General features: G+C 33.3%; 98 protein-coding genes, 3 tRNA genes, 2 rRNA genes and 2 pseudogenes (2 of these 105 only partly in view). 61 read left to right on the top strand and 44 right to left on the bottom strand.

Annotation, left to right across the window (positions count from 1 at the left end; translation table 11 throughout):
* The 4 genes from metG to AAHM80_RS07685 form a co-directional block, all read right to left on the bottom strand.
* A protein-coding gene (metG, locus tag AAHM80_RS07700; RefSeq protein ID WP_342259806.1) for a methionine--tRNA ligase crosses the window boundary here: on the bottom strand, positions 1–1411 show its 5' portion. The gene continues 128 nt to the left of window position 1, outside the view; only the first 1411 of its 1539 coding nucleotides appear in the window; it begins with the start codon at positions 1409–1411; its stop codon lies off the left edge, out of view.
* Positions 1412–1582: 171 nt separating this feature from the next.
* A complete protein-coding gene (locus tag AAHM80_RS07695) occupies positions 1583–1981 on the bottom strand; it encodes a type II toxin-antitoxin system VapC family toxin (protein ID WP_342259805.1) in 399 nt (132 codons plus the stop codon).
* Positions 1978–2202 carry an AbrB/MazE/SpoVT family DNA-binding domain-containing protein gene (locus tag AAHM80_RS07690; RefSeq protein ID WP_341755393.1) on the bottom strand — a complete coding sequence of 75 codons (225 nt, stop codon included), beginning with the start codon at positions 2200–2202 and terminating at the stop codon, positions 1978–1980. Before AAHM80_RS07690 ends, AAHM80_RS07695 begins: the two co-directional genes overlap by 4 nt.
* A gap of 125 nt (positions 2203–2327) precedes the next feature.
* Positions 2328–3095: an SIMPL domain-containing protein gene (locus AAHM80_RS07685; protein WP_342259804.1), complete on the bottom strand. Its 768-nt coding sequence runs from the start codon at positions 3093–3095 to the stop codon at positions 2328–2330.
* Positions 3096–3846: 751 nt separating this feature from the next.
* Here AAHM80_RS07685 and AAHM80_RS07680 point away from each other — a divergent pair.
* Positions 3847–5334, top strand: coding sequence for a carboxypeptidase M32 (locus tag AAHM80_RS07680; protein ID WP_342259803.1), 1488 nt, complete (start codon positions 3847–3849; stop codon positions 5332–5334).
* A gap of 195 nt (positions 5335–5529) precedes the next feature.
* On the opposite strand, the gene AAHM80_RS07675 is transcribed toward AAHM80_RS07680, so the two are convergent.
* A complete protein-coding gene (locus AAHM80_RS07675; protein ID WP_342259802.1) occupies positions 5530–7482 on the bottom strand; it encodes a primosomal protein N' in 1953 nt (650 codons plus the stop codon).
* Between the two features lie 447 nt (positions 7483–7929).
* Here AAHM80_RS07675 and AAHM80_RS07670 point away from each other — a divergent pair, with 447 nt between their 5' ends.
* Positions 7930–8376, top strand: a complete 447-nt coding sequence (locus AAHM80_RS07670; RefSeq protein WP_342259801.1) for an HD domain-containing protein — start codon at positions 7930–7932, stop codon at positions 8374–8376.
* Here the strand turns inward: AAHM80_RS07670 and AAHM80_RS07665 are convergent.
* Genes AAHM80_RS07665 through hemE form a run of 4 tightly spaced genes read right to left on the bottom strand, consistent with a single transcriptional unit; the run spans position 8303 to position 12276 of the window.
* Positions 8303–9691, bottom strand: a complete 1389-nt coding sequence (locus tag AAHM80_RS07665) for an MFS transporter (protein WP_342259800.1) — start codon at positions 9689–9691, stop codon at positions 8303–8305. The two genes, AAHM80_RS07670 and AAHM80_RS07665, sit on opposite strands and share 74 nt — an antisense overlap.
* Positions 9692–9735: 44 nt before the next feature.
* Positions 9736–10173: a protoporphyrinogen oxidase HemJ gene (gene hemJ, locus AAHM80_RS07660; RefSeq protein WP_341751481.1), complete on the bottom strand. Its 438-nt coding sequence runs from the start codon at positions 10171–10173 to the stop codon at positions 9736–9738.
* A gap of 17 nt (positions 10174–10190) precedes the next feature.
* Positions 10191–11279 (bottom strand): ferrochelatase, encoded by a 1089-nt coding sequence (gene hemH / locus AAHM80_RS07655; protein WP_342259799.1) that lies wholly within the window; start codon positions 11277–11279, stop codon positions 10191–10193.
* On the bottom strand, positions 11257–12276 hold the full coding sequence (hemE, locus tag AAHM80_RS07650) for a uroporphyrinogen decarboxylase (RefSeq protein ID WP_342259798.1): 1020 nt from the start codon (positions 12274–12276) through the stop codon (positions 11257–11259). Before hemE ends, hemH begins: the two co-directional genes overlap by 23 nt.
* A gap of 392 nt (positions 12277–12668) precedes the next feature.
* On the opposite strand from hemE, the gene AAHM80_RS07645 reads away from it, so the two are divergent.
* From AAHM80_RS07645 to AAHM80_RS07595, 11 genes are all read left to right on the top strand, one after another.
* Positions 12669–13514, top strand: a complete 846-nt coding sequence (locus AAHM80_RS07645; RefSeq protein WP_342259797.1) for a pyruvate, water dikinase regulatory protein — start codon at positions 12669–12671, stop codon at positions 13512–13514.
* A gap of 316 nt (positions 13515–13830) precedes the next feature.
* Positions 13831–14163, top strand: coding sequence for a thioredoxin (trxA, locus tag AAHM80_RS07640; protein ID WP_342259796.1), 333 nt, complete (start codon positions 13831–13833; stop codon positions 14161–14163).
* Between the two features lie 96 nt (positions 14164–14259).
* A complete protein-coding gene (gene tnpA, locus AAHM80_RS07635; RefSeq protein WP_342259795.1) occupies positions 14260–14694 on the top strand; it encodes an IS200/IS605 family transposase in 435 nt (144 codons plus the stop codon).
* 96 nt (positions 14695–14790) lie between these two features.
* The gene (locus AAHM80_RS07630; protein ID WP_341748087.1) at positions 14791–15528 is read left to right on the top strand and encodes an ABC transporter ATP-binding protein; all 738 of its coding nucleotides are present in this window, start codon (positions 14791–14793) and stop codon (positions 15526–15528) included.
* Positions 15528–16304: an ABC transporter permease gene (locus AAHM80_RS07625; protein ID WP_342259794.1), complete on the top strand. Its 777-nt coding sequence runs from the start codon at positions 15528–15530 to the stop codon at positions 16302–16304. The genes AAHM80_RS07630 and AAHM80_RS07625 overlap by 1 nt, the downstream gene beginning before the upstream one ends.
* A 25-nt stretch (positions 16305–16329) precedes the next feature.
* Positions 16330–19623, top strand: coding sequence for an FAD-dependent oxidoreductase (locus AAHM80_RS07620; RefSeq protein WP_342259793.1), 3294 nt, complete (start codon positions 16330–16332; stop codon positions 19621–19623).
* Position 19624: 1 nt separating this feature from the next.
* Positions 19625–20146: a methylated-DNA--[protein]-cysteine S-methyltransferase gene (locus tag AAHM80_RS07615; RefSeq protein WP_342259792.1), complete on the top strand. Its 522-nt coding sequence runs from the start codon at positions 19625–19627 to the stop codon at positions 20144–20146.
* 97 nt (positions 20147–20243) lie between these two features.
* The gene (efp, locus tag AAHM80_RS07610) at positions 20244–20810 is read left to right on the top strand and encodes an elongation factor P (RefSeq protein WP_341751472.1); all 567 of its coding nucleotides are present in this window, start codon (positions 20244–20246) and stop codon (positions 20808–20810) included.
* Between the two features lie 154 nt (positions 20811–20964).
* Positions 20965–21720, top strand: coding sequence for an inositol monophosphatase family protein (locus tag AAHM80_RS07605; protein ID WP_342259791.1), 756 nt, complete (start codon positions 20965–20967; stop codon positions 21718–21720).
* Between the two features lie 337 nt (positions 21721–22057).
* Positions 22058–22393, top strand: a complete 336-nt coding sequence (locus AAHM80_RS07600; protein WP_341751470.1) for a DUF2610 domain-containing protein — start codon at positions 22058–22060, stop codon at positions 22391–22393.
* Between the two features lie 391 nt (positions 22394–22784).
* The gene (locus AAHM80_RS07595; RefSeq protein ID WP_341748420.1) at positions 22785–23492 is read left to right on the top strand and encodes a metal ABC transporter ATP-binding protein; all 708 of its coding nucleotides are present in this window, start codon (positions 22785–22787) and stop codon (positions 23490–23492) included.
* A 59-nt stretch (positions 23493–23551) separates the two neighbouring features.
* Here AAHM80_RS07595 and AAHM80_RS07590 read toward each other — a convergent pair whose 3' ends face one another.
* From AAHM80_RS07590 to sdhC, 6 genes are all read right to left on the bottom strand, one after another.
* Positions 23552–24277: an SDR family oxidoreductase gene (locus tag AAHM80_RS07590; RefSeq protein ID WP_342259790.1), complete on the bottom strand. Its 726-nt coding sequence runs from the start codon at positions 24275–24277 to the stop codon at positions 23552–23554.
* Between the two features lie 5 nt (positions 24278–24282).
* Positions 24283–24846, bottom strand: coding sequence for a NifU family protein (locus AAHM80_RS07585; RefSeq protein ID WP_341751468.1), 564 nt, complete (start codon positions 24844–24846; stop codon positions 24283–24285).
* A 43-nt stretch (positions 24847–24889) separates the two neighbouring features.
* Positions 24890–24975, bottom strand: a tRNA-Leu gene (locus AAHM80_RS07580).
* Between the two features lie 323 nt (positions 24976–25298).
* On the bottom strand, positions 25299–26204 hold the full coding sequence (locus tag AAHM80_RS07575; protein ID WP_342259789.1) for a HEPN domain-containing protein: 906 nt from the start codon (positions 26202–26204) through the stop codon (positions 25299–25301).
* Between the two features lie 21 nt (positions 26205–26225).
* Positions 26226–26609 carry a succinate dehydrogenase, hydrophobic membrane anchor protein gene (gene sdhD / locus AAHM80_RS07570; protein WP_342259788.1) on the bottom strand — a complete coding sequence of 128 codons (384 nt, stop codon included), beginning with the start codon at positions 26607–26609 and terminating at the stop codon, positions 26226–26228.
* A gap of 420 nt (positions 26610–27029) precedes the next feature.
* Positions 27030–27416 carry a succinate dehydrogenase, cytochrome b556 subunit gene (gene sdhC / locus AAHM80_RS07560; RefSeq protein ID WP_341748050.1) on the bottom strand — a complete coding sequence of 129 codons (387 nt, stop codon included), beginning with the start codon at positions 27414–27416 and terminating at the stop codon, positions 27030–27032.
* A 181-nt stretch (positions 27417–27597) separates the two neighbouring features.
* On the opposite strand from sdhC, the gene AAHM80_RS07555 reads away from it, so the two are divergent.
* Entirely contained in the window at positions 27598–27819 is a 222-nt protein-coding gene (locus tag AAHM80_RS07555) for a hypothetical protein (RefSeq protein WP_341762829.1), read from the top strand.
* Positions 27800–28147, top strand: coding sequence for a type II toxin-antitoxin system PemK/MazF family toxin (locus tag AAHM80_RS07550; RefSeq protein WP_342259787.1), 348 nt, complete (start codon positions 27800–27802; stop codon positions 28145–28147). The genes AAHM80_RS07555 and AAHM80_RS07550 overlap by 20 nt, the downstream gene beginning before the upstream one ends.
* A 66-nt stretch (positions 28148–28213) precedes the next feature.
* On the opposite strand, the gene AAHM80_RS07545 is transcribed toward AAHM80_RS07550, so the two are convergent.
* The gene (locus AAHM80_RS07545) at positions 28214–30733 is read right to left on the bottom strand and encodes a DUF3971 domain-containing protein (RefSeq protein ID WP_342259786.1); all 2520 of its coding nucleotides are present in this window, start codon (positions 30731–30733) and stop codon (positions 28214–28216) included.
* Between the two features lie 108 nt (positions 30734–30841).
* On the opposite strand from AAHM80_RS07545, the gene AAHM80_RS07540 reads away from it, so the two are divergent.
* Together AAHM80_RS07540 and dnaE are read left to right on the top strand one after the other, a co-directional pair.
* A complete protein-coding gene (locus tag AAHM80_RS07540) occupies positions 30842–32146 on the top strand; it encodes a UDP-glucose dehydrogenase family protein (protein WP_410521532.1) in 1305 nt (434 codons plus the stop codon).
* A pseudogene (gene dnaE, locus AAHM80_RS07535) lies at positions 32136–35483 on the top strand (DNA polymerase III subunit alpha); the annotation flags it as partial. The gene AAHM80_RS07540 and the pseudogene dnaE, both read left to right, overlap by 11 nt.
* A gap of 592 nt (positions 35484–36075) precedes the next feature.
* Here dnaE and AAHM80_RS07530 read toward each other — a convergent pair.
* The 5 genes and pseudogenes from AAHM80_RS07530 to coxB all read right to left on the bottom strand — a co-directional run.
* Positions 36076–36837 carry a gamma-glutamyl-gamma-aminobutyrate hydrolase family protein gene (locus AAHM80_RS07530; protein ID WP_341756029.1) on the bottom strand — a complete coding sequence of 254 codons (762 nt, stop codon included), beginning with the start codon at positions 36835–36837 and terminating at the stop codon, positions 36076–36078.
* A gap of 10 nt (positions 36838–36847) precedes the next feature.
* The gene (locus AAHM80_RS08605) at positions 36848–37276 is read right to left on the bottom strand and encodes an RDD family protein (RefSeq protein WP_410521496.1); all 429 of its coding nucleotides are present in this window, start codon (positions 37274–37276) and stop codon (positions 36848–36850) included.
* The gene (gene ctaD / locus AAHM80_RS07525; RefSeq protein ID WP_342259784.1) at positions 37273–38898 is read right to left on the bottom strand and encodes a cytochrome c oxidase subunit I; all 1626 of its coding nucleotides are present in this window, start codon (positions 38896–38898) and stop codon (positions 37273–37275) included. The genes AAHM80_RS08605 and ctaD overlap by 4 nt, the downstream gene beginning before the upstream one ends.
* Positions 38899–38906: 8 nt before the next feature.
* Positions 38907–39524, bottom strand: coding sequence for a CatB-related O-acetyltransferase (locus AAHM80_RS07520; RefSeq protein WP_341751460.1), 618 nt, complete (start codon positions 39522–39524; stop codon positions 38907–38909).
* Between the two features lie 19 nt (positions 39525–39543).
* Positions 39544–40329: pseudogene (gene coxB / locus AAHM80_RS07515) on the bottom strand (cytochrome c oxidase subunit II); the annotation flags it as partial.
* A gap of 186 nt (positions 40330–40515) precedes the next feature.
* On the opposite strand from coxB, the gene AAHM80_RS07510 reads away from it, so the two are divergent.
* Positions 40516–41268, top strand: a complete 753-nt coding sequence (locus AAHM80_RS07510; RefSeq protein WP_342259783.1) for a YebC/PmpR family DNA-binding transcriptional regulator — start codon at positions 40516–40518, stop codon at positions 41266–41268.
* 1 nt (position 41269) lies between these two features.
* The gene (locus tag AAHM80_RS07505) at positions 41270–42007 is read left to right on the top strand and encodes a sugar phosphate nucleotidyltransferase (RefSeq protein ID WP_342259782.1); all 738 of its coding nucleotides are present in this window, start codon (positions 41270–41272) and stop codon (positions 42005–42007) included.
* Between the two features lie 300 nt (positions 42008–42307).
* On the opposite strand, the gene hemA is transcribed toward AAHM80_RS07505, so the two are convergent.
* The 4 genes from hemA to AAHM80_RS07485 form a co-directional block, all read right to left on the bottom strand.
* Positions 42308–43552, bottom strand: a complete 1245-nt coding sequence (hemA, locus tag AAHM80_RS07500; protein WP_342259781.1) for a 5-aminolevulinate synthase — start codon at positions 43550–43552, stop codon at positions 42308–42310.
* A gap of 43 nt (positions 43553–43595) precedes the next feature.
* Positions 43596–45614, bottom strand: coding sequence for a DNA mismatch repair endonuclease MutL (mutL, locus tag AAHM80_RS07495; protein ID WP_342259780.1), 2019 nt, complete (start codon positions 45612–45614; stop codon positions 43596–43598).
* On the bottom strand, positions 45589–45762 hold the full coding sequence (locus AAHM80_RS07490) for a zinc-finger domain-containing protein (protein WP_341752326.1): 174 nt from the start codon (positions 45760–45762) through the stop codon (positions 45589–45591). Before AAHM80_RS07490 ends, mutL begins: the two co-directional genes overlap by 26 nt.
* 96 nt (positions 45763–45858) lie before the next feature.
* Positions 45859–46530 (bottom strand): phosphatase PAP2 family protein, encoded by a 672-nt coding sequence (locus AAHM80_RS07485; RefSeq protein ID WP_341751452.1) that lies wholly within the window; start codon positions 46528–46530, stop codon positions 45859–45861.
* Positions 46531–46567: 37 nt separating this feature from the next.
* On the opposite strand from AAHM80_RS07485, the gene AAHM80_RS07480 reads away from it, so the two are divergent.
* The 3 genes from AAHM80_RS07480 to AAHM80_RS07470 all read left to right on the top strand — a co-directional run bounded on the left by AAHM80_RS07480 (position 46568) and on the right by AAHM80_RS07470 (position 48831).
* Entirely contained in the window at positions 46568–47314 is a 747-nt protein-coding gene (locus AAHM80_RS07480) for an MBL fold metallo-hydrolase (protein ID WP_342259779.1), read from the top strand.
* Between the two features lie 93 nt (positions 47315–47407).
* Positions 47408–48130 (top strand): amino acid ABC transporter ATP-binding protein, encoded by a 723-nt coding sequence (locus tag AAHM80_RS07475; RefSeq protein ID WP_341751450.1) that lies wholly within the window; start codon positions 47408–47410, stop codon positions 48128–48130.
* Positions 48127–48831 (top strand): TIGR02281 family clan AA aspartic protease, encoded by a 705-nt coding sequence (locus AAHM80_RS07470; RefSeq protein WP_342259778.1) that lies wholly within the window; start codon positions 48127–48129, stop codon positions 48829–48831. The genes AAHM80_RS07475 and AAHM80_RS07470 overlap by 4 nt, the downstream gene beginning before the upstream one ends.
* 255 nt (positions 48832–49086) lie before the next feature.
* Here AAHM80_RS07470 and AAHM80_RS07465 read toward each other — a convergent pair whose 3' ends face one another.
* The 4 genes from AAHM80_RS07465 to uvrB all read right to left on the bottom strand — a co-directional run bounded on the left by AAHM80_RS07465 (position 49087) and on the right by uvrB (position 58383).
* Complete coding sequence (locus AAHM80_RS07465) at positions 49087–49890, bottom strand: DsbA family protein (RefSeq protein WP_342259777.1); 804 nt, start codon at positions 49888–49890, stop codon at positions 49087–49089.
* A 94-nt stretch (positions 49891–49984) separates the two neighbouring features.
* Positions 49985–53605, bottom strand: coding sequence for an acyl-[ACP]--phospholipid O-acyltransferase (locus AAHM80_RS07460; protein WP_410521495.1), 3621 nt, complete (start codon positions 53603–53605; stop codon positions 49985–49987).
* Positions 53606–53761: 156 nt separating this feature from the next.
* Entirely contained in the window at positions 53762–56041 is a 2280-nt protein-coding gene (locus AAHM80_RS07455; protein WP_342259776.1) for an N-6 DNA methylase, read from the bottom strand.
* 353 nt (positions 56042–56394) lie between these two features.
* Complete coding sequence (gene uvrB, locus AAHM80_RS07450) at positions 56395–58383, bottom strand: excinuclease ABC subunit UvrB (protein ID WP_342260467.1); 1989 nt, start codon at positions 58381–58383, stop codon at positions 56395–56397.
* Positions 58384–58458: 75 nt separating this feature from the next.
* Between uvrB and grxC the strand changes: the two genes are divergently transcribed.
* The 3 genes from grxC to AAHM80_RS07435 all read left to right on the top strand — a co-directional run bounded on the left by grxC (position 58459) and on the right by AAHM80_RS07435 (position 59128).
* On the top strand, positions 58459–58731 hold the full coding sequence (gene grxC / locus AAHM80_RS07445; RefSeq protein ID WP_341751446.1) for a glutaredoxin 3: 273 nt from the start codon (positions 58459–58461) through the stop codon (positions 58729–58731).
* Between the two features lie 116 nt (positions 58732–58847).
* Positions 58848–58924, top strand: a tRNA-His gene (locus tag AAHM80_RS07440).
* 127 nt (positions 58925–59051) lie between these two features.
* Positions 59052–59128: transfer RNA gene (locus AAHM80_RS07435), tRNA-Arg, on the top strand.
* Between the two features lie 94 nt (positions 59129–59222).
* On the opposite strand, the gene hemF is transcribed toward AAHM80_RS07435, so the two are convergent.
* Positions 59223–60059: an oxygen-dependent coproporphyrinogen oxidase gene (hemF, locus tag AAHM80_RS07430; protein ID WP_410521531.1), complete on the bottom strand. Its 837-nt coding sequence runs from the start codon at positions 60057–60059 to the stop codon at positions 59223–59225.
* Between the two features lie 28 nt (positions 60060–60087).
* Entirely contained in the window at positions 60088–61383 is a 1296-nt protein-coding gene (locus AAHM80_RS07425) for an MFS transporter (protein WP_342259774.1), read from the bottom strand.
* A gap of 530 nt (positions 61384–61913) precedes the next feature.
* Here AAHM80_RS07425 and AAHM80_RS07420 point away from each other — a divergent pair.
* Together AAHM80_RS07420 and AAHM80_RS07415 are read left to right on the top strand one after the other, a co-directional pair.
* Entirely contained in the window at positions 61914–63392 is a 1479-nt protein-coding gene (locus AAHM80_RS07420; RefSeq protein WP_342259773.1) for a patatin-like phospholipase family protein, read from the top strand.
* A gap of 124 nt (positions 63393–63516) precedes the next feature.
* Positions 63517–64371: a cytochrome c oxidase subunit 3 gene (locus AAHM80_RS07415; protein ID WP_342259772.1), complete on the top strand. Its 855-nt coding sequence runs from the start codon at positions 63517–63519 to the stop codon at positions 64369–64371.
* A 21-nt stretch (positions 64372–64392) separates the two neighbouring features.
* On the opposite strand, the gene bcp is transcribed toward AAHM80_RS07415, so the two are convergent.
* The 3 genes from bcp to AAHM80_RS07400 form a co-directional block, all read right to left on the bottom strand.
* Entirely contained in the window at positions 64393–64860 is a 468-nt protein-coding gene (bcp, locus tag AAHM80_RS07410; protein ID WP_342259771.1) for a thioredoxin-dependent thiol peroxidase, read from the bottom strand.
* Positions 64861–64876: 16 nt separating this feature from the next.
* Positions 64877–65575, bottom strand: a complete 699-nt coding sequence (locus tag AAHM80_RS07405) for an SURF1 family protein (protein ID WP_410521530.1) — start codon at positions 65573–65575, stop codon at positions 64877–64879.
* 87 nt (positions 65576–65662) lie between these two features.
* A complete protein-coding gene (locus AAHM80_RS07400) occupies positions 65663–66481 on the bottom strand; it encodes a glutamine synthetase (RefSeq protein WP_342260466.1) in 819 nt (272 codons plus the stop codon).
* On the opposite strand from AAHM80_RS07400, the gene pgeF reads away from it, so the two are divergent.
* From pgeF to AAHM80_RS07380, 4 genes are all read left to right on the top strand, one after another.
* On the top strand, positions 66482–67216 hold the full coding sequence (pgeF, locus tag AAHM80_RS07395) for a peptidoglycan editing factor PgeF (protein ID WP_342259769.1): 735 nt from the start codon (positions 66482–66484) through the stop codon (positions 67214–67216).
* Positions 67217–67343: 127 nt separating this feature from the next.
* Entirely contained in the window at positions 67344–68507 is a 1164-nt protein-coding gene (dnaN, locus tag AAHM80_RS07390) for a DNA polymerase III subunit beta (RefSeq protein ID WP_342259768.1), read from the top strand.
* Positions 68508–68789: 282 nt separating this feature from the next.
* Positions 68790–70580 (top strand): succinate dehydrogenase flavoprotein subunit, encoded by a 1791-nt coding sequence (sdhA, locus tag AAHM80_RS07385; RefSeq protein WP_342259767.1) that lies wholly within the window; start codon positions 68790–68792, stop codon positions 70578–70580.
* A 4-nt stretch (positions 70581–70584) separates the two neighbouring features.
* Positions 70585–71220 carry a histidine phosphotransferase family protein gene (locus AAHM80_RS07380; protein WP_342259766.1) on the top strand — a complete coding sequence of 212 codons (636 nt, stop codon included), beginning with the start codon at positions 70585–70587 and terminating at the stop codon, positions 71218–71220.
* A 72-nt stretch (positions 71221–71292) separates the two neighbouring features.
* Here AAHM80_RS07380 and ltrA read toward each other — a convergent pair whose 3' ends face one another.
* Together ltrA and AAHM80_RS07370 are read right to left on the bottom strand one after the other, a co-directional pair.
* Positions 71293–72825 (bottom strand): group II intron reverse transcriptase/maturase, encoded by a 1533-nt coding sequence (ltrA, locus tag AAHM80_RS07375; protein WP_342259765.1) that lies wholly within the window; start codon positions 72823–72825, stop codon positions 71293–71295.
* Positions 72826–73477: 652 nt separating this feature from the next.
* On the bottom strand, positions 73478–74020 hold the full coding sequence (locus AAHM80_RS07370; protein ID WP_342259764.1) for a hypothetical protein: 543 nt from the start codon (positions 74018–74020) through the stop codon (positions 73478–73480).
* A gap of 158 nt (positions 74021–74178) precedes the next feature.
* Here AAHM80_RS07370 and AAHM80_RS07365 point away from each other — a divergent pair, with 158 nt between their 5' ends.
* From AAHM80_RS07365 to AAHM80_RS07345, 5 genes are all read left to right on the top strand, one after another.
* Entirely contained in the window at positions 74179–74679 is a 501-nt protein-coding gene (locus AAHM80_RS07365) for a helix-turn-helix domain-containing protein (RefSeq protein ID WP_342259385.1), read from the top strand.
* Complete coding sequence (locus AAHM80_RS07360; protein WP_342259536.1) at positions 74673–74858, top strand: hypothetical protein; 186 nt, start codon at positions 74673–74675, stop codon at positions 74856–74858. Before AAHM80_RS07365 ends, AAHM80_RS07360 begins: the two co-directional genes overlap by 7 nt.
* Positions 74785–75234 (top strand): transposase, encoded by a 450-nt coding sequence (locus tag AAHM80_RS07355; protein WP_342259535.1) that lies wholly within the window; start codon positions 74785–74787, stop codon positions 75232–75234. Before AAHM80_RS07360 ends, AAHM80_RS07355 begins: the two co-directional genes overlap by 74 nt.
* A 234-nt stretch (positions 75235–75468) precedes the next feature.
* On the top strand, positions 75469–75969 hold the full coding sequence (locus tag AAHM80_RS07350) for a helix-turn-helix domain-containing protein (protein ID WP_342259385.1): 501 nt from the start codon (positions 75469–75471) through the stop codon (positions 75967–75969).
* A complete protein-coding gene (locus tag AAHM80_RS07345) occupies positions 75963–76523 on the top strand; it encodes an IS630 family transposase (RefSeq protein ID WP_342259384.1) in 561 nt (186 codons plus the stop codon). The genes AAHM80_RS07350 and AAHM80_RS07345 overlap by 7 nt, the downstream gene beginning before the upstream one ends.
* Here the strand turns inward: AAHM80_RS07345 and AAHM80_RS07340 are convergent.
* Entirely contained in the window at positions 76520–76786 is a 267-nt protein-coding gene (locus AAHM80_RS07340) for a hypothetical protein (RefSeq protein WP_342259763.1), read from the bottom strand. The two genes, AAHM80_RS07345 and AAHM80_RS07340, sit on opposite strands and share 4 nt — an antisense overlap.
* A gap of 142 nt (positions 76787–76928) precedes the next feature.
* Between AAHM80_RS07340 and AAHM80_RS07335 the strand changes: the two genes are divergently transcribed.
* Complete coding sequence (locus tag AAHM80_RS07335) at positions 76929–77429, top strand: helix-turn-helix domain-containing protein (RefSeq protein WP_342259385.1); 501 nt, start codon at positions 76929–76931, stop codon at positions 77427–77429.
* Positions 77423–77983, top strand: coding sequence for an IS630 family transposase (locus tag AAHM80_RS07330; RefSeq protein WP_342259390.1), 561 nt, complete (start codon positions 77423–77425; stop codon positions 77981–77983). Before AAHM80_RS07335 ends, AAHM80_RS07330 begins: the two co-directional genes overlap by 7 nt.
* Here AAHM80_RS07330 and AAHM80_RS07325 read toward each other — a convergent pair.
* From AAHM80_RS07325 to AAHM80_RS07310, 4 genes are all read right to left on the bottom strand, one after another.
* Positions 77949–79112 carry a hypothetical protein gene (locus tag AAHM80_RS07325; protein WP_342259762.1) on the bottom strand — a complete coding sequence of 388 codons (1164 nt, stop codon included), beginning with the start codon at positions 79110–79112 and terminating at the stop codon, positions 77949–77951. The two genes, AAHM80_RS07330 and AAHM80_RS07325, sit on opposite strands and share 35 nt — an antisense overlap.
* Before the next feature lie 350 nt (positions 79113–79462).
* On the bottom strand, positions 79463–79873 hold the full coding sequence (gene rnpA, locus AAHM80_RS07320) for a ribonuclease P protein component (RefSeq protein WP_341748130.1): 411 nt from the start codon (positions 79871–79873) through the stop codon (positions 79463–79465).
* Between the two features lie 3 nt (positions 79874–79876).
* Entirely contained in the window at positions 79877–80011 is a 135-nt protein-coding gene (rpmH, locus tag AAHM80_RS07315; protein ID WP_341748129.1) for a 50S ribosomal protein L34, read from the bottom strand.
* 92 nt (positions 80012–80103) lie between these two features.
* A complete protein-coding gene (locus tag AAHM80_RS07310) occupies positions 80104–82062 on the bottom strand; it encodes a lytic transglycosylase domain-containing protein (RefSeq protein ID WP_342259761.1) in 1959 nt (652 codons plus the stop codon).
* A gap of 38 nt (positions 82063–82100) precedes the next feature.
* Between AAHM80_RS07310 and fabD the strand changes: the two genes are divergently transcribed.
* The 3 genes from fabD to AAHM80_RS07290 all read left to right on the top strand — a co-directional run bounded on the left by fabD (position 82101) and on the right by AAHM80_RS07290 (position 86243).
* Positions 82101–83030 (top strand): ACP S-malonyltransferase, encoded by a 930-nt coding sequence (fabD, locus tag AAHM80_RS07305; RefSeq protein ID WP_342259760.1) that lies wholly within the window; start codon positions 82101–82103, stop codon positions 83028–83030.
* A gap of 78 nt (positions 83031–83108) precedes the next feature.
* Entirely contained in the window at positions 83109–84935 is a 1827-nt protein-coding gene (locus tag AAHM80_RS07300) for a ribonucleoside-diphosphate reductase subunit alpha (RefSeq protein ID WP_342259759.1), read from the top strand.
* A 318-nt stretch (positions 84936–85253) separates the two neighbouring features.
* Complete coding sequence (locus AAHM80_RS07290) at positions 85254–86243, top strand: ribonucleotide-diphosphate reductase subunit beta (protein ID WP_341751429.1); 990 nt, start codon at positions 85254–85256, stop codon at positions 86241–86243.
* 254 nt (positions 86244–86497) lie between these two features.
* On the opposite strand, the gene AAHM80_RS07285 is transcribed toward AAHM80_RS07290, so the two are convergent.
* Positions 86498–87271, bottom strand: coding sequence for a hypothetical protein (locus AAHM80_RS07285; protein WP_342259758.1), 774 nt, complete (start codon positions 87269–87271; stop codon positions 86498–86500).
* A gap of 206 nt (positions 87272–87477) precedes the next feature.
* Between AAHM80_RS07285 and odhB the strand changes: the two genes are divergently transcribed.
* The 12 genes from odhB (at position 87478) to AAHM80_RS07225 (ending at position 107054) form a co-directional block, all read left to right on the top strand.
* A complete protein-coding gene (odhB, locus tag AAHM80_RS07280; RefSeq protein WP_342259757.1) occupies positions 87478–88665 on the top strand; it encodes a 2-oxoglutarate dehydrogenase complex dihydrolipoyllysine-residue succinyltransferase in 1188 nt (395 codons plus the stop codon).
* A 21-nt stretch (positions 88666–88686) separates the two neighbouring features.
* Positions 88687–93123, top strand: a complete 4437-nt coding sequence (locus AAHM80_RS07275) for a pentapeptide repeat-containing protein (RefSeq protein ID WP_342259756.1) — start codon at positions 88687–88689, stop codon at positions 93121–93123.
* 199 nt (positions 93124–93322) lie between these two features.
* Positions 93323–96102 (top strand): 23S ribosomal RNA (locus tag AAHM80_RS07270).
* A gap of 154 nt (positions 96103–96256) precedes the next feature.
* Positions 96257–96371, top strand: a 5S ribosomal RNA gene (gene rrf, locus AAHM80_RS07265).
* Positions 96372–96672: 301 nt separating this feature from the next.
* Complete coding sequence (locus AAHM80_RS07260; RefSeq protein WP_342259755.1) at positions 96673–97245, top strand: VUT family protein; 573 nt, start codon at positions 96673–96675, stop codon at positions 97243–97245.
* 417 nt (positions 97246–97662) lie between these two features.
* Positions 97663–98445, top strand: coding sequence for a DNA cytosine methyltransferase (locus AAHM80_RS07255; protein ID WP_342259754.1), 783 nt, complete (start codon positions 97663–97665; stop codon positions 98443–98445).
* Positions 98330–98605, top strand: a complete 276-nt coding sequence (locus AAHM80_RS07250; protein ID WP_342259753.1) for a DNA cytosine methyltransferase — start codon at positions 98330–98332, stop codon at positions 98603–98605. The genes AAHM80_RS07255 and AAHM80_RS07250 overlap by 116 nt, the downstream gene beginning before the upstream one ends.
* Positions 98606–98607: 2 nt before the next feature.
* Positions 98608–98790, top strand: coding sequence for a hypothetical protein (locus tag AAHM80_RS07245; protein WP_342259752.1), 183 nt, complete (start codon positions 98608–98610; stop codon positions 98788–98790).
* Positions 98791–99027: 237 nt separating this feature from the next.
* On the top strand, positions 99028–99603 hold the full coding sequence (gene coaE, locus AAHM80_RS07240; protein ID WP_341748118.1) for a dephospho-CoA kinase: 576 nt from the start codon (positions 99028–99030) through the stop codon (positions 99601–99603).
* The gene (dnaQ, locus tag AAHM80_RS07235; RefSeq protein WP_341748117.1) at positions 99591–100286 is read left to right on the top strand and encodes a DNA polymerase III subunit epsilon; all 696 of its coding nucleotides are present in this window, start codon (positions 99591–99593) and stop codon (positions 100284–100286) included. Before coaE ends, dnaQ begins: the two co-directional genes overlap by 13 nt.
* 800 nt (positions 100287–101086) lie before the next feature.
* Complete coding sequence (tnpA, locus tag AAHM80_RS07230; protein WP_342259494.1) at positions 101087–101518, top strand: IS200/IS605 family transposase; 432 nt, start codon at positions 101087–101089, stop codon at positions 101516–101518.
* A 181-nt stretch (positions 101519–101699) separates the two neighbouring features.
* Positions 101700–107054: an autotransporter domain-containing protein gene (locus tag AAHM80_RS07225; RefSeq protein WP_342259751.1), complete on the top strand. Its 5355-nt coding sequence runs from the start codon at positions 101700–101702 to the stop codon at positions 107052–107054.
* 16 nt (positions 107055–107070) lie between these two features.
* Here the strand turns inward: AAHM80_RS07225 and AAHM80_RS07220 are convergent, their stop codons facing one another.
* Both AAHM80_RS07220 and AAHM80_RS07215 read right to left on the bottom strand, forming a co-directional pair.
* The gene (locus AAHM80_RS07220) at positions 107071–107820 is read right to left on the bottom strand and encodes a ComF family protein (protein ID WP_342259750.1); all 750 of its coding nucleotides are present in this window, start codon (positions 107818–107820) and stop codon (positions 107071–107073) included.
* An 18-nt stretch (positions 107821–107838) separates the two neighbouring features.
* Positions 107839–108018, bottom strand: a complete 180-nt coding sequence (locus AAHM80_RS07215) for a DUF2706 domain-containing protein (protein WP_341748385.1) — start codon at positions 108016–108018, stop codon at positions 107839–107841.
* Positions 108019–108205: 187 nt separating this feature from the next.
* Here AAHM80_RS07215 and AAHM80_RS07210 point away from each other — a divergent pair, with 187 nt between their 5' ends.
* The 8 genes from AAHM80_RS07210 to AAHM80_RS07175 form a co-directional block, all read left to right on the top strand.
* Positions 108206–109492, top strand: a complete 1287-nt coding sequence (locus tag AAHM80_RS07210; RefSeq protein WP_342259749.1) for an MFS transporter — start codon at positions 108206–108208, stop codon at positions 109490–109492.
* Between the two features lie 89 nt (positions 109493–109581).
* Positions 109582–110004, top strand: a complete 423-nt coding sequence (gene ndk, locus AAHM80_RS07205) for a nucleoside-diphosphate kinase (protein WP_342259748.1) — start codon at positions 109582–109584, stop codon at positions 110002–110004.
* 11 nt (positions 110005–110015) lie between these two features.
* Positions 110016–111863: a tRNA uridine-5-carboxymethylaminomethyl(34) synthesis enzyme MnmG gene (gene mnmG, locus AAHM80_RS07200; RefSeq protein ID WP_341748382.1), complete on the top strand. Its 1848-nt coding sequence runs from the start codon at positions 110016–110018 to the stop codon at positions 111861–111863.
* Positions 111863–112462, top strand: coding sequence for a 16S rRNA (guanine(527)-N(7))-methyltransferase RsmG (gene rsmG, locus AAHM80_RS07195; RefSeq protein WP_342259747.1), 600 nt, complete (start codon positions 111863–111865; stop codon positions 112460–112462). The genes mnmG and rsmG overlap by 1 nt, the downstream gene beginning before the upstream one ends.
* On the top strand, positions 112437–113201 hold the full coding sequence (locus AAHM80_RS07190) for a ParA family protein (RefSeq protein ID WP_342259746.1): 765 nt from the start codon (positions 112437–112439) through the stop codon (positions 113199–113201). The genes rsmG and AAHM80_RS07190 overlap by 26 nt, the downstream gene beginning before the upstream one ends.
* Positions 113198–114070, top strand: coding sequence for a ParB/RepB/Spo0J family partition protein (locus tag AAHM80_RS07185; protein WP_342259745.1), 873 nt, complete (start codon positions 113198–113200; stop codon positions 114068–114070). Before AAHM80_RS07190 ends, AAHM80_RS07185 begins: the two co-directional genes overlap by 4 nt.
* A complete protein-coding gene (fsa, locus tag AAHM80_RS07180) occupies positions 114071–114721 on the top strand; it encodes a fructose-6-phosphate aldolase (protein WP_341755337.1) in 651 nt (216 codons plus the stop codon). It begins immediately after the preceding gene.
* Between the two features lie 135 nt (positions 114722–114856).
* Positions 114857–115343, top strand: partial view of a DNA adenine methylase gene (locus AAHM80_RS07175; RefSeq protein ID WP_342259744.1) — the 5' portion only. The gene runs 416 nt beyond the window's last position; 487 of the gene's 903 nt are visible here — the first part of the coding sequence; its start codon is at positions 114857–114859; its stop codon lies beyond the right edge, outside the window.

Raw genomic sequence — 115343 nt, 5'->3', positions numbered from 1 at the left:
CAAGCATTTTATTAGCCGAATCAGGAATAAATGGCTGTAACATTACAGCAATATATCTTAGTGTTTCAAGTAGTGTATATAACACCTCATTCATCCTTATAGGATCAGTTTTTTTTAACTGCCAAGGGGCTTCTCGATCTATATAAATATTGGCTTCTTCGGTTAAAGTAATAATATTTACTAACACAGAATTAATAGCAAAAGTCTTAGTGAACAGTGAATTTTCTGATATAATTTGGTGGGATAGCTTCATTAAAAATGACTCATAAATGCTATCGATAGATTCCTTGCCAATTGACGGAATTTTTGTCTCGTTGTTATTATAAACAAAGGCTAGAGTTCTTTGCAATAAATTACCAATTTTATTAGATAACTCACTATTCACTCTATTGATTAAGCTACTACGAGAATAATTACCATCTGAGCCAAATATTACCTCTCTCATCAAATAATACCTAACTGGATCTAAACCAAACTCTTTTATTAATTGCAATGGATCAATTACATTCCCTATAGATTTAGAGATTTTTTGTCCTTCATTAGTCCACCACCCATGTGCCATAACACATTTTGGTAGCGGCAAGCCAGCTGCCATCAAAAATGCTGGCCAGTATACGGCATGAAAGCGTAATATATCTTTACCGACTATATGAACATCAGTCGGCCAAAATTTGTTATACTGACTTGTATCATTTGGATATCCTAAAGCCGAAATATAGTTGGTTAGTGCATCAAGCCATACATATATTACGTGCTTTTCATCATTTGGTACTTTAATTCCCCACTTAAAACTAGAACGTGATATGGATAAATCATGCAATCCGGATTTGACAAAACTAATAACTTCATTACGTCTAGTACTTGGTCTGATAAAATCAGGGTTGGCACCGTAAAAATCTAATAATTTATCTTGCCATTTTGATAGGGCAAAAAAGTAACTTGGTTCTTCAAGCCATTCAACAGGAGCTTTAGTCGGAGCTAGTCCATCTTCTGTTAATTCTGATTCATCATAAAAAGCCTCATCACGCGTCGAGTACCAGCCTTTATAGCTATCAAGGTAAATATTGCCACTATCTAGCAATTTTTGCCATAGACTACTTACTGCTTGTTTATGCCTAGCTTCTGTAGTTCTAATAAAATCATCATTAGAAATGTTCATTGAGTGCATTAATGTACGAAAAGTTTCAGATACTGTATCGGTAAATATTTGTGGTTCAACATTTTTGACAATAGCAGATTTTTCTACCTTTTGACCATGTTCATCAGTACCGGTCAGAAACATTACCTCTTTACCTGATAAACGCATAAATCTTGCTATTACGTCAGACACAACGCTTGTATAAGCATGCCCTATGTGAGGTATATCATTAACATAATAAATAGGGGTGGTAATATAATATGTATTTTTCATAATGAATTTATAATGGATAAACCTATATTTGTTATAGTTATTCTTGCTAAATATGTATACTATAAAAATAGTTAATTTGAGCCGCTTGTTGCCGATGAAAGCAAGCCAGTATCATTTCGAAATCAAGCAGTCACAAGTATACATTAGAATAAGAATATAAATCTTTTGAACCTAAGGGTGAATAAGATGGAGTTTAGAAAAATATGTTTTGTAACGTGCCACATCTCTTGTAAGAAGAGGAATATTTAATACAGACGCATGTGCTCTGATAAAGAAATCTAGTAATACGGAGTTTTTCTCGCCACTATTTGCTTTTTTATATTGTATAAAAACTTTTCCTGCTAAAAATAGGGCTTCTTTAGGGATAGGGAGAATTTTAAAATTATTGCCGATTACTTCTTCAAGTTCTTCAATTCTTTCAAACCCTATTGAAACTTCTGTATATATATAATCATTAATTGCTAATTCATGAAATTGCGATAATTTTAACAATTGGTTAGAAGACCAATTGTACCAACTAGCATCACAGGTGATAATATCCAATAATATATTACTGTCAACTAAGATCATGATCTAGTTAATTTCATTATGGTATCAGTAGACATTTTTACTGTGCTTTTTCTAGACATATGCAATATTAATTTATTACCTCTATTATTTTGATTTTGATATTTTTTTAATAGAACGCCGTCTTCTTTTTCTATAAAAGTGATTTCTGTATCTGGCAAGAAGCCAAATTTACTTCTAATATCTATAGGTATAGTTATTTGCCCTTTACTAGATACTTTCATAATTATTACCTCGTGCTTTCGTTGTGCTATAAAATGTAAGTGTCGGCTCATCGCAACTACCTTAACGCTAATTGTATCGGCTAGTGTTATTTAAGAAATTTTCTATCAGAAATATAAGCGGTACTTTATCGCTTGTTCCCTAACACTGAGCCGTATTTAAGCAAAGCAGTAGCTGAAACAGTTATAGTTACCTCACTTGTACTTGGTTCTGCAACTGGTATATTAACTGCACTATCATTAGCATTTACAGGTGATCCCATCATCAATCTAGGCACTGGCATTCTCCTTGCTTCAGGATCAACATTTATTATAGTAAATTCATCGTATTCTTTACCAAGAGCTTTAGCTACACGTGTAGCTCGTTGCTTTAGTTTTGCAATAGCAGCTTCTATCATAGAATCTCGGATGACTTCTCTTTTTTCATTAGAAAGAGTATAATTTAAACTTTGTATTAATAGCCCTTCATTCTGTAATTTTCCAATTAATGTCAATAAAGCCTCAGATGATTTGCTTTTCAGTGATAATACCTGAGTACCACGCCACATTTTTTTCTTTACTTCATCTTTTTTATTATCAATATTTTGGTCTTGGTTATATTGGTAAACATAATATTGTTCTGTTGATACAGTAATATCTTCAACTTCTTTAGCCATTTTTACTGCTTTAGACATCATTAGGTTAATCTCATCCTGTATATATTTTAGATCAACTCCTTCTTTTTCTATTCGCATACTAGATATAAGTAAATCTTCTTTTACATCCATTTGTTCAGTAATAGATATATTAAGATACGAACCATTCTGATTTGTTGGTAAATCTTTAGACTGCATAGCAATTGCTGGTAAAGTAAATGATATTAACGCTATAGCAATAGTAAGAAGACTTTTATACATAATACCTACCCCTAAATAGTTTTGTTTTTTGAGATTATCCAAAACGCTCTATCTTATTTCAAAAAAGCCCTTCCCCCTCTACAACCCAAAAAAACATCCAGTTTATCCACGAGGATTATATGCTTAGACCCTATAAGTCTAGTATGCATTAGAAGTAAAGAATTTACAAGTAGGAATCTTATTATTCTTATTAAAAAATACATATCTACAGCCATGAATGTGTATTTGCTAGCATACTTCAATAGTGTCTTGGGTTGGTGAATAATTATTGTCACCCTCTAACTTCATCTCTTGTGAACAATTAGTAAAATTACCTATAATTGCTTCAGAATTAGGGTTATTGTGAATTATATTACCATCTCTAGAAATTATTTCTATTCATTGACTAATCTCTTGATCTGCTAGATTATTAGCTACAAACTATTCTATCTCCTTAGAGAGATCAAAATGGGGTCTAAGCATAAATCCCAGTAGATAAACTAGAAGCCTGTGAATTCGCAAATGTAAGTGTCACAAAATTTTGCAAATTCACATCTAATATTTTTTATTAATTGTACTATTTTTTTTAAAAGTTCAGGAATATATTGTTAAATATTTCATTTGCTAATAATCTTGTTGTTATATCAATAAAAATAAGATTATTAGCGATAATAGATTAAAATGCATTCGTGTCAGCCGCTTCAAGAATGCATTTTTCTGAATATTCTAGCCAGTTTAGGATTAAAACAACTTTTAAAGTAGGGGGAATTATATGAAACATTATACATTATTAGAGCAAGAGTTAGAGCAAATTTTTCAAATTAATAACGTGATTAACATACTTTATTGGGATATCGCAGTAAATATTCCGCATGGATCAATTGATAGTAGAACAAGCGAAATAGCACTACTATCTTCCATAGCCCGCTCTAGGTTACAATCAAAAAAATTAGCTGAACTAATAGAATCTGTCTCTGAAAACGTTAACACTCTTGATGTTTGGCAGTTAGCTAATTTAAGAGAAACAAAAAGACGAATTACAGAATCTACATGTATAGATGATGATTTATGGAAAATGTATGTTACTGCTAGTGCAAAATGTGAGTTAATTTGGCGAGATGCTAGAAAAAATAATGATTATCTATCACTTAAACCTTACCTACAAACAGTATTAGATTGCGTACAAAAAATGGCTAAATCTAAAGCCCATGCACTAAACTGTTCTGTATATGATGCTTTACTTGACACATATGATCCTGAACGTACACTTGATGAAGTTAAAGTAGTGTTTAATAATCTAAAAAAAACTATACCAGAATTAATTAGTCAAATAGTAGAAAAACAAAGTAAAGAAAATGTTCTACCTATCACTAATAGTATTAGTGAAGCACAACAAAAATTAATTGCTAAAAGGCTTATGGAAATAATGGGTTTTAACCTCACTAAAGGTAGGTTAGATGAATCAACCCATCCATTTTGTAGGGGTACTCCTGATGATGTTAGGTTAACTAATAGATATAATGAGCATAATTTTATTTCAGGGATTATGGGGATTATGCATGAAACTGGTCATGGTTTATATGAACAGGGCTTGCCCAGCAAATATAAAAACCAACCAGTAGGTAAGGCTAAAGGTATGGCTGTCCATGAAAGTCAATCTTTATTTATGGAAATGCAAGTAGGTAGATCAGGAGAATTTTGTCAATATCTATCAAAGCTACTTAAGGATGAATTTGGATTCAAAGGACTAGAATATTCTGCAGAAAATCTTTACAAATTAATGACAAGAGTCAAACTAGGTTTTATTAGAGTAGAAGCAGATGAAGTGACTTATCCAATGCATGTAATAGTTAGGTTTGAACTAGAAAGATTGCTAATTAGCGGAGATCTATCTTTGAATGATCTACCACATTATTGGAACAATAAGATGCAGGAATATTTAGGCATTACTCCACAGAACGATAAAGACGGATGCTTACAAGATATACATTGGCCAATGGGCAGTTTTGGTTATTTTCCATCCTATACTAATGGAGCAATTATTGCTTCAATGGTCATGAAAAAAGCACAGGAAGTTAATCACAATATAAAAAAGGAAATAACAAGAGGAGAATTCAATGGTGTAAACCAATTCTTAGATAATAATATTAGAAGCTATGGCTCATTAAAAAATACCAGTGAATTAATTAAAGACGCTACGGGTGAAGATCGCATTCAATCGGAAATATTTTTAAAATATCTCCAACAAAAATATTTATAACTTATTTAACCTCAAGTATCTGTAACAAGTTAATATTAGGCTCAGTATTATCGCCACCCCTGCGAAAGCAGGGGTCTAAAAAAATAGCCAAGAAGACTATTCAACATTTTTAGACCCCGAATCCGTCATTCGCACCGAAGGCTCTCAATGTAGTACTAAGCTAAAGCTTTTACTTGAATAATCATGAGAGTAATATCAAGAAAAACTCTTAGGATCTATATCCACTTTTAAATGACAAAAAGCAGGGATTTTGATTAAACTTAACCATGTTTGTAAAAATTTTTGTAAATTAAATTTCCTATCCACTATGATTAGAATACGGTAACGAAACTTTCCTGCTAATTTAAACATCAATGCACTAGATGGTCCGAGTATTCTAGCTGAACTTTTTGGTGCAATTGCAACTAGAGTTTTGGATATTTCAAGCACTTTATGCTCATTTTTTCCAGACAAAATTATTGATGCCATTTTGGTGAAAGGAGGCATATTCTCTGCTTGCCTTGTTTTAAGTTCATATTGTAAAAACTGATCTCCTCCATTTTTTATATAACTAAATATAGCATTATCTGGATAATAAGTTTGCATTAATACTAGACCTTTTTTATCTTCTCTTCCTGCCCTACCTCCTACTTGGTGAAGTAGTTGATAATTGCGTTCACTTGACCGCAAGTCTCCACTACTAATAGCCCCAAGATCAGCATCAACAACACCTACTAAAGTAAGGTTAGGAAAGTGATAACCTTTAGTAATCATCTGAGTACCAATTAGAATATCAACCTCAGAATGCTCCATTTTATATAGTAATTCGCGGATCTTTTCAGGTTTTTGGGCATAATCTTTGCTAATTACCGCAATTTTACTATCGGGAAAAAGATGCCTAGTTTCTTCTTCAATTCTTTCAATCCCAGGACCACAAACAGTTAAAGAGTCTTCTTCCCGACAATCAGGACAAAAAATATGAATCCTACTTTGATAACCACAATGGTGACATTCAAGTTTTTTGCTAGATTTATGTACCACTAACCAAGCAGAGCAAGAATTACAAGTAAAACGATAACCGCAAAGTTTACATAACATCAAAGGGGCATAACCCCTACGATTCAAAAATAATAACACCTGCTCTTTGCTTGCTAGCTTTTTACCAATTAATGCTATTAATTCCTTAGATAAGTAAGAATTTTTTGATAATTTCTCCTTTTTCATATCAATTATTTGAATTTCTGGCAAAGTTGCCTCCTGGTAACGATTTGACAATTCAATTAATTGATATTTATTGGTACTTACGTTATAAATTGTTTCAATAGACGGAGTAGCCGAGCATAATACTACTTTTATTTTGGATAAGCTTCCCCGCAATACCGCTACATCGCGAGCATTATATAATATACCATCATCTTGCTTATAAGAACTATCATGCTCTTCATCAATAATAATTAATCCAAGATTACTATACGGTAGAAATAGACTACTTCTAGCACCAATTATAACTTTAATTTCATTGTTGAGCAAACCTCTTAAAATCATCTTTTTCTGAGCTTTAGTAATCGCAGAATTCCATATTACTGGCTGAAAGCCAAAGCGTGCTGTAAAACGATTTATAATTTGCTGACTTAAAGCAATTTCTGGTAACATGATCAATATTTGGTTACCTTGCTTCAAATAATCAGCCAATAGATGAAAGTAAATTTCTGTTTTACCTGATCCGGTTACTCCCTTAATAATTGATGGTTTATCCGATTGACTTAATAGAGAAAGTGCTTCTTGTTGCTCTACTGAAAGAGTTGGCAAAATAAAATCTTTGTTTAATTCTTGATGCTTTATTTTTATAGGTTGCTGGGCAATATCGATCGGCAAAGTCAACTTAGCAACTGAACCAAGTGAAGTCATATAATAATTAGCAGCCCATTTAATTAAATCTAATATTTCCTGATTAAACCTAAATTCAAGTGGCACTTTTTGTTTAATAGATTTGATTTTACTAGTTCCCTCTGAAACTTCAGTATCTAATTGCCAAACTATACCCGTTAATTCTTTATTCCTAAATGGGACAACTACTAAATCTCCTATAGCTAATTTTAATCCATTTGGAATTAAATAATCCAACGGGAAAAGCTTAGCTAATGGCAATAATATTTTTGCAACTTGCATTGAAGTTCATTTTCAGGTCATTTGAGTATACTACTATATACTAATTATCAGAAGCACTAATAGATAAACAATAACAAAATGCAAAAATATTCATCTTTTTCAAAAAAATATAATAAATTCCTAGTAATATTCTAATTTTTAGTTTAACTTGTATAGCGATTTAAAATATTATGGTTTTTATGGAAGATATTAACTATTGGGACAACTCAAAGTATGAATATTGTCAGTATGCTACTAGGTTATTGAACAAACTCTGTAAGATAAATGAGGAAGTAAAACGACCAATAAATATTGACGAAGTTAAAAAAGCTATTTATTACGCCAAAAAATATCACGGCAGTCAAATGAGACAGTCTGGCGAACCCTATTACTCGCATCCAATTGAAGTAGCGTATATGGTAGCGGGAATATGCAGCATCAGAAATTCCACGCTATTTCAGAACTGATATGATTGTTACCAGTATACTGCATGATACTATCGAGGATACAAAACTGACCGAAAAGATGATTGAATATATTTTTGGAAGTGTAGTAGCTAGTCAAGTAGAAGCTTTAACTAGGGTTAAACCTCACGGCAAGATTAGCTCCAAAGAGATTTTAAATTTATTATATCAACAAAAAAAATATGATGTAGCATTTATTAAAATTTTCGACCGAATTCACAACTTACAAACTATAGGAATTAAATCACCTGAAAAAGCTAGGAAGATTATTGAGGAAACTATAGAAGAATTTATACGTCTAGCTATATACTTAGAAGCAATTGGTTTAGAAAAAAAACTAATAGAGCTATGTTATCAATATTTACCTACTATATCATCTAAGCAATATTTGCTACAGAGTCTACATAAGTTTTCTTTTCAGAAAGATTTCCAGCATCTTTCTCGAGTTTAATAAAATATGATAATCCATATGCACAACCTACAACTGTTGGGATTGTAATAAAATACAATCCCCAATGACTAAAATAATCTGTTAAATACACAAGGCTAACAGAAGTAATAAGATATACTAAAGCTCGGGATGCAGCGTATATCGCACTAGTATAAGTAAAACGTTTAAAAACTGGAAAATGCTTAAAGAATATTGCATTAGCTGGTGATGCTTCGCATGCAGTAAATAATAGTAAAGACTGAATTATCAATATATCAAAGCCAGTTGTTGCATTATTCAATAAATATGGAATCATTAGGAAATATATGGAAACTAAAATTAATCTTATCTTTAATATCACTAGTGGATGATATTTATTGGTGAAATACAGCACAAAAATCATGTTTCCTAGTAATATAGCAGATACAATAAAGTTATTGTAAATAATTTGTTCGGCTGTATAGTGAAATGAATATTTTAAAATATTAGCACAATGTATATAAGTAAAATAAAAAATTACTGGCCATATACAATCTACTAACAGTAAACTTATTGTTGTTTTCCAATTAGTTTTTTCTTGAATATTGAGAGTATCTTGCATTACATGTTCAACGTCAATGTTAGATCCTATACTTTTTAACTGTTGAAAAGTTTTGTTTAATCGACGTTTAGCGTCGGCAAATTCAGGTGTTTCTCGCAACGTTGTCCTAGCAATCATACCAACTAATGCCACACCTGCACCAAACCAAAAAGCCAGTCGCCAATTAAGAGCATAAGAAATAACAAGAGAGGCTACACCTAGAGCAGCAAACCCTCCAAAGGCAGCACAAAAAACTATCATAGCTACAGAAACATATCGTCCTGGTGGTTGTAGATATTCTGTTAGATATAATTGAGCTCCTGTGATTTCCCCCATAGAAGTCATACCTTGTACAATACGACATATTGTCACCAGCCAAGCTGCAGTAATCCCTATTTGAGCAAAAGTTGGCAAATTAGCCATGACAAAACAAGATATTGCCATTAAAAAAGTTGTAATGACTACAGATGCTTTTCTTCCTACATTATCACCTATCCAACCAAATATTAATGCACCAAATGGTCTAAGCAAGTAAGTAGAACAAAAAGCAGCGGCTGAAAGAAGAGTAGCCGTATGCGGGTCAGTTTTTGGAAAAAACAACTCATTAAGCAATACCGCCATATGCACATAAAGCATTAAGTCAAAGTATTCAAGAAATGTCCCTATTGAGAGTAATCCAACAACCTCTTTTTGTTCTCTAGTCAAACTAGTCTGTTTTTGCATAACCTTATCATCTGCTTGGATAATTTTGTTCATATAATTGTTTAAGCCTCACTGCTATGTTAGCTATAATAAATATATTAATCAAATGGTTTAACAATAACCATGACAACAGCCACTATCATCAACAGTGCTGGTACTTCATTAATGATACGATAAAATCTTTCAGAATGATTATTTTTACCTTCAACAAAATTCTTCCTCCATCTAGCTAATAAACCATGAAAAATAGTGATACCTAGAACTGCTGTCATTTTTACGTAAAACCATGTTCCTAAAGCTACTAATCCATATATATAACTGTTAATTATACCTAAGGTATAAGTGCTGATCATAGCCGGATTCATAATGATTCTGAGTAACCTACTTTCCATTAACTGAAACATCTTGTCAGTTTCACTACCTACTACAACTTTAGTGTGGTAGACATATAATCTTGGTAGGTATAGTAAACCTATCATCCAAGAAATTGCTGATACAAGATGGAATGCTTTAAACCATAAATAATAACTAGCCATTAATTTTATCCCATTACTTAGTTTTTTAAATTACAAGGACACATAGTAAAATTATAAGGACATATTCTTTTATTAATTGAACTACATATCAAATTTTTTGTATCGAAACTATAATTAACTAAATTTGATACCATTTTAGTTATACTATTGATGAACAATTTATTTGTTCCAAGAGCAGGAGTCCTAATATATTCTATCTTGTACTTACCAGCAATCTTTCTATATTCAATGTCTAATTCTACCAGTGTTTCAACATGTTCTGATACAAATGCTATTGGGACTATTATAAGAGATTTATCTTCTTTTCCTGCTATCTCAATTTCATCCTCCGTATTAGGTTTAAGCCATTCCACTGGACCAACACGACTTTGATAAGTTATTTTATAATCTAAATTATCTATGCTAAGCTTAGATACCAAACTTTCTACGGTCTTTTCAATCTGCCACTGATATGGATCTCCTGCTTTTATTATTTTTACAGGCAGACCATGAGCTGAAAATAATATACGAAAATTTTTTTTGTTTTTCAATTTTTTAAATGATTGCTTTATTAATGACAAATGAGCTTTAATAAATTCGTCATCGATAGGATAACAACAAATAGTTTTAATATGTTGGGAATATTCACTTTTATTTTTATAAAGAGAAGATGTAAAATCTTTAATCGAAGATCCAGTAGTGGTGCTAGAAAAATGTGGGTATAATGGTAACAATATTATTTCTGAAGGGTTATACTCATTTATTTTTCTTACTGCTTCTTCGGAATCAGGATAAGAATAACGCATTGCTATAAAAATCTTAAAATCCTCATTCAGAGTTTGTTTTAACTTCTCTGTAATAGCATCTTTTTGAGATTCTGTTTCTTGTAAAATAGGCGAATTATTACCTACTAGAGAATATATTTTCTGAGATTTTTTATTTCTAGTAATTGATATTATCTTAGCAAGAATAAACCTTAGGGGATTTGGCAAGTTAATAATTGCCTTATCATAAAATAAGTTAAATAGAAATCGTTTGACTGAGTTTAAGCTATTTGGTCCACCAAGGTTAAAAAGTACGATGGCTATTTTTTTTTGAGATATTTTAGTATTTAAATTCTCTAACATAATTAACTAAAAACTCAACATTTTCAACTGGTGTATTTGGCAAAACACCATGTCCAAGATTAAATATAAAATTTCTTTCTTTAAAATTTGTAATTATTTTACTTACCTTTTCTGCGATAATTTCTTTATTAGTAAGCAATATAAATGGGTCTAAATTACCTTGTACAACAATTTTCTCACTCCATAATTTCATGGCACTAGATGGTACAAACTGATCTGCTCCAATAGCATCCACTCCAGTATTAACAATATATTTTTCATATAAAAGCCCAGAACCTCTTGGAAAACCTATAATTGGTAAATGTGGAAACTGTTTTTTTAAAGCTAATACTATTTTTTTTGTTGGTTGCACTACAAACTGATCATATTCTGCCTCTTCTAATATCCCTGCCCATGAATCAAATAATTGTACTAAGTCTACCCCAGCTTTTACTTGTTCCTTTAAATGAATAATAGTTTTTTCAGTAATAAAGTCTAGAAGTTCTTGTGCTAAGTTATTATTTTCATAAATAAATTTTTTACTTGTTTCAAAACTTTGTTTGCCTCTTCCTTCAAGCATATAAGTCATTACCGTCCATGGACTACCGGCAAAACCTATCAATGCAGTATCAACTGGTAATTTTGCTTTAGTTTTATTGATTATTTCATAAATTACATTTAGTTTTCCATTAGAATTTCCTTCAAGATATTTAAAATCTTCTTTTGATTGAAATTTACGTAATATTGGTCCTATATTTTCTTCAAATTTTACATCCCATCCAAGTGCATCAGGTAAAACCAAAATGTCAGAAAAAATTATAGCAGCATCAAATCCATACCTTCTTATTGGTTGTAAAGTCACCTCTACAGCCTTATCAACATTATAACATAAATCTAAGAAACCACTAACAGTTTTTCTTATTTTTTGATATTCAGACAAATATCTACCAGCTTGACGCATTAACCAAATAGGTACAAGATCATTTTTTTTCTTAAAAGTTTGTAAAAGCTGATTCATGAAATAACCCATAATAATCTATATTTATATATAATATTTTTTTAGTTGATATAGACATTGTTAATATGTAGATTAATTATATATACACATAGTTATACACATTTTTTTATTGCTAAATTACTAGAGAAGTTTATTGATTATAATTATTACTCACATTATTCATAGGATTATTTTTTTAGTGGATAATTCATAGTGGTTTATGTGTGTAGAATGAGAAAACGTGAAAGATATTAGATATCTAGCATTTTACACACAAAATTATCCACAAAATTATTCTTTAAATTATAGAGGTTATTAACCTCTATATACGGGATATATATGGGTAGTTATTGGTTACTTTTAATATAGAGATTAAAATATGAATAAAAATTATCCACAAAGACTAATAAACTATGAATAAGCTGATTATTCACTTAGTTTCAGACTCTTCAGTGCAAACAGTTAAACATGCAGCTAATACTGCTTTGTCACAATTTAGCAAAATTGAGTCAAAATTGTATCATTGGCCAATGTTAAGAAATGCAGAATCATTAAATGAGGTTTTGAAAAAAATCAAGATGAAACAAAGCATTGTATTATACACTATTTTAGATCACGAACTAAGAAGAAATTTAACTAAATTTTGTTATGATTTAAAAATTCCTTGTATCTCTGTTGTAGGTAGAATTGTAAAAGAAATTTCAGTTTTTTTAGGTGTAGAAACAGAAGAAAGTTTAGTTTATGATTATAAATTTGATGAAGGTTATTTTGATAAGATTCATGCTATTGATTATACTCTTAGACATGATGATGGTCAGATGACTAGTGAATTAGATGAAGCTGATATTATTCTGATTGGTCCTTCTAGGACATCAAAAACTCCAACTTCTGTATATCTAGCATATAATGGATTTAAAACAGCAAATGTACCTTATATTCATGGTTATCCGTTTTTAGACTTGTTAGGCAGCATTACAAAACAGCTTGTAATTGGTTTGATTATTAACCCAACTCGGTTAATTGAAATAAGAGAAACTAGAATGCATTTGTTACAGATGAGCGATAATACTAATTATACAGATTTTAAAACAGTCCAAGAAGAATGTATGCAAGTAAAACAAATTTGCGAGCAACAAGGGTGGCCAATAATTGATGTTTCAAGAAGATCTGTAGAAGAAACTGCAGCTGTAGCTATGAAACTTTATTATGATCGTAAGAAATATGTTCTTAACAATTTAAATACTAACATTTTTAAGTAAACTTAAAGCAGTCATTTACAATAAGAATTTTACTTAGTATGATTATAATTGTTAAAACACAGGACTGTCATCCCCGCGTAGGTAGAGGAATCTAGAAAAATAGCAGGCTGTTGAGTATTATGCCTCATAGTATAATCGTCATTGCGAGGAGTCGCGAAGCGTTACTCTAAAAAAACAGATTCGTTGTTTACCTAGAGATCGCCAAGGCATCTAAAGAGCCTTGCTATGACGATTATAGAAAAATGTAGGGTACTATGATTATGCTTACGCGGGGATGTTTTTATTCGATATTTAATAATTCAAAAAATAAGAGATTATGGCAAGTAATATAACAGATGATTCTTTTAATAAGGAAGTTTTAGAGTCCACCACACCTGTATTAGTTGATTTTTGGGCTGAATGGTGCGGACCATGTAAAATGTTAACACCTATTATTGAAGAATTAAGTAAGGAATTAGTGGGCAAAATAAAAATCGTTAAAATGGACATAGATCAAAATCCCAATATACCTTCAAGTTTAGGTATTCGTAGTATACCTACAATGATTTTGTTTAAAGATGGGAAACAATTAGCTACTAAGACTGGAGTATTCCCCAAAAATGTTATTGAAGAATGGATTAACTCAATGATAGGTAAGCCACTAGTTTGACTAGTGAGACCATCAAGGCTTGGCCTTTAGATTTAGTATAAAATAAAAAGTTATCATATATAACTTCTTTGGCTTGACGGTCAAAGGAGAAAATATATGACAACATACGAAAATTTAAATCATTCTAAATGGGATTGCAAATATCATATTGTGTTTATTTCAAAGTGTCGTAAAAAAGAATTGTACGGGAAGGTTAGAAAATATCTTGGGAACGTATTCCATGAGTTAGCTTTTCAACGTGGGAGCAAGATCATAGAGGGGCATATGGTACAAGATCATGTGCATATGCTCATCAAGATTCCTCCTAAATATTCTGTAGCTGAAGTAATAGGCTATATCAAGGGGAAAAGTGCTATAGCCGTTGCTAGGCAGTTTGGTGGACGAAAACGTAATTTTAATGGAGAAAAGTTGTGGGCTAGAGGTTATGCGATCTCAACTGTAGGATTTGAAGAGAATCAGATCAAACACTACATTAAGAATCAAGAGCAACTTGATAGTTTAGGCTCTGACGAATCAGGAGAATTTTATTAACAATGGCAGCCCTTTGGGCTGCTCATAACCGTCAAGCCCCTCGCTTTGCGAGGGCGTTCTGACTCTTCAGTAAAAATATACTCATGTTTTTAACATATGACGTCTAAACTAGTATCTATAGAGATATCTGATGGTTGTGTAGAAGGAATCAATAACCAACAAAGGGTAGAAAGTTTAAGACACTTTTTTATTAAAGGAGGTAAACTTTTTCCTTCGTCAATTCCTATCTTAAATAATATAAATCTTTCCTGTCAAAGAGGCGAAAAAATTGCCTTTATTGGTAGCAATGGTTCAGGTAAGAGTTCTTTGCTTAAAGTAATTGCTGGAATTTATCCATTAAAGTTTGGAAAAATTAAAGTTCATGGTAACTTTGCCGCCATTATTGAGATGGGAGTAGGTTTTGAATTAGAGCAAACTGGCAGAGAAAATATCAAAATGCTTATGATTTATAATAATATGTTAGGTAAGTACAGTAAAGAACTGGAACAAGAAATTATAGATTTTTCTGAGCTAGGGAATAAAATAGATTTACCGGTAAAAAATTATAGCTCTGGTATGTTATCAAGATTGGCTTTTTCTGTATCGGCTTTTCAAGATTCAGATATTCTTTTACTAGATGAAGTTTTTGCTGCTGGTGATAGTCATTTTATTGAGAAGTCGACCAATTTTATGAAAAACAAGTTACAAAATATACCTATTTTAATATTAGTAAGTCATCAAGAAAATATTATTAAGGAGAATTGTAATAGATGTGTATTATTAAAAGAAGGTAGTATTATTGCAGACGGTAATCCAGATGAAATACTAAAAATTTATAATAGTGGGAATTATTAATGATAAAGTATTTTTTTTCCAAGAAATACTGGTTGTCAGTGGTATTATTAACCCAAGCTTCTATATCTCATCAAAATAAAGATTCTTTTTTAGGTTCGTTATGGGGTTTAGTTCAGCCTTTTGTGCATATAATGATCATTTCATATTTTTTTGGATTTTTACTTAAGCTACCAAGAGAAGCAATGATTATGAATCTAGTCGGTGGTTTACCGTTATGGACATTTATTGTTAGCAGCTTAAATATATCATCAAATTCATTAATTAATCGCAGTGGTATTATAAAAAAGGTAGTAATTTCTAGAACTATCTTTCCTATATCGGATAGTTTAACACAAGTTTATACCCTAATTTATTCCTTTGTAGCTATGTATATAGCTTTTATCATTTTATATCCTGAAAGATTTAGTGTATATATACTTTTTGTACCAATACTTGTGTTACCGCTGATTATTTCTGTGATTAGTAGTTCTATCGCATTTGCATTTTTAACTCCTTATATACGTGATGTTCCACAGGTATTAAATTTGATTTTGAATGTTGCATATTGGACTATACCAATAGTGTACCCATATTCTATGGTACCAGAATCAAAGAGAATATTTTTTGAAATTAACCCCATTTTTCTTGTCATAAGACCAGTTCAATTCTTAGTAATAGAAGGAGTGTTGCCAGATGTATTTATGATTATACAATCCTTTATTGTAGCCGTTATTGTTTCATTTTTCAGTTATCTTGGCTACAGATTTTTTTCTAAAAATGTCATATATTATATATAGCTAATCTAAAGAAGGTTTTAGCTATATGACACTTGCTTTTGGTTTAGATTTTATAGATCTAAATAGATTAGAAGGCTTAAAAAAATTAGATGAAATTTTTCTAAGTTTTCTGCGTAGCCATAGTTATTCTCTTTATGAAATTATTTTATCATTAAGGGCTAATCCTGATCAAGTTGATCAAAAATATTACTCGGATTTTTTATTAGAAATTTCGCCTGTTTTTGATGATTTTCTAGCTAAGTTATTTGGTATTGAACAAGAAATAGCCAATCTGAGATTTAGTCATAAAGAATTTGATGTAATTTATGAATGTAAGAGAAAGTTCATCCAGCGTGTTGCGGTAAGAAAATATCCTCCTGAAAAACTAAAAGAGATTGATTTTGATAGTGTATCAATTTTTTTAGAAAAACTTTTAGGAGAGGAGTTTACCCAAGACAAGTTTGCTCGTCAAGTAATAAAATGGCAATTAGATGATGAAAAATATGCTTTTGAGTTAGATATAGCAGCAAAATATGCAGCCTTTATGGTTTATAATAGACCTCTTGCAGGAGTAGAGTTTCAAAGGAGATTTAATGAATCTGAAAGTATATTATTTTCTTTACCAAATAAAACAGATAAAGATAATTTAATAGATCTTAATAAGGTAGCTAAATATAAAAAACATGTAAGAGTAGGGTTTGATTGTTTAAATCCTATATCTAATCTAGATACAGTCTTAAATGCTACTCACTATTGTATCTACTGTCATAAACAGGGAAAAGACTCGTGTTCTAAAGGGTTATACTCGAATGATTCTGCGAATATACTACCGACTACGCCATCAAAGTCGGGCTGTCCGCTGAAGCAGAAAATCTCTGAGATGAATTATGTAAAGTCCAAGGGATTTAATTTAGCTGCTCTTGCTATTATTGTCATTGATAATCCAATGGTGGCTGCTACCGGTCATAGGATTTGTAATGATTGTTCTAATGCTTGCATTTATCAAAAGCAAGAACCTGTAGATATTCCTCTTGTTGAATCTAATATTTTGGAAACTACTTTGCTTCTACCTTACGGGGTGGAAATATATTTATTACTTACCAATTGGAATCCACTTAACATTTTTTCTCTGATGCCAAAGCCTTCAACTAATTACAAAGTTTTAGTAGTGGGTCAAGGACCAGCTGGGTTTAGTTTAAGCTATTATTTATTACGAGACGGACATACTGTAGTAGCTATAGATGGCTTAAAAATCACCCCATTACCTTTTGATATTAACAAGCCTATTAAATACTGGTCTGATTATAAAAAAAACTTATCAGAAAAAATACCTGAAGGTTTTGGAGGAGTAGCCGAGTATGGTATTACTGCAAGGTGGGATAAAAATAATTTAACTATATTACGTCTGATACTGGAGAGAAACAGTCATTTTAAGCTTTTTGGTGGTGTAAGTTTAGATAGTAATATAACTATAGAGCAGGTATTTCATTTAGGATTTGACCATGTTGCTTTGTGTGTTGGAGCTGGTAAGCCCAAAATTGCTCAAATGAAAAATTTTCTTGCAAAAGGTGTGAAAACAGCCTCCGACTTTCTAATGACATTACAATCAGGAGGAGCTTTTTTAGAACAATCTAACACTAATTTGCTTATTAGGATGCCTATTATTATCATTGGCGGAGGACTGACCTCTATTGATGCAGCAACTGAAAGTTTAAATTATTATAAGTTACAAGTAGAAAAATTTCTAAAAAAGTATGAATTGTCAGTTGAGGAGAATGGGAAAAATCATACAGAACAAAATTGGACAGATGAGGACAAATTAATAGCCGAAGAATTTATCTCGCATGCAAAATTATTTAGGCAAGTACAAGATACAGAAGCTGTAAAAAAAATCCTCGATGAACTAGGTGGAGTAACAATTTGTTATAGAGGAAAATTAAAGGATTCTCCTGCCTACAAGTTAAATCCTGAGGAAGTTATGTATGCTATGGCTGCAGGTGTAAATTTTGCTGAAGATATGATACCTTTAGGCATTGATGTTGATCAGTATACTTACGCTGAATCAATAGAATTTGATAATTTAGGTATAAGGAAAAAATTTAAGGTAAGGACTGTACTTATGGCAATAGGTACGCATAAAGATAATAGTTATTTGGAAAATCATTCGAGTATAACAGACTTCCTGCATAAGTCAAAAATAGTTGAGGAATTTTTAGGAGAAACGAAGCCGAGTACCGCAGCGTACACAGGCGTACGTGAGGAGTACAGGCGAGTTTCGGCAACAAAATTACCAACTAGATTGACTTATGCAGGAAGTATAACATATTTTGGTGATTGTAATCCTCAATACTCTGGAAGTGTGGTTAAAGCCTTAGCAAGTAGTAAAGAGGGGTACAAGTTTATTGGAAAAAAACTTATCAAAAATAAACCAAGTTTTTTTGGTAATAATCTAGATTTCTTCGTTAAACTAGATTATTTACTAGCTAGCCGTATCAAACGGATTAATACTCTATCTTATAAGATAGTAGAGCTGGTAATACATTCTCCTATCGCTGCTCAAAATTTTCAACCGGGGCAATTTTTCCGTTTACAAAATTATTCTAGTGATATTTCAAAAATTATCGAACCATTGGCTGTCACTGGAGCTTATGTTGATTCAGAAAAAGGGTTAATTCATTTGATAGTTTGGCAAAATGGTAAATCAAGTAAATTATGTAGATATTTATCGCAAAATGAATTAGTAGTACTAATGGGGCCTAGTGGTAAGCCAACTGAGATATTAAAGGATAGTAATATAGTGCTTGTTGGTGGAGGAGTTGGAAATGCAGTTTTATGCTCAATAGCTAAGGCTCTTAAAAATAATAATTGTAAAATTATATATTTTGCTGGTTATAAAAATTTACAAGATAGGTTCTATCAAGAAAGAATAGAAGAAGCAGCCGATATAGTAGTTTGGTGTTGTGAAGAAGGTATTTTATCAAAAAATAGGGCGGAAGATATTAGTGTTAAGGGCGATTTGGTGTATGCTATAATGGGGCATTGTTACCTTTGGAAAAATTTGAGCATAGATAGGATAATAGCTGTAGGTAGTACAGAAATGATGGAAGCTATAAAAGATATAAAAGATGATTTTTTTGGTAACAAAACTCAATTAATAGTAAGTCTTAATTCTCCTATGCAGTGTATGATGAAAGGTATTTGCGGACAATGTATTCAGGGAGTCACAGACGAAAGGAAATATATTTTTACTTGTGCTTGCCAAGATCAAGATGCAAAAATAGTTGACTTCACAGGGTGTAAAAGTCGTTTAGAACAAAATTCTCTCCAAGAAAAAAATTAAAATGACAAAAATATATAGATATATAGACTTACCAATTGCTCTAATATACTCAAATGATTTGAATATATTATTGGTATCAGATGGGGACTTTTTAACAGGTTTATATTTTGTAGGGCAAAAACATATGCCAATTTTAGATAGTAGTTATCATGAACAGCAAAATTGCAGTATATTCGATCAAACTTACCAAGAGCTAACAGAATACATAAATGGTACTAGAAAAGAATTTACCGTACCTTACCGTTTCATGGGGACTAATTTTCAGGAGAAAGTATGGTCTACCATCTCTGCCATCCCATATGCTAGAGTGATGAGTTACAAGGATATTACAAATTTAATATTTGCTCCTAAATCTGTACGTGTAGTAGCAAACACTGTGGCACGCAACACTTTGTCAATTATAGTACCATGTCATAGGGTTATAGGTACTGATGGTAGACTAACTGGTTACGCTGGAGGACTTGAACTCAAGAAAAAACTTTTAGAATTAGAAGAAAGCTATAAGGATATGATTATACTTTGACCTTTATCGATAAAAATGATAAAATAGACCTAGAAAGGTGTTAATAACCAGCTTGAACAAATATACAAAATAATTATTTTAGATAAGTGATAATAATATGAAAATTTCAGCAAATGCTATTAGGGCTGGTAACATTATAGTGTATAATAATGATTTATGGGTTGTGAGCAAAACACCTGAACATACCAAACCTGGTAAAGGTGGGGCTTATGTGCAAGTAGAGATGAAAAATTTAAAAACTGGTACAAAACTTAATGAGCGTTTTAATTCATCCGATTATGTTGAAAAAGCACAGCTTGAGAATAAGGATTTACAATTCCTATATTTTGAAGGTGATGACCTCGTGTTAATGGATAATGAGACATTTGAGCAAATTTTAATTAATAAGGCAATTCTTAGCGAAAGATTGCCATTTCTTGAGGATAATATGGTACTCAAGGTACAGTTTTATGAAGAAAAAGCTTTAAATGCTGAATTACCGCAAACCGTTATTGCTGAAATTATGCAAACTGATCCTGTAATTAAAGGCTCTACGGTAACATCTTCTTATAAACCAGCGATTTTAACCAATGGAGTAAAGGTAATGGTACCACCTTATTTAGTTACTGGGGAGAAAATAGTTATAAAAATTGAAGATATAAGCTTTGTTGAGAGAGCAAAGTAATATATACTCAGATAGAACTTTAAGAGTTAAGGTCATTGTCTCTGAAGATTAAAGCTGCCTAGTTACTCATGTACGCACAGCTAGCTCGACTTTGCTATTGCCTCTTGAAGTTATACTATCGTCTATCATCAACTTTTGAAGTCATATATAGCTTATGCAGCCTATAACTAACTTACTTATTACTGCATCATGTAAAGCTGTTAAGTTTTTGAAGAGAGATTTTTTAGAGCTGGAAATGCTTCAAAGATCTAATAAGGGAAACTATGATTTCTGCAATAAATCTTATATTAAAACACAAGATTTATTACGTAATGAGTTGCAAAAATATACAAGTTCTTTATTTTTTCCAGAGGATAAGTTTGAATTAGATAACGCTTCTGAGATGGTTTTATTAATAAATCCGCTTGATAGTTTGAGTAATTTAGAAAAAAGTATACCATTTTTTGCTGTATCTATAACGTGTTTAAAAAAGATTAATAAAATTTTAACCACGGTTTGTACTGTGATAAACTTTCCAGCTCTTGATGAGATTTATTATGTTGAGAAGGGAAAAGGGGTATGGGTAGGAAATAATACCACTAATAATAGTGGTAGATTAAGGGTTTCTGCTTGTTCTAGTTTTGATAATTTTCTAATTTCTACTGACGATTTTAACATAAACCCAGTTTTTTTGAAAAATGCTAGGGTTTTTGGTTCTCATTGTTATGGAATTCTATTACTTGCAGCTGGTAAGATTGATGCTGTTTATTTTTCATCATTAAATTACACTTTAAAAGCTAGTTTTGATTTAATTGTCCGAGAATCAGGTGGAGCAATAATAAATAATGACAAAACGTTTGTTGCTACTAATTATGAACTTTCCGAGAAATTTAAACATCTATTATTTGAAAAAACGTCAATGAGTAGTTAATTTTTGTTGCCAAAATTTTTTACTTTTATTTTTTTGTTGTATCATATACAATTTTGTTAGGGATAAGTTTTTTAGCATAGTACCCTACATTTTTTATATAACCACTATTAAAATGGTTGCTGATCGTCTATTAGCGAGGAGTCGCTGAAAGCGGCGATGTGGCAATCTAGGATACGCGAAGCGTTACTCTAAAAAAACAGCTCCGCTGTTTACTTTGGATCGCCACGGCATCTAAAGAGCCTTGCTATGACGATTATAGAAAAATGTAGGGTACCATGGTTTTTTAGGATTAAATCTTGAAATCCCTAATATTATTCTAATAATTTAATGTTATGTTATGAAAAAGTTTAGTGTTAATTGTGATTTTGGTGGACAAATGGCACCGTTTACTATATATGTAGGGCAACCTGAGCCGGGGCATCATCCCTTGCATTTTCAGGATGACTGGTTATCAAAGCAACGTGGTGGGAAAATACCAGCTGAGGTCATGGATGCGATAACTAAACTGCAAGAACTGGCTAATAAGAATAATGTTCTGCTGGAAGAATTGTGTGTGTATGCTCTTGGTTCTGCACAAGAAGAGGATGATAAATCTGAAAAAAGTGAAGAATCGGAAAGTGATAATGACGACCAAGATAGTAATAATGATGTTAACGGTGAGACTGCTAGTTAACCTGAGTTCGATGTATATTGCTATGATTTCAAGAGTTGGGTAGACGATAGTATAACTTCAAGAAGAGCTAGGTAGCAGCAAAGTCGAGCTGCTAGGTGTACATGAGTAACGGAGCAGCCATAGTACATTTTTTATGTCACTACTGTTAAGAGTCCTTACGAGCGTCATTGCGAGGGGTCGCTGAAAGCGGCGACGCGGTAATCCAGGATATGCAAAGCGTATTAGATTAGAAGAAACAGCTTCGCTGTTTATTTGGATCGCCACGGCATCCAAAGATGCTTCGCGATGACGATTATAGAGAAATGTAGAGTACTATGGCTTACATCAAACTGAGGTTAGCTATTTATCATAATTGGCACACAATAATAATTTTGATCAGGTGGTTGTGTCTATATCAGAAGATATTACATTAATAAAATTCAGTAATGTATCTAAACAATTTGGCAAAAAGTTACCCCTTAATAATATTAATTTTACCGTTAAAAAAGGTGAGGTTACGACTTTAATTGGTCCAAATGGTGCTGGAAAAACAACAATAGCTAGATTAATCTTGGGATTAGACAGTGCCTCATCTGGTAATATAACAATTCACCCCCATCTAAAAATTGGCTATGTACCGCAGAGGCTAGATTTTGCTTCAGACTTACCAATTACAGCTGAAAATTTTTTATATTTATTAGCCTCAAATGCTACTCGCAATGATTGGCAAGAATGGAATAATTTTATTGATTTTGATAATTATAAACATCATGATATTTCAGAACTTTCTGGTGGTCAATTTCAGAAGCTAATTCTAACTGCTACCTTACTCAACAATCCTGATCTAATTATTTTAGATGAACCAACTCAATCATTAGATGTTACTAGTCAGCAAGAATTTTATCGGATTATTAATCAAATAAAAAAACGTCTAAATATTACAATTTTTATGATATCACATGACTTATTTACTGTGATGAAAAACTCTGACCAAGTTATATGTTTGAATGGACATATATGTTGTAGTGGTAAGCCTAACGATTTAGCACAGAACCAAGACTTCCTAAACACCTTGTCATCAATTGGTTTTTATGTCCATCATCATGACCATAAACATTAGATATTTTTGGCAAACTCACTTGGGCATTGCCCGCAATGAAGGATTGGTAGGAATATACCTCATGACATATTATACCCACCATTAATTGACAACGTTTCCCCAGTAATAAAACCAGCTTGCTCATCTGCTAGATACTCTACGGCTCTAGCAATTTCTTCTGGTCTACCCAACCTTTTCATTGGCACAGCTGCTATTATTTGCTCTAGTACATTAGCTGGTATCTTTTCAACCATTGATGTTTTAATATACCCAGGAGCTATACAATTTACCGTTATATTTTTAGAAGCTGATTCCCTAGCTAACGCCTTAGTAAATCCTATAATTCCAGCTTTAGCAGCAGAATAATTAGTTTGCCCTATTTGTCCTGCCTGAGCATTAATTGAACTAATATTAATAATTCGTCCGTAATTTTGATTTCGCATTTGGTTAATTACTGCACGGCACATATTAAAGCATGAGCTAAGATTAACGTTAATCACTTCTTGCCACTCTTCTTCAGTCATTTTATGCATCATCGCATCCCTAGTAATACCAGCATTATTCACTAGGACACTTACTGGACGACCAAATTCATTTTCAAGTTCCTTTATTGACCTAAAACATTCAGCATAATTTGCTGTATTCCATTGCTTAGTTTTAATAGAATAATTTTCATTAAAATCTTTAGCAGCTTGGTAATCACTATAAAAATTTGCTACAATGGTAAAGCCTCTATCCCTTAATGCTATAGTAATAGCCTTGCCTATCCCCCTTGTTCCCCCTGTAACTACTACTAACTTTGACATAATATCTATAACTCGTCTACAGCTTCAACAGATTCTACCTCGGGGATAAAATGTTTAAGCATTGATTCAATACCATTTTTTAAAGTAATAGCCGAACTAGGACAACCTTGGCAAGCTCCACGAAGTTCTAATTTTACCACTCCATTTTCAAATCCTCGATATATTATATCACCTCCATCCATGGCAACCGAAGGACGTACACGTGTTTCAATAATTTCTACAATCTGTTGTTCGATTTCAGACATCTCGTCAGAATTATTTATGGCAGATTGACCATTTTCCCCATCAAAAGCAGTAAAACCAGCAGTAAAATGATCCATAATAATCATCAAAATTTCAGGTTTTAAAACTAGCCAATCACTTTCTTCTTCTTTAGTAACGGTAATAAAATCACTACCAAAAAATACAGATTTTACGTTATTTATACTAAATAATTGAACTACTAACCTGCTTTTACCTTTTGCCTCATCAAGATTACTAAAATGAACCGGTCCATTAGGGCTAACAGGTATGTTAGGGAAAAATTTTATCGCATTAGGATTAGGAGTAATTTCAGTTTGAATAAACATATACTTTTTCCTCGATAAAAAGAATGATCTTGATAAAAATGAATGGTACCCGCGGCCAGACTTGAACTGGCAAGGGTTTGCACCCCACAGATTTTAAGTCCGTTATGTCTACCATTCCATCACGCGGGCAAGGTCAGGTTATTTTAGACTCTATGAAGATTGCACAGACTAATAAAAAAAACGTTAAAAAGCAAGTATTTTTACTATAAAACCTCATTTCTTCTTGATTTTCATCGAGTATATAGCTAAACCGGAAAGATTTCAGCCAAAAAACCGTCATTGCGAGGAGGCGATGAAATCGCCGACGTGGCAATCTAGGATACGCGAAGCGTTACTCTAAAAAAAACAGCTTTGCTGTTTACCTAGATCGCCACGGCATCTAAAGAGCCTGCTATGACGATTATAGAAAAATGTAGGGTACTATGCCTTTTGTTACAGAATATATCATATATTTATTCTTGACTAAGCTTTTCCAAACAAATTTTTTCAGTAATTTTTTGCAATTGTTCTACCCTGCCAATTAAATACAGCAACTGCTCCTTAGTAATCCTGTAGTGTTTGTCATATCTTGCTTTAACATAAGCATCTCGAAGTAATGTAAAACATGCTTTTTGCTCTTCACTTTCATAGGGAAATATTTTGCAAAGATCATGATAAAAAATCCGTGCTCTTTTGTTTAATTTTAATATATCATGTAATTTTGGTTTATAACCGGAAAAGACTAATAAAATAGCATTATAAAAACTCTCGGTAGCTTGATGAAGTAAAAAGGCTGATTCAGAGTAATTGTCATCTTCAAAAAAAGCTTTTATTCCAATGAATAGTCCTTTTCCTCTACCAAACCAACATTCATATTCTTCTTGAGCTATTGGTTTGCGTTCCGACCATGGCAAGTCCTTAGCTTCCGATAGCACAAATTCCCCAGTATCATATAGCAAAATTCCTTCATTTCTAATATCACGAAAAAAATACTTACCTTTCGCGAGTTGGTTATTTACAAAGTGAATAGGCTCAAGTATCAGTGTCACTGATGGTTCTTTCATAGATACTAATGGATCTTTGGTAATATCTATGGGGAATTTTCTATCTAATCTTTTATATATGTTATATTTTAAGTTAATAGCTTGATATCCAGCATATTTTCCTTTCTTTAAGACCAGTAACAGATCTATATCGCTCTGATAAACATAGGTAATATGATTCTCTGTGTACACGTCTTGTACCCAATCCCCTCTAGCATATGAGCCAAATAAAACTATCATTGCTATTTTTGATTTGCCAGCAGCTAAAATTTCTTGGACAATAATGTCTAATCTTTCTTTAATAACTAATGAACGTTCAGGTAATGTGGTTTGCATAAGATTACTTTTATTAATCCATCAGATTACTATAACATAAAATAATGCTACCACTAAGAAGGCAATCGTTATAATGCAAAATATTTTAAGTAATATAATTAACCCTGTGCGGAGCTTAATACAACTAATATAATCTTCAATTACCACACGCATACCAAGCATTGAATGATAGAAAGCGGTAATAAGCAGTATTCCTAAAGGGACAATATTGTAAGGTCTTTGTAAAGTACTAACAAAATGAGTAAAACCCTCTCTAGTAGCATATTTAATAAAAAATATTAGCCAAATAGAACAAATTGCTAAAATAATAGCTGTTATTCTTTGATGCAACCAGTGATTCGAACCACTTTTTGCCGAACCAACCCCTTTAGCTTTTGCCAACTCTGTCCTTAAATTATTATTCATATAGAGGCCTTAAGTTAAATTATTATTTCACCTTACGTATAACACCCATGGCAATTTAAAAGTCATAGGAAAAACAACCTAGCGTCATTGCGAGGAGTGCGTAAGCACGACGAAGCAATCCATTTCTAATTACTTTATGGATTGCTTCAACCACTACGTGGTTTCGCAATGACGTCTTGTACTTTTCTGCAATTTTTAAATGCTATACGTAAGGTGAATCACTAATAGACACTTAGAAATTTATAAACAATAGATATCTTTCGAAACTCGCTTGTGCTGAGGAATTTGAAGGAGTCACGGAACGCAAAACCACAGCGTACTTAGGCGTACGTGAGGATTTGAGTACCGGAACGACGTACAAATTACCAGCAGAAGTAGAGTTTCGAAAGATATCTAATATTAACAACCTGTTCTGGTTAGCTATAACAACCAGAAAACTAACATCATCAATATCGAAGCTACTACCACAAACCAACCTGTGAAGTTAATAGCCCTTATTGAAAAGCAATGCCCACTATCCCAAATTAAGTGACGCACCCCATTACATAAATGATAAAACCATGCAAAACTTATGAATATTAGAGGAATTCTAAGTAAATTACATTTAAAGCACTGTAAATATTCAGGATCAAATTTACTAAAAGCTAATAAAATAAAGCACCACGACAATATTGATAGTCCAAAAAATAAGCCTATCCCCGTTATACGATGCAAAATAGACAAAACGGAGCTTATCTGCTTTTTATATATCGTCAAATGAGGAGAAGTAGGTCTACTATTATAAATTTCCTGCTTTGTTTTTGTCATAAGTTTCTGTCATAAATTATCTATAGGTGTAATCTATATCCTAAAACAAATTCAGGATGAAGCCCCTATAACTCTAAATAGCAACAGTATAAATGCTAGTTAGAAAATACTCAAGTTTTCATATTGTATTGTATTGTATTGTATTGTACAATAACTATTATACAATAATGAAGTTAATTTTATGAGAACGATGAGTATTAGTTTAAACGAGACCTTATATGATAAATTAAAATATATGATTCCTTCTAAAAAAATTAGTAACTTTGTAAGCAATGCTATTGCTAAAGAATTAGAAAAAAAGGAACTGGAACTTACTTTGGCATATAAAGATGCAGAGCAAGATAATGAACGTCAAAATTTGCTAAAAGAGTGGGATGCAATAGATGACATTAGTAAAAAATAAAGAAATAATACGAGGCAATATTTATTGGGTAAATCTTGATCCAACAATTGGAACTGAAATTCAAAAAACAAGACCTGCAATAGTTATATCTAATAATATTCAGAATAAAATATCTAGTAGAGTAATAATTATCCCCATTACCTCAAATATTAATAATATTTTTCCTTTTGAAGTAAGAGTTACAGTTAACAACAAAACTACAAAAGCGTTAACTGATCAAATTAGAACCATAGATAAATCTAGATTGGGAGAGTTTATAGAACAGTTGAATAAAACTGAGATTATTAATATTGAAAAAGCTATTAAAGTTACTTTAAGTTTAACTTAAGTAACCTAGGTTTGATATAACAAGTTATCAGTATCATCTCTGCTCGGGTTGATGACATAGGGACTATTACTCCTTATACTTCATCTCCATAGAGTAAGGCACAACCTTTGAAAATATTTTACCAATTATTGGTACTTTAGTGATAACGTTACTTGCAAAAAAGAAAGAAGGTATTACATTACCTTTAAGCTTCATTTGATGTTTATTAGTATCAATTGTACCTTGCATTGTAAAATCAAAAAATGGTCCGGTAGCTGATGTATCAGCAATATTTATGGTATTACCTATATAACTAAATCTACCTGTCATGTTCCTAAACATGATATCCTTATTATTTAATATAAAACTCATAAAACCTGGGAAAGAAACAACCGATACCATTCTAGTAAGAAAAGGCACATCGGTAGTAACAAAGTGCTTGATATCAAATGTTCCATCTACGATTGGTATCACTTCTCCCTTTCTAGCATCATATCTTTTTGTATCAAGTGTCAGATTTATAATACCAGATTTCATTTTATTATACATACCAATACCTCTAAATAAAGCTCCAGCATTATCACAGGTAACTATCCATTGTTCTAGATCTTTTTTATCTGTAAGTAGCATTTTAAAAGATTTAGTACCAATTTTTGAATTTAAAGAACCAGAAAAACATTTGATTTTATTACAATCAATTTGTAAATTAAGCTTATCAAGCATTATATTATTTTTTAACCTTACCCTATCTACATCAACTGTTAAATGAATATTTTTTGGATCTCCTTCTTTCTCTAAGAATTGCATCATATTAGATTCAGACAAATCTAGTTGTTTCCCATGAATCTGAGCATTCAAGCTATCTTTACCTAAAAGCAATTTTCCTACTAGATCAGTCGTATCATACTTCATCACAGGTAAAGTAACATCATACTTATCTTCTGCTACTTTAACCTTACCAACTATTTTTAAGTTATTTTCTCCCGAAAGATTAAAATCAATATCACCATTTAGGTTATTATATAACTTGCCAGTTAAAGTAAAGTTAGCTTCACTACCAAGTTTTTTATGTATAGATATTTTATCAATATAAAATTCTAAGTTTTTGAGGTTAGTATTGGCTTTAATTAAGCTTTTCCCATCTTTTTGCTCTTTATATTCAAAATCTAGGACACTACTACCTGAGATTAACTTTAATATACCAACCTTTTGGTTATTACCCATAATGGTAGTTTTTACTTTTAATAGATTCTGGTAATCATCTTGGTTATTATCAGTGGCATTAACATCGATAAGTAAATTACTGTCATAGCCATTAATTTTACCTATACCGATCAAATTTACCTTATCGCCATTAAATGTTCCAGTTATTTTAGCATTTTTTAATATGACATTGTCACTAAATGCTTTGCCATTTACTCCCGTTATTATTGTAGAAATGTCATAAGTATTTTTGATAACTGGGCTAATCGGTATTATTATGCCAATTTTTGAGTTAGCGATTCCAGTAATCTTTTTAAGATCGATCCCTTGTTTTTTTATCTTGTTATAATCCTCATTTGATATGAAATCAATTAAATCGTTAACACTCCCCTTAGCATCAGCATTAACAATAAAATTTGATTTATCCATCCCTTGCCAATCAAAAGTTATTACCCCACCTGAAATAAGACTATTACTACTATATGCTTGATTTAATATGAACTTAACAGATAGCCCAGATATAGTAACATCAGTATCAATTTTTCGTAAAGGGGGATAGTCTTTATCATATTGATATTCAAGATCTACAACATGCAGCTTAGCCTTCAATGCAGTTTCTAAGGAAATATTCTTTTCTAAAGAATTTTTATCAAAATTAAAATCAAATTCTCCATTTCTAATATAACCACCTTTCATATATTCCTGTAGAAATAAAATTACTTGATTATCAGGAATAATTTTCTCAGCAATTTGATAAATCATTATAGGAATATTCTGAGCATTACCACTTGCTTGAATTATGCTACCATCCAATACACTATTGAATAATAGATAGGCTTTATCACCAAACTCTAGTTTGCAATTGATCGATTTCTTAGAAGCTCTAGAAATTTTACTGTTATAGGAACAAAATCCTTCACCATCAGGTAATTTTTCACCATAACTATCAAGCAAAGAAATATTTTTTATAGGACCTAAGTTTAACTGTGTTTCAATCTTATTTTTAAAAAAATCCACAATGGATATAGCAGATATTTTGGCATTTATTACTAGTTGATCATCTTTAGAGATTAAGGAAAAACTATCTATGTCAATAGTACTAAGAATTAAAGGCTTGGTTGTTATATCATCAATAACAAAACTGATTTTGAAGTTAGTAATTTCACCTTGGGCGTTATTTGCTAAATCCATAAAGATTTTATCGATTGATAGAATATTATTTCTTACTTGTAAGTTACCTATCCGTATTTTCATAGCTTTTTTATCAAGGTAAAATTCTATTATCTTCTTAATTGGCTTATCTAAATATCCTTTACTACTACTTAATATTAATAAAGTTAAAATTACTACAATTGTGCAAACTATTATGCTTAGGTTAATAAAAAATCTTTTAATGAGCATCATCTTGTTATTTAGTACTTGATCAGTTAATATATACTTTGCAGCAATATAGCACAACAAACTTGTTGCACTAAGTATATACTGAAAAAAATTTGAAAATTATTTATGAATATTAGACTTCATTTTATAGGCACTGGTTACGTTGGATTAGTATCTGGCGTAATGATGAGTTACTTAGGACACGACGTTACTTGCTTAGATACCGATATTTCTAAAATCGATCAGCTTAAAAAAAATATTTTACCAATTTATGAACCAAAATTAGCTCAGTACCTACCGCCATTAGTAAAGTCTAGTAAGTTGAAGTTTACAGCCAATTACTCGGCTGAATTAAGAAATGCCCAAGCGGTATTTATTACAGTAGGAACACCACCACTACCTTCAGGGGAGGCAGATTTACAATATATTTTTACTGCTATCGATAATTTATGTGAATGGATCAACGATGATTGTTTGATTGTTATTAAATCAACTGTACCTCCAACAACATGTAACCAAATTATTGATTATTTAAAAAAAAGAAATCTTAAATTTCCTATTGCCTCAAATCCTGAATTTCTTAGAGAAGGTACTGCTGTAGATGACTTTTTAAACCCTGATAGAATATTAATTGGCACAAATAATAAACACGCAGAAGATTTATTAAAAAAGATCTACCTGCCTTTGACTACAAAGAATATATCTCTTATATGTACTGATTTGGTTACGGCAGAACTTACCAAATATGCCTCAAACGCTTTCTTAGCAACAAAGATTGCTTTTATTAATGAAATGGCAAATTTATGTGAGAGGACTGGGGCAAATATCAAAGAACTATCGATTGCTATGGGACTCGACAAGAGAATAGGTAAAGAATGTTTAAATGCTGGTCCTGGATTTGGTGGCTCATGTTTTCCTAAGGATCTCTTAGCACTTTCACAAATAGCGGGGCATTATCAATGTAACTTACAAATAGTTAATTCTGTTATAAGTAGTAATGATCAGAGGGTTTATGATATGGCGGATAGGATTGATTATATCATAAATGATAATTTGACTAATAAAAATATTACCGTATTGGGTCTTACTTTTAAGGCTGGTACAGATGATATTAGAAGCAGCCCGGCTATTAAAATCATCAAAATTCTAGTTGATAAAGGAGCTAATATTATAGCCTTCGATCCAATAGGTATGGATAATGCTAAAAAAGAGCTAAAAAATATATTTTTTGCCGATTCAGCACTTAGTGCTTGTCAAAATAGTGATATAATTGTAGTGGCAACTGAATGGTTGGAGTTTAAAGATTTAGATTGGTCACTTATTCGCCATCAAGTTAGATCTCCTATAATTATTGATTTCAGGCACATTCTTGACGGAGATATGCTAAAATCTTTTGGGTTTAAATATTATCTTATTGGTACACAATATGAAGTTTGATTTTATTCACTTAAGAGTACAAAGCTCATATTCATTTCTTGAGAGTGCTTTAACAATTGATCGTATAGTAGAGCTGGCACAATTACACAAAATGCCAGCGATTTGTTTAGCAGATAAGGGTAACTTATTTGGCTCACTAGAGTTTGCTCTAGCTAGCTGCAGGGCAGGAGTACAACCTATAAATGGGGCAATTGTAAACGTTGCTTTTACTAAAGATAATTTTGGTGAAATGGTGCTGATTGCTAAAGATGAGGTAGGTTACAAAAATTTACTAAAAGCAGTTAGTGCTAGTTTCACTGAAAATGATCGCAAAATTTGTAATCATATTACTTTTGATGATTTAGTTAAGTACCATGAAGGGCTTATTATCTTATCCGCTTATACTGATGGGATAATTGGTAAAAGCCTGATTGATGGGAACGAAGAATTAGCCATTTTTTGGACCACTAAGCTACAAAGCATTTTTGGTGATCGTTTCTATTTTGAGATTATGCGGCATAATTTAGCAATAGAACAATCTATAGAAGCAAATTATATAAAAATAGCCGATGACCTTGGTATTCCACTAATTGCTACCAACAAAGTATTGTTTAGCGATGTTAACATGCATGATGCACATGATGTATTATTATGTATATCTGCTGGTGTTAGTAAAGAAGAGGAGAATCGTAAAAAGGTTAGTACTGGTTGTTATTTTAAATCACCAAAAGAAATGCTAGAACTTTTTAGTGATTTACCTGATGCTGTACAAAATACCGTCCATTTAGCCCAAAGATGCCATTTTATGGCACATGCTAATCCACCAATGTTACCAAATTTCTCTAGTCTAGATATTAATGAAATAGATCTAATTAAGCAAAACTCCACAGCAGGATTACTATCAAGACTTGATACAAAATTTAAATGGGAAAATATTGCCATAGATAAACAGCAAGATATTAAACAACAATATCTAACTCGTCTTAATTACGAACTAGATATTATTTGTCGGATGGATTTTGCTGGCTATTTTCTTATAGTCTCTGACTTCATAAAATGGAGTAAAGAGCAAGGTATTATGGTAGGACCTGGTAGAGGCTCTGGGGCGGGTTCAATAGTTGCTTGGAGTCTTCTTATCACTGATCTCGATCCTATTAAATTTGGTCTACTATTTGAGCGTTTTTTAAACCCTGAACGTATATCAATGCCAGATTTTGATATTGATTTTTGTCAAGAACGACGAGAAGAAGTTATTAATTATGTACGTTCTAAATACGGGGATAATAAAGTTGGTCAAATCATCACTTTTGGTAAGATGCAGGCAAAAGCTGTTATCAAAGATGTATCACGAGTTCTTGGCTTGCCTTATAAATATGCCGAATATCTAACTGAGCTTGTGCCATTTAATGCTGTTACTCCCGTTACATTAAATCAGGCTATAAAGGAAGTAAAGGAGTTGAACAACGCCGCCCATGGCAGTGGTCTATATAATTTAGATGGTCAAGAGGAGCTAATAAAACAAGTATTGGATACATCCTTAGTGCTTGAGGGACTTAACAGGCATGCTTCTACACATGCAGCGGGAATCGTTATAGCTGGCAAAGATTTAGTAGAAATATTACCAGTTTATAAAGACCTAAATTCGGATATGTTGGTAGTACAATATTCCATGAAATATGCTGAGATTGCTGGTTTAATTAAATTTGATTTTTTAGGTCTGCAAACTCTGACTGTTATTACTAAATGTCTAGAATTATTAAAACAACAAGGCATAAATATTGATTTTAGTAATATGCTATTTGATGATCAAAAAACTTATGAACTGCTGTGTAGTGGCAGAGCTACCGGTGTTTTCCAGTTTGAAAGTAGTGGAATGCAGGATGCTTTAAGACGTCTTAAACCTGACTCCATCCAAGATATAATAGCGTTAGGAGCATTATACCGCCCTGGTCCTATGGATAATATCCCAACTTATATTGCTTGTAAGCACGGTTTGCAGCTACCAGATTACTTGCATGAGATGCTTAAACCAATTTTAGAAGAGACTTATGGAGTTGTTATATATCAGGAACAGGTCTTAGAAATTGCCAAAGTAATTGCCGGCTATAGCTTAGGTGGAGCAGATTTACTTCGTAAAGCCATGGGCAAAAAAATAAAATCTGAAATGGCAGAGCAAGAAGAAACTTTTATTAAAGGTGCAATAGCTAACAATATTTCACGCCAGCAAGCAGAGTCTATTTTTACAACAGTGGCTAAATTTGCTAGCTATGGTTTTAATAAAGCACACGCCTCAGCTTATGGTGTAATATCTTATCAAACCGCCTATCTGAAAGCAAATTTCCCAGCCGAATTTTTGGTAGCTTGTTTAAATCTTGAATTAAATAATCATGATAAAATCAATCTATTCATGCAAGAAGCTAGAAATAACAACATTACTATTATTCCTCCTAATATCAATCTTTCCACTGGTTATTTTAGTACTACTCATGAAGAAGGAAAGACATTTATCATCTATGCCCTAGGTGCTATCAAAAGTGTCACAGCTACTTTTGGCAAAATATTAGCAGAAGAAAGAGTTAAAAATGGTAAGTTTAAAAATATTATAGATTTTATTGAGAGGCTATCGCTTAAATCTATTAATCGAAAATTATTAGAGAATCTTATTAAAGCCGGGTGTTTTGATACGTTACATTCTAATCGTAATCAGTTACTGTTAAGTATCGCTAAACTTTTAGCTTACGCCTCTTCCTATCATGCAGAAAAAGTTTCTGATCAATTTAGCCTGATTAAGGTAAATTCTGCAAGTCAACAAGTGTTAATTGAAGCAGAACCACTTGATAATAATACTGTCTCTTCTTATGAATTTGAAGTATTAGGACTATTCATTACGCTACATCCATTATCAAGATATCAAGATTTGCTAGCTAGGCTTAATATTGCAACATCACTTGACTTACAAAATGATAGTGGTGCTACTTCTAGTAGGCAGATAAGGATAGCTGGGGTAATACAAAAAAAAGATTCACGTATGTCATCTCGTGGAAGGTTTATAACCTTACAACTATCTGATCAGTTTGGTATTTTCGAATTAACTATTTATAGTGAAGAAATACTTAAAAATTTTGTTCACTTACTTGACATTCAATGTCTAGTTGTGACAAACTGTGATTTGTTTAAGGATGCTGGAGGAACAAGGTTAATCGCTAAAAGCTTCACAACTATTGACGATATAATGAATGAAGAACGACTAGAGATAAAACTCTATCCACAAAATCATTATGAACTATGTCAAATCGTTGATTTGCTTAAAAACCGTATTAGCCCTGAACGTAGTAATACAAGAATAATTTTACTGCTTAAAGTGAGTATACAAGATGAATTTCAAGAGTTGGCTAGGTGTACAAGTGGTGAGCGGACTAGGCGTAGTCAAATCGTTGTTCCTACGCGAAGTTCCATCGTGCCACAACGCCAGCACTTGAAAGGCAAAGGGTATATAAATAATAACTTTACTGCTCGAGTCCATTTACCAGAAATTTTATGTCTAGAAACTGAAGATTTTGAATTTTTAAATCGGTTTATGTTAGGTTCTAGTTAACCTGAATTCGATGTAACAAGTTACATCGAATTCAATATTATATATAGAAACAATCAGGTTTGAAGCGGCTGCCCAACTGATTGTTAAAATATAATACTCCATTCAATATGTGATTTTAATTATTAAAATCACATATTGAATGATGAAAAAAGTTAAAAAATCGTCTATTAGCGAAGTGCTATTGTAAGGCTTAAACCGTCATTGCGAGAAGCCGCTGCAAGAAGCGGCAACGTGGCAATCTTGTGAAGTAGTACTCAAATCACCTAGAGGTCGCCTAACAAAGGCAGATATTACTTCATGAGATCGCCACGTCGGCGATTTCATCGTCTCCCTCGCTAAATAGGCGGTTCTTTGGCTAAAACCTTTCCAGTTTAGCTATAGCTTCGATTAATCCTTTAAATAAATTTAAATCTAAATCATTAGGGTTTAAATATTCAGGATGCCATTCTACTCCTATAACAAATTTGTGATTTATTGACTCAATTGCTTCAATTATTCCGTCCGGTGCTGTTGCTGCAACTTGGAGCTCCTTGCCTATTTTTCCTACTGCTTGATGATGGCTCGAGTTAACCATACAAGTTTGCTTATTTCCCGATAAGTTTGCAAGAATAGTGTTTGGTTCTATCGTTATAGAATGCGATAATGTATGTTTGGGGACAGGTTGCTCGTGGTTAATAACCGTAGCTACTCCTGCTTGTGACTTTATGTAATCAGGTATATGCTGGATAAGGTTGCCACCACATACTACATTTAACATCTGCATACCACGACATATTCCAAGGAATGGCATATTCTTTTCTAGAGCTTTTTGGATAAGTAGTAACTCAAAATTATCACGTTGCTCGTTGGTAGCTGTTCTATCACAAGTGAATTCTTGACCATAAAATTTAGGGTGAATATCCTCATCGCCACCGGGAATAATTAGCCCATCGATAATTGACAGCATCACTTCAATTGTATCATATTGATAGGGTAGCATTAAGGGGATTCCCCCAACTTTTATCACGCTATCTGCATAATTTTGTCTAATTGCATACCAAGGAAAAGGAGCATAGGCATACTTTTCAGAATTATTAGCCAAATCTAGAGTAATCCCTATTACTGGTTTTTTTTGTATCATATTAACCTTATCGCTTTACCATGCGAGTACCACAAATCATGTCATGTAGAAACTTTTTCTCATTAGTACATATCATGCAGATAATACTTATAATCCCCAATATTACAGTACTACTTATTAGTGCTAATATAATAAATCTAATCAACGATTTTAAAAAGCTTATTCGAGTACCATCCTCGTTTATGATCTTCATACCTAAAATATAGCAACCAAGAGTTGCTTGCATTGAAGATGACTCAAATATTGGATCATATAATATTGTTAATGATAGTATTATTGATGTCGAAATGAAAGAATCGGATAGTGTATCGGCTAGTGGAAGGTTACTTAGTAGTATCATAATAATACAAATTAGAAGAAAAGTAATTAAGAAAATTCGATCCAAAACTACAGCAATAGATCTTCGCCAAAAGCCACAATAGATATATTCATTCATAAAATTAGTTTCCTTTCATGTGATGTTTCAAAAGTATGAAATGGTGGTGGAGATGATACTGACCATTCAAGGGTATCAGCCCCATCACCCCAAGGATTATTTGGGCATTTTTTGCCATATTTCATAGTATAAATAACAATAAATACAAAATAAAGAGCTGCAATAAAGGAAATAACTGCTCCGATAGATGATACCATATTCCAGCCAGCAAAGGCATCCGGATAATCCGGTACTCTTCTTGGCATCCCAGCTAATCCTAGAAAATGCTGAGGAAAGAATGTCAAATTAACGCCGATAAAGGTAATCCAAAAATGAATTTTACCCATCATTTCAGGATATTGCCGCCCTGACATTTTACCAAACCAATAATAGAACCCAGCAAATGCGGTAAATAAAGCCCCTAGCGACATGGTGTAATGGAAATGTGCTACAACATAATATGTATCATGTAAAATTCTGTCGATTGCTGAATTTGATAATATTATGCCGGTAACTCCGCCAATAGTAAATAGCAAGATAAACCCTATGGAAAACAACATAGGGGTTTCAAAAGTAATTGATCCTCCCCACATTGTGGCAATCCAGCTAAAGATTTTGATACCAGTAGGTACAGCTATAATCATAGTACCAGCAGTAAAATATATTAATGCATTGTACGAAAGACCAACAGTAAACATATGGTGAGCCCAAACTATAAAGCCAACAAATCCTATAATTACCATAGCTACCACCATACCAAAATAACCGAATATTGGCTTACGGGAGAAAGTAGAGATGACCTGACTGACTATACCAAATCCCGGTAATACTACGATATATACTTCTGGATGACCAAAAAACCAAAATAAATGCTGAAATAACACTGGATCTCCGCCACCATCAGGCTTGAAAAAAGTAGTACCAAAATTTCGATCAGTCAGTAACATGGTTATTGCACCCCCTAACACAGGAATTGCTAGTATCAGCAAGAAGGCAGTAACCAAAATTGACCAAACAAATAAGGGCATTTCAAATAACCCCATACCATCAGTTCTCATATTAAAGATAGTGACAATCATATTAATTGAACCAAGAATGGAGGAAAGCCCTGTAAGATGTAAGCTTAAAATAGCCATATCGACAGCAGCCCCAGGATGCCCTACTAGACTACTTAGAGGAGGATACAGTGTCCAGCCAGTACCAGCTCCTCCATCAACCAAACCTGACAGCATTAATAATATAAAAGCAGGGACAAGTAGCCAAAAACTTATATTATTTAGCCTAGGAAAAGCCATATCCGGGGCACCTATTAAAATTGGTACAAAGTAATTACCAAATCCACCAAATAAAGCTGGCATAATCATGAAAAATACCATAATTATAGCATGAGCGGTAATTAATACATTGTATAGCTGATAATTACCACCTAGTAGATGCCCGCCGGGTACTGCTAGTTCTAACCTAAAAATAACAGAAAATAATCCACCAACAAGCCCAGCAAATATGGCGAATATAATATACATTACGCCAATATCTTTGTGATTAGTAGAAAAAATCCATCTTTGTAACCCCTTAGGGGTTTCGTGATGATCAGATATTACTTCTGCAATAGGTCTAATAGAGGCTTTATCTTTAAGTGTCATAATGGTTACTATTTACATTCTTTAAGTTGATCAATATCTGCACCTACTATGACTTCGATATTTCTAGTAATTTTATCATAATCCCAGTCCCACCATTTTATTTGTGCTAATTTGTCTACTATGTCTTCTGAGAATCTTTTTCTAATAATTCTACTAGGATTACCTACAGCTATAGAATAGGGTGGTACATCCTTGGTGACCACTGCATATGCTCCGATAATTGCTCCGTCTCCTATTGTTACTCCTGGCATAATGACTGAATTCGTACCAAACCACACATCATTACCAACTATTGTACTTCTAGCTTTGTTGCAAGTTGGAGTATAATTATTCCAACCTTCAAAAATAAAAAATGGATAAGTAGAGAAACCATCCATGAGATGGTTTACATCATCCATGATGAAGGTAGTTCCTTTGGCAATAGCACAAAACTTACCGATAATTAATTTACACTGATGACAACCTATAACATTATTACGTTCAAACTGTTCTGGATAGTGGCTATCATGATAGTAACTATAATCACCTACCATTATGTTAGGATTATGAATAAAATGTTTTAAAAATATAGTTTCTTTAACCTGTTTTGCGTAAAGATGGGGATAATGCTTGTTGAAATGTACCATAGTAACTCTTTTATTTAATTTATTTGAAGGCTAATTTTTTGTTAGTCTTCATATTCATAGAGAATTTTGACTTTGCCATAATCAACCAGTTTTGAAATTCTTCCTTGCTTACCACTTCAATGGCAATCGGCATAAAACCGTGATTAACACCGCAAAGTTCTGAACACTGACCATAATACACGCCTTTTTTGCTAATTTTAGTCCAAGTTTCATTGATTCTTCCAGGAACGGCATCCATCTTTATGCCCAGTGCTGGTACTGCAAAACTATGTATGACGTCTCCTGCCGTAATTAGAAATTTTACCGTAGTATTTTCTGGTATGATAATACGGTTATCAACTTCTAATAATCTTTTTTGACCAGGTTTTAAGTTTTCATCAGTAATTAAATAACTATCAAATTCAATATTCTCATGATCAGGGTAGATATAGTGCCAATACCATTGATATCCTACAACTTTAACCGTCATGTCTATCTCAGGGATTTTTTCTGCAAAACGTAAAATACGAAATGATGGTATAGCAATAATAACTAAAATTATTATAGGGATTATCGTCCAAATAACTTCAATCAATATATTATGAGAGAATTTTGCTGGAATGGGATTGGCTTTGGCATTAAATCTAATACAAACATACATTAGTAAAACGAAAATAAAGACAACTATCCCTCCTGATATGAGTAGCAGGAAATTATGAAACCCTTGTAGCTCCTCCATAAGAGGGCTTGCTGGAGTTTGTAGCAACATTTGCCACGCCTGAGGTTCTGATGCTAGGCAATCATGAACAAATAAAAGACATAAAATTACAAATTTTTTCATATTTGGTATTAGTGGGTTTGATTCTATGTGTTATACTTAGCTAATATAAAATGATATGCAGTTTTATTAAAGTAAAAAATGACTCTAATGTTGGAAAAGCTTGAAGAATTTATCATTGACTTTAAGCTGCCTTCTGATACGATTCGGTTCAAAATGATTTAAGATTACAATATGGCTGGTCATTCAAAATTTAAAAATATTCAACACCGAAAAGGTGCACAAGATAAGAAAAGAGCAAAAGTTTTTACTAAGCTAATTAGAGAAATTATCACTGCTGCTAAAATGGGAACTGATGTAAGCAATAATCCACGCCTGCGGAATAGCATAGCTGCAGCACGCAGTCAGAATTTGCCAAAGGATCGAATAGATAAGGCAATAAGTGCAGCAAGTGATTCGAATAATAACGAAAATTATGCAGAGATTAGATATGAAGGCTTTGCTCCTGGTGGGATTGCGATAATAATAGAGGCTTTAACTGATAATAAAAATCGTACGGCTGCGGAAATTAGAGCAGCTTTTAGCAAATTTGGTGGTAATTTAGGTGAAACTGGAAGTAGCAGTTATATGTTTGATCATCTTGGAGTAATACAATATCCGGCAAATTTAGCAACAACAGAAGCTATGTTTGACAGTAGCCTAGAGGCTGGGGCAAAAGATGTGATTTCTGAAGAAGATACATATTTAATCTACACGGATATTGAGGACTTTATGCAAGCTGTTGATTTTCTGACCAATAAATATGGACATCCTGAAGAATCTTACGTAGGTTGGGTGCCTAAAAATACCATAATTATAGAAGATAATGATAAAGCAGAGAAGCTATTAAAATTAGTGGATATTTTAGAAGAAAGCGATGACGTACAAAAAGTTTTTGGTAATTATGAATTATCTGATGCAATTTATCAAGCTATGAAGGACATTTAATATGGATTGCCAAATTATTGTTTTAGCTGCCGGTAATGGGAGAAGAATGGAATCTTCGTTACCAAAAGTAATGCACGAAGTTGGTGGTAGACCTATGCTTGATAGGGTGATAACAAATGCTAACAAAGTGACTAACGATATCATTTTAGTTCGTTCATTGCAATTAGAAGAATATACCTCTTCTTATAAGGAGGTTTGTAAATTTGCATTACAGCTAGAACCTCTTGGTACTGCTCATGCAGTATATACTGCTTTAGACTTAGTTGACGATAATAAAATTATAGCAGTGCTGTACGGAGATAATCCTTTAATCACCGCAAATATTATTAATGATTTACTAGACCACCTAGTTTCTACCAATTCAGCCATTACAACGTTATGCTTTAGACGTGATAACCCGGGGCAATATGGACGAATAGTTACTGATGAACTAGGATATTTCTTAAAAATTGTGGAATTTAAAGAGGCAACGAGTGAAGAACAAGCTATAACAATTTGTAATTCTGGTATTATGGCTTTTGAAGCTGGTATATTAAAAAAATATCTACCTAGTATTTTTTTAGGTAAGGTTGATAGATCAAAAGAGTTGTATTTGACCGCCCTTGTAAAAATAGCTAAGGATAGCGGAGAAAAAGTATCATATTTGCTATCTTCAGACCACGACATAGTGCTTGGAGTAAATACTAAACAGGAGCTAGAAGAAGCTAATAAAACTATTGCTAAGTTAATGGGAAGGTAATACACACAAAATTCTTCAACGTCATTGCGAGGAGTAGAAGGTGAAATTTGCACCATCGCAGTGGTACTATTTTTGTTATTGTTTTGTACCCTTGAAGCCTTAATACCCATAAGCTTTTCTCCTATAATTTTAATTATACATTATTTTCTTTAGAAATCGATCGAAGAAAATGTATTAGTAAGAAGAATTATTATTGCTACACCTGCTATTAAAATCATGGTTGATGACATAGTGGCAAGTAGGAATGGCATTTTTGGTAGTTAATACTACTATGTACATTAACTACTGATTACAATTATACTACGCTGCAGGGTGTAAAGGTAATTTTATTATAGAGTAAGAATTGATTGATGGTGATATATCGAGAGTACTAAAAATTTCAACAAGGGCTGTGGTGAGGTCATGAATCATTTGGTCGGTATGGTTAGGTGTTGGGATGATTCTTAAACGTTCTGTGCCACGTGGTACTGTTGGGAAGTTAATATGCTGAACATAAATATTATATTTATCCAACAACATTTTAGAAGCTTGTTTGGCTTTAATTGGATCACCGATAATTATTGGTATAATATGGCTATCATTTTTAAAATAATTCACTTTAGCTTTATCAAAAGATTCTTTTACCTTGGCTATTACCTTTTGGTAAGTTTCCCTCTCTATATTAGAATTTTTTAAATGACGAATACTGGCAGTTGCTGCTGAAGCAATAACTGGGGGTAGAGAGGTGGTGAATATAAAACCGGGGGCAGTAAGTCTTATAGAATCTATAATCTGACGATCAGCTGCAATATAGCCACCAATAACGCCGTAAGCCTTACCAAGCGTTCCTTGGATGATATTAATTTTATCAGCACAGCCTTGAAGCTCGGCAATGCCAGCACCATACTTGCCGTATAGACCCACTGTATGTACTTCATCAATAAAGGTTAAAGCATTATATTTTTTAGCTAAGTTCACTATTTTTTCTATGGGAGAAAATAATCCATCCATAGAATAAGCTGACTCAAAAACAATAATCTTTGGTCTATTAATATCCACTCCTTTGAGTAATTCTTCAAGATGTTGAATATCAATATGTCGATAAATATGTTTTTCAGCTTTTGAGTTACAGATACCGGAAATAATAGAAGCGTGATTTAATTCATCTGAGAAAAAAACTATATTAGGCATTATTTTTGCCAGTGTTGCAAGGGTAGTATCATTGGCAACATAACCGGACGTAAATACTAAAGCTGATTCTTTATTATGTAGGGTTGCTAGTTCTTGCTCTAATTCTATTATGCAGCTATTATTGCCGCCTATATTTCTTGTACCACCAGAACCAATTCCATATTTGGTTGTAGCCTCTAGAGCAGCTTTGGTAACATCTGGATGCTTACTCATACCAAGATAATCATTGATACACCACATAACAATTTCTTTATCACCATGCCAAGCAGACGGAAAGTTATCTGCCTGCCTTTGAACAGGAACAAATTCACGATATCTGCCTTCTTGTTTAATTCTAGTTATGTGATTATCAAATATATTATTATAGTTAGACATTATATTATTTTTTTATACAGTTTAAAACCTACCTAACCTCAGGTTACCTACGTCCAAATAATCGCTCAATATCTTTGAGTTTGAGTTCGATGTAAGTTGGTCTACCATGATTACACTGACCAGAAAATGGGGTTTTTTCCATTTGTCTTAATAATTCATTCATTTCTTCAGAAGATAATTTACGACCTGCTCTGATAGCATAATGACATGCATAGGTTTCTGTAACATGTTCAATCAATTGAATCAAGGAAATATTTTCACCAAGATCAGATAAATTATCTGCCAAGTCTTGGATAAGTCGGTTTATATCGGTATTTCCAAGTAAGCTTGGACTCTCTGATACAATGATAGATCGCTCGCCAAATTTTTCTAGGCTTAAACCTAATTTAGAAAGATCATCCTTTTTATTATACAATAAATCAGCTCTTTTGACATCCGGTAATTCTACTATCTCAGGCATGAGTAATCGTTGCTTAATTAAGCCATTGTTACTTATCATTTGCTTAATTTTCTCATATCCCAAACGCTCATGTGCTGCATGTTGATCTACGATAATAATACTATCTGCTGTTTGTGATATTATATAAGTGCCGTGCAGTTGGGCTCTTGCTGCTCCTAGTGCAACATTAGGTTTTTTGCATAACTCTACTTCTGCTGGTAATTTAGGCAATGGTGCTAGACTCGAATCCATAACGGAATTTGCCATACTGCTTGAAGGATGAGGTTTCAATCCTCCTGCAGATTCCCTAGTAGAAGTGAATTTTGCAAGAGGTTTATTATTACAATCTAGGTCTAGGATATCATCCTCTAGCACTTCTACTTTAGCATGTGGGTCTGTCTTTATTAATTGTTGCTGAACATTAGAACTATCATTGTGCCTAGGAATGGTTAAATTTTGAGCCTTATAAGTACTGATATTATCAGATATACTTAAACCATTTGGATATACTTTGTTAGAAGAGGTATGGTTCTTTTGAAATGCCTTATTTGTTTTAACAAAGTTAGTAGTAGTATTTCGAAAAAGACCTAAGGCAGTTGTGGCAACATTCGTTGACACCATATGACTTCTAGTGGCAAGGGCATCTTTGATAGAGCTTATCAGTAATCCCCGTATAGTACCCGGATCATGAAACCTTACTTCTGTTTTGGCAGGATGTACATTAACGTCAACCATGTGGGGATCTATCTGTAGAAACAAAACTGAAACTGGATGTCTATCCCGAGCTAAATAATCCTGATAAGCTAGTCTTAGAGCGATTTGTAGTAATTTATCCTTAACGGGTCTATTATTAACAAATAAAAACTGATCCTCAGCAGAAGCTCTATTAAAGGTAGGAATGCTGGTAAAGCCATATACTGATATTTCCGGTCTTTGTAGATTAATATGGACAGAATTTTCAATAAAATCATAACCCAATATATCAATTATTCTTTGCTTTAACAGATCATCAAAATTTCCATCTTGACCTTTTACTTTTATGATATTTTTGCCATCATGAGATAAATTAATACTGATTTTAGGATGAGCTAATGCAATTTTCTTGATTACATCAACCGAAGCTGCCAATTCAGTTTTATCAGATCTTAAGAACTTTAGTCTTGCAGGGGTGGCAAAGAATAAATCACGTATTTCAATCTTAGTACCCTCGTTATGAATGGTAGGTTTAATCTCTTTATTATACCCACCGCTAGATTGTATATGATAAGCCCTATCAGCCCCACGTGCCTTTGAAGTAATCAACATCTTACTTACAGAACCTATTGAAGGTAATGCCTCTCCGCGAAAGCCAAAAGTGTGAATATTTTGTAAATCTGACTCATCAAGTTTAGAAGTAGTATGACGTTCTACAGCAATTTTTAGATCTTCTTCAGACATGCCTATTCCGTCATCAGAAATAATAATAAGATTTTTCCCTGCTTGCTGTAAGCTTATATCTATCTTAGTGCTAGCTGCATCAATAGCATTCTCAACTAGTTCTTTTACCACCGAGGCTGGTCGTTCAATTACTTCCCCAGCAGCGATGCGGTTTATAGTACTATCTGACAGGAGTTTTATCTTCATTACTTACTAACACAAATGTTTTACTACAATAAGGACACACAATAGAGCCTTTGGTTGAATCAATCTTCAAATAAATTCTTGGATGATCAAAAGGTGGTTCTTTGCCAAAACATGATACGGATGTAGAGATAGTCTCAATAATTTCCATATTTTGCATAAATTTGAAGCTATATAAGAGTTTTTTAGTATCTTACTACTATAAAACATAAGTGAAATTTATTCAAAATAAAAATCACTAATTATATTAGTGGTCTAGAAAATAATGATATAATAGAGAAAGAATCCTTTCACCAAACCATTTTATTAAATTGTTGGTAAAAATTTTAAAAATCATTTTACTAACCACTATAATCATTATGGTGATAAGGAAACTATAAATAATATCAGCTGGGTAATGCATAGCAAGAGTAATACGTGAGACTGCCACTAATAAAACAATCAAAAAGGCTATAATTTTTTGCCACATTGTTATATATGACCAAATACAGTAAGATACCATTAATGCTAATCCGGAGTGACTGCTTGGAAAACTGGATAAACATCTTTCAACTTCAACATTAGCAATTGTTACAAAACTATTAAGAGGTAATGAGCAAAATGGTCTAGGTATATTAACCGAAAACTTAAATAGAGCATAAGTACAACCGAATATAGCATAAATTATACCAATCATTACCATTTTATTATATATAGACCAAAATTTGATCTGACGCTGATTAAAATCTTGAATCTTTTTTAACTGGATATAGAAATATCCACAATATATAAAATAAACGATAGCAAAGTTGGTAATATTAAAACAATAAGAGATAATTTGTAGAATATAAGCTATTATGCTAAAATGGTTAGTAATTCTATTGATCCACAAGAATATCTCTTGATTAAGACCATGGAAATTATATAAAAGTTCAAACATTTTCAATTTCAATTTCAATTTTGTTTGGTTTAAGTATATGCTACAAATAACAGTGCTAGGATGTGGCTCATCACTTGGTATGCCGATAATTAATTGTGATTGCAATATATGCACTTCTACTTCAAGTTACAATAAAAGAACTAGATCATCAATATACATCGATGATGGTAATAGTCAAATTCTTGTTGATTTTGGTTTTGATATCAAGAATCAATTAATGCGAGAAAAGATTAAAAAATTGGATGGTGCTATATTAACCCATTATCATGCAGATCATGTTAACGGTATTGATGAGTTACGTGTATTTCCATTTTTCCAAAAAATACCACTAGAAATCTTTTCTGACAGTAGCACAGCATTGAAAATTGAGAATCGTCACCAACATTTATTTGCTCCAGATAAACTGATTGCAAGACCGGTAGATTTTTTTGCAAAGTTTAAAATTAATACCATAGATGTACAATTCTTCAGACAACATCATGGTCCTATAGATAGTTTAGGTATTAGAATGGATGATTTTGTATATTCTAGTGATGTGCTAGCTTTTCCGGCAGAATCTAAATCATTCTTGAAAAATATCAATGTTTGGATATTAGACTGTATGGCGTATGAATCTAATGATTGCCATGCAGGATTAGATAAAATTTTACAGTGGAACGATGAATATAAACCTCAGCAAATATTATTAACGAATATGAATCATTTTATTGATTACCATGAGATATCAAAAATATTGCCAAGTAATATAAAACCTCTATATGATGGTTACAAATTTATAGTTTAACAAACCTGAGTTACCCCAATTCGGGATAAAAATTAGTTAATTCTCATCCCGAATTCACTTAGGTCTATCAACTTTTCAAATTATTAGGAGTATATGATAATACTCGATAAGGTTTCAAGAAATTATGGCAAAACCTATGCTGTTAAAGATATTAGTCTTGAGTTCAAGAAAAAAGAAACTATAGCGATTATAGGATCTTCTGGTAGTGGTAAATCTACTTTATTGCGAATTATCAATGCTTTAGAAGTTCCCACCAGTGGGCATGTGTTAATCGATGACAAAAAATTGACGCAAAAAAATAAAAGGAAACTTTGTCTTAAAATTGGCATGGTTTTTCAAGCGTTTAATCTTTTTCCGCACTTAAATGTCCAAGATAATTTAATATATGCTCCTGTTAATATTTTAGGAATGAAGCAAATGGCTGCCATTGCTAAGGCAGAGAAATTATTAGAACAATTTGGTTTAAGACAAAGAATTACCGCCTTTCCTGTCAATTTATCTGGGGGACAGAAACAAAGAGTGGCGATTTGCCGAGCCTTGATGATGAATCCAGAAATAATGTTATTTGACGAGCCTACTTCAGCTTTAGATCCTGAAAATATTAAAGATATTATTGAAATTATCTCTTTATTAAAAAGTCAAATGACGATGATTGTTGTTACTCACCATATTAAATTTGCCAAAGCGATAGCGGATAGGATCATTTTTATGAATCACGGACAAGTTTTAGCTGATCAGCCGGCAGTAGAGTTTTTTGAAAAACCCAAATCTCATAGAGCAAGATTATTTTTAGAGAATATAGGTGATTTAATGTGAGTAATAAAAGTCTTATAAAGTTAATAATTATTCTATGCATTAGTATTGTCATTACTTTCTGTGCACGTAAACTAGTAGCTGTACAATTTGCTGCTTTTTCTTGGGATAACCAAAAAAGTATAACTTGTTTTATAATGATTTTGGTGATTATCAGTATAGTTTATAATTCCTTTAGTCAAAAAGGTATAAGGATACTCTCTATTCAATTATTAACTTGGGGCGGAATTTTCTTAATTATAATTACTAGTTATGCTTTCAAGTTTGAGTTAAATTACGCCGCTCAAAGAGTCATATCCGTACTAATACCATCATATAATTGGGTCAATAAACAAGGAGAATTAGTAATTAGCCGTAGTAACAATGGGCATTTCTATGTTAACGCCGTGGCAAACGGAATAAAAATTAAATTTATGATTGATACCGGAGCAAGTGATGTTGCTCTTACTATTAGTGATGCTAAAATGCTAGGATTTGACTTATCAAAACTAAATTACACTAAAACTTACTCTACAGCTAATGGTACGAGTAGGGCTGCTCCCGTGAGATTAAATAGTGTTGAGATTGGTAGAGGAGCTTTTTTTAGAAATGTTGAAGCTCACATAGGTACTGGCGGTCTTGACGTATCGTTACTAGGCATGTCGTTATTAGAGCGTTTTAAAGGTTTCAGAATAGATCGAGATATGTTGATTTTGAGTTATTAGGTGTATACTCTTCTAGGAAACAACTATCTAACATATTGATTTTCGAGCATTTTTGCTTCTTCCATTATGAACTTGATAGCACTTATCAAGTGTTAGCTCCTAACAAACTGCGTCTAAGAGTTTGTTTTTACATAATGCGTAGTGGTGCTACTTTGAAGAATTGCGTTGTCGATATCGTTTTTGGTGTAGTACCATTACTTACATTGGTATTTTTAGGCAAAGTCTCCATGCACCGTAGCTCGGATAACAGCGAAACTACTTATTTTGACTTCGTATATCAGCAACTATCGTCTGCAATTGATCTAGATCTACCATTCCTGCTATTAATTTACCATTAATAATATAAGCAGGTACTCCCTGTATTTTTAAACCCTTTGCTAACTTAACATTTTTGTCGATGAGATTTTTTATTTCATCTTTATTGATTTCTTCCGCAATTACTTCAGGATTTAGATCATTTACTAGTAACAATTTTTCTACAGATTCTTTGGTAATAGATTTTAAGTCCATTAAACCATTATGAATATCTTGAAACTTACTCGGAGTGGTTTTATAAACAGCTAAAGCAATAGTTGCAGCATAATTAGATGCATCACCAAGAATCGGGAACGGTTTTAAAACGACTTTAACCCACGTATCTAATTTGATTAACTGGTTAATAAAGTTATGACCTTTTCTACAATAACTACAATTATAATCATAAAAAGTAGCGATGACTACATCTCCATTCGGGTTACCAAGTGCAGGAGATGTAAGAGCATCTTCTATTTCAGATTTATTATCTTTTATATATTCGCCAGTTTTTATTTCCATTTCTTGCATTTTACGCTGCTGAAGACCTTCTATTGCCTGAATGATTATTTCGGGATTATTTAATAAATATTCTTTTATAATTTGTTCAGTTTTTTCCACTTCTTCTTTTCTGTCTAACACTTGCTGATCGAGAGTGTTAATCGAAACCGTAGTAGAAGCACTAGGAGTCTTCATAGTTTTATAAGCAAATAATGCTAGAAGAACAACAACAATAATTAATAATACTTTACCAACAACATTATGCATAATATTTTTCTATTAAATAGATTAGTTTGTTATAAATGGTTTATTAGTCCAAGTTATATAGTATATTGGCGTCCATATGTGACACTCATGTACCTTATTTCAGCATTTTAGTTACTTTTCTATAATTTTCAAGCATTTTAGTTATTTGCCGATAATTTACTTTACCTATTGGTAGAATTGGTATTTCTTTAACAGGGATAATAACTGGTATATTCTTTTGGTTTGAGTCTATTGAATTTTTATGCATTATTTCTGTGAATTTTTCACTATTTATGGTCTGACTTGTGGTCAATAGAAAAATCTGTTTGTCTTTATTATCATCAGGGCAAATAGCAACATGCTTACTATCAACATCGATCATATTAGCTAAATCCTCTATTAATATCAGCGTAATTACTTCTTCTATTGTAACAAATTGCTGAATACGACCTAATAAGGTAAGATATCCATCTTCATCAATTTTTACTATATCTCCAGTATCATACCATCCCAAACCCAATTCTTCTGATGATGTAGGGTGGATAATTCCGGGATTATTAGAGTGCATATAGCCAAGCATAATATTTGGTCCTTTGATGAATAGTTGTCCTACCCCCTCTATTCCAATAGACCTCTCGCATAATTCTATTTCTGCTGGTAATTTATTCGTACTACCGGTACTCTGCTCTTCACCTACATTTGAGTACGCTACGGTTCGAAGCTCCGTGGTTTCTTTAAATTCCCCAGCAGAAACAAATTCTGCAAGAGGTCTATTGTGAATTGGTCTAATATAATATTCTATTTTAGGCATCAAACGCCCTACACTTCCAGCACGATAATGCATTGGGGTATTACAAGATATTATTGGAGATGTTTCTGACGTACCATATCCTTCAAAAATTCTTATACCAAACTTATCAAGCCATAATTCCCTTGTGTCTTTTCTCAGTTTCTCACTACTGGCAAATACGTATCTTATAGAATAAAAATCGTAAGGATGAGCATAGACAGCATAACCATGCAAAAATATATCCGTACCAAACATAATTGTCGCTCCGATATCGTATATTACCTCAGGAATACTCCTATAATGCAGAGAAGACGGGTAAAGAAACACTGGTATAGCATTGAGTGTCATCATTATTGTTCCAGATAAACCAAAACAGTGAAAAAGCGGTAAAGCCATAAATGCAAAATCATCAGGACTAAAATGTACCTTAGCTAGAAGTTGGCATCGATTAGCCTGCAAGTTCCTATGTGATAATACTACAGCTTTAGCTGTTGCTGAAATACCAGAAGTAAATACTACAACTGATGGATCATTATCATGATAACTGCTACATATATTGTTGTAATAACTTTGTGGGAAGAAGCTGGCAATAATAGCCTTAATTTTTAAATATAAATCAATTCTTTGTGTTAAATCTTCAAGATAAATAATTTTTATATTGGCTGCTAAGATTTTTGCTACCACTTCCTGTAATCCAGCTTTTTCAACAAACTGTTTTGAAGTATATACCATTTTAACTGACGTTGTTTTACATGAAGCCACTATATTGCTCACCTCACTCATATAGTCAATCATAACTGGTCGACGGCAGCAGGCTTGCATAGCATAAAAAGTAACCATAGTTTCAACCATATTAGGTAGCATAAGACCTACATAGTCAGCTACTTCCGTATCCTGTTTTATTAAATTTGCTAAAGTAAAAGATCCCAATATTAATTGGCGATAGGTAACAGATTTATTATCAATATCTTGTATTATTTTTTTGTTAAAACCGTAAGCTTTTGCTGTCTCAATTAGAGACTGAAATATAGTATTTTGATAATCAGAGCTTTCAAACATCATATCAGCCATGATATCATAAAGAGCCTGACCTATATATTTACGCTTTTCCCTATTATCTATATTCGGCTTAGAAGGAAATTTTACTGGTGGCAAAATAGTAATAGTAACCTTAGGAAATATCCGTGTTTTTAATATATTCTTAAGTTTAGAAAAATGAGTAAATTGTGTACCATCTATTCTTACAGGTAGAATTGTCGCATCAGATTTCTCAGCAATCATGCCAGGTCCTTCATATATCTTCATTAAGGAACCAGTAATACTTATTCTTCCTTCAGGGAATATAACAACTTTTTTATCTTTTTGTACTTCCCTAATCAAGCTCTTTATAGCCATTGAATTAGAAGGATCAATTGGTAAAGTTTTTGCCATCGTTAAGAATGGTTTTACCCACCACACTTTAGCCATAGTTGTATTAATGGCAAAAGTCATTTCTTCAGGTAGATAAGTTGCCAGTAAGGCAGGATCAAGATATGAAATATGATTGGCGATAACTACTGATCTTTTACCAGCTTTATAAAAATTTTCAATACCTTTTACTTCCACTCTGTACATGCAATCAAAAAGAAATTTTAAAATAGCTCGGTTAACAGCAAAAGGTACTATTTTTACTTCGGGAATTAATTGATAAATATAATAAGCTACCACTATGTTGAGCAGACTAATAAATAATATAACGGATGGTATCGAATATTCCCAATAGAACAACAACGACAATATTGCAGTGGAGCCAGCCATAAATATAGCATTAACAAAATTATTTATAGCAATTATTCTACTACGATGAGCTGAAGAACTCAAATATTGTAATACTGCAAAAAGTGGAACAATATATAGCCCCGCAATGGCAGCTATAAAAAATAAATCGATAATGATTCGCCAATTATGCTTTTTAGATAAAAAGACAAATATACTCTTTAACTGTTCCGGTTCATAATGAACTGCACTAATGCGACTGGCAAAAAATAAATCAATACCAAATATACTGATACCAAGTGCCGAGACAAAAACATATTTCGTGGTAATTTCATTTCCAAAAATCTTACTACACCAAAAAGAACCAACCCCTACTCCAATTGAAAATGTTGCAAGGAACAAATTAGCAACATTTTCATCCGCTCCAAAAGTATCTTTGGCAAGAGATGGAATTTGAGCAAGTATTGCTGCACTGATAAACCAAAACCAAGATATACCAAGAATTGCCAAATATACTTGCTTTTTAGCTTTAGCATATTTAATCATTTCTATACTTTCACGAAATAAATTTAAATTTATTTTAATTTCACAGTTAGAATTATTCGATCTTGGCATAAAATAACTAGCAACAACACCAACCATAGCAATTATTATCAGAATAGTGATGATTAAATTGCCACTTATAGTGTAGTATCCTCCAATAATAGTACCAACTAAAATAGAGATAAATGTTCCTGCCTCAACAAATCCATTAGCTCCCAATAGTTCATTTTTGTATAAATGATCTGGCAGAACACTGTATTTGATTGGTCCAAAAAATGTCGAATGTATACCCATAAGAAATATAGACAAAAAAAGTATTACTAAATTATTATTGAAAAATCCATAAGTAGCGAAAAACACTATGGCGAGTTCAAATAATTTAATGATTTTAACTAAAGTTGCTCGCTCATATCTATCAGCCACTTGACCTGCAATACTTGCAAATATAACAAAAGGCAATACAAAAATAGTATTAGCAGCAAGTACAAGCAATTGGGTTGATTCTACCAATTGACTAGATAGTTTATAAGTAATTAATATAATTAGAGCATTTTTTAGTATACTATCATTCATACAACCACAAAATTGTACTATGAAGATAGGCAAAAAACGCATATCTCGAAATAAATATAATTGATTTGATGGCATGCTTTCTCCAGAGACATATTTAGTTGTAGTATAGTATGTAATTTGTTACTCGATAATCAACTTTTTTCTAAGGCATAACAATTGGCTTATTGCAGGACAAATTTTTGTGTTAGCATTTATAATGCTGAAACTTTTAGGTTAATAAGGTTGTAAAAATTAAGGTAAAATTTTATGTATAGACTCTTTAAGATTATTTTTAATTTTCTGAAATTCTTCCGTGATATTATTTAGTTTACTTATTTTTTCTAAAAATTCTTTCATTTCATTTTTTTTAAGTAATGGTATGTGTATATTACAAAGCTGTTCATAAGTTAAATTCGCTCTAACAGCTCCATATTTTGTATCGTATTTGCCAATAATGGATAAATAATATTTTGACTTTAAAATATGTAATAAATATTCGGATGGTAGAATATCTTGGAATTTTTTTAAAACTCTAAAGACGGTATAAATACCACTTACATAACCACCGCTTAAATCCTCAAAGACTAAACCTAAAGAACCCACATTAATCCTATGCGGATTATATACCAAATCTCCAGCTTGAACCTGCTTGTATTTTTGGTTTATGTCCTCACCTTTTAAAATTTCATTGTCAAAAACACCAATACTATTACTTACACCTAAAATTCTAAAATCTGTAATTGGCTGTAAAGAGGGCTCTGTTTTTTCTGTTATCTCCTCAATATAATTACCAAGTTTTATAATATCACCTTTTAAATTAGCAAAAATATCAAAATAATCATAAATCCACAAACTATAACCATTCTTGGCGATTTCAGTTGATGCTATTATAGCAGATTCAATTTCTAAAACAGTCTTTTTATTGTTGAAAGCATCAAGTGCAGCTGGCAAATCATTGTCCTTAATTGGCTTCTTTCTTGAACCAAGTTCATGACCAACCGCATTAACTGCAAAAAAGAATGTGTTTGATATCTTTCTGTTTTTCTCGAAATACACAATACTTGTTTTTGTTGGTGTGTAAGGTTCAAAAAGCTTTCTTGGCAATGAAACAATAGAAACATTTGATGAATTATTAAAAATATACTCTCTTACCTTTCCAACATCGCCCCCATCTGAAAGAAAGTTTTCTTTTACAAGTAAACAAGCTCTACCACCTAGTTTTAAAGCTTCAAAGCAATGTAAAGCACAAATAGCGTCACCATTATTTGATTGAATTGGATACAAATACCCAAACCTTGTTTGTTGCGAATATGGTGGATTTGTAATTACAATATCATATTTTTGATTTACATAATCAGACAGGGTATCTTGTTTTTTGATATTACTATGTCCGTCTCCGAACAAAATCATATTCATTTTTGCAATTCTTGCATTTACAGTAATCTCAGAACCGTAAATTGTTTTTTTTCTTAGAATATTTTGCATCTCATCGTTAAATGAAGTTCTGATTTTTAAATATCTAAACGCTTCAATTAAAAACCCTCCTGTACCACAAAAAGGGTCATAAATGGTTTCGCCAATTTTAGGATTAACCATACTTATCATTGTTCTTACAATGTTTCTAGGTGTAAAATATTCACCTAAATCTTTAATTTTGATGCCTTGGTAAGCATTTTTTAAAAAATACTCAAAAGCATCACCATTCACATCACTATCTGAAGCTGTAAGGTTAAGTTTTGAAATCTCATAAATAATCTCTTCAAAAATATCAGGTGAATTAATAGGGAATGCTTCGCTAAAAATATCACCATATTTCTTGTTAATCTTAATCCAAACAACATCTTTCACATATTGATACAATTCGTTTCCTTTTCTCTGAGAAAATGAACTCCATCTAAGGTACTCATCTAATGTATTCTCCTCACCCCCCAACATCTTTAGAACAGAAATCTCATCAAGAATTTTTAAAAACAAAATATCAGAAAATGCTCCAAATCTATCAAGACCTGCTTGTAGACCATCTTCTCTTAGTAAATTAGCTGCCCTTTTAAATATCTTAATAAGCTCGTCTCTTGAATGCTGAATAAAATTTACTGCAGATAGTATTTCAGATCCTTCGTTAACAAATCTGAGTGCCGTATGATGATTTACAAATTGCCTTACATCTTCTCCATCAATTTTAAGATTACGCCCATTATACAAATATTGGGTTTCAATATAACTTCCATTATAAGCAAATATAAGTGGCGTATTTAGTGGTTTAGCATACAAATTCAATACTTGGTTTATTGCTAATTGTATACTTTCATTCGGTTTTTTTGCCTCAATTATTATTATTGGTTCATTACTTCCTTCCTTGTATAGCACAAAGTCAGGCATTTTACCGTTAAGTAATTCTTTTTGCTTTGTAAGTTTCACTCTTTGTTGAAATACGTTACATTTTGGGTCTTTTTCATCGACAATCCAACCAAGATTATCAAGTTGGACTAAAATATCATGCGTTACAGACGCTTCTAATCTTTTAGTATACATATAGAATATTCCAATTTCACAAAACAGCTTGTTTTATCAACAAATTAAACATATCGTAATTATCTCTGTTATTATATCTACAGAACTCATCAACGTATTTTTGCGAGTGTTGTGATGATACACGGTAATAAATAACCTGAATTTAATATAACAAGTTATTCCAAATTCGGTTATATCTATAAATATAACAGATTTTTATGATCCACTAATAGCTGTTTTCATTATTTTTGCGGTATTGCTTATTTTGTTCATCCCCTAACCAGTACATTACTATTACTCTACTATTACTCATTCTTTAAAAGGCTTATTCTTATCCCAAACTAATGGTTAATTGGAACAGAAAGTACTTTAAATTAAGTTAGCTCTAAGGCTGCTTCTTCTAGTACATTAATTTGATCTCGTATTTTTGCCGCCTGTTCAAATTCTAAATTACTAGCCTTTTCATACATTTCCTTCTTTAATCTATCGATATGAGCTTTCAATTTCATTGGATTGTCCAATAATATATGAGTTTGTTTTTTATTATCTAACTTACTATCCAATTTTTCTAATTCGATTAGTGCATGGATATGGTGATTAATTGTCTGCGGTACTATACCATGTTGCCTATTATATTCCTCCTGAATTTTTCTTCTTCTATATGTCTCACCTACAGCCTTATCAATAGACTTGGTGTTGCGATCTGCGTAGAGTATTACTCTTCCTTGACTATTCCTTGCAGCCCTGCCGATAGTTTGAATTAATGAGACTTCAGAACGCAAAAAACCTTCTTTATCAGCATCAAGTATCGCAACAAGTCCACATTCTGGAATATCTAAACCTTCTCGCAATAAATTAATACCAACAATACTATCTATAGTACCTTGGCGTAAATCTCTTATGATTTCCATACGTTCAAGAGTATGAACATTAGAGTGCAAATATGATACTTTATACCCTAATTCTTGTAGATAATTTGTTAAATCTTCTGACATTTTTTTAGTTAATGTTGTCACTAAAACACGAAATCCTGCATTTATCGTAGATTGAATTTCGTTTAGCAAATCTTCAACTTGGTTGGTTGCTGGTTTTATAATACATTCTGGGTCAAGTAGCCCTGTTGGTCTAATAATTTGCTCAACCGTAACTCCTGCTGTTTCTTCCAATTCGAAAGACCCCGGTGTAGCCGAAACAAAAACCGTTTGAGGTCTAAAATCTTGCCATTCTTCAAATTTTAATGGTCTGTTATCTAAGGCTGATGGAAGGCGAAACCCGTGTTCCACTAATACTTCTTTTCTTGCCCTATCACCATTATACATTGCTCTAATTTGCGGGACAGATACGTGACTTTCATCGACAAATAGTAAAGCATCTTTAGGCAAATATTCAAATAAGGTTGGCGGGGGTTGCCCATTTGCTTTACCAGTTAGGAATCGAGAGTAATTCTCAATGCCTTTGCAACTGCCAGTTTCCATCATCATTTCCATATCATATTGGGTACGTTGATTTAATCTTTGAGCCTCTACTAATTTATCATGTGCTTTAAGAAATTCTAAGCGTCGTTGTAATTCCTCTTCAATTTGCGATATAGCATTTTGTACTACTTCTTTAGGTGTTACAAAGTGGGACTTAGCATAAATCACAGCTTGATCCAATTTAGCTAATTTTTCACCTGTAAGCGGATCAAATTCGCTTATATATTCAAGTTCATTGCCAAAAAATGACAATCGCCAAGCTTTATCGTTATAATGTACTGGAAATATATCAATATTATCACCTTTTACCCTAAACGTACCGCGTTCAAACCCCACATCATTACGCTCATATTGTAAATTTACTAAGTCATTAAGCAATTTATCTCTAGCATAAGTTTCTCCAGACTTAAGGCTTATTGTCATCTGATAATAAAGATTTGGTGAACCAAGACCATAAATACAAGAAACTGAGGATACAACAATTACATCCCGACGTTCCAGCAGTGACCTAGTAGCAGAGTGTCTTAATAAATCTATTTGTTCATTTATCGAAGAATCTTTTTCTATATAAGTATCGGTTTTTGCAATATATGCTTCAGGTTGGAAATAATCATAATATGATACAAAATATTCAACGGCATTATTGGGAAAAATTGCCTTCATTTCTGAATAAATTTGTGCAGCTAATGTCTTATTATGTACCATAATAAGCGATGGTCGACCGGTTCTCTCAATAATATTTGCCATAGTAAAGGTCTTACCAGAACCAGTAATACCAAAGAGTATTTGTGAACGCATTCTAGATTCAAGACCTTTAACGATTTCATTAATTGCTTTTGGCTGATCGCCAGCTGGACTATATTTAGATACTATTGAAAACTTATTTATCATTAACTTGTAACTTGCTAAAAGTTTATTATATGTGGATAATAGTTTTATAACCAATTAAATAGGGTAACTCTTATGAAAAGCATTCTTTTTTATACGGTCATCATTTATACATTAACATATTGTCCCTATTGCACTAAGGCCAAAAAGCTACTTGATCAAAAAAATATACCTTATCAAGAAATTATCGTAGACAATTATAGTGACAAGCAAAGATTAGAGTTGCAAGCTAAAGCTAATGGACAACGTACATTACCACAAATATTTATTAATGATAAGCATATTGGTGGATGTGATGCTCTTCATAAACTTGAAGAAGAAGGTAAGTTAGATGAATTAGTAAAATAATATCATATAATTATGACAGCAAAAATTCTAAGAATAAAAGTATTAAGTCATGGTAACTTGGTTTGAATATACTTGACTTATGGGTGATAATAATTTACTTTAACGCAGGTTACATGGCGGATGTAGCTCAGTTGGTTAGAGCATCAGATTGTGGATCTGAGGGTCGCGGGTTCAAGTCCCGTCATTCGCCCCATATTTGTTAGGTTAAAAATTCTTCTCTCAGATAAAGCCATAGGGTAATTTAAAAGTCACGATCAGTAGTTGCTATTAGCGAAAAATATCTATTGTATTTTCATGTTTGAGAAGCAGCAATAAATTAAGCATTCGTAGCTCAGCTGGATAGAGCGTTGCCCTCCGAAGGCAGAGGTCGTTGGTTCGAATCCAATCGAATGCACCAATTGCTTGAGAGTCTAAGGATTTAATAATGAGTGAAAAAGGTTCTATAATAGTGCTTTTTACCTTTTGCACAAATTTGATATTTATTATAAAGGTTACCAACGTACTTCTGGGGGTAGAGACATTAATATTGCTTCAACGTTGCCATCTGTCATTAAGCCAAACATTGTCCCACGATCATATAATAAGTTAAATTCAACATATCTACCACGACGCACTAATTGATAATCCTTTTGTTCATTAGTCCAAGGCAGTAGCATCTTTGTTCTAACAATTTCAGGATATACTGTTAAAAATGTTTGTCCTACGTCCTTAGTAAAAGAAAAATCATTATTAAAATTTCCAGTATTTAAATAATCATAAAATATACCGCCTACTCCCCTTGGCTCATTTCTATGTTTTAAGTAAAAATACTCATCACATTGTTTTGTAAATTTAGGATAATAATTTGGATCATGTTTATCACAAGCATGTTTAAAAGCATTATGAAATTTTGTCGTCTCATTTTCATTAGGGTAAAATGGCGTTAGGTCTCCACCACCGCCAAACCAATGATTAGCAGTTTCAATATAGCGGGTGTTGAAATGTACCGCTGGTACCAATGGAGAAGTAAGATGAGCCACGATAGAAATACCAGTAGCAAAGAATTGCCTACTATTTTCCGTACCCGGTATATTTTTACTAAACTCTGGAGATAATTCTCCAAAAACTGTAGAAATATTCACCCCAACTTTCTCGAATAAGTTACCACGCATTACAGACATTACGCCACCACCGCCGTTTTTTCTGTCCCAGGGTGTTCGTATGAATCTCGCAGCAGCTAAACCTTGCACCTTACTATATTCAAGTTCAATTTTCTCGAATTCAGTACATACTTGATCACGTAAATTTGTAAACCATGTTACTACTTTCTCTTTGTTGTTAATCATAATAATTTATACCATCACTATAGTGGGAATGTTAAAACAACTTATTATATCTCTTTCTAGTTTTGAAAGAATTCCTGCTAAGTAAACGTCTTATTTCATTTCTCATAAAATAAATGATAACTAAAAATATACTAGAAATAGTCATAATATAAAAGGCAGGAGCATAAAACAAGCCTGTTTTTTCAACAAGCCAACGAGAAATAAGAGGAGAAGTGCCACCAAATATAGTAATACCCAAATTATAACTAAAGGATACCCCTGAAAATTTTTGTTCAGGAGTAAATAAAGATATAATAAAGCTATAGGCTGCCCCAGCTATTGCCCCACTAAGAATACCTAAGATAGTTAGTGCTAGAATTTGTTGCCACATGAACGGTAATGACATAGATAACAAAATAGGTAAAGCCAATATCAAGATCGCTAAGCTTACTAAAGCTAAAGTCTTAAATTTTCCAATAATATCAGTTAATCCACCAAATAATGGCATAGATACCATCGCTATAAAATTTGCATATAATGAATAAATAAGGGAAGTTGTATTATCAAAATGCATAACATCCTGGTAATACACATTAATGTAGGTTTTTACTAAATAGACGACGCTACTAGCAACTGCACCTGTACAAAAGGTTAAAAACATCGCTTTCCAAGCTGTCTTAACTACGTTGATAAAAGGTGCTTTTAAAGTTTTCTTTTGTTCAGCTAACATTTTGAAAATTGGAGTCTCTGATACACGAAGACGCAAATAGAAACCGACAAGCCCCATAGCCCCGCCTAGTAAAAATGCAAAACGCCAAGCAAAATCAAAATGATAAAAATATTGTTCAATAATAATTCCTACAAGGGTGGCTATTAACGTACCAGCCATATTTGAGCCATGTACTAAACCAGCAGTAAAACCTGGTCGTAAATTTTGATGATGTTCTAGAATAAAAATGGCAGCTCCAGCTCCTTCACCACTAATACATAAGCCTTGAAAAAGACGCATTATGATTAATATTATCGGTGCATAAACTCCTATGTCATGATAGGAAGGAATTAGTCCCATAGTAAATGTTGGTATAGTCATACCAAGCATGGAAATAATTAAGGCTATACGCCTTCCATATTTATCGCCAACATAACCAAAAAATATACCACCAATTGGTCTAGTAATGAATCCTACTGCAAATACCCCGAGAGCCAACAATATTTGTAAAAATTTTGAGCTTGAAGGAAAAAATGTGTGACCAATTACTAATGCAAATACTGAATATACTGTGAAATCATAATATTCTAGTATATTTCCTGAAATTGCTGATAAAAAAACGGATTTAGGTTTGCTCATCTATATCTTATCAATCAAATTTAATTAAATCGGATTATAGACTACTTAACCAACTTATAAAGTGTAAAATAATTTTATTTTTTGCAGGGTAATTTAAAAGTCGGGCTGCAAGCCTAATAGATAAAGGAAAAAGTGCTTAATATGCACTCGATGTCATTCTTAGCAACGGCGGGAATCTAAAAAAATAAACCTGCAAGACTATTAAGTATTATGGATTCCCGCCGTTGCTAAGAATGACATCTATGGTAGTTGAGTTTATATCTATAATAACTATTAATTGCGACTTTTAAATTACCCTGTTTTCTTGCGATAATTTCTCTTAAAGAATCAACACAACCAATTATATCATATAATTAATTTATCAGATTATTTTAATTTTGTCAACCTTTAGTTATATAGTAACATAATTATTACTATATAATTAATTTTTATCTAATAATTAGCAATTTATGTTATCTATTACTTGATTCTTTTGAGCAAGACTATGATATTTGTTATTAAACTTAATTTAGAATTATGGAGTTATTATCATGGCAACACCAGATACAATTCTCTCTCTCTCAGGAGGTGGAGTCAAGGCAATTATGCAGTTGAAAGCGCTTGTTAAGATTGAAGATGAAACGGGTTTGCCTATATCTGAAATATTCCCTGATGCTGCCGGTACTAGCGCCGGTGGATTACTTCTCGCTTTATTATACCTTCCCAAAGAACCAGGTTCAAAAGAACCACTTTTCACAGCGAGAGAGGCTTTAAAACTATTCAAAGATAGTGTTGCTGATATTTTTCCACAACACTGGTACCATCCGGGAATGATTGGTAAAATATTTAGTCATCAATATAGCCAGAAACCTCTTAAAGAACTGTTAGATAAATATCTTGGTAATATGAAATGTAAGGATCTGCTAGGTAATGTTCTTATAACAGCTTTTGAGCCAAACACAGAAAATCCTATTCAGGTATTTGGTCATAACACTCCTGAAGTTGAGGTAAGAAAGGTAATTCTCGCTACTACGGCAGCTCCTACCTATTTTAAAGGCGTGACGATTAACGGTAAGTTTTATATTGATGGAGGCGTAGGATGTTATAGTAATCGTCCAGAGGCAGAAGCTATAAAATATCTTAAAGAGGGATTAAATCGTGAACAACAAAGAGAAATGTTAGATAACATGACGCTTGTTTCCCTTAATTTTCAATCGCCTCTTGAAAAACAAGATGTGCTACCACCTCACCTTGACGGTCTTATACCTCAGCTAGCTAATGGGCTAGTGAACAACATGATGAAAGCTTCTGAAAACGCTGCTACGAAGGAAGTTAAGATAGACCTATTGGAAGAGCAATTTTTCAACTTTGCACTCCCTGTACCAAAGGGATGCACGAAATTGGATAATTCTAAACCAGAGAATATGGCTAAATTAGAAAAGTCGGCTGAGCAATATTTAGAAAGTAATAAAGAGTTGATTAAAAAGCTATGTACAACATTGGTTGAGAAGGTCAAGGCTAGGGAGGAAAGTTCAAAACTTCAGGAGTCACAAACCACTGTTGATAAGTCTAGTGCTTGTGACGAGAGTGTTAAGGTGAGCGATAATATTGATAAAAAAGGACAAGATAAGGATACCCACGTAATATCAGAAGAATTTGAGGCAAAACTAGCGATAAACTTAAATGAACAGCAAGTTGATGCTTTAAAAGAAGGTTTGATGAAATTAACGCCTAAGGAATATGAGGTTCTACAAACATTCTTAAAAGGATTAAATGATGCGCAGCTTGTAGCTTTATCCGTTCACCTTCCTTTAATTGCTGATGGCAATTTTAAAAATACCAATATATCTGAATTTAGTAATTTTCAGAATAAGTTCCTACAATCCTTCAGCTCAATGTTTGAACCTGAAGATAATGTTATTAATGATGCTCTTAGCTGTGCTCAACAATATAATCAACACAATAATGAAGAAGTACCGTGTGATGGAAGAGGCTCAGATTTTTCACACGCTCCTCCTGAAGTGTATTAATTGTAATTACCCCATTCGGGAATTAACTAATTCTTATCCCGAATTCGTGTCTGTTGAGTATATTCTTGATATTTACAGAAGATAGCATAAAATAACCAAGCAGTGAATTGCTTATGAGTTTGTTATGTTACATAGATCTATTAAAAACAATGATGTTGTTTCTTTAGAAGAAAAACAACATCTATTTCATCTCGTTGATCCGAGTCCTTGGCCAATCCTGACTTCATTTGCCTTATTGCTTTTAGCTAGCGGTAGCATAATGTTTATGCATGCATATAGATTTGGTGAATATGTTTTTGGATCTGGTATTCTTTCGGTGATTTTTTGTTTATATTCTTGGTGGAGTGGTGTAATCAAAGAGGGGCTAATTGGGAAACATCATACGCAGCCAGTAAGAATTGGTTTAAGAATAGGTATGGCACTATTTATCTTGTCAGAGATAATGTTTTTTGCTGTATTTTTTGGGTCATTTTTTAAAGCAAACCTTTTCCCTGTAGGACTGCTAGATGGTGTATGGGTGGTAAAACCTGGTGTATGGCCTCCTGCTGGTATTCAAACATTTGATCCTTTTGACATTCCTTTTATTAACACATTGATTCTTTTGTTGTCCGGTACAACAGTAACTTGGGCACATTATGCTCTTGAGGAAAATAACCAAAAGGATTGTATGACTGCTCTTAGCTTTACCATAATACTTGGTGTATTTTTTAGTTTAATGCAAGCTTATGAATATCATCATGCAACTTTTAAATTTAAAGATGGTATCTATTCTTCTAATTTTTATCTAGCAACCGGTTTCCATGGTGTTCACGTAATAATTGGCACTATATTTCTAAGTGTTTGTTATTATAGAGTGCGGCGAGGTGACTTTGTGAAAGGTAATGGTCATTTGGGTTTTGAATTTGCAGCTTGGTACTGGCATTTTGTCGATGTAGTATGGTTGTTTTTGTTCACTTTTGTATATGTTCTTGGAAGATAGACTGTTAAAATATAGATATGTTTATATTATTTTCCGTACCTGATTTAATACGTCTTCAGCATGTCCAGCCACTTGTACTTTTGACCAAATGTAAGCTATCTTGCCTTTTTTATCTATTAAGAAAGTAGCTCTATTAACTCCCATATATTTTTTACCAAACATTGATTTTTCTACCCAAACTCCATATTTTTCACAAGTATCGGAATTAGAATCTGATGCAAGATCAAAATCCAAACAATATTTTTTCTTGAATTTATCGTGAGAATTTAAATCGTCCTTTGATACACCAATAATGACAGCATTCATTTTTTCAAATTCTAGTTTTAATTTATTAAAGTCACCGGCTTCGATAGTACAACCTGGTGTATCATCTTTAGGATAAAAATATAATACAACAACCTTTCCTGCTAAATCTGATAAATTGATTTTACTATTATCACCTATTGGCATAGTAAAATTTGGTGCAGTATCGCCTATTTTTAATGTCATAACTACTCCTTTATATTTATTTTATTTCTTTTTTAGATAAATTATAAATTACAAAAATTACTGCTAACGAGATCGCTAATGCAAACCAAGTTATGGCATATTCTAAATGATCATTTCTGACATTCAGCAAATTTTCAATCGACAAACTTTTAAGAATATCAGATCGATTGTTATTACCCTCCATAACTAAATAAAAATCTTCTAATTTTAAGCCAAGAACATCAGAGGCTTGAGTTAAATCCAAGGTAAACCAAACATTGTTTTTAACATCATTATCCAGTACAAACAGCTTTGTTTTTTCACCGGGAAGAATTACACCTGTGATTTCCATAGAGTTATCTATTATATTATCAATATTTTTTTTATGCCTCCCAGCAAACCACCCTAGTACAACCAAGATTATCTTGTTATCATCAGTTTGAAATGGGGTAACTAAATAATAACCATCTTTTTCAGTGGACATTGATCTGCGTCCATAAAGATGTAAATTCTTACCTGCCAAAAAATGACCGTTCACTCTTATTTTAGCATATAATTTATTTCCACTAAGTGTTTTTATATCAATTGGCAGATTATTAAGATTATTCTTCATTGAACTTAAAAACAGTTCTTTTTCCTGTAATCTAGCAATTTGCCAAAACCCAAGTGATAAGAGAATTACAAATGCTAATATAGTAAGTAATAAAGGTAATAATTGAACTTGGCACTTACCGATTTTTAAAGTATTTTTTTTTAAAGTTTGTAACACTATAATTTCTTCATTATTTCTAGTAGTGATTCTAGAGTAGCTAGTTCTCTTTGTCTATTGAGTATATATAAAAAACTCCAAATTAAATAGCTCTAATGCTTCTGTTAATGATTTGGGGAATGACACTAAATTATATTGTTGATCAAAAGCATTGCCATATATTTTGTTGATATTATTTATTTTATCAGGAAATTTTAGACCTAGAAATATAGAGTTTAAAATAGTAAAAATTGCCAAATAAGGATCAGTGAGTGGATTTGCTATTCTATGTTCTAGTCTTTTAGGAGAGAGGTCAGGGATGCGCAGTGCAACAGTTCTATTATTATTACCAAAAGATACATTAGTTGGTGCCATAAAATTCTTATCCAAACGAAGATAATCATCTTCATTTGGCATGAATATCAAGAAAGTGTCAAGCATATAATGACAGATACTTTGAGCCATTAGATCAACATTAAGTATACAATTCTCCAAATTATTTGGAGATATAAAATTTACATGAAAATGCATACTACTACCATAATCGCTTGCAAATGGTTTGGCAGAAAAATTTACATTACCCCGTAATTTTTCTGCAATAATTTGTATTTTAGACTTAGTGCTACTAATTTTTTCTATATACTCAATTATGTTAGTGGAAGGCGGCAAATCTACCTCAAATTGATTAGCTCCTTTTTCTTTCTTAACTGCTATTCCAAGTAGAGTCTGAAATTCGAGTGGATCAATATTTTTGCTTAAATAAAATTCTATTTCCACTCCGATGCAAGCTATTAGCGAGTAGTCTGTTCGAAATTTCTTAATGATTTTTTGTAAAGCATTGTTCTTTTGCAAATGATCTGATAGTGTATGGATAAATTGCTGTAGGGTGGTCATGTGGATGAGTTTATAAAGAATAAAGTTTATTATAAAATTTTTGATGGAAGCTTCAAGCAATCTAGTCATATTTATAGTAAAAAAAATAAGTTGGGTGATTCTAGGATATTAGAAAGTGTCGAGAATAATCGGCTAACAGTAGTTAAACATTATGATGCCGAGAATATTGTTATCCTACAGCAAGTTCATGGTAACGAAGTTATTGATGCTGATAGTGATATTGAGACTGATCCCGAAGCTGATGGGGCAGTTACTACCAAAAAAAATCTAGTACTAACAGTACAAACTGCTGATTGCGTTCCTATTCTACTTAGTAGCGAAGATGGTAAGGTTATAGGGGCAGCTCATTGTGGTTGGCGTGGAGCTAAAGCTGGTATCACTAATAATTTGGTAAAACTAATGCATGAGAAAGGAGCAAAAAATATTAAAACTATTATTTGCCCTAGTATTCAACAATATTCTTATGAGGTAGACCAAGAATTTTACGATAATTTTATAAAGCAACGGGCTAAGAACTCAAAGTTTTTTAGTAGCTCTTTGAGAACAAAGCATTATATGTTCGATTTACCAGCTTATGTAGAACTTCAACTGCAAGAAGCTGGTATTAAAGATATAACAAGGATGCTAGAAGATACATATACTAACCCTGAGAAATATCCAAGTTATCGACGTTCCTGTCATACGGGAGAATTATATAACCGTACCATATTATCCACCATTGTAATTAAAGGATAAATAACTCTAGATGAGAATCAACTACATGGGAAACATATTTGTATTTATTTGTTAGATAGTATATAATATGTATACTTCTCCTACTTCAAGAGTAAGTTTGCACTGAGGTTAATTATGGATAAATAATATGAATAATAATAACTTAAAAACAATAGTTGAAACAAAAACATTAACTCATGCTTTGGCTTTTGCCAATTCTGTGGTAGAAAAACGTAACGTAATTGCTGAGCTTAGTCATGTTAAATTATCATCTAAGGATGGTAAGCTAGAGCTAATAACTACTAACATGGAAATATATTTAAGCCAAAAAGTAGCAGCTCAAGTAATAAGTGAAGGCGAAATAATGGTATCTACTAAAACATTAAATGACATAATAAGAAAGATATCTGATAATGATGTAACACTTAGTGTCTCAAATGAAACAGATCAACTTGAAATTCTAGGAAAGAATTGTGCTTTTAACCTACTAACCCTACATGCTAACCAGTTCCCTGCGTTAGATGATATTAATGTTGAAGCTACTTTAAAAATATCTTGTAGTGATTTTGTTAAAATGATCGACGGTACTTTGTTTTCGGTATCCGTTGATGAAACTCGTTATAATCTTAATGGTGTTTATTTCTACGTAAAAGATGAAGAATGTTGTATGGCTAGCACCGATGGGCATAGATTATCAGTGTCAGTAGTAAAAATAGCCAATAATGCTAGCGAATTTGGAGTTATTTTACCTAAAAAGACTCTCGAGGAAATTGTTAAGATATTGAAAGACCCTAAGAATATTCAACTGGAGGCTAAAATTTTTCTAAGTGTTAATAGGATTAAATTTGTTTGTAATGATATTATAATGGTATCAAAACTAATTGATGGAACTTTTCCGGATTATCAAGCTTTTATCCCAGTAGAGAACAACTATAAACTTACTATTAATACCAAGTTGCTAGCTGATGCTATAGATAGAGTAGCGACAATAACTATAGACAAATTTCAAGCAATAAAATTGATTTTATCAAAAGACTTGCTTGAAATTACCGCTTCTGGAGAAGCAAGAGGCGTGGCTAAAGAATGCATACCATGTTCTCTAGATGAAAGTAATTTATGCATTTTTGATCATGAAGATACTCTGTCTATAGGTTTTAATCCTAAATATCTTACTGATGCACTAAGTGCTGTGTTAAGTGCTACTAAAGCAAACCAAGTTGAGCTATACTTTTTAAATGCATCATCACCAATGTTATTGAAAACCCTTCAGAATCCTAAAGATGTTTTTGTGATTATGCCAGTTAAGGTTTAATATTTACCTGAATTCGATGTATAACTAACACGAAAAGGTTTTAGCAAAAACCGTCATTGCGAGGAGGCACAAAGTGCCGACGTGGCAATCTTGTGAAGAAGAGCTTAAATTACCTCGAGGTCGCCTAATAAAGGTAGATATTATTTCATGAGATTGGCCGCGTCGCCGCTTTCAGCGACTCCTCGCTAATAGACGATCAGCAGCCATTTTAATAGTGGTTATATAAAAAATGTAGGGTACTATGAACAAAAGGATTATTACAAACAAAAGGAATTTATATAAATGTCTAAATCTTATAATATTATCCACCATGAATTTGATGTAGTGGTAGTTGGAGCAGGTGGGGCTGGTCTTAGGGCTACTTTTGGTATGGCGAAAGAGGGCTTAAATACTGCTTGCATTAGTAAGGTTTTCCCAACTAGGAGTCATACTGTGGCTGCCCAAGGGGGCATTAGTGCTTCTCTTGGTAATATGGGGCAAGATGATTGGCGTTGGCATATGTACGATACAGTAAAAGGCTCGGATTGGTTGGGTGATCAAGACGCAATTGAGTATATGTGTAAACATGCAGCTGCAGCAGTGCTAGAGCTTGAGCATTATGGAGTACCTTTTTCTCGAACAGAAGAAGGCAAAATTTATCAACGTCCCTTTGGTGGCATGACAACAAATTATGGTAAGGGACAAGCAGCTCAAAGGACTTGTGCTGCAGCAGATCGTACTGGTCATGCAATATTACATACTTTATATCAACAGGCTTTAAAAAATAAAGCCCAGTTTTTTATCGAATATTTTGCCCTTGATTTATTAATGAATAATGGAGAATGTGTAGGGGTAGTTGCTTGGAATCTTGATGACGGAACAATTCACTGTTTCCATGCTCACTTAGTGGTATTAGCTACTGGCGGGTATGGTAGAGCTTATTTTTCTGCAACAAGTGCTCATACTTGTACTGGTGATGGAGGTGGCATGGCGGCAAGAAGTTCTATTGCCTTGCAAGATATGGAATTTGTCCAATTCCACCCAACTGGTATATATGGAGCTGGTTGCTTAATTACCGAAGGTGCTAGAGGAGAAGGGGGGTATTTAGTAAATTCTAATGGAGAGCGATTTATGGAACGATATGCTCCCGCTGCTAAGGATCTTGCTTCAAGAGATGTAGTATCAAGAGCTATTACCATGGAAATCAGAGATGGTAGGGGGGTAGGGGAGCATAAAGATCATGTATTCTTACATTTAGATCATTTACCGCCGGAAATTCTTCACGAACGTTTACCCGGTATTTCAGAGACGGCTAAAATTTTTGCTGGTATTGATGTAACTCTTCAGCCAATACCTGTATTACCAACAGTGCATTATAATATGGGGGGAATACCAACAAATTACCATGGTCAAGTGATTGATAAAGGTCAGGATAATCATAATAAGATTATTCCTGGGTTAATGTCAATCGGTGAAGCTGCTTGCGTTTCAGTACATGGGGCCAATCGGTTAGGATCAAACTCTCTGCTTGATTTAGTAGTATTTGGTAGAGCCGCAGCACAAAAAGCTGCTGAAATTGTTAAAGTAGGGCAAAAGCATAAAAGCTTGCCGGAGTCTATATTGGATAAAATAATTAGCAGATTTGATGGTATACGTCATGCTAAAGGGGGCCTACCAGTAGCTGACTTAAGACTTAAAATGCAAAAAATCATGCAAAATCATGCAGCGGTATTTAGAATTCAAGAGGTTCTAGATGAAGGAATAGAAATGATTGACCAGGCACGAAAGGAATATGCTGATATTCAGGTTAATGATAGATCATTAATATGGAATAGCGATTTGGTTGAAGCATTAGAACTAGCTAATTTATTAGATCAAGCGGTAATTACTATGCACTCTGCCGCCAATAGAAAAGAAAGTAGGGGGGCTCATTCTAGGGAGGATTACCCAGAGCGTAATGATGAAGAATGGATGAAACATACACTCGCTTGGATTGATGAGAAAGGTAAGGTGAAGTTAGATTACAAACCTGTAACTCTTACAACTTTGACAGATGAAGTAGATAGCATTCCGCCAGCTAAACGAGTTTATTAAGAATATGCTAAATTCACTAAAATTATGCCAAGCTTTAAATGAAAAAATATGGCATGATTTTGCAGGATCAATAGGTGTTATAGATAATGCTATTGGGTTAATAAAAACTATAGAGTATCAAGAGAAAGCTACTAAACTGGTTCAGGATAGTATAAATAGACTCATGAGCTATTTACAGTTTCATCGTTATGTATACTCTCTACCTTCTGAGGGGAACAAAATTGCTATTGCAGAAATTAATAGATTAAGTACTGATTTTTTAAAATCAAAAAATCATAATATTGAACTAGTATTCACAAGGTTAATCAGCACAAATATCGATGACAATATAGCTCAGATTATTATGTGTTTAATTGTTGCGGCATCTAGCAATATATACAGAGATGCTGTTATTAAGATTGAACTAGAGATACAAAATGACAATTTTATTGGTATAAAAATTGTAGTAACATCTCCAAACCTCAGGCTTGATCAGGATAGAGCAGATATTTTGCTTGGAAACAGAACTATTGATGATGTAAGTATCGAAAACGTTCATGAATATTACACTTACTACTTAATTACGGAATATGGTTATAAATTAGCTATTACTCCATCAACCGATTCAGTGGAGTATATACTCGTTGGAAATCTCTATTAGCAATTGCATAGATAGTAGGATAAGCAGAGTACATTACTGCACTCCACTCTCCGAGGAACCCAGCGTACGACTTTAACCGTACTGGGCTCGAGCATTTATAAGGCCTTGATAGACCCGGCTACAATTCATAACAGAGGGTAAAGCTCTTTTATATTCTTCGCGTTTTCGAAAATATTCAAAATAGCTAGGATCATAAGGCTGAGCATCCGCAAGTATCTTAGTATGACGTCTAATTTTGGTATCACCGGCTAATTTCAAGTTTAGGTAAGAAGTAGTAATATTTTTCTTATCATTATTCTTAATTTTAGCGTGAAAATGCCACCTTCTTGAGGAATCCATACGTTGGAAGTATTTTTGATAAATCCAATGGAATCCTTTATTGTAGTGTCTTTTTCGTGTCCATCTATAGAGCATCTTATAAATTCGATTATCAATATAAGAAAAGATGTTTGAAGCAGCTGAGTGTTTATAGTAGTTACTCCAACCAATCATCTTTGGGTTTAACAGTCGGATCAAGTCCTCTGTTGTTGAGCCAAAGTTAGTTCTGATTGTAGCTTTGATATCAGCGAGAAAAGACTTTACAGAAGCCTTTGTAGGCTTCGTAAGAAATTTTAACTTCTTACCGTATTTACGAATATGAAAACCAAGAAAATCAAATCCTTGACTTATATTAGTAATACGAGACTTTTCGAGTGATAATTGTAGCCCACGTTCAGCCAAGAAGTTTTTCACTAGTGGTATGACTTCATTTTCCAATATTTCCTTTGACTCGCCAGTAATAACAAAATCATCAGCGTAGATAATCGCATGGATTTTTCCACGATTCCTTTTGAAATGTTTGGCAAGTCTCTCTTCTAACCCCGATAGGGCTATCAGTGCAAGGCTTGGTGAAATTATCCCACCTTGAGGCACTCCTTGAATTGTTGCTACTAAACTAGCCTTTTCTATGTAACCAGCTCGTAAAAATTTCTTAAGGATGACTTTGTCCATAAGAACATTATTTTCTAGCCAGTTAAAACTCACTTGATCAAAGAAGGATTTAATATCACCCTCAAATATCCACGAGGCTGAGTTTTTCCTGCACAAGCAATTACAGCATTGTTCAATTGCATCCGCCACAGATCGCTTTGGTCTAAAACCATAACTGTTTTTATCAGCTATAGTTTCTGCAACTGGTTCTAAACTCAGTAAATGGAGAGCCTGCATGGCTCGATCATTCATAATAGGAATAGAAAGAGGCCTTTGACCGTTCTTCTTAGAGATATAAATTCTTCGAAGTGGTTGAGTTTTATATCCTAATCGTTTTATTGACAAGATTGCTTGCATCATTTGTCGTTTAGTACGCCAAATGATGCCGTCAGTACCAGGGCATTTACTCCCCTTGTTTTGTGTCACCCGTTTTACCGCAAGACACTTACTATAAAACGAGTGAGTGAGTAGCCTTTGCAAAGCACGAACTTTGCCAAAACGTTTCTCTCTCATAGCCTTTGCAATACGCATTTGTAGCCGTTTCACTTGAGAATCAGCTTTGTTCCATAGTATGGAATCCCACTTTGTTTCTTTAGCTGTAGGTGCACCAGTCAATGATGTGTTCACTGCTGTCATTTGCATTCCTCCATTAAAACAGTTCTATAAATTATCTTGCAATTAAACACCAGTTGGACGTTAGCTCACTTTCGTGTCAGATTATGTTTCAATCTGTATCTAGAACATTACAACCTAGCATTCGCTTTTTCCAACCTCCTATTCCTGCATAACTATAGTATACTTCACAGTATACCTTCCTGCATTTAATCTCAGGAGCTATACAGGGTTTCCACGTTTCGCTCAAAGAGTAATACTGACTTAGCTGCTTACTATAGACCGGAAAGCATACATAATCGCGAAGGAGCAAAGTCCTATCCTCCTTACTTACTTTCATCAATGGTTTCAGTCACTTACCATTGTCTAACGTTACGATCTCTACATAAGTTCAAATATCTTCAGCATATCAGTTACCTAGTGCTTATCCGGCTTATGTGACTACCAGAAAGACGATCTTCTCACGATTTTCATCCCGTACTTATTACGTACTTTGCTGCATTGTCCTACCCGCTCTTTATTCAGGGCAGTAGGTTCATCTAGCGATATAGATGGTTATCTCCTATTTACAGGGATAACAACTCTTTTAAGCGACTTCGTGTCGCACGAACCAATGTTAAGATAGTTGCGATGAGCTGCCACTTAATATAAAGTTCCAACGATTGAACCTTAATATTTAATTGTTCTTGACCCACAAATCCATGTTATATTGTTTGCAATATTCAAACATATCAACTGTGTTAGGATGGTGTATGCCAAATTCCTTAATTTGTGGCTTGCCAAAAAATTTGTAATTATATAAATCTTTGCTTTTACAGGCAGCTTTTGCTCCATGATTATACAAATAACTCATTTGGGCAACATTTTGACTTCTATCTCCATATAAATAATGATATATAACAAAAGCTTTTTTATAAGATTCTATAGCTTGATTCAGTTTATCTTGAGCAGATAAAATATCACCTTGTACTACATAAGCCTCTGCTAAATAACGATTTTTAGAATAATTTGTGTTCTCTGCATTTTTCTTGTCTTCTGCTAAGAACAGGAGGATAGCATTACTAATATATTCATAAGCTTGATCTACTTTACCTAAACCTAATGCACTTCTTGCCATTATTGCATAAATATCTCCATCTTCATACTCATTGTGTATTGAGTTATATAATGATTGAACCTGAGTATAAGCTTCTTGATATCTACCCAAAAAATTCAACATATAGGCTCTATACATATAAATTGTAAAAGCGTATGAGTCATTAATATGATGACCATTTTTTATAAATATTTCAATAACTTTATCTGCACACTCTAATACCAATTGCAATAATTAACGCAGTGGTGTAAAATGGGTTTTTAACTGATAAAGGTACTCAAATGGCTAGGTTAATATTACCGCAAGGTTTTCATGGTCATGATTTTATAAAAATGATGAAACATGAGCCGCATGGTCGAAATCGTATACGTTTATTGGCGATGTATTACCTTCAATTAGGCAAATCTTTTAAAGCCATATCTGAAATAGTGAAGTCACACTGGAAAACTGTGCAATCATGGCTCAGAAGATTTAGGAATCATGGTTTTGAAGGATTATTTGAATCACAAAGAAGCGGTGCCCCTAGGAAGATTAACACTATACAAGAGTCTGCTCTTTTTGATAAAATCAATACGCTCAGTGAAAGTAAAACTGGTGGGTATATAACTGGAAAGGAGCTACATATCATGTTACTTGAGGAATATGGTGCTAAATGTACTTTAAAAACAGTCTACAATACTATGCACCGCCTTGGTTTTAGCTGGATTACTTCTCGTTCAATGCATCCAAAGTCAAATCAAGAGACTCAAAATACATATAAAAAAACTTCCCAGACATGCTAACAGAATTATTACCAAAAAATATCGATAGATGTAAAGTTGATATATGGTCTCAGGATGAAACTCGAGTTGGGCAACAAGGTAGCTTAACTCGTATATGGGCTAAGCGTGGCACTAGACCTCGTAAAGTTCGGCAACAGCAATTTCATTTCAACATATATTTATGGAGCTGCTTGCCATGATACAGGAGAAGCTTTTGCATTAATTTTACCATATGCAAATACACAGGCAATGAATAAATTCTTAGAAGACCTTTCTCGCAGTATTCAAGGCAACCGACATATAGCTTTACTAACGGATAATGCAGGTTGGCACACAGCCAAAAAACTAACTGTGCCAAGCAATATCACTTTGATACCGCTTCCGCCCTATGCACCGGAACTTAATGCAATGGAACAAGTTTGGGAATGGATCAAAAATCATTTCTTGTCTAACCAATGTTATGGTGTATATGAAGATATCGTCACTATGGCTTGTTACGCTTGGAATCAATTTGCTCATAATGTAGATTTAGTAAAATCAATTATGTATAGAGACTGGATAAATACACCGTGTTAATTATTACAATTGGTATAAAGCTTCTTGATAGTGACCTTGCATCTCAAAGAATGAAGCTTTTATAATATATAGTGTATATATTTCATCTTCTTGCTTTACTCTTGATTTTACTAGCTTTTCTATCTTTTTAAAAAGTTCTTCAGATATTTTTATTTCACCTAAGAATATATAATACCAATTGCAATAATTAACGCAGTGGTGTAAAATGGGTTTTTAACTGATAAAGGTACTCAAATGGCTAGGTTAATATTACCGCAAGGTTTTCATGGTCATGATTTTATAAAAATGATGAAACATGAGCCGCATGGTCGAAATCGTATACGTTTATTGGCGATGTATTACCTTCAATTAGGCAAATCTTTTAAAGCCATATCTGAAATAGTGAAGTCACACTGGAAAACTGTGCAATCATGGCTCAGAAGATTTAGGAATCATGGTTTTGAAGGATTATTTGAATCACAAAGAAGCGGTGCCCCTAGGAAGATTAACACTATACAAGAGTCTGCTCTTTTTGATAAAATCAATACGCTCAGTGAAAGTAAAACTGGTGGGTATATAACTGGAAAGGAGCTACATATCATGTTACTTGAGGAATATGGTGCTAAATGTACTTTAAAAACAGTCTACAATACTATGCACCGCCTTGGTTTTAGCTGGATTACTTCTCGTTCAATGCATCCAAAGTCAAATCAAGAGACTCAAAATACATATAAAAAAACTTCCCAGACATGCTAACAGAATTATTACCAAAAAATATCGATAGATGTAAAGTTGATATATGGTCTCAGGATGAAACTCGAGTTGGGCAACAAGGTAGCTTAACTCGTATATGGGCTAAGCGTGGCACTAGACCCCGTAAAGTTCGGCAACAGCAATTCATTTCAACATATATTTATGGAGCTGCTTGCCATGATACAGGAGAAGCTTTTGCATTAATTTTACCATATGCAAATACACAGGCAATGAATAAATTCTTAGAAGACCTTTCTCGCAGTATTCAAGGCAACCGACATATAGCTTTACTAACGGATAATGCAGGTTGGCACACAGCCAAAAAACTAACTGTGCCAAGCAATATCACTTTGATACCGCTTCCGCCCTATGCACCGGAACTTAATGCAATGGAACAAGTTTGGGAATGGATCAAAAATCATTTCTTGTCTAACCAATGTTATGGTGTATATGAAGATATCGTCACTATGGCTTGTTACGCTTGGAATCAATTTGCTCATAATGTAGATTTAGTAAAATCAATTATGTATAGAGACTGGATAAATACACCGTGTTAATTATTGCAATTGGTATAAGTCATAGCTAGATTAGAGAGAAGATTTAATTTAATAGCGTAATAATCAGCTTCATTATCAAGCTTATCTAGAATATTTAATGCTTTAGTAAAATAAGAAATTGCTGTGTTAAAATCCATTAATATTGTTTTATAATACGCTCCCACTATTCCTAAGTACCTAGCATAATAACATTTTTGAGATTCAGGCACTTGCCATAATTTAAATTCCTTATTTTTCTCTTTTTGATAAAACCAATCAAACATTTGTTTGACTTTGTTGGGGCAGGTGTTTGCGTGTAGAGCAAATAACTCCACTCTTAAGATAAGTATTGCGGATAGATTAATACCAATTGCAATAATTAACGCAGTGGTGTAAAATGGGTTTTTACCTGATAAAGGTACTCAAATGGCTAGGTTAATATTACCGCAAGGTTTTCATGGTCATGATTTTATAAAAATGATGAAACATGAGCCGCATGGTCGAAATCGTATACGTTTATTGGCGATGTATTACCTTCAATTAGGCAAATCTTTTAAAGCCATATCTGAAATAGTGAAGTCACACTGGAAAACTGTGCAATCATGGCTCAGAAGATTTAGGAATCATGGTTTTGAAGGATTATTTGAATCACAAAGAAGCGGTGCCCCTAGGAAGATTAACACTATACAAGAGTCTGCTCTTTTTGATAAAATCAATACGCTCAGTGAAAGTAAAACTGGTGGGTATATAACTGGAAAGGAGCTACATATCATGTTACTTGAGGAATATGGTGCTAAATGTACTTTAAAAACAGTCTACAATACTATGCACCGCCTTGGTTTTAGCTGGATTACTTCTCGTTCAATGCATCCAAAGTCAAATCAAGAGACTCAAAATACATATAAAAAAACTTCCCAGACATGCTAACAGAATTATTATCAAAAAATATCGATAGATGTAAAGTTGATATATGGTCTCAGGATGAAACTCGAGTTGGGCAACAAGGTAGCTTAACTCGTATATGGGCTAAGCGTGGCACTAGACCCCGTAAAGTTCGGCAACAGCAATTCATTTCAACATATATTTATGGAGCTGCTTGCCATGATACAGGAGAAGCTTTTGCATTAATTTTACCATATGCAAATACACAGGCAATGAATAAATTCTTAGAAGACCTTTCTCGCAGTATTCAAGGCAACCGACATATAGCTTTACTAACGGATAATGCAGGTTGGCACACAGCCAAAAAACTAACTGTGCCAAGCAATATCACTTTGATACCGCTTCCGCCCTATGCACCGGAACTTAATGCAATGGAACAAGTTTGGGAATGGATCAAAAATCATTTCTTGTCTAACCAATGTTATGGTGTATATGAAGATATCGTCACTATGGCTTGTTACGCTTGGAATCAATTTGCTCATAATGTAGATTTAGTAAAATCAATTATGTATAGAGACTGGATAAATACACCGTGTTAATTATTATAATTGGTATAATATTATATTTTTCAGAATTATTTAGAAGGATTTCTAAGTTTTCTGGTATAGTTTTGGTACTTTTCCACAAATATCCTGAATAAGGACCTTTAAATTTAGGTAATTTGTTAATAATTTTTTCTAAATATATTTTATTATTATCACCATTTAATTCCATTATTTTATTGCTGATTATATCATGCATTTCAAAAATAGGATTATCCTTGTTAGGATCAATATTACTGATTAGCATAAATTTAGATAATTGATATATATCATCATCTAAAGTATTTGTATTATCAGTAATGATGGTAAGCAGCTGTTTTGAGAAACTTTGATTATTGAGTAAAGCTATTTTATTAAGTAATTTTACTGCACTAGGTTTTAATTCTTGAATAGCCATTTTAATATTTGTTGCTATTTTATCAGTCGATTGATAAATTTTCTTTTTATATTCCTCTTTATCTAAACCTTTAACTTTGTTAAGTAATTGAGCTCCTTGCACTATCAATATTGGATAACCACTAAAAGATTGCATTAAAAATTCGATATTATTATTATTTTTATTGTCTAATAAGTTATTAGCTAAAGCTACAATAGTAGACACATCAAGTAGGGGCATTGCTATAATATTAGATAACTTTTCATTATCTTGCGAACAAAACACGACCTGACCATTATGCTCCCAATCAATTAAATCTTGTACTTTTTTATTTTCATTAACTTTTAAATTATCAAACACTAATAACCATTTATTAGTAATGGTTAAATATGATATTACTTCTTTTTTTGCTAAAGCAACTTCTTCAGATATATTAGTTTGTTTGATAGTATTGAGTTGTTTGGCTAATTTAACAAATTGCTCGTTCAAATCAAGGTTACAATCAAAAAACCAAATTAGATCATAATTATTTTTATAAGCATACATTCTAATTAATTGAGTTTTACCTATACCGCTAGTACCCACTATACTTGCTTGTCTATATTTACTTAAATATTCATCAAGAATTTTAAGTTGTTGCTCATGATTGACAAAATAACTAACTGGAGTGATAAGATTAGATACTTGTACTTGAGCAAAAGTATTACTATAAATAATTAGTAATATGAATAATGTTAAAAATTTTTTCATATAATGAAACTGTTGAAAAATAAATTATGCCCTAACGGTACGTATAAAACATATTATTAACCTCAGCATCCGTAATGGAAGTCAATAAGAAAATAATAACTCAACTTAAGTTTGAATATTAATAATAAAAATCATTAAAAAGTAGGAAAGTTTGTTTGCTAATTCTGAACCTAAATTCCACTAGCCTAGTATCAGTATTATGCAATCCAAATTATTTCCAACTTAACTTACGCGAATTTGGGTAACTTGATGGTAGCTGAATAAGGGCTGGATTCCGCATCAAGGCTAGGATGATATTTTTTACACGAATGATAACTTTTGATTGCAGGAGGTAATTTATGCAGTAAGGATTACACCTGTGAAACTATCTTGTATAGTTCACTTAATAAAGTTGCAAATTCAATTTGCTCAAAACCTTTCCTAGGGATGACTATCATTGCCCAACTATTTTGTTTGAATTTTGATTCCTTGCTTAGCAGTCTAACTAAATGCCTAATACGTCTTTTGATTTTATTACGAATAACAGCATTTCCTAACTTTTTTCCGACTTTCATGCCAAAAAGTAATGTATTTGACGAATTATATAAAATCTCACTAGATTTCTTACATAGGTTGTCAATATTACCTTTTACATTTAGCTTTGCAAAGAGCTTAGTAGAATTCTTTGCTATTATTGTGATAAAATAAGGACTATGGAACTTTTTTCCTAACTTATTAACTAGGTCAAATTCTTTCTGATTTTTTAGGGATGAGATAAGCACTTACTACGCTGATAATTTTTTTCTGCCTTTTGCTCGGCGTTTCCTTAAAATTTCTCTCCCGCCGACAGTTGCCATCCTTGCCCTAAATCCATGTCTTCTTTTTCTTACTAAATTGCTAGGTTGAAATGTACGTTTCATAAATTCATATCCAATACGAAATAATATATTTCTTTATAGTCAGATAATGTTAAACTGTCAACTTAAATAACATTATTTAAACTAGGGTATAGCTATATTTCTCTCTTATTATCTTTAGTCTTTAAAAGATCTTGTTCTAATTTTATATTATTATTTCTATTGATAATAGATCGATAAACTTGCAGATTTTCCAAAACACGTTGAGTATAGTTCCTAGTTTCTGCATATGGTATTAGTTCAATCCAATCAATTATTTGTCGTAAATTCTTAAAGTCACGAGGATCACCAAACAGATTAATCCATCTTGTGATTCTACAAGGACCAGCATTATAAGCTGCAATGGCTAAAAGATAATTACCATTATATAGTTGTAAGTATTCTTTAAAATGATTAGTGCCAAGCATGATATTATATTTAGGGTCAAGAGTTAGCTTTTTAATATGACATTTACAGCCAACAGATTTAGCCGTATCATAAGCAGCTGTATCTGTAAGTTGCATTAGCCCCTTAGCTTTAGCTGTACTAATTGCATGCTGATTAAAAACTGACTCCTGTCTTATAATACTGTATGTTAAAGCTGGTTCTAGGGGGGTATTTTTTACTGCCTTAGTATAAGGGGTAGGGAAAGCATAATCCTTAATAAAAGTATGATGTTGACAAGCAGTTTTTGCTACATCTACTGTATGATAAATATTACCCTTTGTGCTAATGATATCGGTAATTAATACAATCTTAGATGGGGTTGATGATTTTTCAATAGCCGTTTTAGCATATAACAGAGCTAAATCATGCTTACCATATTTAGTCAAATATTTTATGGCTCTAATAATTTCACTATTTTCATTATTATGCTTAGTGGAGGTAGGCTTTTGTGGTAAAATGAAGTACCGTTTGTTAAGTTCGATATTAGCTAACTGTCCATAGAAACTATGGGAATACTTGCTGGTCATATGATAAAATTTATTCGCTTGCTCTTTATCCCCTTTGGCTTCATAAGTTCTAGCTAGCCAATATTGCCCCCTTGATACGCTTAATGGTTTAGCTGCAACTTTCATAAATTTGTTAAAATGACTTAAAGCAATATCAGGCTTATGCAAAAATCTAAGGGCAAGCCAACCACTAAGCCATTCTGCTTCTCTTACATGTTCGGGATCAACAGTAATTGGCATGCTAATTATCTTATAACTACTAGCAAAATCTTTCTGATCAATAAATTCTCTAGCATAATAAGATTGTACACGAGCCCAATAGGCGGAATGTCTTTTATCTTGCTTTACTTTTTTAAATAGAGCGATACTTTGGCTGGTAGGAATCTCTGTTTTCTTGGAATCCAAATAGTTAAATAATAAAGCTGGGGTATAATATTTTTCTGATACTTGTTGAAAAAGTTTTTCACTATCATTAGATTTATTTAAGATAGCAATTTGGGCAATAAAATTTTGTTTATAGCCATTACTGACATAATGCATATATTTTTTTGCACTACGCATATCCCCTGCCCATAAATATTCATCAATTTTTTTTACATGATCTTCTTCACATAATATATTTTTGAAATTACTCAAATAATTGCTTTCTTCTGCTTGCGTAAAAACCCCATAAATCCAACCATTTTTCATAATCTTCGCTAATTTTTGTGGATCTTTTATTAATTTCCTACTGGCTAAAGCATAAAATTTATAGCCTAAAGCAGTAATTGGTTCGTTTTCACTAAACCAGTTTACAATTAAAGCTTGGTCTGTGTTATAGTTTAAATATTGTTCTGCCATCTCTTTTAGTTTATCGACTTGCGGCCAGTGGGGATTGTTTTGTATAAATTTTATTACCTCTTCAAAGCTATTTTTCTTATAATTCGGGTCTAAGAATCTTTGAGACATAATAATTTTGATTAAGGTTTTATCTTTTGAAGTCTTTGCCATCTTTTCACAATCTTGCCATGCTTTTTTGTCTAAATGTATAAAAGTTTCTTTGACATAGTCCGATGCCATTGACTCTGATATTAATAAATTTAGAATAATTAAAACTATTGACAGTATTGTTGAAATTCTCATAATCGACAGCGGATAAATTAAATTATTATGGTATTATTATGAATAGAGCATTTGTCTTTCCAGGTCAAGGGTCACAAATGGTTGGTATGGGGAAAGAATTCTACGATAACTTTCAGGTGGCAAAAGAGACATTTGAAATGGTAGATAATACTCTTGGAAGAAAATTAAGCCATATTGTCTTTAATGGATCAAGTGAAGATTTAACTTTGACTATTAATGCTCAACCAGCACTAATGGCAGTATCTATGGCAATATTGAATGTCATTAAGCAACAAACAAATAGAAATATTACTAACCTGTGTTCATATGTTGCAGGTCATTCTTTAGGAGAATATAGTGCATTATGTGCAGCGGAAAGTATAGATATACAAGTAACTACCCAATTGCTAGCAGTACGTAGTAAGTCCATGCAAGAAGCCTATCCGGTCGGTCAAGGCTCAATGGCGGCATGTATAGGCGTACCTCTAAAAAAGCTTGAAGAAATCATCAAAGAGGTTATAGACCTTGATATAGCTAACGATAATATAGATGGACAGGTGGTAATTAGTGGTAAAACTATAGCAGTGGAACGGGTAATATCTATCGTAAAAGATTTAGGCTATAAAGCTATTAAATTGAATGTAAGTAGTCCTTTTCATTGTAGTTTGATGAAGCCAGCAGAAGAGCAAATGGCAAAGGCTTTAGACAAAGTAGCAATTAACAAACCGTTTGTTCCGGTGATACAAAATGTTACAGCTAAACCAATAACTAACCCTATAGAGATAAAACAAAACTTAATCTCCCAGATTTGTGGTAGGGTGAGGTGGCGTCAAACTTTAAACGAATTGGAAAATCTGAAAATAGAACAAATAGTTGAAATAGGTGCAGGTAAGGTTCTAACTAATATGCTGAAAAAAACTGATCATAAATTTAATTTGATTAATGTTTCGAGTCTTGTAGAATTAGAAAAATTTTTAGAAATTATGTGATTATGGTATTAGTGCTAAGACAAAAATCTGCTATGATCCCAATTTAATTAAAACAATAAGATATAAGATAATATAATAATGGCAACGCAAGCAAATACTAAATTTCCTATAGAAATTGATAAGAAACGAGATAATTTACTGACTAATTTTGGTAAAGCTGTCCTAAAGGATAGGTACTTACTAGCCGGAGAGGATTTTCAAGATCTATTTGCTAGAGTAGCTAGCTATTATGCTGATAATGCAAAATCAGCTCAGCAATTATATGAGTACATAAGCAAGTTGTGGTTTATGCCAGCTACACCGGTTCTTAGTAACGGTGGAACTGACAGAGGGATGCCTATCTCTTGTTTTTTAAATGAAACAGATGATAGTTTAGAAGGTATTGTAGATCTTTGGACTGAGAATGTTTGGTTAGCCTCACGTGGTGGTGGTATAGGAAGCTATTGGGGCAATGTTCGTTCTATTAATGAGGCAATTAAAGGCAAAGGCACTTCTTCTGGCATTATTCCATTTGTCAAGGTTGTCGATTCTATGACTTTAGCTATTTCTCAAGGGTCAATTAGACGTGGTAGTGCTGCTATATATTTACCAATTGATCACCCTGAAATTGAGGAATTCATAGACTTAAGACGCCATACTGGTGGTGATACTAATCGTAAAGCTTTAAACATGCATCACGGCATAGCTGTAACAGATGCATTTATGCAAGCAGTTGAGAGTGATGGAAATTTTCCATTAATCAGCCCTGCTACTAAAAAAGTTGTACGTGAAGTTAAGGCTAGAGATTTGTGGGTTAAGTTACTAACTACTAGAATAGAAACTGGAGAACCCTATATTTTATTTATTGATACTGTCAATAAATATATTCCGCAGCATCATAAAAAACTTGGGCTACAAGTAAAAACTTCTAATCTTTGTAGCGAGATTACCCTGCCAACTGGCATTGATCATTTGGGTAAGGTTAGAACTGCTGTGTGTTGTTTGTCTTCTGTAAATTTAGAATATTTTGATGATTGGCAAAATGACCCCGAGTTTATTCCTACCGTAATACGTTTTTTAGATAATGTACTTGAAGATTTTATTACTAAAGCACCTAGTACCATGGAGCGAGCTAAATATTCAGCAATGCGTGAACGTAGCGTAGGTTTAGGTGTTATGGGTTTTCACTCATTCCTGCAATCAAAGGATGTACCAATAGAGTCGGTAATGGCAAAGGTTTGGAATAATCAAATATTTGAACATATTCATAAAGAAGTTGATAAAGCTTCAGTAGTTCTATCTGATGAACGTGGTGCTTGCCTCGATGCAGTTGAAGTAGGTATTAACGAACGGTTTAGTAATAAAACAGCTATTGCTCCTACGGCATCAATCTCTATTATTGCTGGCAATAGTTCGCCTGGAATTGAACCATTTGCTGCTAATAGTTTTGTCCAAAAGACTCTTACTGGATCTTTTAATGTACGTAACAAATATTTAGAAAAGCTGTTAAGCACCAAAGGTTTTAATAATGAGCAGGTTTGGTCATCAATTGCAACTCATGAAGGCTCAGTTCAACATCTAACCTTTTTATCCAGCCATGAAAAAGATGTTTTCAGAACTGCTTATGAGATTGATCAAAATTGGCTTATTGATCTAGCAGCAGATAGGACACCACATATTTCACAATCTCAATCTCTAAATGTTTTCTTAGCAGGCAATGTAAGTAAGATGTATTTAAATAATATCCATTTTAGAGCTTGGAAAAAAGGGGTTAAGAGTTTATATTATTGTAGATCAACCTCAATTCAAAGAGCTGATAAAGTATCACACGATGTCAAGAAAGCGGATTTTCAAGATATTGAAAGAGATAATAAGAAAAAACAAGAAGAAGTTGTGTCCTATGATGAATGTTTATCCTGTCAGTAATAGACTTCCTGCATAATTCGCTTTTGCTGATAATTTGTGCGTCGATCCGGTACTCGAATCCTCACGTACATTTGAGTACGCTGCGGGTCGAGGTTCCGTGTCTCCTACAAATTCCTCAGCAAAAGCGAATTATGCAGGAAGTCTAATGAATATACGCGAATTCGGGATAAGAATTTATCAATTCTTATCCAATCGTCATTGCGAGCGAACGTATGTGAGTGTGGCAATCCATGAAGCTTGTCATATAGATTGCTTCGTCGACCTATGGTCTCCTCGCAATGATGTTTTATAGTAGTATACTTAAAAAGGAAATATAATATGTCTTTACTTAATGCCAGTCCAATCTACAAACCATTTTCTTATCCATGGGCTTATGAAGCGTGGCATATTCAACAACGAATTCATTGGTTACCAGAGGAAGTGCCGCTAGCTGATGATCTAAAAGATTGGAAATATAATTTAAGTCCTGGAGAAAAACACCTATTAACCCAAATATTTCGCTTCTTTACTCAAGCTGATATTGAAGTAAATAATTGTTATATGAAACATTACTCTAGGGTATTTAAGCCAACTGAAGTACTGATGATGTTATCAGCGTTTTCTAATATGGAAACAATTCATATTGCTGCTTATTCTCATCTGCTTGATACCGTAGGTATGCCAGAAACTGAATATTCAGCATTTCTCAAATATAGAGAAATGAAAGATAAATACGACTATATGCAGCGTTTCGGTGTAGAAACTAAAGAAGATATTGCTACTACTTTAGCAGTATTTGGTGCATTTACTGAAGGGTTACAGTTATTTGCTTCATTTGTTATTTTACTTAATTTTCCTCGTTTTAATAAAATGAAAGGTATGGGGCAAATTATTAGTTGGTCAGTAAGGGATGAGACGTTACATACTGATTCTATCATTATGTTATTTAAAACTTTTATTAGGGAAAACCCTGAAGTATGGACTGAAGAGCTTCGTAGCCGTCTTTATGAAGCGTGTGCTACTATTGTGCATTTTGAAGATGCCTTTATTGAGCTAGCATTTGAAGTTGGTGGCATTGAAGGTCTGACAGCTAGAGAGGTAAGACAATATATTCGTTATATTGCCGATCGCAGATTAATGCAGCTTGGACTTAAAGAGATTTATTTAATTGATACTAATCCGTTGCCTTGGCTTGATGAAATCTTAAACGGTGCTGAACATACTAATTTCTTTGAAGGAAGGGTGACAGAATATACCAAAGCTGCAACTACTGGATCGTGGGAAGATGTATTCGCTGAGATGGATGGTAGGAGGAGTGGTACTACTTAACCTGAATTCGATGTAACAAGTTACATCGAATTCAGTATTATATATAGAAACAATCAGGTTTGAAGCGGCTGCCCACCTGATTGTTAAAATATAATACTCTATTCAATATGTGATTTTAATAATTAAAATCACATATTGAATGATGAAAAAAGTTAAAATGCACCCGCGTCAGCCGCTTCAAGAGTGCATTTTCCCTTATAACAAAGCAAGTATCGATATAAGAATTATTAATTCTTATATCGGATTCGCGTGACTTAATGTGTTCTTGCTGGATTATTAGGTTTTCTACTAATGCGTGATACGTGGTCTACCATATTTGGAGGTTTTGGTGTTGGGACTTTAGCTTTAGGTAAAATCTTTTCCTCCTTAGGTGGTTTGTTAATTGTTGTGTCAAAATCGCTAAATAAACTTGTCTGAGTTTGAGGATTTATTTTATTTTTAGCAGGATCACCAGTAATAACGTTTTTTATATAAGACAGGATAAATCGACCGCAATTTATATTATCAGCTATTTTCTGATGACCTAGATATGATGATTTAAAGGTAACTCTATCTTTTCCAAATGTTTCTTCTAGTGAGTCTCTAATTGGCTTTAGTGGGTAGAAACGGCTAAGCCATCCTTTGGAATCCTGATGATGAGATGTTATATTGCCAGCATTATCTTTATTAAGTTCTAAATATGTGAAGTGTTTCCTTGTCAGAAGTCCAAAAAAATATTTGTTAGACTGACAAATAGGAATTATTGCTTTCTTCCAGTTAGTATCTTGGTTTAATACTCCAAGTGTATCCTTTAATGGGGCTGCAGTTGTTGTAAGCGTACTACCTTTTTGAGCATCATGAGATGGAGCAGTGATATAATTATTGTCATTTTTAAGATAATAATTGATTTTATTCTCAGGATTCCCCGGATTTTCATACGTCTCTGCTGATAGTTTATATCCTTGCCTTCTAGATAAATCTTTCAAGACATTATATATCTGAGTAGGCTTATATGCCATATATGGCTCAATTTCTTTCCGATCTTTCATTTCATTCCCTATAATATCCTTGATATATATTAGTGGTAAATAAAATAATAGTATACTAAAATGACTGCAAAAAATAGATGTTTTATAGATAGATGTTTTTAACATCATTTGAGTGCTAAAACAATTTTTGTTATTAGTGCAAGATATAAATAATAGTATAATAGTATAATAGTATAATAGAATATAATTGGGAGAATAAAATAATTATGAGTATTGAAATTATAGTTCCATCTCTTGGAGAGTCTGTATCAGAAGCGGCTATTGCTAAGTGGCATAAAAAACAAGGAGATGCGGTAAAAGTGGATGAACTACTTTTAGGACTTGAGACAGAGAAAGTTACGTTAGAAGTAAATGCACTTTCCTCTGGTGTAATAAGCAAAATACTTAAGAATGAGGGCGATACAGTATATGTGGGTGAGAGCGTAGGACAAATTACCGAAGGAGAAGCTTCTAGTGTAGCTTCACCTAGTACACTAGACAAAGAGATAAAACAGCAACCTGCAAGTACCAACAAGGTTGATGTTCCGCCCTCGGTGCAAAGATTAGTGAGCGAAAATAAACTGCAATTAGCTGACATAAAAGGTACTGGTCGAGAAGGCAGAGTAACCAAGGGAGATGTACTAGAGTTCATAAATACCCCGCCTGTGAAAGAAACAGAATTACCTGTTATAGCCAATGTTGTACGTGCAAATGAAGGGATGGTTGAGCGTGTTAAAATGTCACGTCTTCGTAAAACTATAGCGGATCGTTTAAAACAATCACAAAATACTGCAGCTATTCTAACTACTTTTAATGAAATTGATATGTTGAAAGTTATTAATTTGCGTATGCAGTATCGTGAAGAGTTTGAGAAGAAGCATGGCGTTAAGCTGGGATTTATATCATTTTTTGTAAAAGCTACTATTGAAGCTCTTAAAGCAGTCCCATCGGTAAACGCCGAGATAGAAGGGGATGAGATTCTGTATAAGAATTATTATGACATTGGTGTTGCAGTAGGGACAGAGCAGGGTCTAGTAGTGCCAATAGTTAGGCAGGCTGACAAATTGAGTTTCGCTAAGGTTGAGAAAGAAATTGCTGGTTTAGGTAAAAAGGCTAGAGAAGGAAAATTATCTATGTCTGATCTATCAGGTGGAACATTTACCATTTCAAATGGCGGTGTTTATGGATCACTATTGTCAACTCCGATTATTAACCCTCCTCAATCTGGTATTTTAGGTCTTCACAAGACTGAAGAAAGACCAGTAGTGGTTAATGGTAAGATAGAAATACATCCCATGATGTACGTTGCTTTATCTTATGATCATCGTATTATTGATGGCAAAGAAGCGGTTACTTTTCTTGTAAAAATAAAGGAATTGATTGAAAATCCTGAGAAATTGTTATTAAATCTTTAATACAAAGAAGGAATATAAGTTATGGTGAAAAATAAACCTGTTGTCTATGATCTCGCTGTTAAGATTGAAAAATTTCGTCCTACTAGCAAGGATATAAAGGATTATATTACAGCTCAGCATGCAACTTTAGCAAGTGACCCTAAGGAAAGTTTAAGCCTTAACCAATATTTAAAGGAAAAATATTTTTCAGATGATAATGTAGTAGTAGTTGCAGATTTATCCGATAGGACTTTTAGTAGATCTGGTAATGTAACAGACCTAAGCGGAGGAGATTTTACTGGTTGTATACTTAAAAATACTACTTTTACAGGATGTAATTTAGCTGATGCGGTGTTTTGTGATGTTGATTTTGACAATGCTTATTTCGAAGATACTATTCTAAAAAACATAGATTTTAGAGGGGCTGACCTTGCTAATTGTAGGTTTTCTGATGGCTATAAAGGATACTCTCAAATAGGGAAAGAACGTGATATTGAGGGGATAAAATTCAGTACCACTTCTTCTTTAGGCAGAAAATATGCTGACATAAAAAGTGACTTAGTTCGCAAAAAAGAGCAGCAAGATCTTATAAGTAGTAAACAAAAAGAATTAGAGGAGGCGGAGAAGAAGTTAAGCTTGAAAGCTCAGGCTTGGCGTATTGGAGGTTATAAAACCGGGAATTCAGAATATGATAGGCTGCAAGAAGAGCTGCAACTAATGGTTGAGCAAAAAATATTTCCTAGAGAAGATAATTCAATGCATGAAACTTTTCAAAACATTTTTGGCAGTAGCAGTTGTACTTTTGATCCAGCTTATGTACGAGGATCAACTAAAGAACAGCGGGATCAAGAAACGCAATATGTACCCTTAGCTCGGAAAGATATAGAGCAATATTTGCAGGCAAGAAAGAGTAATGAGAATTTAAGCTTAAATGATTTTGCTAAATCTAAATTAGAGAAATCACAGATAAGATCAGGAGCAAGAATTATTGCAGATTGTTCTAGTAGAGTTGATACTTCTACTAATAATGAATGGTATGATAGAGTTGATTTATCTAATTTAGATTTCTCTGGAGCAGATTTAGGGGGTGCTGTGTTCGCAGGGTCCGTTTTATCCGGATGTAGATTTAATGGTACTAATATTAGTGAAGCGAATTTCGAGAGTGCAGAACTTGATCGAGCTAATTTTTTAGGGTCTAAAGCAGATAACGCGAATTTTTTTAATAGTAATTTAAGTCAGGCAGTCGTTGATAATAGTCAGTTTACACATGCTTTTATGGCTCGTTCTAATGGTCAGGAGGTTGTGATAAATAACTCCAACTTTGATTATGCGAATATAAAAAAAGGTAAATGGGATCACGCAAAATTGACTGATTCAACATTTAATCAGTCAGATTTGCAAGGTATCTCTTTAATCTCAGCAGATTTACGAAGAATACAAATGCAGCATGCAATATTAGATAAAGCTGTTTTAACAAAGTGTCAAGTTATAGAGAGTAATTTATCTAATGCTTTGATGGAAAAGGTTGAAGCACATAAGGCAAAATTTAAAGATACTATATTGCAGAACATAGAAGCAAAAGGATTAGATTTGTCGGATGCTGAGTTAAGTGGTTTGACTAAGTTGGATGGAGCGAATTTAGAAGCAGCTATTCTAAGAAGGATTAATGCTGAAGGAGTGAATTTTATTAATGCCAATCTAAATATGGTGGAAGCACAAAAGGCGAATTTCAGAAATGCAATTTTAGAAGGAGTAGAGGTCAAATTTGCTAACTTAACAGAGGCGATTTTAGAAGGAGCGAAGGCTAAAGGAATCAATGCAAGTTATAGTATACTAAAAAAAGTTCATACACAAAAGGCTGATTTCTCGAATAGTATAATGAGGAGTATTGACGCTCAGGAAGGTGATTTTACCGAAGTAATATTCATGAATGGTGATCTTACAAAATCAAAATTGCAGCAAGCGATATTGGAAAAAGTACAAGCAGAAAAGGTTAAGTTAGAAGGAGTTAATTTACGTGCGGCAAAGTTAGCTGAGGCTGATTTGTCTAAAGCTACGGTCGATATTGATACTGATATTGTGGACGTAAATTTGATTGGTTTACAAGGCACATTCATTCAGAATGGTCAAGAAATTATTCCGCAAAAGCTTCAAGAAGAGCAAAAACAATTGGAGCAAGTAAAAAAAGCGGAGCAATTAGAATTAACACTAGAGAATTTACCTCACATCGCTGTAGGTTTATTAAAAGAGACAGGGACATTTCTTCTTGATATTGCTACTATAGTACCTTCAGCTATTAGGAATCCGCTGGATACAAAGAAGCTATTATATGATGAGCTATATGCTGATTTCCTGAAATTTCAAGAAGTGAGTGGAAAATTATTAAGTGATAAGTTGCTAATTGAAGAAAGGCAAAAATTACAAAAAGAACAAGTAGAGCATGTATCTAATCTAATCAAGGGAGCTGGTGCAGTGGCTGATATATATATTCCTGCTCTGAATGAAGCACGATCTGATCTATTGAAAGATCAGATCGCTCAGCGTGTTTTGTTGCCAGTTTTAGAAGCTGTGTTAAATCCCGCTCCAATGATTTCACCTACAGAAGCTAGTAGAGTTAATCCTGATATATTTGATGGAGTAGATAAAAATTTTATTAGAAGGATAGTGCCGTTGGTGCTAAAATTAGGAGGTGGCGTATTAGAAGGAGAATCAAATAAAAAAGTACAAGAAATTTATAAAAATCTAATAATTTCTAACGAGAATTCAGGGCGTGATATCATTAAAAATGCTTTAGAAATCTTTACCAGCCCTAAAGTAGCAGAAGTAGTCAAGAAAGATTTAGTTGAGTTTTTACGTGATTCAGCTAATCAAAAAGAAATTACCAAAATTGCTGAGAATGTTCTAGACGATAAATTTACTAGATTTGTGTCAAAAGAATTTTTTAGGGATACTGTATCACTAGCAACTAATGCAAGTAGCACGATATTAGAGCATACTCCTGAAATGGTTATGATCTATGAGTTCTATATGAAACATCAAGATTTGGGCTTGGAATTATTGACTAATAAAAATTTATCTCCAACTCGAAAAGAAGAAATAATAGGAACGCAAAAAGCCATGATATTGTCTATTTTAGATAATACTAGTAAGGTTGTTCAGGATCTAGCTCCTGTCTTAAAATTGACTCTACCACAATATTTTGCTGATAATAAAAAGAATATTTTAGAATTTTTGGATAAAACAGAAGTGCAGCAAAATATAAGATATCTTGGTCTGAATCCTAAATTTGTACGTGATGCAACAGCAGCAACTATTCCATTTATTGTTGATGTTTTACCGATAATAGCAGAACTTACTGAAAGTTGTTTAGCAGACAAAGAGGGGTTAGAGCGAATCATTGAGCAAGCTAAAGAGGTTATGAACGTACCTGAATCCAAACAAGCAGAAAAAGTTGGTAAATTAGTAAACTCTCTTATTAAGTTTAATAAGGATAATCCTAAGGTTAAAGAAGTTTTACAAGAAAAAATACCTGAGCTTTTAATAAAACATGCTAAAGACCTTGGCCCTGTGGTTGAGAAATTTTTAAATGAAACCGAGATGGGTAAAAAACTAAAACTAAAAGGTGAAGCAATTGTTAAAGCACTAGGGGATCATGCTAAGGAAGTAGGAACAATAACGGCTTCATATAAGAAGGGAGAATATAGTGCAATGGTTCGTCCATTGATTAATTTGTTATCTGATACAAAAGTTCTAAGTTTAGCTGTAGAAGCTACTGTTAACCTTTGGAAGTATAATTTTCAAAAACATTTTGTGTCTAATTCAACACGTGAAAAAGTAATTGGTGAAAAAATGAACCAAATTATGGAAGATGTTTTGTCCAATCCTCTTGTGATAGCTAAGTCAGACAAGAAAATAGATTTATCTTCTATCTTTCAGGAGCAGGCTGAGAAATATAGTCGAAATAATTCATCTGAGTATTCACCGATACTTTATTATTCCTTAAATAATAAAGATTTGAGAGGATTATCTTTTGAAAAAGTAGATATGAAATTAGATAATTTTGAAATTAAAGGGTTTAATTTTAATGAAGTGACGTTAGGAAAATGTTCTCTGAAAAATGCTGAGTTGAAAGAATGTTCTTTTAAGAGAGTTACTTTTAAAGAACATATAGACTTTGAAGGAGCTACCATTGATGGTGATACTTTAACTACACTTCTTTCGGAAATTAAAAAATATAATAAAAAACATCCGGAAAAAACAATGAATTTAGATAATATCAGAGTTGTTGGGAATATAAGCGAAGAAGTTAAATCAAATCCTTTGCTAAAAAATGTAGATTTGAATAAAGCTACTGTAAAAAAAATAGAAGTTATTCCACCAGTACCTAAAGCAAGTCAAACAATATCATCAAATGAACATAGAGAAAGATATGATAGAAATGCTAACAAAGAAAGACAAACAAATCTGTTAATCAGATAAAATAATGTTTGACATTGTTCTGAATAATCGGTATAAAACTTCACACAGGGCAAAAATCCTGTAGCTGTTTGAAAAGTTGATAAAACTGAAAACTAAATACACACTGCGATAATAAAAATTTATGATCGTGAGTGGATACTGTATAAGTAGCAGAATTAGTTCTGTACACATCGTACAATCTCAAGCTTTAAAAGAATCAAAGTAAATAAAATAAGAGCATTTGGTGGATGCCTTGGCACTAGAAGGCGATGAAGGACGTAATACGCTGCGATAAGCTTCGGGGAGCTGCGAATAAGCTTTGATCCGAAGATTTCCGAATGGGGAAACCCACCTGCTTAGCAGGTATCGTATAGTGAATACATAGCTATGCGAAGCAAACCCAGTGAACTGAAATATCTCAATAGCTGGAGGAAAGGACATCAACCGAGACTCCGTTAGTAGTGACGAGCGAATGCGGACCAGGTCAGTGGCTTCAGAATAAAAACTAGAACAACATGGAAAAGTTGGCCATAGAGGGTGATAGCCCCTTATAGGTAAAAAGTTTTGGAGTCCTTGAGTAAGGCGGGACACGTGAAATCCTGTTTGAACATAGGGGGACCACCCTCTAAGCCTAAGTACTCTCTAGTGACCGATAGTGAACAAGTACCGTGAGGGAAAGGTGAAAAGAACCCCGATAAGGGGAGTGAAATAGACCTGAAACCGAATGCTTACAAGCAGTCGGAGCAGACATTGAGTTTTAAAGCTCGTTTGTATGTTCTGTGACGGCGTACCTTTTGTATAATGGGTCAGCGACTTAGTTTATCTAGCAAGCTTAAGCCGTTAGGTGTAGGCGTAGCGAAAGCAAGTCTGAATAGGGCGACTTTAGTTAGATGAATTAGACCCGAAACCGAGTGATCTAGCCATGGCCAGGTTGAAGGTGGAGTAATATCCGCTGAAGGACCGAACCCACTACTGTTGAAAAAGTAGGGGATGAGTTGTGGCTAGGGGTGAAAGGCCAATCAAACTCGGATATAGCTGGTTCTCCGCGAAATCTATTTAGGTAGAGCGTTATAGCGATTACCGTCGAAGGTAGAGCACTGGATGAGCTAGGGGGTCCTACAGACTTACCAAACTCAACCAAACTCCGAATGTCGACGAGTACAGCATAGCAGACAGACTGTGGGTGCTAAGGTCCATAGTCGAGAGGGAAAAAGCCCAGACCGCCATCTAAGGTCCCTAAATCATGACTAAGTGTTAAAGGATGTGGGAAAACCAAAACAACTAGGATGTTGGCTTAGAAGCAGCCATCATTTAAAGAAAGCGTAATAGCTCACTAGTCTAAATAAGTTTTCCTGCGCCAACAATGTAACGGGGCTCAAGTCATGTACCGAAGATGCGGATTTGCACTTTAATAGTGCAGATGGTAGCGGAGCGTTCCGTAAGCCTGTGAAGGTGAACTGTGAAGTTTGCTGGAGGTATCGGAAGTGAGAATGCTGACATAAGTAGCGATAAAGAATGTGAGAAACATTCTCGCCGAAAGTCCAAGGGTTTCTGCGTAAAGTTAATCTGCGCAGGCTTAGTCGGCCCCTAAGGTGAGGCTGAAAGGCGTAATCGATGGGAATCAGGTTAATATTCCTGAACCGAAAGGGTGTGACGAAGATAGTAAATTGTATATGCTTATTGGATTGTTATATGCAGTGAATATCTTCCAGGAAATAACACCCTTATTAAAGACCGTACCCTAAACCGACACAGGTGGACAGGTAGAGTATACCTAGGCGCTTGAGAGAACGATGCTGAAGGAACTAGGCAAATTGCATCTGTAACTTCGGGAGAAGGATGACCTATAAATGGGCAACCATCTATAGGTGGCACAAACCAGGGGGTAGCGACTGTTTATTAAAAACACAGGGCTCTGCAAAGTCAATAGACGAAGTATAGGGTCTGACGCCTGCCCAGTGCTGGAAGATTAAGAGGAGGGGTGCAAGCTCTGAATTGAAGTCCCAGTGAACGGCGGCCGTAACTATGACGGTCCTAAGGTAGCGAAATTCCTTGTCGGGTAAGTTCCGACCCGCACGAATGGCGTAACGATTTCCCCGCTGTCTCCAGTATCGACTCAGCGAAATTGAATTCTCCGTGAAGATGCGGAGTTCCCGCGGTTAGACGGAAAGACCCCGTGAACCTTTACTATAGCTTTGCACTGGTATTAGGAATTAGATGTGCAGGATAGGTGGGAGACTATGAAGCGGTGGCACAAGCCACTGTGGAGTCATCCTTGAGATACCACCCTTTTGATTCTTGATATCTAACCGCGATCCTTGAATCAGGATCCGAGACAATGCATGGTGGGTAGTTTGACTGGGGCGGTCGCCTCCCAAAGAGTAACGGAGGCGCGCGATGGTTAGCTCAGGTTGGTCGGAAATCAACTGTTAGAGTGCAATGGCATAAGCTAGCCTGACTGCGAGTCTGACAAGACGAGCAGAGACGAAAGTCGGTCATAGTGATCCGGTGGTCCCGAGTGGAAGGGCCATCGCTCAACGAATAAAAGGTACTCCGGGGATAACAGGCTGATGATTTCCAAGCGTCCATAGCGACGAAATCGTTTGGCACCTCGATGTCGGCTCATCACATCCTGGGGCTGGAGAAGGTCCCAAGGGTTCGGCTGTTCGCCGATTAAAGTGGTACGTGAGCTGGGTTTAGAACGTCGTGAGACAGTTTGGTCCCTATCTGCCGTGGGTGTAGGAAGTTTGAGAGGATCTGCCTTTAGTACGAGAGGACCGAGGTGGACGTACCTCTGGTGGACCAGTTGTCGCGCCAGCGGCATAGCTGGGTAGCTAAGTACGGAAGGGATAACCGCTGAATGCATCTAAGCGGGAAACCCACCTCAAAACTAGACTTCCCTATCAGAGCCGTGGAAGACCACCACGTTGATAGGCTAGGTGTGGAAGCACGGTAACGTGTGTAGCTAACTAGTACTAATAGCTCGATTGTTTTACTTTGCTGAGGTTGTACTTGTGTACAGTATTAATTCTGCAAGAAACATAAAAAGGTTTTCAGTTTTATCAACAACTCAAATTTTAGACCTCTTTTGAAATTATGGTTCTATGAATAAATGTCTAAAGAAGTCTATATATAAAAAAATTTGTATTGCTAGCTTGGTGGTTATAGCACGAGTGAAACACCCGATCCCATACCGAACTCGAACGTGAAACCTCGTAGTGCTGATGGTACTATGCCCTGAGGCATGGGAGAGTAAGTCGCTGCCAAGCTTGCAATGCAAGTTTTTTGTGAAGGTCATGTACACTCAAATGATCCTACGAATTGCATTTGAAAATGAGGGGTAAACTAAAGTAATACGTGAGTTCCTGATGTTTTTAAAAAACAATTCTTAAAAGCGTAAGAGTATACAAATTGTCATTAGACATTTGTTTTGTGTTCCAATTCTCCAAATCATTTAACTACCCTTGCAAGCAAGTCTTTTAAAAAGTAAGTTTTAAAAAATCAACTAAATTATCTACTAACAATAATCCATATTATTTGATAAAATTAGAACAAAAAGAAGGAGGTAATATGAACAATATTAACACTAAGTTTTACATACTACTAGTAATACTACTTGGTATATTCACTTATTCATTAAATCTTTTTAATAAAATATCTCAGTGTTCTTTAGTATTTGTGTTTTTAGCTATAACTGCAAATATCATATCTGAACTATATGGTAGGAAAAAAGCTTGGATTGCTGTAACGTTGAGTATAATAGTAAGCTTTTGTTTGTTATGGGACTTCAATTATTATATTCATGGTCGTGTTATTAATGGAATTATACTTGTATCTTTTGTATCTATATTGTTATCAACATATTGTAGTACAAGTATATTTGTACAACTCAAGTCAACATGTTCTTTGAATACAAGAAATTTTGCTGGTTTAATGATGGGTGCGGTTGTAGATGGCATTGTGATGTCAGGATTTTTTGTAAATATATTCTCTACAAGTAGAGTTTTGTCGATGTTTTTAAAAGAAGTATTATTTAAATGTGCATATTCATTAACAGTTTATATATGTATATTTTTGGGGTCATTTTTAGTCCAAAAAGTATATTGCAATAATAGGACTACCCGTGAACTGAAGAATTTTTGAGTAAAAAATACAGCTGAGTACCGCAAGAATCTTGGATAATGACGATGCAATTCTTGATTTTCTATTCTAGAGTATATATACTCAAATGATATTAAAGGGTGTTGGCAAAGTAGTAATAAAGTAAAATTATCGTCATATTTTGAGAATATATTATATAATTTTACTTTTTTTGTTGGCAATTTAACTAAAGAATTACTTAAAAATTTGCTTTATATAGCATTTATATGACTTTGCCAACATTCTATATACCTAACCCAAGGAACTCTTAGCTAAAAGCGATGTCATTTCCACTTTTGCAGGAATGGCATCGATAGTAGTTAAGATTATATTTATACCAACTATTGGTACAATTCTTAAATTGCCCTGATCAAATCTAACGGAATTAACTATATCATAACTTATTTAAACAGGAATAATGTGTATAAATTTATAGACTTGTTTTGCGGTATTGGTGGATTTAGGATTGCTTTAGAAGGAAAAGGAATGGAGTGTGTTTTTTCTTCAGATATAGATAAGGATATTCAAGAAACTTATGTAAAAAATTTCGGAGAAAGACCTTATGGCGATTTAAATGAAATCTCAGAAAAAAAAATACCAAAACATGATATTCTATGTGCAGGTTTTCCTTGTCAACCCTTTAGTATTTCTGGTAAGCAATTGGGATTAAAAGGCAGTAACGGAAGATTATTTTATGAAATAATTAGAATCGCCCAATATCATAAACCATATGTTTTATTGCTTGAGAACGTCAAAAATATAATTAATATTGATAATGGATCGGTAATTAAAACAATAGATATAAAATTGGATGAAATTGGTTATAAAGTTTATAGGCATATTCTAAATTCTTCTTTTTTTGGTATACCTCAATCAAGAGAAAGGGTTTATTTTGTTTGTTTACGTAAAGATTACGATAATGATCTAAAATTTAAATATTTACCGCCAAAAGAAACTTTTGCAAAAGTTTATTTGGATGATATTTTAGAAGAAAAAGTTGATGATAGTTTATATATTAAAAGAGATGACATAGTAATAGATGGCAATAAAGAAATTGAAAGAAATTTAAGACCTCTAAGAATTGGTTATGTTAATAAAGGCGGTCAAGGAGAAAGAATCTATAGCCCCTTGGGTGGGACATGCAATAACTCTTTCCGCTTTTGGTGGAGGAGTGGGTGCAAGAACTGGCTTATATTTAATTAATAATAGAATTAGACGATTATCAGTTAATGAATGTAAAAACTTAATGGGATTTCCAAAAAATCACCATGTTATAGAAGGGGTAAAAGGTTATCAACATCTTGGCAATGCTGTTATACCAAAGATGATCAGTAATATTTATGATTCAATTGGAATATCATAATTATGAATAGAAATGCTTATATAGGAAAAAATGTTGAGGTTCTGTTTAAAAATAGCATAGGAGATCATCAAAAAATCATACAAAAAATTCAAGAAAACTTTAAAATACAAGGAAACTTCATAACTGCGATTTGTAGTGGAGTACATAATGAAAAAGTAGATGTAAAAAAGGAATTTTCTTGCTAAAGGTGGTAATTTGCTTATTGGTAATTTGATAACTTTTAAAAGAAAAGGGGGAAATGGTAAGTTATGTTCGCATAAAATAAAAACCGACCCAACTCACCCAGGTAATAACATTCAATTGCAACTGAGAATGTATGAATTTATAAAAGAAATGAAAAATTATGAGTTAGGTAATTACGTTATCTAAATTTAAATCCCTTAAAGTGAAAATTACTTAGAAAAAATAAAATATTTATTAGAATGATCGCGGTAGGAATCACCGGTAGTTATGCTTCAGGGAAAACTTTTGTCTTAAATTATTTAGCTAATCTAGGATTTATAACTTTTTCTGCTGACGAATATGTTAAGAACCTATACGAAGAGTCAGAAATACAAAATATGGTTCTTAACTTACTACCTGATCTAAAAAGCTTTGATAAAAGAAAAATTGCAGAGCTAATCTATGCTAATGATTCAGCAAGAAACAAACTGCAAAATTTTATTCATCCATTTGTAGTGGAAAGTTTGTTTCTTTTTAAACAGCAAAATAGTAAATCAGAGATTACATTTGCTGAGATACCATTACTTTTTGAAGCTGGATTTGATCAATATTTTGATTTTTATGTTACAACATTCTGCTCAGAAGAATCTAGATTAAAACGTGCAATGTCTAGAGAGGCTTTTAATTTAACAGCTTATAATAAAATAGCACAAATTCAATTGCCACAACAGATTAAAATAGAAAAAGCAGATTTTGTTATTAATACTGATGTTAATCTAGTAGATTTAGATAAACAAATAACTCAACTAATAGAAAAATTAAAATGCAGCAATTAAGAGAAGTAATTTTAGATACTGAGACAACTGGTTTAGACCCCAAAAATGGTCACCGAATTGTTGAGATTGGTGCTATTGAGATGGTTAATAAAGTTTTAACCGGCAAACATTTTCATTTTTATATTAATCCAAAGCGAGATATGCCGACGGAAGCTTATCGAATACATGGCATATCGGGAGAATTTTTAAAAGACAAACCACCTTTTGAAGAAATTGTTGACGAGTTCTTAGGGTTTATTAGCAATAGCAGACTTATTATACATAATGCAGCATTCGATATTAAATTTATTAATTATGAGTTATCTCTGCTCAAAAGACCTTCTACAGAGTATTTAGAACTTTCCAATATTATCGATACTCTTGCTTTAGCTCGGAAGATGTTTCCTGGAATGAAAGCTAATCTTGACGCATTATGTAAAAGATATAAAATTGACAATTCCTCACGTAAGTTGCATGGGGCGCTTAAAGATGCGGCATTACTGGCAGAAGTTTATGTTGAACTTACTGGAGGTAGGCAGATAAGTTTCAATATTAATAGCCAAAAGGCACAAAATATAGACGAGTTAGTGGTTCAAACTACTATGGCAAATAAAAAGAATACTATAGTTATCAAACCAACTAAGGAAGAGTTACAAAAACATAAAGAGTTTTTGTCAAAAATTCTTTCTCCAATTTGGTTGTAGAACCAGTGTGCGAAAGTGAGAATGACATATATACTTTTCTGCTTTGAAGAATTGGTTTCGCAAAACTGTGTGGTATTCGCGTACTCACGTTTTATCTTCGAGACAGAAAAGTACTTGAAACGTCTAAAAAATCAGGCTCGTAGCCCTTTTGGCATACTAAAAATTAGTCAACATAATGCTTCTTATTTGTGCTACAATTTGTTAGATATAAGGCTTTATGGTAATTTTCAAATATAATCAACTAGTATGATAGTTAAATGAAAGAGTTTTTTTGTGGTTGTCCTTTTGTAACTTTAGTGTAAAATCAACAGAAAAGTTCTTGTGCAGAGTCACAGAATGTGCTAAGTATCTGATAAGATTGGTGAAGTTTGAACCAAAGATACTCTCCCCATTCGGGATGATACTTAAGTATTAACCTCAGTTTGATGTCAATCCCTGCGTAGGTAGGGGATATAAAAAAATGACCAAGATCAGGTTGAGTTAAGTTATTTTAGACCGCTACCTATGCATAGCACAAGTGTTGAAAGTTAAAAAATCGTCTGCGAAGTGCTGTTGTAAGGCTTAAACCGTCTATTAGCGAGGAGACCGTAGGTCGACGAAGCAATCTATTATGACAAGCTTCATGGATTGCCACGCTCACGTACGTACGTTCGCTCGCTAATAGACGACTTTTTAACTCAATGATAGGTAAGCCACTAGTTTGACTAGTGAGACCATCAAGGCTTGGCCTTTAGATTTAGTATAAAATAAAAAGTTATCATATATAACTTCTTTGGCTTGACGGTCAAAGGAGAAAATATATGACAACATATGAAAGTTTAAATCATTCTAAATGGGATTGCAAATATCATATTGTGTTTATTTCAAAGTGTCGTAAAAAAGAATTGTACGGGAAGGTTAGAAAATATCTTGGGAACGTATTCCATGAGTTAGCTTTTCAACGTGGGAGAAAGATCATAGAGGGGCATATGGTACAAGATCATGTGCATATGCTCATCAAGATTCCTCCTAAATATTCTGTAGCTGAAGTAATAGGCTATATCAAGGGGAAAAGTGCTATAGCCGTTGCTAGGCAGTTTGGTGGACGAAAACGTAATTTTAATGGAGAAAAGTTGTGGGCTAGAGGTTATGCGGTCTCAACTGTAGGATTTGAAGAGAATCAGATCAAACACTACATTAAGAATCAAGAGCAACTTGATAGTTTAGGCTCTGACGAATCAGGAGAATTTTAATTAACAATGGCAGCCCTTTGGGCTGCTCATAACCGTCAAGCCCCTCGCTTTGCGAGGGCGTTCTGACTTTCAACAGTTGTGCTATGCAGGGGGTGACATCGTTAAGAGAGATAGGGGTGACATAATGATGGCAGGGATATAGAAATGAATTATATTTTTTAAATTATAGAATGGTAAAATGATGGCAAAAAAACAAAAAATCTTTAAATATTTACTGGCTAGTAGTGCAATCGCCTCGGTTGTAGCTAGCCTAGGCAGTAGTGGTGTGGCATTTGGCGGGGCTGGTGTGGATCGTGGTGCTGTAATTATAAACAACAATGCGGCTTTGACGGATGGTGCTGGTAATCCGAATTGGGATGGAATTACTCAATACGGTCGACCTACAGGAGTAGGATATAATGTACAGGCTGTGTGGGGTGGTCCTGATCCAGAATTAGCAATTACCTATGGTGCTAATCATACACTTGATGCTAACCACGTAGGTGCTATTATTACAGCTATCAACATAGCTGATCATCAGCCCGGCGATCTTACAGTTAGTCAAAATCTATCAATCGGTTCTATAGTGCGTAATGTTGGTGTTGCTGGTACTTTACCTATAAAGATAGAAGCTGGTCACACCTTAACTTTAACTGGTACTGCAGCCGTTGCAGCTAAGCATGGCTTCAATGCATACCCCAATACCTACACCGGCTTGGGTAATGTAGAGCTTGGTGGTGCAGGCTCAACTCTTGTAGTTCATTCTGATGGTGGGGGGGATATAGTTGTCGGCAGTGTCTCGGCTGGTGTACATCAGCAGGGCGTATTAACCTTCATAACAGGTGGTACAGTTGGGCAGATTGGTGCTAATGGTGCTTCTTTAGCAGCCGTAAATATCGGTGCAGAAGCAGTTACTTTAGGCGGTAATGTTTGGGCTACTAATACTAACCTTACCGATGTAGCTTCTGTACTTAACCTAGCAGCTGGTACGACAATCAATGGTGCTGTATTGAACACTAATGCTGTGGCTAATAAGGGTACATTAACCTTCAAAGGAGCTGGTGGGGTAACCGGGACTATTGGTGCTACTAATGCTTTAGCAGAGGTTAATTTCAATGGAGCTGGTGATGTACACTTACGGCAAGCAGCTAAGGCTCAGACTTTTACTTTTAATGAAGTTGCTACGTTACATGCCCATGAAGGTATTACTGGTAATGTGCATTTCAAAGGTTATGATGGTACAATTAAGCTAGCAGATGGCAAGACAATCGATGGTAGTATCACTACGCAAGGTGGTGGTGAAGGAATATTAACCTTTGATGGAGATGGTGAAGTAACTGAGGATATTGGTGCTATTAATGCTAATCCTGCTCTTAATAGGCTTATTTCCCGAATTAATATTAATAGAGCTGGTAAGGATGTTATATTAAGAAAAAATGTCTACACTGATACACTTCGCTTTGGTGGTGCTAATACTGTACAAATTGGTGGTAGTTTTGTAGGAGAAGTTGATTTTAATGTTGGTGGAATATTAGAATTTAACGGTGCTGATGGTCCTGCAGGGGAAATAATACCTCGTCTTTTCAACTCAACAATACAAGGTGGTAATAATGGTACTTTAAATGTTAATACTAGCATGCTCATAGCTAACAATATGGAAATTGGGGAGATTGATACCATAAATATAGGTATGGTTGGGAGAAATGCTAAAGCTCTAGCAATAAATGTCCCAGCTGCTAATGTTAATCTTCTTGATGGTACAAATATTAATTTTATGCATGCAGGTTCGACGTTGAGCTTATTTACAAGGGGACATGATAGTACTGTAACCTTTTATGCTAACTTATCAGGAGGAGTTTCTGATGGTCATGGTGGTTTTTTGCCTGCTGATGGAGGAATCGTGTGGCTAGATGGTGATGACACTCGCACTTTAACTGTGCAATCTGCAACCGGTGTAGAAACCCTTGGTATTGTTGGTAATAAGCTAGGTGAATTGCGTATTTCTCGTCAAGTTACCATCGTAGGAGATGCTGCTAATAAGCTTAATGTCAAGAATGCGAATACGTTGAACATTATTAATGGGGCAACATTTACCGATAAAAGTACTACCTCTGCAAAGATTGCCAATATTCATATTGGAGCAGCGTCTGCTGATGTGCCTACACCTGCCGGTCCAGCAAATTATATACTTGATGCAGTACACGGTAATTTTCGTTTAAATGCTACTAAGGCTAATCAGATTACTTTTGACCATGCAGATGCTCAGTTAACCTTAAAGAATAGTGCTGCTGTAGATAGAACAATAACTTTAGTAAATAATTTAGATCCAGGTGCTAGTGTTGATGGTAAGGGTATAGTTGAACTTTATTCTGTTGTAGATGGAACAACATTGACAATTGCTGGAGCAGCTACATCTTTAGGTACTGGTGGTAATAACCTAAAAAAGGTAATTTTTTCTGGTGCTGGTAAATTTGACACTCTGCAGATTACCATTAATAGTAAAAATATGGAATTAAATGTAAATGAACTAACATTGGGTAATGTTAATAGCAATATTTTATTTGCTACAAATACTGTACTTACCGTTGGTGATATTATAGGTAATGTAGATTTCCAAAATCATGATGGTACAGTTAAGTTGAAAGCTGGTAAGACCATCACTGGTAGTGTAACTAGTACTGGCGGTGTTAATGGAACATTAGAATTCCTAGGAATTGGTGCAGTAACAAGCTTGATCACTAACTTAAAGATGTTAAAAGCTGGGGTAGGTGATGTAAGATTAGTAGGTGGCAATCATACTATTACTGAAATTCAAGGTAATGGTGTTGGTAATTTAACTTTTGCTAATAACTTTAATTTAACAGGTTCTATTAACTCAACAGGAGGAAATGCAGTTGGTTTAATATTCGAAGGCAACAATAGAGTTACTGGTGTAGTTGGAACGGCAACAAGTCCTGTTGGTAGTATACAAGTCCAAGGTACTACCGTCTTTGGCGACAAAGTTCAAACTGCTAATGATCAGGACATCATAATATCTAAGGGGGCAACTGCTAAGTTTGCTAACAGCGTGACAACTCGTAATATTAAGGGATATGCAGCTGACCAAGGTACAGTTCAATTTAGTAATGCTGAAACTATAATCGTTAATAGTGCAATAGGTGCTACTAATGCAGTAGATACTTTAGACATAGCGGGAGCAGATGTAAAGATTACCCAAGCAGTTTCAGCGAATTATATTAACTTCTCTAATGCTAGTAAAGAGGCAACTTTAACGTTAGAAGGGACAAGTACTGTAGGTGGTATTAGGACTAATGGTAATAATGTTCATACTCTTGCATTAGCTGCAGATTTTACCACTGGAATACAAGATATTGGGTCAGAGAATAACAGGTTAAAATCTATTAAATTACTGGGTGATCATAAAATTACTATTAATAGTGGTGTCTATTCCGATGTATCAACTAAAACTAATAATACTGGTAAAGTAATTTTCAACTTGGATAGAAGCTTTGCTTATAACCTTGGAACAGATAAATTAAGATTGTCTGATGTAACCTTTGCTAAGAATGCTACGGTAAGAGGTGATGTTTATTCTAAGCAAATAACCATTGCTAGTGATAAGACTGCAACTTTTGCTGGTACTATAAACAGAACTATATCTGTGCCAAACTCCACTGTAGATGGAGCTAGCATATCAAGATCATTGAAAAGTTTTGCCTATAGTACACAAATTGGTTCGGATGAAATAAAAAATGAAGGTATTGCAAAATTTGATAAGGCAGTACTGGTTGATGCCAAAATTACTGGTGGTAAGGTAACGTTTACCGATAATGTTTGGTTTAAACAAACTGCTAATGGGAAAGAAGTAAATTTTGCTGCAGATAAGTTTGTAATATTAGAACAAAATATCAGCTTTGCTAATATTAAAGCAGATCAAGCTAAGATAATTATATTACCTAAAACAGCCTCTATAACTGGTAATTTAGCAGCTAAAGATTTAACCGTAGATCTTGCAGATAATCAATTAAAATATACTGGTCAGGCACAGCTGACAGGAAAGATAAAACTAGTTACTGCCTACACATCAAGCGGAGCAGGTGGTAATATAGAGGTTCAGACAGGTAGTAAATTGGATTTATCGAAAGCAGACGAGCTGATTATAAAAGTGAAAGCTCAGACTGATATTAACAAAATTCCTGAGGGGGGTGCTAAGTATGTTGTGATTTCGTCAGTTAATGGTAATGGTCTTGTTGCAATTGATAACAGTAAAATTAAGCTTGACCCAACTGGTGAACAAAACCGTTTTATACAGTGGTCCATGGATTCTAGTGATCTAAAACTGTATATAACTGACATTTCTAAGGAAGTTATAGCTAAAGAAATTGCTGATACATCCCTATCACAGGAAGAACGGGAATTTTATAGACAATTGAATAATGTACCTCGTAATAGTTCTGCTGGTAAGTTCAGGAACAATATAGGTTTGATGGATAGAGAGCATGCCCTTCAAGCGATGGATAGAATATTGCCTGGTAATGAAAATCCAATAGGAGAGAGCCTTGCAAGAAATCCAACATCTGAAATAATTAGAGGATTGATGGCTCAAGCTGGTACCCAAATTACTGCAACAAGGATGGGAAATTCAGTACCTATGCAAAATGCTGCATCAGCTGTAGGCTCTGGTGATGATGATACGCTAAGGTATGGAGTATGGGGTAGTCCATTCTATGGTACTGCTTGCCAAGAAACGTATAAAGGAGTTAGTGGTTATAAAGCGAAATCAGCTGGTGGAATAGTTGGATTTGATGGTTTAGTAAATGATAATCTGCTACTTGGTGCAGCTTATAGCCGAATTAACACACAAATGTCTCATCAGGATAAGAAATTTGGTGATAAAACTAATGGTAAGACTAATATCTTCTCCTTATATAGTTTATATAATCTTACCAATAATTGGTTTACTGAAGCTATAGCATCATATGGTATAACTAGGGTTAGGAACTCAGAAGGACGCCTAATTGCAACGAATGTGAAAAGAAATGTTACTGCTCTAGAGACTGCTGCTGCTAAGTATAAATCTATCTCTTATAGTGGTCAATTACTTACAGGGTATAATTATATAGCTTCTGAAAAGTTAATGATTACCCCAACAATTGGGTTCAGATATTCGCAATTTAAGGATGCTGGCTATACGGAAACTGGTACAAAATTCCAAAACCTAGTTGTTAAGAAAAGGTCGTACAATAAATTTGAAGGTATTTTGGGGTTAAGAACTGCAGCAACCCTGAAGGCTAACAAAGTACTGTTAATACCAGAATTGCATGGTTACGTTAATCATGACTTCAAAGGAAAAGCACCAATTATTGATGCAAGGTTAGATGGGATAAATGAACCATTACCGACTAAATCAGTTAAACCTGTTAAGACCTTCTTCACTGTTGGCACTGGTTTCACTGCGAAATATAATATGATGGAATGTGGTATTATCTATAATGTTAACATTGCCAGCAAATATATTGGTCACCAAGGTAGTTTGAAGGTTAAAGTGAATTTTTAAGTAGCTTATCCTCAATTTAATGAGTGTAAAATGGGGATATAAGAGTATTTATGTCATGGCAATTGTCATTAACATAAACACTCTTAGCCCCGGAATCCTTTAAGATTTTAGCACATTTGTTAATGGTAGTGCCAGTGGTTAATACATCATCTACTAATAATATTTTTTGGTCTATAATTTGATATTTTTTATTGAATATAAGGCTATTTGATAAGTTTTTTTCTCGTTCTTTTTTAGATAAAAAAGTTTGGGATTTGGTCCATCTTGACTTAATTAATACGTCAGGACTTACCGGTTTTTTTAGTAGTCTGCTGATTTCTTGAGCCATAATCAAAGCAGGATTATACATTCTAAACAATCTTTTGAATCTATTCATTGGAACTGGAATAATCAGGTCAATATCTTGAAATTCGCTGTGATATTGTATATAAAGTAATTTGCTGAAAGTTTTGGAAAGAATGGTTTTGTCTTGATATTTAAAAGCATGAATTATTTTCTTGCTATGCTCGTTAAATTTAATTAAACTACGGGATATGTTATAATGTGGTTTATATTGAAAGCATTTTGCACAACACATATCATCTAAAATTGATATATCTAATCTACAACCACAAATATTGCAGTAAGGTTTTGTAATAAAGTCAAATTTCTTCCAACAATTTAGACAAAATCCCTCTTTAGTGGAAGTCATTTCAGCACAAGACAAACATCTTGCTGGCAAGATATAATCTACTAGGTAATTATAAAATCTACTAATTTTGTACATTACTATAAAAGCAAACCTTTAGGCAATATCTCTAGTTAAGTTTACCGGTCTACGAACACATGGGTTGCCACTACTCGAAGAATCTGTTGATTCAACAGACACACAAGGGCTTTTAATCTCGTAAGGAGGACCAGGAGTGCATGATAATAATTGCAAGAGTATAACAAAAAACAGAGAAAATCTTAATAATTTTGTCATAATTGTCGTTTGGAATTAATTTTATTGTCTTAGATTCTATAGGAGGTTAACCTAGTTCGCAATAAATCTCAAGTACATTTGATAAAAAATAAATCTTAGATACAAAATACATAATAGCTTGTGGCATTTTTCCTGACAAGCATATATACTCTCTTCAAATGTTTGCAAGTAATAACCTAAGGAAACGATGATAAGTACATCCTTCAAAGAAAGACCTCCTTATGCTAGAAAGTATAATAGCTGGCGTATTAGAATTTTATATTCAATAATTATTGGTTATTCAACATTCATATTTTGTCGTCAGAATTTTAATATTGCAATGCCTGCTTTAATGGATCATTTTGAGGTAACAAAAACTCAACTTGGCTGGATTTTAACAGCCTCTTCTATAGTTTATGGTGTAGGAAAGTTGTGTAATGGATTCTTTAGCGATAGATCAAATGCTCGTATATTTATGGTGGTTGGTCTTGCCCTTGTAGGCATCATAACATTGTTATCGGGTTTTGCTTCTAGTATAACCTTACTGGGTCTTTTATGGATTCTGAATAATTGGTTTCAATCCATGGGGTGGCCGCCTGCAACACGTATGTTGACTTATTGGTACGCTTCTAAGGAATTAGGAATGAAATGGTCTTTAGGGGCTACTTCTAATCAAATTGGCGGAGCAACTACTATGATAGTGTGTGGCTATTTAATAGACGTTTATGGTTGGAAAGCAGCATTTATAATTCCTGGAATAGTGGCATTATTAATATCGTTATTTTTATTTAATAGATTACGTAATTCTCCCAATGAGGTTAATTTGCCCATAGTAGAAGAGTATAAAGAATGTGATATATCTCTTGGAAACAATGGTGATAATTTATTAACGCGTCAACTAATAAAAATTGTATTTTGTAATAAGTTAGTGTGGTATGTGTGTTTTGCTAATATGTTTGTTTATATTGTACGGTCAGGTGTAATTTTTTGGGCACCCGTATTTTTACGTGAACTAAAAAACGTTACTATTGCTCAAGCTGGTCTACAAGTTGCTTCTTATGATATTTTAGGTTTAATTGGTGGTGTTGTTGCTGGATGGATGTCAGACAATCTATTTCAAGGACGACGTGGTCCAGTTGGTTCAGTATTTATGTTTGTTTTGGCTTTTACTCTTATTTTATTTTGGCAAATACCAAACGAGTATGAAATATTTAGCATGATTATTCTTGCTTTGGCTGGTTTTTTTGTATCTGGACCGCAAGTCTTAATAGGTGTTGCTACAGCAGATTTTACTAATAAACAAGCAGTTGGTACAGCTAATGGTCTTTCAGGCTTATTTGGTTATCTTGGTGCTGCATTGGCTGGGGTATGTGTTGGTTGGATTTCTGATAATTTAGGTTGGAATGGTGTTTTTTTATTCTTTATCTTGTCTGCTTTCTTGGGGGCAATACTTTTTTCCTTAACTTGGAATTATAGTTCTAGAAAAATTGCATAAAGTACCACTTTAACCATGCTATCAGAATTTGCTTGCCAAAAATATATAAATTTATATAAATATTAACAATAAATTAATAAAGGTTTACTGTGACTCAAGAATATACATTTTCAATGATTAAGCCAGATGCTACGAAAAGAAATCTAATTGGTAAAATTATTTCTTACTTAGAAAATACTGGACTAAAAATAGTAGCTCAAAGAATGACTATTTTAACTAGAGATCAAGCAGAAAATTTCTATGCAGAACATAGGTCAAAGGCATTTTTTAATAGTTTAGTGGAATATATCATTTCTGGTCCAGTCGTCTTGCAGGTGCTTAAAGGGGAAAACGCTGTTTTAAAAAATCGTAGAATAATGGGAGCTACTAATCCAAATGATGCTGAACTAGGCACAATTCGAAAAGATTTTGCAGAGAATATTGAGGCTAATAGTATCCATGGTTCTGATAGTTTAGAAAGTGCAGAAAGAGAAGTGAAATTATTTTTTACTGAAAAAGAAATTGTAGACTAATTATAGTCTATATGAGATATAGTGTTGTAGTTATTGGTGGTGGTCATGCTGGTTGCGAGGCAGCTTCGGCTTCTGCGCGTTTAGGTGTAGATACTCTTTTAATTACTCTAAAATTAGATAATCTTGGTGAAATGTCTTGCAATCCTGCAATAGGTGGGGTAGCAAAAGGCACTTTAGTAAAAGAAATAGATGCACTTGACGGACTCATGGGTAAAATTATAGACCAAGCCGGTATCCATTATAAAATGCTCAATGAAAGTAAAGGACCAGCAGTTTGGGGACCAAGAGCTCAAGCTGATAGAAAACTTTATAAAAAAGCTATGCATAATGTCTTGATAAATCACCCAAATTTGACAATTTTATGTGCGTCTGTAGAAAATATTGAAGTCCACGACTCTAGAGTAAAGGCATTAACCTTAGATAATGGTACGTGTATTGAGTGTCAAAAAGTTGTGTTAACTACAGGTACATTTTTATCCGGGCTCATTCACATAGGAACTAAAAAAATCCCATCTGGTAGAATAGGTGAAAAGCCGTCATACGGTTTATCTAACACTTTAAAATCTTTTGGTTTTTCTCTTGGCAGGTTAAAAACTGGTACCCCTCCAAGAATAGATGGAAGAACAATTGATTATAACGAAGTAGAAGTGCAGGCTGGAGATACCGTGCCACGTCCTTTCTCCGAACTTACAAATTCTGTTAAGATAAAGCAAATAAATTGTTTCGTTACTAGAACAACTGAACAAACCCACGAAATTATTAGGAATAATTTAGATAAATCAGCTATGTATTCTGGACAAATCAAGGGTATAGGACCAAGATATTGTCCATCCATCGAGGATAAGGTTACTAGATTCTCTAAAGCAAGTCATCAAATATTTTTAGAACCTGAAGGCTTGGACGACCATACTATATACCCAAATGGTATATCTACATCGTTGCCTGAAGATATACAATTAGCATTGCTAAAAACAATTCCTGGTCTTAAAAATGCCACTATGTTAAAACCAGGATATGCAATAGAATATGATTATGTCGATCCAAGAGAATTAAAAGTAACGTTAGAAACAAAAAAAATTAAAGGTTTGTATTTTGCCGGTCAAATTAATGGCACCACTGGCTATGAAGAAGCTGCGGGGCAAGGAATTATGGCTGGCATTAATGCAGCCTTATCGATAAAAAATCAATCAGATTTTATTTTGACCAGAGCAGATGCTTATATTGGTGTTATGATTGATGATTTAATTACCCTTGGTACAGTGGAGCCTTATAGAATGTTCACTTCCAGATCTGAATATAGACTTTCTGTTAGGGCTGATAATGCAGATTTAAGGCTAACTCAAATGGCCATAGATATTGGTGTTATATCCAATTTACGCAAAGAGATTTTTAGTAAGAAATGTGACGATATTCATAAGGTAGAAAATATTGTAAAAACTATTTCTTTAACAACCACTAAGTTAGCTAACTTGGGTGTGTCTATTGCACAAGATGGTTCATATAAAACAGCCTTTGATTTACTAGGACTACCAAATTTTGGTGTTGATAAAACAATAGAGATATTCCCAGAACTTATTTCATTAAATAAAAAAATCCTTCATTATCTTTGTATTGAATCAAGATATTCTTCTTATTTGATTAGACAAAATGCAGATATTCAATTATTTAAAGAAGAAGAGTTGGAATTATTAGATGAGAATATTGATTACTTTAAAATACCAAGCTTGTCTACAGAAGTAAGAGAAAAGCTCCATTATCATAAACCGGCGACTATTGGTGCAGCTAGAAGAATATCTGGAGTTACTCCAGCTGCTTTAATAGCAATTATAATTTATATAAAAACAAGATATAAACATTAATGTATGACTGTCGTAATGTTCCACGTGAAATATTAGATGCCCTTAAGAAGTATCAATCATTGACATTAAAATGGAATAAAACTATTAATCTCGTTTCTTGTAATACCGAGCGTGAGTTTTGGGTAAGACATATTTTAGATTCTTTACAGCTAATGAAGTATATAAATAACCAAAATATTCATTTAATAGATGTTGGTTCGGGTGGTGGATTTCCAGGGATAGTTTTGTCTATTGCTGGAATAAAAAATGTTACTTTAGTAGAATCTGATGTAAGAAAATCTATTTTTTTATTGCAAGCTTCTAAAATTTCTACTAATAAAGTCAATGTGGTTAATCAACGAATAGAAAATGTTAAATTAGATTGTGATATATTAACTTCTAGAGCCTGTGCTCAGTTAGAGAAAATATTTGTTTATACCCAACATATTAATGTAAGAAATAAGTATTTATTATTTAAAGGTGAGCAATATCAAAAAGAAATTGAAATTGCTAAAAAGAGATGGTCTTTTTGTCATTCTATGTATGATAGTGAGACTTCTGATAATAGTAAGATTCTAGAAATTAGTAACATATATGACAAAAATAGTTGCGATAGTTAATCAAAAAGGTGGAGTTGCTAAAACTACAACTACTGTAAATTTATCGACAGCTTTATCTGTAATGGATAAAAAAATCTTGGTTATAGATTTAGATCCTCAAGGAAATAGTAGTACTGGTTTTGGTATAAACCAACAAGATAGAAAAGTTACTATTTATCAGGTATTAATTGGTTTAAGAACGATTGAAGAAGCCATAATACAAACGAATATTCCAAATTTACAATTAATTACAGCTAACACTAATTTATCCGGTGCTGAATCGGATTTATTAAGTATAAAAAAGCGTGAATATTTATTATCGGATTTGTTAAATAAGTTGGTCAGTAAATATGATTATATTATTATAGATTGTCCTCCTGCTCTTAACCTACTAACAGTTAATGCGTTAGTAGCTTGTGATTATGTATTAATCCCTATGCAGTGTGATTTTTATTCATTAGAAGGATTAAGTCATTTACTAAAAACAATTGAAATTATAGAAAAGAATTTAAATCCAAAAATAAAAATTGCCGGTATTTTATTTACTATGTATGATAAGCGTAATCGATTAACTGAGCAAGTAGAGGATGATGTTAGAAAATGCTTAGGAAGATTGGTATTTAAGACAGTTATTCCACGGAATGTAAAACTATCTGAGGCACCATCTTACGGCCAGCCAGCAATTATTTATGATCATAAATGTACTGGCTCTATTGCTTATATAGAACTTACAAAAGAGATTTTAGGTAGAAATATATGAAAAACAAAGGTTTAGGCAAAGGGTTATCGGCTTTGCTTGGAGAAGAGGTTTTTACTGTAGAAAAAGATGAGTTAGTAAAAATTATAGATATTGATAAAATTGAAGCTAGGAATAATCAACCAAGGAAAAAATTTGAATATGATAAAATAAAAGAATTAGCTGACTCCATAAGTAATAATGGTTTATTGCAACCGATCATTGTTAATTCAACCAGTGATGGAAAATATAAAATTATAGCTGGTGAGAGACGTTGGCGTGCTTGTAAGATAGCTAAGCTTAGCGATATTCCTGCTATTGTAAAAGATATAGGGGATAAAGAAATTATAGAGATAGCACTAATTGAAAATATTCAAAGAGAGGAATTATCTGTTATAGAAGAATCAGAAGGATTTGAGCGGTTAATAAAAGAGTTTGGTTATACACAAGAGAAATTAGCAGAAAAACTTAGCAAGAGTCGTAGTCATGTAGCTAATTTATTAAGACTAAATCAATTACCACAATCTATCAAAGATAAAATAAATGAAGGGCTTTTAACTATGGGACATGCAAGATGCCTAATTAATCATCAGCAGGCCGAGGTAATAGCTAACCATATTATTGAAAATGATTTAAGCGTTCGACAAACTGAAGATATAGTAAAAAATTGGTCTAAAAATGAATATACAAAAATCCCAGAACATGATAGACATGTAGGGAAAAGATTTCTAAAAGAAAATAGTAAAGAGAATGATCTACAATTATTAGCTAAATCATTGTCAGAAAGATTTAATATAAAAGTAACTATTGAAGACTACCCAATTGGTGGAAAATTAATATTTCACTATAGTAATTTAGAAGAACTTGATTCAATTTTGTCTAGGTTAAATTAAATGCAAATTTTTTTAGATAGTGCCGATATTAAAGAAATTGATGAAATTAATCAATTAGGTATAATTGATGGTATAACTACTAATCCTTCCTTAATGTCTAAGACAAAAGATGATTTTGTCTCAACTATTGCAGAAATATGTAAGATAATAACTTCCGATGTTAGTGTTGAAGTGGTTGCAAATGATGTTGATACTATGATTAGTCAAGGAAATAAAATTTTAGAAATATCCAGCAATATTGTTATTAAATTACCTATGACATGGAATGGTATTAAGGCGTGCCAATATTTTGCAAATAAAGAAAAAAAAGTGAACATGACCTTATGCTTTTCTGTGAATCAGGCTCTTATCGCTGCAAAAGCCGGAGCATATTATATATCGCCTTTTATCGGTAGACTTGATGATATAGGTCAAAATGGTATTAGTTTAATAAGTGATATAAGACAAGTATATGATAATTATCAGTATCAAACAAAAATCCTTGCTGCATCTATAAGAAACCCTAACCATGTTTATCAAGCTAGTATGTATGGGGCTGATGTTGCTACAATGTCTAGTAAAATTATCAAGCAATTATTAGATCATCCACTAACAGACTTCGGTTTAGAGATTTTTAATAAAGATTGGGATAAATCTGGATTAAAAATTTAATTATTAAAAAAGAATTAGATACTGCTTATTTCAGGTAACAACAGGTGAAAGAGGAATCAGAAAATAGGTGGTATGTTTAATAACATTCTTGTAATGTCGAAAGATATTTGGCATATGAAATTTTGGTAAATTATTATGCAAATTGAATCAGTAAACAATTTAAGAATATCGTTTAATGAAGCTTTATCAAGGATAGGAAAAAGTGTGCTAAAAAATGATGACATAATAATTGAAAATGACGATAAAGCAAAACCATTTGTAAAATGGGTAGGTGGAAAAAGAAGTTTAATAAAAGAGTTATCCTCAAGAACACCGCAAACTTATAAAAGCTATTATGAACCATTTATAGGAGGAGGAGCACTGTTGTTTGCTCTTGCCCCATTTGGTGCGACTATATCAGACGTAAACCTAGATTTAGTTATTACATATGCCGTGATTAAAAATAAACCTCAAGAATTGATAAAGCTATTGGCAAAACATAAAGTCAATCATTGTGAAGAATATTACTATAAAATCCGGAAACAATTTATTAATGATAATGACATAGAAGTTGCTGGACGTTTTATATATCTTAATAAAACCTGTTATAATGGTTTGTATAGAGTTAATAACAAAGGTGAGT

The organism is Candidatus Tisiphia endosymbiont of Metellina segmentata (assembly GCF_964030715.1).
In the GTDB taxonomy this organism is placed as follows: domain Bacteria; phylum Pseudomonadota; class Alphaproteobacteria; order Rickettsiales; family Rickettsiaceae; genus Tisiphia.
Note: the sequence above shows the minus strand (reverse complement) of the source record. Positions and strands in the feature narration are given on the sequence as shown.

Excerpts from the sequence above, each read along its gene's own strand:
- AAHM80_RS07695 (WP_342259805.1), bottom strand. The coding sequence starts at position 1,981 with ATGATCTTAGTTGACAGTAATATATTATTGGATATTATCACCTGTGAT.
- AAHM80_RS07690 (WP_341755393.1), bottom strand. The coding sequence starts at position 2,202 with ATGAAAGTATCTAGTAAAGGGCAAATAACTATACCTATAGATATTAGA.
- AAHM80_RS07685 (WP_342259804.1), bottom strand. The coding sequence starts at position 3,095 with ATGTATAAAAGTCTTCTTACTATTGCTATAGCGTTAATATCATTTACT.
- AAHM80_RS07680 (WP_342259803.1), top strand. The coding sequence starts at position 3,847 with ATGAAACATTATACATTATTAGAGCAAGAGTTAGAGCAAATTTTTCAA.
- AAHM80_RS07675 (WP_342259802.1), bottom strand. The coding sequence starts at position 7,482 with ATGCAAGTTGCAAAAATATTATTGCCATTAGCTAAGCTTTTCCCGTTG.
- AAHM80_RS07670 (WP_342259801.1), top strand. The coding sequence starts at position 7,930 with ATGATTGTTACCAGTATACTGCATGATACTATCGAGGATACAAAACTG.
- AAHM80_RS07665 (WP_342259800.1), bottom strand. The coding sequence starts at position 9,691 with ATGAACAAAATTATCCAAGCAGATGATAAGGTTATGCAAAAACAGACT.
- hemJ (WP_341751481.1), bottom strand. The coding sequence starts at position 10,173 with ATGGCTAGTTATTATTTATGGTTTAAAGCATTCCATCTTGTATCAGCA.
- hemH (WP_342259799.1), bottom strand. The coding sequence starts at position 11,279 with ATGTTAGAGAATTTAAATACTAAAATATCTCAAAAAAAAATAGCCATC.
- hemE (WP_342259798.1), bottom strand. The coding sequence starts at position 12,276 with ATGAATCAGCTTTTACAAACTTTTAAGAAAAAAAATGATCTTGTACCT.
- AAHM80_RS07645 (WP_342259797.1), top strand. The coding sequence starts at position 12,669 with ATGAATAAGCTGATTATTCACTTAGTTTCAGACTCTTCAGTGCAAACA.
- trxA (WP_342259796.1), top strand. The coding sequence starts at position 13,831 with ATGGCAAGTAATATAACAGATGATTCTTTTAATAAGGAAGTTTTAGAG.
- tnpA (WP_342259795.1), top strand. The coding sequence starts at position 14,260 with ATGACAACATACGAAAATTTAAATCATTCTAAATGGGATTGCAAATAT.
- AAHM80_RS07630 (WP_341748087.1), top strand. The coding sequence starts at position 14,791 with ATGACGTCTAAACTAGTATCTATAGAGATATCTGATGGTTGTGTAGAA.
- AAHM80_RS07625 (WP_342259794.1), top strand. The coding sequence starts at position 15,528 with ATGATAAAGTATTTTTTTTCCAAGAAATACTGGTTGTCAGTGGTATTA.
- AAHM80_RS07620 (WP_342259793.1), top strand. The coding sequence starts at position 16,330 with ATGACACTTGCTTTTGGTTTAGATTTTATAGATCTAAATAGATTAGAA.
- AAHM80_RS07615 (WP_342259792.1), top strand. The coding sequence starts at position 19,625 with ATGACAAAAATATATAGATATATAGACTTACCAATTGCTCTAATATAC.
- efp (WP_341751472.1), top strand. The coding sequence starts at position 20,244 with ATGAAAATTTCAGCAAATGCTATTAGGGCTGGTAACATTATAGTGTAT.
- AAHM80_RS07605 (WP_342259791.1), top strand. The coding sequence starts at position 20,965 with ATGCAGCCTATAACTAACTTACTTATTACTGCATCATGTAAAGCTGTT.
- AAHM80_RS07600 (WP_341751470.1), top strand. The coding sequence starts at position 22,058 with ATGAAAAAGTTTAGTGTTAATTGTGATTTTGGTGGACAAATGGCACCG.
- AAHM80_RS07590 (WP_342259790.1), bottom strand. The coding sequence starts at position 24,277 with ATGTCAAAGTTAGTAGTAGTTACAGGGGGAACAAGGGGGATAGGCAAG.
- AAHM80_RS07585 (WP_341751468.1), bottom strand. The coding sequence starts at position 24,846 with ATGTTTATTCAAACTGAAATTACTCCTAATCCTAATGCGATAAAATTT.
- AAHM80_RS07575 (WP_342259789.1), bottom strand. The coding sequence starts at position 26,204 with ATGCAAACCACATTACCTGAACGTTCATTAGTTATTAAAGAAAGATTA.
- sdhD (WP_342259788.1), bottom strand. The coding sequence starts at position 26,609 with ATGAATAATAATTTAAGGACAGAGTTGGCAAAAGCTAAAGGGGTTGGT.
- sdhC (WP_341748050.1), bottom strand. The coding sequence starts at position 27,416 with ATGACAAAAACAAAGCAGGAAATTTATAATAGTAGACCTACTTCTCCT.
- AAHM80_RS07555 (WP_341762829.1), top strand. The coding sequence starts at position 27,598 with ATGAGAACGATGAGTATTAGTTTAAACGAGACCTTATATGATAAATTA.
- AAHM80_RS07550 (WP_342259787.1), top strand. The coding sequence starts at position 27,800 with ATGACATTAGTAAAAAATAAAGAAATAATACGAGGCAATATTTATTGG.
- AAHM80_RS07545 (WP_342259786.1), bottom strand. The coding sequence starts at position 30,733 with ATGATGCTCATTAAAAGATTTTTTATTAACCTAAGCATAATAGTTTGC.
- AAHM80_RS08605 (WP_410521496.1), bottom strand. The coding sequence starts at position 37,276 with ATGAATGAATATATCTATTGTGGCTTTTGGCGAAGATCTATTGCTGTA.
- ctaD (WP_342259784.1), bottom strand. The coding sequence starts at position 38,898 with ATGACACTTAAAGATAAAGCCTCTATTAGACCTATTGCAGAAGTAATA.
- AAHM80_RS07520 (WP_341751460.1), bottom strand. The coding sequence starts at position 39,524 with ATGGTACATTTCAACAAGCATTATCCCCATCTTTACGCAAAACAGGTT.
- AAHM80_RS07510 (WP_342259783.1), top strand. The coding sequence starts at position 40,516 with ATGGCTGGTCATTCAAAATTTAAAAATATTCAACACCGAAAAGGTGCA.
- AAHM80_RS07505 (WP_342259782.1), top strand. The coding sequence starts at position 41,270 with ATGGATTGCCAAATTATTGTTTTAGCTGCCGGTAATGGGAGAAGAATG.
- hemA (WP_342259781.1), bottom strand. The coding sequence starts at position 43,552 with ATGTCTAACTATAATAATATATTTGATAATCACATAACTAGAATTAAA.
- mutL (WP_342259780.1), bottom strand. The coding sequence starts at position 45,614 with ATGAAGATAAAACTCCTGTCAGATAGTACTATAAACCGCATCGCTGCT.
- AAHM80_RS07490 (WP_341752326.1), bottom strand. The coding sequence starts at position 45,762 with ATGGAAATTATTGAGACTATCTCTACATCCGTATCATGTTTTGGCAAA.
- AAHM80_RS07485 (WP_341751452.1), bottom strand. The coding sequence starts at position 46,530 with ATGTTTGAACTTTTATATAATTTCCATGGTCTTAATCAAGAGATATTC.
- AAHM80_RS07480 (WP_342259779.1), top strand. The coding sequence starts at position 46,568 with ATGCTACAAATAACAGTGCTAGGATGTGGCTCATCACTTGGTATGCCG.
- AAHM80_RS07475 (WP_341751450.1), top strand. The coding sequence starts at position 47,408 with ATGATAATACTCGATAAGGTTTCAAGAAATTATGGCAAAACCTATGCT.
- AAHM80_RS07465 (WP_342259777.1), bottom strand. The coding sequence starts at position 49,890 with ATGCATAATGTTGTTGGTAAAGTATTATTAATTATTGTTGTTGTTCTT.
- AAHM80_RS07460 (WP_410521495.1), bottom strand. The coding sequence starts at position 53,605 with ATGCCATCAAATCAATTATATTTATTTCGAGATATGCGTTTTTTGCCT.
- AAHM80_RS07455 (WP_342259776.1), bottom strand. The coding sequence starts at position 56,041 with ATGTATACTAAAAGATTAGAAGCGTCTGTAACGCATGATATTTTAGTC.
- grxC (WP_341751446.1), top strand. The coding sequence starts at position 58,459 with ATGAAAAGCATTCTTTTTTATACGGTCATCATTTATACATTAACATAT.
- AAHM80_RS07425 (WP_342259774.1), bottom strand. The coding sequence starts at position 61,383 with ATGAGCAAACCTAAATCCGTTTTTTTATCAGCAATTTCAGGAAATATA.
- AAHM80_RS07420 (WP_342259773.1), top strand. The coding sequence starts at position 61,914 with ATGGCAACACCAGATACAATTCTCTCTCTCTCAGGAGGTGGAGTCAAG.
- AAHM80_RS07415 (WP_342259772.1), top strand. The coding sequence starts at position 63,517 with ATGTTACATAGATCTATTAAAAACAATGATGTTGTTTCTTTAGAAGAA.
- bcp (WP_342259771.1), bottom strand. The coding sequence starts at position 64,860 with ATGACATTAAAAATAGGCGATACTGCACCAAATTTTACTATGCCAATA.
- AAHM80_RS07400 (WP_342260466.1), bottom strand. The coding sequence starts at position 66,481 with ATGACCACCCTACAGCAATTTATCCATACACTATCAGATCATTTGCAA.
- dnaN (WP_342259768.1), top strand. The coding sequence starts at position 67,344 with ATGAATAATAATAACTTAAAAACAATAGTTGAAACAAAAACATTAACT.
- sdhA (WP_342259767.1), top strand. The coding sequence starts at position 68,790 with ATGTCTAAATCTTATAATATTATCCACCATGAATTTGATGTAGTGGTA.
- AAHM80_RS07380 (WP_342259766.1), top strand. The coding sequence starts at position 70,585 with ATGCTAAATTCACTAAAATTATGCCAAGCTTTAAATGAAAAAATATGG.
- ltrA (WP_342259765.1), bottom strand. The coding sequence starts at position 72,825 with ATGACAGCAGTGAACACATCATTGACTGGTGCACCTACAGCTAAAGAA.
- AAHM80_RS07370 (WP_342259764.1), bottom strand. The coding sequence starts at position 74,020 with ATGTTGAATTTTTTGGGTAGATATCAAGAAGCTTATACTCAGGTTCAA.
- AAHM80_RS07365 (WP_342259385.1), top strand. The coding sequence starts at position 74,179 with ATGGCTAGGTTAATATTACCGCAAGGTTTTCATGGTCATGATTTTATA.
- AAHM80_RS07360 (WP_342259536.1), top strand. The coding sequence starts at position 74,673 with ATGCTAACAGAATTATTACCAAAAAATATCGATAGATGTAAAGTTGAT.
- AAHM80_RS07350 (WP_342259385.1), top strand. The coding sequence starts at position 75,469 with ATGGCTAGGTTAATATTACCGCAAGGTTTTCATGGTCATGATTTTATA.
- AAHM80_RS07345 (WP_342259384.1), top strand. The coding sequence starts at position 75,963 with ATGCTAACAGAATTATTACCAAAAAATATCGATAGATGTAAAGTTGAT.
- AAHM80_RS07340 (WP_342259763.1), bottom strand. The coding sequence starts at position 76,786 with ATGTTTGATTGGTTTTATCAAAAAGAGAAAAATAAGGAATTTAAATTA.
- AAHM80_RS07335 (WP_342259385.1), top strand. The coding sequence starts at position 76,929 with ATGGCTAGGTTAATATTACCGCAAGGTTTTCATGGTCATGATTTTATA.
- AAHM80_RS07330 (WP_342259390.1), top strand. The coding sequence starts at position 77,423 with ATGCTAACAGAATTATTATCAAAAAATATCGATAGATGTAAAGTTGAT.
- AAHM80_RS07325 (WP_342259762.1), bottom strand. The coding sequence starts at position 79,112 with ATGAAAAAATTTTTAACATTATTCATATTACTAATTATTTATAGTAAT.
- rpmH (WP_341748129.1), bottom strand. The coding sequence starts at position 80,011 with ATGAAACGTACATTTCAACCTAGCAATTTAGTAAGAAAAAGAAGACAT.
- AAHM80_RS07310 (WP_342259761.1), bottom strand. The coding sequence starts at position 82,062 with ATGAGAATTTCAACAATACTGTCAATAGTTTTAATTATTCTAAATTTA.
- fabD (WP_342259760.1), top strand. The coding sequence starts at position 82,101 with ATGAATAGAGCATTTGTCTTTCCAGGTCAAGGGTCACAAATGGTTGGT.
- AAHM80_RS07300 (WP_342259759.1), top strand. The coding sequence starts at position 83,109 with ATGGCAACGCAAGCAAATACTAAATTTCCTATAGAAATTGATAAGAAA.
- AAHM80_RS07290 (WP_341751429.1), top strand. The coding sequence starts at position 85,254 with ATGTCTTTACTTAATGCCAGTCCAATCTACAAACCATTTTCTTATCCA.
- AAHM80_RS07285 (WP_342259758.1), bottom strand. The coding sequence starts at position 87,271 with ATGAAAGATCGGAAAGAAATTGAGCCATATATGGCATATAAGCCTACT.
- odhB (WP_342259757.1), top strand. The coding sequence starts at position 87,478 with ATGAGTATTGAAATTATAGTTCCATCTCTTGGAGAGTCTGTATCAGAA.
- AAHM80_RS07275 (WP_342259756.1), top strand. The coding sequence starts at position 88,687 with ATGGTGAAAAATAAACCTGTTGTCTATGATCTCGCTGTTAAGATTGAA.
- AAHM80_RS07260 (WP_342259755.1), top strand. The coding sequence starts at position 96,673 with ATGAACAATATTAACACTAAGTTTTACATACTACTAGTAATACTACTT.
- AAHM80_RS07250 (WP_342259753.1), top strand. The coding sequence starts at position 98,330 with ATGTTAATAAAGGCGGTCAAGGAGAAAGAATCTATAGCCCCTTGGGTG.
- AAHM80_RS07245 (WP_342259752.1), top strand. The coding sequence starts at position 98,608 with ATGAATAGAAATGCTTATATAGGAAAAAATGTTGAGGTTCTGTTTAAA.
- coaE (WP_341748118.1), top strand. The coding sequence starts at position 99,028 with ATGATCGCGGTAGGAATCACCGGTAGTTATGCTTCAGGGAAAACTTTT.
- dnaQ (WP_341748117.1), top strand. The coding sequence starts at position 99,591 with ATGCAGCAATTAAGAGAAGTAATTTTAGATACTGAGACAACTGGTTTA.
- tnpA (WP_342259494.1), top strand. The coding sequence starts at position 101,087 with ATGACAACATATGAAAGTTTAAATCATTCTAAATGGGATTGCAAATAT.
- AAHM80_RS07225 (WP_342259751.1), top strand. The coding sequence starts at position 101,700 with ATGGCAAAAAAACAAAAAATCTTTAAATATTTACTGGCTAGTAGTGCA.
- AAHM80_RS07220 (WP_342259750.1), bottom strand. The coding sequence starts at position 107,820 with ATGTACAAAATTAGTAGATTTTATAATTACCTAGTAGATTATATCTTG.
- AAHM80_RS07215 (WP_341748385.1), bottom strand. The coding sequence starts at position 108,018 with ATGACAAAATTATTAAGATTTTCTCTGTTTTTTGTTATACTCTTGCAA.
- AAHM80_RS07210 (WP_342259749.1), top strand. The coding sequence starts at position 108,206 with ATGATAAGTACATCCTTCAAAGAAAGACCTCCTTATGCTAGAAAGTAT.
- mnmG (WP_341748382.1), top strand. The coding sequence starts at position 110,016 with ATGAGATATAGTGTTGTAGTTATTGGTGGTGGTCATGCTGGTTGCGAG.
- rsmG (WP_342259747.1), top strand. The coding sequence starts at position 111,863 with ATGTATGACTGTCGTAATGTTCCACGTGAAATATTAGATGCCCTTAAG.
- AAHM80_RS07190 (WP_342259746.1), top strand. The coding sequence starts at position 112,437 with ATGACAAAAATAGTTGCGATAGTTAATCAAAAAGGTGGAGTTGCTAAA.
- AAHM80_RS07185 (WP_342259745.1), top strand. The coding sequence starts at position 113,198 with ATGAAAAACAAAGGTTTAGGCAAAGGGTTATCGGCTTTGCTTGGAGAA.
- fsa (WP_341755337.1), top strand. The coding sequence starts at position 114,071 with ATGCAAATTTTTTTAGATAGTGCCGATATTAAAGAAATTGATGAAATT.